This is a genomic window from Nocardia sp. NPDC058519, from assembly GCF_042719755.1.
GTDB lineage: Bacteria > Actinomycetota > Actinomycetes > Mycobacteriales > Mycobacteriaceae > Nocardia.
This window is the reverse complement of sequence record NZ_JBHXNK010000024.1, coordinates 34,541-128,292: the sequence shown is the minus strand read 5'-3', so window position 1 is coordinate 128,292 and position 93,752 is coordinate 34,541. Positions and strand designations below refer to the sequence as shown.

90 protein-coding genes and 2 tRNA genes are annotated in these 93,752 nt (G+C 67.3%); 45 read left to right on the top strand and 47 right to left on the bottom strand.

Annotation, left to right across the window (positions count from 1 at the left end; all coding sequences use genetic code 11):
- Positions 1–329: 329 nt before the first annotated feature.
- Together ACFWPK_RS24915 and pth are read left to right on the top strand one after the other, a co-directional pair.
- Entirely contained in the window at positions 330–950 is a 621-nt protein-coding gene (locus ACFWPK_RS24915) for a 50S ribosomal protein L25/general stress protein Ctc (protein ID WP_378919582.1), read from the top strand.
- Between the two features lie 23 nt (positions 951–973).
- Entirely contained in the window at positions 974–1,552 is a 579-nt protein-coding gene (pth, locus tag ACFWPK_RS24910; protein WP_378919580.1) for an aminoacyl-tRNA hydrolase, read from the top strand.
- Positions 1,553–1,818: 266 nt separating this feature from the next.
- Here the strand turns inward: pth and ACFWPK_RS24905 are convergent, their stop codons facing one another.
- Positions 1,819–3,462 (bottom strand): fatty acyl-AMP ligase, encoded by a 1,644-nt coding sequence (locus ACFWPK_RS24905; protein WP_378919578.1) that lies wholly within the window; start codon positions 3,460–3,462, stop codon positions 1,819–1,821.
- A gap of 13 nt (positions 3,463–3,475) precedes the next feature.
- Positions 3,476–4,240: a lysophospholipid acyltransferase family protein gene (locus ACFWPK_RS24900; RefSeq protein WP_378919576.1), complete on the bottom strand. Its 765-nt coding sequence runs from the start codon at positions 4,238–4,240 to the stop codon at positions 3,476–3,478.
- A gap of 98 nt (positions 4,241–4,338) precedes the next feature.
- Here ACFWPK_RS24900 and ACFWPK_RS24895 point away from each other — a divergent pair, with 98 nt between their 5' ends.
- On the top strand, positions 4,339–4,899 hold the full coding sequence (locus ACFWPK_RS24895) for a TetR/AcrR family transcriptional regulator (protein ID WP_378919574.1): 561 nt from the start codon (positions 4,339–4,341) through the stop codon (positions 4,897–4,899).
- On the opposite strand, the gene ACFWPK_RS24890 is transcribed toward ACFWPK_RS24895, so the two are convergent.
- The gene (locus ACFWPK_RS24890) at positions 4,889–6,067 is read right to left on the bottom strand and encodes an aminotransferase class V-fold PLP-dependent enzyme (RefSeq protein WP_378919572.1); all 1,179 of its coding nucleotides are present in this window, start codon (positions 6,065–6,067) and stop codon (positions 4,889–4,891) included. The two genes, ACFWPK_RS24895 and ACFWPK_RS24890, sit on opposite strands and share 11 nt — an antisense overlap.
- A 122-nt stretch (positions 6,068–6,189) precedes the next feature.
- Here ACFWPK_RS24890 and egtA point away from each other — a divergent pair, with 122 nt between their 5' ends.
- The 4 genes from egtA to egtD all read left to right on the top strand — a co-directional run bounded on the left by egtA (position 6,190) and on the right by egtD (position 10,760).
- Positions 6,190–7,473, top strand: a complete 1,284-nt coding sequence (egtA, locus tag ACFWPK_RS24885) for an ergothioneine biosynthesis glutamate--cysteine ligase EgtA (protein WP_378919570.1) — start codon at positions 6,190–6,192, stop codon at positions 7,471–7,473.
- Between the two features lie 82 nt (positions 7,474–7,555).
- Positions 7,556–8,890: an ergothioneine biosynthesis protein EgtB gene (egtB, locus tag ACFWPK_RS24880; protein WP_378919568.1), complete on the top strand. Its 1,335-nt coding sequence runs from the start codon at positions 7,556–7,558 to the stop codon at positions 8,888–8,890.
- Positions 8,890–9,792, top strand: coding sequence for a class II glutamine amidotransferase (locus ACFWPK_RS24875; protein ID WP_378919566.1), 903 nt, complete (start codon positions 8,890–8,892; stop codon positions 9,790–9,792). Before egtB ends, ACFWPK_RS24875 begins: the two co-directional genes overlap by 1 nt.
- A complete protein-coding gene (gene egtD / locus ACFWPK_RS24870) occupies positions 9,789–10,760 on the top strand; it encodes an L-histidine N(alpha)-methyltransferase (protein ID WP_378919564.1) in 972 nt (323 codons plus the stop codon). The genes ACFWPK_RS24875 and egtD overlap by 4 nt, the downstream gene beginning before the upstream one ends.
- Before the next feature lie 38 nt (positions 10,761–10,798).
- Here the strand turns inward: egtD and ACFWPK_RS24865 are convergent, their stop codons facing one another.
- The 6 genes from ACFWPK_RS24865 to ACFWPK_RS24840 all read right to left on the bottom strand — a co-directional run bounded on the left by ACFWPK_RS24865 (position 10,799) and on the right by ACFWPK_RS24840 (position 15,258).
- Positions 10,799–11,173 carry a hypothetical protein gene (locus ACFWPK_RS24865; RefSeq protein WP_378919562.1) on the bottom strand — a complete coding sequence of 125 codons (375 nt, stop codon included), beginning with the start codon at positions 11,171–11,173 and terminating at the stop codon, positions 10,799–10,801.
- A 65-nt stretch (positions 11,174–11,238) separates the two neighbouring features.
- Positions 11,239–11,904 carry a DUF2461 domain-containing protein gene (locus tag ACFWPK_RS24860; RefSeq protein ID WP_378919560.1) on the bottom strand — a complete coding sequence of 222 codons (666 nt, stop codon included), beginning with the start codon at positions 11,902–11,904 and terminating at the stop codon, positions 11,239–11,241.
- 65 nt (positions 11,905–11,969) lie between these two features.
- Positions 11,970–12,524 carry a hypothetical protein gene (locus ACFWPK_RS24855; protein ID WP_378919558.1) on the bottom strand — a complete coding sequence of 185 codons (555 nt, stop codon included), beginning with the start codon at positions 12,522–12,524 and terminating at the stop codon, positions 11,970–11,972.
- A 102-nt stretch (positions 12,525–12,626) separates the two neighbouring features.
- Positions 12,627–13,607, bottom strand: coding sequence for a ribose-phosphate diphosphokinase (locus ACFWPK_RS24850; protein WP_378919556.1), 981 nt, complete (start codon positions 13,605–13,607; stop codon positions 12,627–12,629).
- Entirely contained in the window at positions 13,604–15,094 is a 1,491-nt protein-coding gene (gene glmU, locus ACFWPK_RS24845; protein ID WP_378919554.1) for a bifunctional UDP-N-acetylglucosamine diphosphorylase/glucosamine-1-phosphate N-acetyltransferase GlmU, read from the bottom strand. Before glmU ends, ACFWPK_RS24850 begins: the two co-directional genes overlap by 4 nt.
- 93 nt (positions 15,095–15,187) lie before the next feature.
- Positions 15,188–15,258 (bottom strand) — tRNA-Gln (locus ACFWPK_RS24840).
- Positions 15,259–15,486: 228 nt separating this feature from the next.
- On the opposite strand from ACFWPK_RS24840, the gene ACFWPK_RS24835 reads away from it, so the two are divergent.
- Positions 15,487–16,125, top strand: coding sequence for a TetR/AcrR family transcriptional regulator (locus tag ACFWPK_RS24835; protein WP_378919552.1), 639 nt, complete (start codon positions 15,487–15,489; stop codon positions 16,123–16,125).
- Between the two features lie 160 nt (positions 16,126–16,285).
- Positions 16,286–16,933 carry a TetR family transcriptional regulator gene (locus ACFWPK_RS24830; RefSeq protein WP_378919550.1) on the top strand — a complete coding sequence of 216 codons (648 nt, stop codon included), beginning with the start codon at positions 16,286–16,288 and terminating at the stop codon, positions 16,931–16,933.
- Position 16,934: 1 nt separating this feature from the next.
- On the opposite strand, the gene ACFWPK_RS24825 is transcribed toward ACFWPK_RS24830, so the two are convergent.
- Positions 16,935–17,558, bottom strand: a complete 624-nt coding sequence (locus ACFWPK_RS24825; protein ID WP_378919548.1) for a TIGR03085 family metal-binding protein — start codon at positions 17,556–17,558, stop codon at positions 16,935–16,937.
- A gap of 117 nt (positions 17,559–17,675) precedes the next feature.
- On the opposite strand from ACFWPK_RS24825, the gene mfd reads away from it, so the two are divergent.
- The 4 genes from mfd (at position 17,676) to ACFWPK_RS24805 (ending at position 23,317) form a co-directional block, all read left to right on the top strand.
- Positions 17,676–21,290, top strand: coding sequence for a transcription-repair coupling factor (gene mfd / locus ACFWPK_RS24820; protein WP_378919546.1), 3,615 nt, complete (start codon positions 17,676–17,678; stop codon positions 21,288–21,290).
- Positions 21,287–21,994, top strand: coding sequence for a MazG family protein (locus ACFWPK_RS24815; protein ID WP_378919544.1), 708 nt, complete (start codon positions 21,287–21,289; stop codon positions 21,992–21,994). Before mfd ends, ACFWPK_RS24815 begins: the two co-directional genes overlap by 4 nt.
- Before the next feature lie 223 nt (positions 21,995–22,217).
- The gene (locus ACFWPK_RS24810) at positions 22,218–22,703 is read left to right on the top strand and encodes a hypothetical protein (RefSeq protein WP_378919542.1); all 486 of its coding nucleotides are present in this window, start codon (positions 22,218–22,220) and stop codon (positions 22,701–22,703) included.
- Positions 22,704–22,741: 38 nt separating this feature from the next.
- The gene (locus tag ACFWPK_RS24805; protein WP_378919540.1) at positions 22,742–23,317 is read left to right on the top strand and encodes a TerD family protein; all 576 of its coding nucleotides are present in this window, start codon (positions 22,742–22,744) and stop codon (positions 23,315–23,317) included.
- A 57-nt stretch (positions 23,318–23,374) separates the two neighbouring features.
- On the opposite strand, the gene ACFWPK_RS24800 is transcribed toward ACFWPK_RS24805, so the two are convergent.
- Genes ACFWPK_RS24800 through ACFWPK_RS24780 form a run of 5 tightly spaced genes read right to left on the bottom strand, consistent with a single transcriptional unit; the run spans position 23,375 to position 29,394 of the window.
- Positions 23,375–24,766: an MATE family efflux transporter gene (locus ACFWPK_RS24800; RefSeq protein WP_378919538.1), complete on the bottom strand. Its 1,392-nt coding sequence runs from the start codon at positions 24,764–24,766 to the stop codon at positions 23,375–23,377.
- A gap of 41 nt (positions 24,767–24,807) precedes the next feature.
- The gene (locus ACFWPK_RS24795; RefSeq protein ID WP_378919536.1) at positions 24,808–25,839 is read right to left on the bottom strand and encodes a PLP-dependent cysteine synthase family protein; all 1,032 of its coding nucleotides are present in this window, start codon (positions 25,837–25,839) and stop codon (positions 24,808–24,810) included.
- A gap of 36 nt (positions 25,840–25,875) precedes the next feature.
- The gene (locus ACFWPK_RS24790) at positions 25,876–27,321 is read right to left on the bottom strand and encodes a Y4yA family PLP-dependent enzyme (protein ID WP_378919534.1); all 1,446 of its coding nucleotides are present in this window, start codon (positions 27,319–27,321) and stop codon (positions 25,876–25,878) included.
- A complete protein-coding gene (locus ACFWPK_RS24785; RefSeq protein WP_378919532.1) occupies positions 27,312–28,322 on the bottom strand; it encodes an ornithine cyclodeaminase family protein in 1,011 nt (336 codons plus the stop codon). The genes ACFWPK_RS24790 and ACFWPK_RS24785 overlap by 10 nt, the downstream gene beginning before the upstream one ends.
- The gene (locus ACFWPK_RS24780) at positions 28,294–29,394 is read right to left on the bottom strand and encodes a TauD/TfdA family dioxygenase (protein WP_378919530.1); all 1,101 of its coding nucleotides are present in this window, start codon (positions 29,392–29,394) and stop codon (positions 28,294–28,296) included. Before ACFWPK_RS24780 ends, ACFWPK_RS24785 begins: the two co-directional genes overlap by 29 nt.
- Before the next feature lie 303 nt (positions 29,395–29,697).
- Here ACFWPK_RS24780 and ACFWPK_RS24775 point away from each other — a divergent pair, with 303 nt between their 5' ends.
- The 9 genes from ACFWPK_RS24775 (at position 29,698) to ACFWPK_RS24735 (ending at position 40,233) form a co-directional block, all read left to right on the top strand.
- Positions 29,698–31,203: an ABC transporter substrate-binding protein gene (locus tag ACFWPK_RS24775; protein WP_378919528.1), complete on the top strand. Its 1,506-nt coding sequence runs from the start codon at positions 29,698–29,700 to the stop codon at positions 31,201–31,203.
- Positions 31,200–32,153 carry an ABC transporter permease gene (locus ACFWPK_RS24770; RefSeq protein ID WP_378919526.1) on the top strand — a complete coding sequence of 318 codons (954 nt, stop codon included), beginning with the start codon at positions 31,200–31,202 and terminating at the stop codon, positions 32,151–32,153. Before ACFWPK_RS24775 ends, ACFWPK_RS24770 begins: the two co-directional genes overlap by 4 nt.
- A gap of 29 nt (positions 32,154–32,182) precedes the next feature.
- Positions 32,183–34,708, top strand: a complete 2,526-nt coding sequence (locus tag ACFWPK_RS24765) for an ATP-binding cassette domain-containing protein (protein ID WP_378919524.1) — start codon at positions 32,183–32,185, stop codon at positions 34,706–34,708.
- Positions 34,709–34,834: 126 nt separating this feature from the next.
- Positions 34,835–35,947, top strand: a complete 1,113-nt coding sequence (locus tag ACFWPK_RS24760) for a hypothetical protein (protein ID WP_378919522.1) — start codon at positions 34,835–34,837, stop codon at positions 35,945–35,947.
- 52 nt (positions 35,948–35,999) lie between these two features.
- Positions 36,000–36,716, top strand: coding sequence for a lytic transglycosylase domain-containing protein (locus ACFWPK_RS24755; protein WP_378919520.1), 717 nt, complete (start codon positions 36,000–36,002; stop codon positions 36,714–36,716).
- Positions 36,717–36,830: 114 nt separating this feature from the next.
- Positions 36,831–38,117 (top strand): phosphopyruvate hydratase, encoded by a 1,287-nt coding sequence (gene eno / locus ACFWPK_RS24750; RefSeq protein ID WP_056813794.1) that lies wholly within the window; start codon positions 36,831–36,833, stop codon positions 38,115–38,117.
- A 23-nt stretch (positions 38,118–38,140) separates the two neighbouring features.
- Positions 38,141–38,716 (top strand): septum formation initiator family protein, encoded by a 576-nt coding sequence (locus tag ACFWPK_RS24745; RefSeq protein ID WP_378919518.1) that lies wholly within the window; start codon positions 38,141–38,143, stop codon positions 38,714–38,716.
- Positions 38,713–39,228, top strand: a complete 516-nt coding sequence (locus ACFWPK_RS24740) for a DUF501 domain-containing protein (RefSeq protein WP_378919516.1) — start codon at positions 38,713–38,715, stop codon at positions 39,226–39,228. Before ACFWPK_RS24745 ends, ACFWPK_RS24740 begins: the two co-directional genes overlap by 4 nt.
- A gap of 45 nt (positions 39,229–39,273) precedes the next feature.
- Positions 39,274–40,233, top strand: a complete 960-nt coding sequence (locus tag ACFWPK_RS24735; protein ID WP_378919514.1) for an exopolyphosphatase — start codon at positions 39,274–39,276, stop codon at positions 40,231–40,233.
- Between the two features lie 51 nt (positions 40,234–40,284).
- Here the strand turns inward: ACFWPK_RS24735 and ACFWPK_RS24730 are convergent, their stop codons facing one another.
- The 4 genes from ACFWPK_RS24730 to ACFWPK_RS24715 form a co-directional block, all read right to left on the bottom strand.
- Positions 40,285–41,232 (bottom strand): TfoX/Sxy family DNA transformation protein, encoded by a 948-nt coding sequence (locus ACFWPK_RS24730; RefSeq protein ID WP_378919512.1) that lies wholly within the window; start codon positions 41,230–41,232, stop codon positions 40,285–40,287.
- Between the two features lie 244 nt (positions 41,233–41,476).
- Positions 41,477–41,743, bottom strand: a complete 267-nt coding sequence (locus tag ACFWPK_RS24725) for a YdeI/OmpD-associated family protein (RefSeq protein ID WP_378919510.1) — start codon at positions 41,741–41,743, stop codon at positions 41,477–41,479.
- The gene (locus ACFWPK_RS24720; protein WP_378919508.1) at positions 41,740–42,279 is read right to left on the bottom strand and encodes a carboxymuconolactone decarboxylase family protein; all 540 of its coding nucleotides are present in this window, start codon (positions 42,277–42,279) and stop codon (positions 41,740–41,742) included. The genes ACFWPK_RS24725 and ACFWPK_RS24720 overlap by 4 nt, the downstream gene beginning before the upstream one ends.
- A 100-nt stretch (positions 42,280–42,379) precedes the next feature.
- Positions 42,380–43,768, bottom strand: a complete 1,389-nt coding sequence (locus ACFWPK_RS24715; protein WP_378919506.1) for an O-antigen ligase family protein — start codon at positions 43,766–43,768, stop codon at positions 42,380–42,382.
- 179 nt (positions 43,769–43,947) lie between these two features.
- On the opposite strand from ACFWPK_RS24715, the gene ACFWPK_RS24710 reads away from it, so the two are divergent.
- The 4 genes from ACFWPK_RS24710 to ACFWPK_RS24695 all read left to right on the top strand — a co-directional run bounded on the left by ACFWPK_RS24710 (position 43,948) and on the right by ACFWPK_RS24695 (position 48,449).
- Positions 43,948–45,189 carry a cytochrome P450 gene (locus tag ACFWPK_RS24710; RefSeq protein WP_378919504.1) on the top strand — a complete coding sequence of 414 codons (1,242 nt, stop codon included), beginning with the start codon at positions 43,948–43,950 and terminating at the stop codon, positions 45,187–45,189.
- Positions 45,186–45,755, top strand: coding sequence for a TetR/AcrR family transcriptional regulator (locus ACFWPK_RS24705; RefSeq protein ID WP_378919502.1), 570 nt, complete (start codon positions 45,186–45,188; stop codon positions 45,753–45,755). Before ACFWPK_RS24710 ends, ACFWPK_RS24705 begins: the two co-directional genes overlap by 4 nt.
- 115 nt (positions 45,756–45,870) lie before the next feature.
- A complete protein-coding gene (locus ACFWPK_RS24700) occupies positions 45,871–47,169 on the top strand; it encodes an amidohydrolase family protein (protein WP_378919500.1) in 1,299 nt (432 codons plus the stop codon).
- 53 nt (positions 47,170–47,222) lie between these two features.
- A complete protein-coding gene (locus tag ACFWPK_RS24695) occupies positions 47,223–48,449 on the top strand; it encodes an acyl-CoA dehydrogenase family protein (protein WP_378919498.1) in 1,227 nt (408 codons plus the stop codon).
- Positions 48,450–48,578: 129 nt separating this feature from the next.
- Here ACFWPK_RS24695 and ACFWPK_RS24690 read toward each other — a convergent pair whose 3' ends face one another.
- Entirely contained in the window at positions 48,579–48,803 is a 225-nt protein-coding gene (locus tag ACFWPK_RS24690; RefSeq protein WP_378919496.1) for a hypothetical protein, read from the bottom strand.
- Positions 48,804–49,005: 202 nt separating this feature from the next.
- Here ACFWPK_RS24690 and ACFWPK_RS24685 point away from each other — a divergent pair, with 202 nt between their 5' ends.
- Positions 49,006–49,491, top strand: a complete 486-nt coding sequence (locus ACFWPK_RS24685) for a hypothetical protein (RefSeq protein ID WP_378919494.1) — start codon at positions 49,006–49,008, stop codon at positions 49,489–49,491.
- Positions 49,492–49,497: 6 nt separating this feature from the next.
- Here the strand turns inward: ACFWPK_RS24685 and ACFWPK_RS24680 are convergent, their stop codons facing one another.
- From ACFWPK_RS24680 to ACFWPK_RS24665, 4 genes are all read right to left on the bottom strand, one after another.
- Entirely contained in the window at positions 49,498–50,694 is a 1,197-nt protein-coding gene (locus ACFWPK_RS24680; protein WP_378919590.1) for a hypothetical protein, read from the bottom strand.
- Positions 50,695–51,024: 330 nt separating this feature from the next.
- Entirely contained in the window at positions 51,025–51,378 is a 354-nt protein-coding gene (locus ACFWPK_RS24675) for an STAS domain-containing protein (RefSeq protein ID WP_378919492.1), read from the bottom strand.
- Between the two features lie 149 nt (positions 51,379–51,527).
- The gene (locus tag ACFWPK_RS24670; protein ID WP_378919490.1) at positions 51,528–52,334 is read right to left on the bottom strand and encodes an RNA polymerase sigma factor SigF; all 807 of its coding nucleotides are present in this window, start codon (positions 52,332–52,334) and stop codon (positions 51,528–51,530) included.
- A complete protein-coding gene (locus tag ACFWPK_RS24665) occupies positions 52,321–52,779 on the bottom strand; it encodes an anti-sigma factor (protein WP_378919488.1) in 459 nt (152 codons plus the stop codon). The genes ACFWPK_RS24670 and ACFWPK_RS24665 overlap by 14 nt, the downstream gene beginning before the upstream one ends.
- 175 nt (positions 52,780–52,954) lie before the next feature.
- Between ACFWPK_RS24665 and ACFWPK_RS24660 the strand changes: the two genes are divergently transcribed.
- The 4 genes from ACFWPK_RS24660 to ACFWPK_RS24645 all read left to right on the top strand — a co-directional run bounded on the left by ACFWPK_RS24660 (position 52,955) and on the right by ACFWPK_RS24645 (position 56,845).
- Positions 52,955–54,184: a PP2C family protein-serine/threonine phosphatase gene (locus ACFWPK_RS24660; protein ID WP_378919486.1), complete on the top strand. Its 1,230-nt coding sequence runs from the start codon at positions 52,955–52,957 to the stop codon at positions 54,182–54,184.
- Positions 54,185–54,187: 3 nt separating this feature from the next.
- A complete protein-coding gene (locus ACFWPK_RS24655; protein ID WP_378919484.1) occupies positions 54,188–55,819 on the top strand; it encodes a CHASE3 domain-containing protein in 1,632 nt (543 codons plus the stop codon).
- Positions 55,816–56,256 (top strand): response regulator, encoded by a 441-nt coding sequence (locus ACFWPK_RS24650; RefSeq protein ID WP_378919482.1) that lies wholly within the window; start codon positions 55,816–55,818, stop codon positions 56,254–56,256. The genes ACFWPK_RS24655 and ACFWPK_RS24650 overlap by 4 nt, the downstream gene beginning before the upstream one ends.
- A 142-nt stretch (positions 56,257–56,398) precedes the next feature.
- Positions 56,399–56,845 carry an ATP-binding protein gene (locus ACFWPK_RS24645; RefSeq protein WP_378919481.1) on the top strand — a complete coding sequence of 149 codons (447 nt, stop codon included), beginning with the start codon at positions 56,399–56,401 and terminating at the stop codon, positions 56,843–56,845.
- 135 nt (positions 56,846–56,980) lie between these two features.
- On the opposite strand, the gene ACFWPK_RS24640 is transcribed toward ACFWPK_RS24645, so the two are convergent.
- The gene (locus ACFWPK_RS24640; RefSeq protein WP_378919480.1) at positions 56,981–57,616 is read right to left on the bottom strand and encodes a TetR/AcrR family transcriptional regulator; all 636 of its coding nucleotides are present in this window, start codon (positions 57,614–57,616) and stop codon (positions 56,981–56,983) included.
- A gap of 190 nt (positions 57,617–57,806) precedes the next feature.
- Between ACFWPK_RS24640 and ACFWPK_RS24635 the strand changes: the two genes are divergently transcribed.
- A complete protein-coding gene (locus ACFWPK_RS24635) occupies positions 57,807–58,682 on the top strand; it encodes an alpha/beta fold hydrolase (protein ID WP_378919479.1) in 876 nt (291 codons plus the stop codon).
- Between the two features lie 4 nt (positions 58,683–58,686).
- Positions 58,687–59,178, top strand: coding sequence for a hypothetical protein (locus ACFWPK_RS24630; RefSeq protein WP_378919478.1), 492 nt, complete (start codon positions 58,687–58,689; stop codon positions 59,176–59,178).
- 46 nt (positions 59,179–59,224) lie between these two features.
- Here ACFWPK_RS24630 and ACFWPK_RS24625 read toward each other — a convergent pair whose 3' ends face one another.
- The 3 genes from ACFWPK_RS24625 to ACFWPK_RS24615 all read right to left on the bottom strand — a co-directional run bounded on the left by ACFWPK_RS24625 (position 59,225) and on the right by ACFWPK_RS24615 (position 65,335).
- Positions 59,225–62,830 (bottom strand): hypothetical protein, encoded by a 3,606-nt coding sequence (locus ACFWPK_RS24625; protein WP_378919477.1) that lies wholly within the window; start codon positions 62,828–62,830, stop codon positions 59,225–59,227.
- Positions 62,827–64,197, bottom strand: a complete 1,371-nt coding sequence (locus ACFWPK_RS24620; RefSeq protein ID WP_378919475.1) for a toll/interleukin-1 receptor domain-containing protein — start codon at positions 64,195–64,197, stop codon at positions 62,827–62,829. The genes ACFWPK_RS24625 and ACFWPK_RS24620 overlap by 4 nt, the downstream gene beginning before the upstream one ends.
- Positions 64,198–64,357: 160 nt before the next feature.
- The gene (locus ACFWPK_RS24615) at positions 64,358–65,335 is read right to left on the bottom strand and encodes a sterol desaturase family protein (RefSeq protein ID WP_378919473.1); all 978 of its coding nucleotides are present in this window, start codon (positions 65,333–65,335) and stop codon (positions 64,358–64,360) included.
- A gap of 318 nt (positions 65,336–65,653) precedes the next feature.
- On the opposite strand from ACFWPK_RS24615, the gene ACFWPK_RS24610 reads away from it, so the two are divergent.
- Positions 65,654–66,034, top strand: coding sequence for a hypothetical protein (locus tag ACFWPK_RS24610; RefSeq protein ID WP_378919471.1), 381 nt, complete (start codon positions 65,654–65,656; stop codon positions 66,032–66,034).
- On the opposite strand, the gene ACFWPK_RS24605 is transcribed toward ACFWPK_RS24610, so the two are convergent.
- Entirely contained in the window at positions 65,973–67,007 is a 1,035-nt protein-coding gene (locus ACFWPK_RS24605) for a helix-turn-helix domain-containing protein (protein ID WP_378919470.1), read from the bottom strand. The two genes, ACFWPK_RS24610 and ACFWPK_RS24605, sit on opposite strands and share 62 nt — an antisense overlap.
- A 176-nt stretch (positions 67,008–67,183) precedes the next feature.
- Between ACFWPK_RS24605 and ACFWPK_RS24600 the strand changes: the two genes are divergently transcribed.
- On the top strand, positions 67,184–67,414 hold the full coding sequence (locus tag ACFWPK_RS24600; protein ID WP_378919469.1) for a hypothetical protein: 231 nt from the start codon (positions 67,184–67,186) through the stop codon (positions 67,412–67,414).
- 228 nt (positions 67,415–67,642) lie between these two features.
- Here ACFWPK_RS24600 and ACFWPK_RS24595 read toward each other — a convergent pair.
- The 3 genes from ACFWPK_RS24595 to ACFWPK_RS24585 form a co-directional block, all read right to left on the bottom strand.
- Positions 67,643–67,716, bottom strand: a tRNA-Leu gene (locus ACFWPK_RS24595).
- Positions 67,717–67,832: 116 nt separating this feature from the next.
- Entirely contained in the window at positions 67,833–69,344 is a 1,512-nt protein-coding gene (locus ACFWPK_RS24590; RefSeq protein WP_378919468.1) for an APC family permease, read from the bottom strand.
- A 53-nt stretch (positions 69,345–69,397) separates the two neighbouring features.
- A complete protein-coding gene (locus tag ACFWPK_RS24585; RefSeq protein WP_378919467.1) occupies positions 69,398–70,885 on the bottom strand; it encodes a peptide MFS transporter in 1,488 nt (495 codons plus the stop codon).
- Positions 70,886–71,048: 163 nt separating this feature from the next.
- On the opposite strand from ACFWPK_RS24585, the gene ACFWPK_RS24580 reads away from it, so the two are divergent.
- Positions 71,049–71,495 carry an SRPBCC family protein gene (locus ACFWPK_RS24580; RefSeq protein WP_378919466.1) on the top strand — a complete coding sequence of 149 codons (447 nt, stop codon included), beginning with the start codon at positions 71,049–71,051 and terminating at the stop codon, positions 71,493–71,495.
- A gap of 147 nt (positions 71,496–71,642) precedes the next feature.
- Positions 71,643–72,473, top strand: a complete 831-nt coding sequence (locus ACFWPK_RS24575; protein WP_378919465.1) for an MHYT domain-containing protein — start codon at positions 71,643–71,645, stop codon at positions 72,471–72,473.
- Between the two features lie 36 nt (positions 72,474–72,509).
- Here ACFWPK_RS24575 and ACFWPK_RS24570 read toward each other — a convergent pair whose 3' ends face one another.
- The 9 genes from ACFWPK_RS24570 to ACFWPK_RS24530 form a co-directional block, all read right to left on the bottom strand.
- Positions 72,510–72,722 (bottom strand): hypothetical protein, encoded by a 213-nt coding sequence (locus ACFWPK_RS24570; RefSeq protein WP_378919464.1) that lies wholly within the window; start codon positions 72,720–72,722, stop codon positions 72,510–72,512.
- 35 nt (positions 72,723–72,757) lie between these two features.
- Positions 72,758–72,913, bottom strand: a complete 156-nt coding sequence (locus tag ACFWPK_RS24565; protein WP_378919463.1) for a DUF6131 family protein — start codon at positions 72,911–72,913, stop codon at positions 72,758–72,760.
- A gap of 160 nt (positions 72,914–73,073) precedes the next feature.
- Positions 73,074–73,349 (bottom strand): hypothetical protein, encoded by a 276-nt coding sequence (locus tag ACFWPK_RS24560; protein ID WP_378919461.1) that lies wholly within the window; start codon positions 73,347–73,349, stop codon positions 73,074–73,076.
- A gap of 86 nt (positions 73,350–73,435) precedes the next feature.
- On the bottom strand, positions 73,436–74,167 hold the full coding sequence (locus tag ACFWPK_RS24555; protein WP_378919460.1) for a GntR family transcriptional regulator: 732 nt from the start codon (positions 74,165–74,167) through the stop codon (positions 73,436–73,438).
- A gap of 108 nt (positions 74,168–74,275) precedes the next feature.
- A complete protein-coding gene (locus ACFWPK_RS24550) occupies positions 74,276–75,574 on the bottom strand; it encodes a serine hydrolase domain-containing protein (RefSeq protein WP_378919458.1) in 1,299 nt (432 codons plus the stop codon).
- 96 nt (positions 75,575–75,670) lie between these two features.
- On the bottom strand, positions 75,671–76,210 hold the full coding sequence (locus tag ACFWPK_RS24545) for a hypothetical protein (protein ID WP_378919457.1): 540 nt from the start codon (positions 76,208–76,210) through the stop codon (positions 75,671–75,673).
- A 157-nt stretch (positions 76,211–76,367) separates the two neighbouring features.
- Positions 76,368–76,976, bottom strand: coding sequence for a DUF305 domain-containing protein (locus tag ACFWPK_RS24540; protein WP_378919455.1), 609 nt, complete (start codon positions 76,974–76,976; stop codon positions 76,368–76,370).
- A 65-nt stretch (positions 76,977–77,041) separates the two neighbouring features.
- On the bottom strand, positions 77,042–77,491 hold the full coding sequence (locus ACFWPK_RS24535; RefSeq protein ID WP_378919588.1) for a DUF6153 family protein: 450 nt from the start codon (positions 77,489–77,491) through the stop codon (positions 77,042–77,044).
- Between the two features lie 51 nt (positions 77,492–77,542).
- Complete coding sequence (locus tag ACFWPK_RS24530) at positions 77,543–78,124, bottom strand: hypothetical protein (protein ID WP_378919453.1); 582 nt, start codon at positions 78,122–78,124, stop codon at positions 77,543–77,545.
- A 403-nt stretch (positions 78,125–78,527) separates the two neighbouring features.
- Between ACFWPK_RS24530 and ACFWPK_RS24525 the strand changes: the two genes are divergently transcribed.
- Together ACFWPK_RS24525 and ACFWPK_RS24520 are read left to right on the top strand one after the other, a co-directional pair.
- The gene (locus tag ACFWPK_RS24525) at positions 78,528–79,676 is read left to right on the top strand and encodes a class I SAM-dependent methyltransferase (RefSeq protein ID WP_378919451.1); all 1,149 of its coding nucleotides are present in this window, start codon (positions 78,528–78,530) and stop codon (positions 79,674–79,676) included.
- Positions 79,677–79,841: 165 nt separating this feature from the next.
- A complete protein-coding gene (locus ACFWPK_RS24520; RefSeq protein WP_378919449.1) occupies positions 79,842–80,699 on the top strand; it encodes a Bax inhibitor-1/YccA family protein in 858 nt (285 codons plus the stop codon).
- A gap of 59 nt (positions 80,700–80,758) precedes the next feature.
- On the opposite strand, the gene ACFWPK_RS24515 is transcribed toward ACFWPK_RS24520, so the two are convergent.
- A complete protein-coding gene (locus ACFWPK_RS24515; protein ID WP_378919448.1) occupies positions 80,759–81,979 on the bottom strand; it encodes an acetyl-CoA C-acetyltransferase in 1,221 nt (406 codons plus the stop codon).
- 62 nt (positions 81,980–82,041) lie between these two features.
- Complete coding sequence (locus ACFWPK_RS24510) at positions 82,042–82,911, bottom strand: SGNH/GDSL hydrolase family protein (RefSeq protein WP_378919447.1); 870 nt, start codon at positions 82,909–82,911, stop codon at positions 82,042–82,044.
- Between the two features lie 113 nt (positions 82,912–83,024).
- Between ACFWPK_RS24510 and ACFWPK_RS24505 the strand changes: the two genes are divergently transcribed.
- Positions 83,025–84,407: a cystathionine beta-synthase gene (locus tag ACFWPK_RS24505; protein ID WP_378919445.1), complete on the top strand. Its 1,383-nt coding sequence runs from the start codon at positions 83,025–83,027 to the stop codon at positions 84,405–84,407.
- Here ACFWPK_RS24505 and ACFWPK_RS24500 read toward each other — a convergent pair.
- Positions 84,375–85,346, bottom strand: coding sequence for a LysR substrate-binding domain-containing protein (locus ACFWPK_RS24500; protein WP_378919443.1), 972 nt, complete (start codon positions 85,344–85,346; stop codon positions 84,375–84,377). The two genes, ACFWPK_RS24505 and ACFWPK_RS24500, sit on opposite strands and share 33 nt — an antisense overlap.
- A gap of 150 nt (positions 85,347–85,496) precedes the next feature.
- On the opposite strand from ACFWPK_RS24500, the gene ACFWPK_RS24495 reads away from it, so the two are divergent.
- A complete protein-coding gene (locus ACFWPK_RS24495; protein WP_378919441.1) occupies positions 85,497–86,747 on the top strand; it encodes a Glu/Leu/Phe/Val dehydrogenase dimerization domain-containing protein in 1,251 nt (416 codons plus the stop codon).
- Positions 86,748–86,783: 36 nt separating this feature from the next.
- Here the strand turns inward: ACFWPK_RS24495 and erm are convergent, their stop codons facing one another.
- Positions 86,784–87,608: an ErmE/ErmH/ErmO/ErmR family 23S rRNA (adenine(2058)-N(6))-methyltransferase gene (erm, locus tag ACFWPK_RS24490; protein WP_378919440.1), complete on the bottom strand. Its 825-nt coding sequence runs from the start codon at positions 87,606–87,608 to the stop codon at positions 86,784–86,786.
- A gap of 440 nt (positions 87,609–88,048) precedes the next feature.
- Between erm and ACFWPK_RS24485 the strand changes: the two genes are divergently transcribed.
- Positions 88,049–88,888 carry a hypothetical protein gene (locus ACFWPK_RS24485; protein ID WP_378919438.1) on the top strand — a complete coding sequence of 280 codons (840 nt, stop codon included), beginning with the start codon at positions 88,049–88,051 and terminating at the stop codon, positions 88,886–88,888.
- A 58-nt stretch (positions 88,889–88,946) separates the two neighbouring features.
- Here ACFWPK_RS24485 and ACFWPK_RS24480 read toward each other — a convergent pair whose 3' ends face one another.
- The gene (locus ACFWPK_RS24480) at positions 88,947–89,291 is read right to left on the bottom strand and encodes a DUF6401 family natural product biosynthesis protein (protein WP_378919436.1); all 345 of its coding nucleotides are present in this window, start codon (positions 89,289–89,291) and stop codon (positions 88,947–88,949) included.
- 157 nt (positions 89,292–89,448) lie between these two features.
- On the opposite strand from ACFWPK_RS24480, the gene ACFWPK_RS24475 reads away from it, so the two are divergent.
- Positions 89,449–90,750, top strand: a complete 1,302-nt coding sequence (locus ACFWPK_RS24475; protein WP_378919434.1) for an NtaA/DmoA family FMN-dependent monooxygenase — start codon at positions 89,449–89,451, stop codon at positions 90,748–90,750.
- A 121-nt stretch (positions 90,751–90,871) separates the two neighbouring features.
- On the top strand, positions 90,872–91,189 hold the full coding sequence (locus tag ACFWPK_RS24470; protein WP_378919432.1) for a hypothetical protein: 318 nt from the start codon (positions 90,872–90,874) through the stop codon (positions 91,187–91,189).
- Between the two features lies 1 nt (position 91,190).
- Here the strand turns inward: ACFWPK_RS24470 and ACFWPK_RS24465 are convergent, their stop codons facing one another.
- A complete protein-coding gene (locus ACFWPK_RS24465) occupies positions 91,191–92,372 on the bottom strand; it encodes an acyl-CoA dehydrogenase family protein (protein WP_378919430.1) in 1,182 nt (393 codons plus the stop codon).
- Between the two features lie 99 nt (positions 92,373–92,471).
- Here ACFWPK_RS24465 and ACFWPK_RS24460 point away from each other — a divergent pair, with 99 nt between their 5' ends.
- Positions 92,472–93,614 carry a cystathionine gamma-synthase gene (locus tag ACFWPK_RS24460; protein WP_378919428.1) on the top strand — a complete coding sequence of 381 codons (1,143 nt, stop codon included), beginning with the start codon at positions 92,472–92,474 and terminating at the stop codon, positions 93,612–93,614.
- The last annotated feature ends 138 nt before the right edge of the window (positions 93,615–93,752 follow it).

The following is a 93,752-nucleotide window of genomic DNA, read 5'->3' as shown; positions in this document are numbered from 1 at the left end:
CGTTAGCCACCGGGGCTTGCTCCTTCGTCGCGTACGCCCCGGCGGCTAACCGGCGACCCGGCCGCGACCGGCCACTTTGTGGCCGCTGCTCCCTAGGGGTCGCAGGTGGGGGTTCGGAGTGCGGTCATGGCGGTTTCAGATCGCGGATTGCTATGCGGTATGGTTGGCGGGTTGTCTCGGCGAGGGTGAGTGCCCGTTTGGTGCGCACACCGTGATCGACGCGGCTCGGCTGAGTTGTTTGGGCCGTCCTCGTTCGTTCTTTCGTCCGACGAGTAGACCTTGACCCCGGAGTTGGGTCACCCATGACCAGCCGTAGGAGCGCATTCAGTATGTCCGACGCCAATCTGATCGAAGCCGCCGTCCGCACCGAATTCGGTAAGGGTGCCGCTCGCCGTACCCGTCGCGACGGCAACGTGCCCGCCGTGCTGTACGGCCACCACGCCGAGCCGCAGCACCTGTCGCTGAACGCCAAGGCGTTCGCCGCGATCCTGCGTCTGCACGGCACCAACGCCATCCTGAACCTGCAGATCGATGGCCAGCCGCAGCTGGCGATGACCAAGTCGGTCGTCGTCCACCCGATCCGTCGCTACATCGAGCACGCCGACCTGCTGATCGTCAAGCGTGGCGAGCGCGTCACCACCGACGTCAACGTCGTCGTCACCGGCGATGCCGTCTCCGGCGCCCTGATCACCCAGGAACTCAACAGCCTGTCGATCGAGGCCGACGCGATGAACCTGCCCGAGTCCATCGAGGTCTCGGTCGACGGCGTCGCGACCGGCACCCAGATCCTGGCCGGCGGCATCACGCTGCCCAAGGGCGTCACCCTGGCCGGTGACCCGGAAGCGCTGATCGTCAACGTGATCGAAGCGCCGTCCGCCTCGCAGATGGACGAAGAGGGCGAAGCCGCCGCCGAAGCCGCGACCGCGGAGGCCGCTCCCGAGTCCGAGTAAGACCGCGCACTACGATTCGGGCAATGACCGAATCTTCCGGGCCCGCGCTCGTAGTCGGACTGGGTAACCCCGGCCCCGAATACGAGCGCACCCGCCACAATGTGGGCTTCCTGGTCGCCGATGTGCTCGCCGAGCGCGTCGGCGGCCGTTTTTCCGTGCACAAGAAGTCCGGTGCCGACCTGCTCCAGGCGCGCCTGGACGGCCGTCAGATCCTCATCGCGAAGCCGCGCACCTACATGAACCTGTCCGGGCGGCCGGTCGCCGCGCTGGCGAAGTTCTTCTCGGTGCCGGTGGATCAGGTGATCGTGGTCCACGACGAGCTGGATCTGCCGTTCGGCACGCTCAAGCTCAAGCAGGGCGGCGGCGAAGGTGGACACAACGGATTGCGGTCGATCTCGCAGGCGCTGACCACCAAGGAGTACCTGCGGACCAGGATCGGGATCGGGCGTCCCCCCGGTCGGCAGGATCCGGCCGATTACGTGCTCAAGCCCTTCTCCGCGCCCGAGCGCAAAGAGGTCCCGGTGATCGTGGAGCAGGCCGCCGACGCGGTGGAGCTGCTGTTGAAGGTCGGGCTGGAAGCAGCCCAGAACAACCTGCATTAGATGTGTGGTAGTCCCAGACAGGTTTGACGCTGTGTTTATCGGCGCGCTGGGTTTATCGGCGCGCTGGCGCGCGCGTGTCCGCGGCCCCAAGGGGCCGCCGGTTAGCGCTCGAGACTCGCGCCTGCGGCGCATGCGCTTCGAGCGCTAACCGGCGACCCGGCCGCGGACCGGCCACTTCGTGGCCGTCCCTCCCTAGGGGTCGGGAGTGCGGTGGTTGGGTTGGGCGGGTTGTGGATGACGGGGACAGTCTGGGTGAACGGGGTGGGTTACCGCAGGTGCACCGCGGTGGCGGCGCGGCGGAGTTTGCCCGAGGAGGTCTTCGGGAGGGCTCCCGGTCCGAGGACGGCCACTGTGCGGGGGCGGGCGCCTACTTCGGTGAACACCTCGTGGACGATCTCCCGCTCGATGCGCTTCACCTCGTCGGAGTCCTGGTAGTCGTTGGATTCGACGACCACCGCGAAGCTCTCGCGTTTCTCGCCCGAGTCGAGGCGCACCGCCACCGCGTTGCCGGGGCGGACTCCCGGTACGCGCAGCGCGGCTCGTTCGATGTCGGTGGGGTAGATGTTGCGGCCGCCCATGATGATGACGTCCTTCATGCGCCCACAGACCACCATCAGGCCCGCTTCGGTGAAGTAGCCGATGTCACCGGTGTCGAGCCAGCCCTCGGCATCCTGGGCAGGGCGGAAACCGTCGACGGTGACATAGCCCGACGTGACCGCGGGACCACGCAATTCGATGACTCCGACGGACCGAACCGGCAGCGGCTGACGTTCGGCGTCGACGACGCGGCCTTCCAGGTCGTCGACGAGGTGCCCCAGCGTCGGCAGCCTGCGTGGGGTGCCGTGGTGGCCGTCCTCGGCGATCGGCACCGCCTTGCCGACGACCTCGAGCAGATCGGCGTCGATCACGTCGAGCACCTGCCCGTGGCCGGCGTCGGGGATCGACACGGCCAGGGTTGTCTCGGCCATGCCGTAGACCGGTGTGAGCGCCATCGGGTTGAGTCCGAACTGTTTTCCCGCCGCCGCGAGGGCGATCATGGTGTCGGGGTCGACCGGTTCGGCGCCGTTCCACATGTAGCGCACGCTCGACAGATCCATGGTGCCCGGCTCGGCCTGGCGCAGCCGCCGGGCCAGCAGGGAGTACGCGAAATTGGGTGCGGCGGTGACCGTTCCGCGGTACTTGTCGATCAGCTCGGCCCACAGCAGTGGGCGTGCCAGGAAGTCCAGCGGCGTTACGCACACCACCTCGGCGCCGAATTGCATAGGTACGCTAAGGAATCCGACCATGCCCATGTCGTGGAACAGCGGCAGCCAGCTGATCATCACGTCGTCGTCGAGCTGGAATTTGACGCGATTGAACATCGCGTACGCGTTGACGTAGAAGTTACCGTGGGTTATCCGCACCGCCTTGGGTGATCCGGTCGACCCAGAGGTCAACTGCTGCAACGCGATATCGTCCTCTGTGGTCGGCACCGGATCGGTATCGGTGCCGCTGTGCAGGTCCTCGATCCGCACCACAGTGATCCCGCGTTCCCGTAGCACCGGTTCGGCGGGCGCGAACGGCGCGCCGAGGACGACGGCTTTCGCGTCGATCATGCGCAGCACCGTTTCGGTGTCGCGCACCCAGACCTCGAGGTCGGTCCGCGGCGTCGGCTGATGCAACATCGTGATCGAAGCGCCACGCATCCAGATGCCCTGGCAGGCGGGCGCGATATCGACGGGCAGACCCGCCAGTACGCCGACAGCGTCTCCGTGCCCGATTCCGGCGGCCGCGAGAGCCCCCGCCATCCGCCTCGCCTGAGTGTGAATCTCCCCCCAGGTCTGCCGCAGCGGTGCCTCCGGCTCTCCGGTGACCAGCCCCTTCGAGCTGGTCAACGCTGTGCCAAACATTTCGTCGGTGAACCTGCTCAACGTCGGTCTCCCTTTACGCCAACGATCGGTTACGGCCGTGCTCTGCACTCCCAACAAAGAAATCCCGCCCCGCCCCGCGCGTGTTAACCCGGGCTGACACCAGCACCCCTGCTGTTGCGCCCTGGACAGCGAAGGTGGCTGCGTAGCGGTCTACGTATGGTCTACCCGATAGCAGGGCAATTTCCCGCATCAGCAGGTCCGTTGCCGCTCTGACCTGGGCGTGATGAACAGCGGTGGGATAGTGCCTAGCCGGGTGGACGGTGACGCGTACCTTGGTGAAACGCAACAGTTTCCGACCGCGAGGATTCATGCGATCGGTACCGTCCAGGACCACGGGCACCACCGGTGCCCCGGTGGCCATGGCAACGCGCAGCGCCCCGGTGCGACCACGATAGACCCTGCCATCCCGTGACCGTGTGCCCTCCGGGTGAATTGCCCAGGCGCCGCCGCCGTCGAGGATTCCGGTGGCCGCCGCGAGCGCGTCTGCTGCCGCGTCGCCACCGGTGCGGTCCACCGGCACCTGGCCCGCGGCGGTGAAGAACCAGCGCTTGCATCGCCCGCGGATTCCCGTCCCCGTGAAGTACTCCTGTTTCGCCAGGAAGGTGAGTGGCCGTGGGATCACCAGGGCCAGGTAGAGCGAGTCGATGAAGGCCAGGTGATTGGCCGCGATGATCACCGGGCCGGTGCGTGGAATGTGCTCCAGCCCCTCGACGTGCGGGCGCCCGAGCAGGCGAAGCGCCGGGCCGATGAGGACGTATTTGCACAACAGGTACCACATGGGCGGCCCTTCCGTAGACAGTGTCTACAGCACCCTAGTAGACACTGTCTACGCAGGCGACGGCGAATGCCGCCGACCCGGTGTGCAGAATTGCCGGTATGCCTGAGTCGTTGCGCGAGCGCCTGATCGACGCCGGTGTCGATCTGCTCGAAACCGAGGGCTTGGGCGCACTCGGGCTGCGTGCGATCGCACGGGCCGCCGGTGTCTCACACGGAGCGCCGCGGCGATGGTTTCCCACGCACGCGGCGCTGCTCGCGGCGATCGCGGCGCGCGGATTCGGGGAGCTGATCGCGCGGTTCGCCGACCTCGCCACGATCGAGGACCCGCGCGAACGGTTGCGCCGGATGGCGGTCGACTATGTGGATTTCGCGGTGTCGCGGCCCGAGATGTTCACGCTGATGTTTCGCCACGATCTGCTGGCCGGTTCCGGCGAGAACCTGCGGGCCACCACGCGGCCGCTGTACGGCCAGGTGGTCGAGCTGGTCGCGGCGGTGGTGCCCGAGTCGGCGCCGCAGCGCGCGCTGGCCCTGTGGACCAATGTGCACGGTCTGGCGACGATCGCCGTCAACCGGACGCTGGAAATCGTTGCCCCCGATCAGGACCCGCGAGTGCTCGCGGACCGGATCGTCGGTGAGCACCTCGCGGGGCTCAGCGGCTGAGCTCGGCCAGCGTCGTGACGAAGCGGTCGAGATCGTCCTGGCTGACGAAGTAGTGCGGGGACGCCCGCAGGACGGCGGGCAGGGTGCGTTCGGACATGTCGAGCAGGGTGGAGCCCGCGCGGCTGACGGTGACGGTGATCGCGTGCTCGGCGAGCCGGTCGCGCAACTGTTCGGGGTCGTGGCCGTCGACGGTGAACGAGACGATGCCGCTGTGCTCGGTGCCAAGGTCGCGCACGGTCACGCCGGGCAGTTCCGGCAGCGTCTTGCGCAGGTACCCGGCGCGGGTGGCGACGGCGGCGTACACCTCGTCGGTGCCCTGTTCGAGCAGGTAGTCGACGGCGGCGCCGAGGCCGAGGCGGGCGGCGACACCGCACTCCCAGAACTCGAAACGGGACGCGTCGTCGGCGAGGCGGTATTCGCCGGGGCTCACCCACGCGGCACTGTGCAGGTCGAGGCGGGCCGGCTCCATCGTCTGCGCCAATTCGGCACGGACGTAGAGGAATCCGGTGCCTCTGGGTCCGCGCAACCATTTGCGGCCGGTGGTCGACATGGCGTCGACCCCGAGTTCGGTGACGTTGATGGGCAGCTGCCCGGTCGACTGGCAGGCGTCGAGCAGCACCAGCGCACCGGCTTCGTGGGCGATCCTGGTGGCCTCGCCGACCGGGTTCACGAGGCCGCCGTTGGTCGGTGCGTGCTGCAGCGATACCAGTCGAACGCGCTCGTCGAGCATGTCGGCGAGCGCGTCGGTGTCGAGGCGTCCGGTGTCGTCGCTGGGAATGCGCTCGACCACGGCTCCGGTGTGCTTTGCGCGCTGTAGCGCGGCGATCGCGTTGCTGGCGTAGTCGGCGCCGGAGATCAGGATCCGGTCGCCGGGATTCAGCGGCACCGAGTAGGCGAAATCAGCCCATGACCGGGACGCACTGTCGCTGAGCGCGATGGTGTCGGCAGTGGCGCCGATGAGGGTGGCGATCGAGGTCTTCACCTGGGCGAGGTCGGCGAGGCGTTCGTTAGCCGCACGGTAGCCACCGATCTCGGCTTCGCGGTGTAAGTGGGCGATCGTCGTGTCGACGACGACCTTCGGCGGCAGTGACGATCCGGCGCTGTCGAGGAAGACCTGACCGTTGGCAAGTCCTGAGGTGGCGGCTCTGATCGCGGCGAGGTCAAGCATGGTGACGACGATAGCGCCCCGAGCCGTTCCCCTTTTCGTCACTTTTTCTGTCGGTGGTCCTCGCTACTCTGGAATGAGCGAAACGCAGGTTCCCCGGCAGCACGCAGCACGTGGAGGTTGGTATGGCGGTCACCCTGGAACGTTCGTCGTGGCCCGATTATGCCCCCGACCAGGGCGAACTGTCGTCCAGGGCGGCCGCGGAGGCCTATGTCGGCGGCGTCTGTTTCAAGCTCGGTCCACCTGCGCTGATCGGCGCCGAACTGGAGTGGCTCACCGCCGGACCCACCGGTTCGCGCCCCTCGCTCGACCAGCTGGCCGCGGCCCTCGGGCCGCACGCACCGACCTCCATCGCTCCCGCTTCGGCCGCGGTTCCCCTGCCCGGCGGGAGCCTGGTCACCGTCGAACCCGGTGGTCAGATAGAACTTTCCAGCGCACCGTTCGCCGATCCGGCCGCGCTGACGCAGCATCTGCGCGCTGATGCGGCCCGTTTGCGGGACCTGCTCGCCGCCCGGGAGATCAGCATTTTCGCCGCCGCCGCCGATGCGGGCCGTCCCGCCGAGCGACTGCTCCGGCTGCCGCGCTATACGGCGATGGAACGCCGTTTCGACAGCGTCGGCCCCTTCGGCACCCTGATGATGTGCAATACCGCCGCCACGCAGGTCAGCGTGGACGCCGGCGCCGATCCCGCCGAGATACGGGCGCGCTGGACCGCCCTCTACGCTCTCGGCCCCACCCTGATCGCGGCCTTCGCCTGCTCACCGCGCCTGCACGGCGTGCCACCCGGCGACTGGGCGTCTCAGCGCATGCGCACCTGGTTGCGCCTGGACCCCTCCCGCGCCAGACCCCCGGTGGCCGACTGGGCCGACCCGATCACCTCCTACGCGCACTGGGCGCTGGACGTGCCCCTGCTGTGCGTGCGCTGCACCGACGCGGACCCCGACTGGTCCCCACCCCCCGGCGCCACCTTCGCCGACTGGCTGTCCGGCGCCCTCGACGACGAAGTCGGCCGCCGCCCCACCCGTGCCGACCTGGACTACCACCTGACCACGCTGTTCCCCCCGGTCCGTCCGTCCGGTCACCTCGAGGTCCGCTACCTCGACACCCAGCCCGGCCAATCGTGGACCACCCCGATCCACCTGTTCGACGCCCTGCTGTCGACCCCGGCGGTAGTCGCCGAGGCAACCGCCATCGCCGCGCCCACCGCGGGGGAGTGGTTGACGTCCGCCCGTTGCGGATTACTCGACCCGCAATTGCGCCGCGCGGCCGTGGATGTGCTCGACCTGGCCACCGACCGTGCGCGAACACCCGCTGCGGCTGCGGAATTGGCCGCCGCGGCCCGCCGATGTAGGTCTGGTCGCAGCCCACTCGCCGAGGTCGACTCCGCACGCAGCGGCTCGTCGCGATGATCACGCCGTCGACCGTCCATCGCCGGCAAGCCAACACCTGTCGGTCCGAAGTCATTGTCGACCAGTCTGTTTCGGAGCTCTCGTGACCCTTTCCGCCCCCGCCGACCACAGCGACCGCGACCGGACACGCGCCCGGATCGCCGAGGTTCTCGCGCGTGCCCGCCGCCGCACCGCATTGCTCACCGACAGCGTGGACGAGGCCGATCTCGTCGCGCAGCATTCGCCGCTGATGTCGCCGCTGGTCTGGGATCTGGCGCATATCGGCAACCAGGAAGAGCTGTGGCTGGTGCGCGATGTCGGTGGCCGTGATGCGGTGCGTGCCGATATCGACGAGCTCTACGACGCGTTCAAGCACGCCAGGTCGAACCGGCCCGCGCTGCCGCTGCTCGATCCCGGGCAGGCGCGCGGCTACCTCGGTTCGGTGCGCGAAAAGGTCCTCGACGTCCTCGATTCCAGTGATCTGGCCGGTACTCCGCTGGTGGACAACGGGTTTGCCTTCGGCATGATCGCCCAGCACGAACAGCAGCACGACGAGACCATGCTGGCCACCCATCAATTGCGGATCGGCGCGCCGGTGCTCTCGGCCCCGCCCGCCCCTGTCGCGCAGGTGCCGGTCGGCGGCGAAATCGTCCTTCCCGCAGGCGAGTTCCTGATGGGTACCTCGGCCGATCCGTGGGCGCTGGACAACGAACGCCCCGCCCATCCGGTGCACGTCGACGGTTTCGCGATCGATGTCGCGCCGGTGACCAACGGGCAGTTCCTGGCCTTTCTCGACGACGGCGGCTACGACCGGCCCGAGCTGTGGTCGGAGCGCGGCTGGGCGCACCGCCAGGAGGCGGGTTTGGTCGCGCCGCAGTTCTGGCAGCGCGACGCTGACGGGTGGACGCGCACGGCATTCGGCGTCCGCACCCCGCTGCGGCTCGATCAGCCGGTCGTGCACGTGTGCTGGTTCGAGGCCGAGGCCTTCGCGCGCTGGGCAGGAAAGCGATTGCCGACCGAGGCCGAATGGGAGAAGGCGGCCCGCTTCGACCCGAGAACCGGTGCGTCGCGGCGCTATCCGTGGGGCGAGGACCAACCGGACGCGCACCTGGCCAACCTCGGCCAGCAGCACCTGGAGCCCGCCGAGGTCGGCGCCTACCCGGCAGGCGCGTCGGCCTCCGGCGTGCACCAGCTCATCGGCGACGTCTGGGAATGGTGCTCTTCGGGTTTCGAGGCATACCCGGGCTTCCGCGCGTTCCCCTACCGCGAGTACTCGGAGGTCTTCTTCGGCGGCGACTACCGCATCCTGCGCGGTGGCTCCTTCGGCACCGACGAGGTCGCCTGCCGCGCCACCTTCCGCAACTGGGACCACCCGATCCGCAGGCAGATCTTCGCCGGCTTCCGCCTCGCCAGGGACCTGCGCGAGGACGAACGCTGATGTGCAGACACCTCGGGTACGTCGGCCCACCGGTAGGGGTCGGCGAGCTGGTGATGCGCGGCCCGCACTCGCTCTACGCCCAGTCCTGGGCGCCTGCCGACATGCGCGCGGGCGGCACGATCAACGCCGACGGCTTCGGCGTCGCCTGGTGGCGGCGAGCCGATATCGGCGTCGACGCTCCCCGCGACACGGTCACCCGCTACCGCAACCAGGCCCCGATCTGGACCGACCCCGCTGTCGCCGAAGTCCTCGGTCAGCTCGAATCCCGCTCGGTGATCGCCGCCGTCCGCTCGGCCACTGTCGGCATGCCGTTGGAGCGGTCCGCCTGCGCCCCCTTCACCGACGAACACTGGGCCTTCAGCCACAACGGCGTCATCCCGAACTGGCGGACGACCCTCGTTTCCGTGCTCGCCGACCTGAACGAAATATTCGCCGCCGCACCGCAGGACGTGGATCCGGCCGCAGTCGCGGCATCGGCGGCGGAATACTCTTCACCCGCATCACTGTTCAGCTCGCCCGCAGTGCTGTTGCAGGCTGAGGCACTCACCGACTCCGCCGCATTGTGGGTGTTGCTGCGAGGCCTACTCCGGGCGATCACTCCCACGGGCCCGATCACGTCTCCGGCTGAGGCCGTCCAACTGCTGGTCGCGCTCGTCCTGCGCCATCAGCCGAACGCCCGGCTGAACCTGTTGCTCGGCAACGGAGTTCAGCTGTGGGCCACCACCTGCTGGCACGCGCTGTCGGTGCTCGTGGCGGACGACTACACAGTGCTGTCCTCCGAACCCTACGACGCCGACCCACGCTGGCAACCCATCGCCGACCGCCAGGTGGTCGCCGCTACGCCCGGCCACTGCACCATCACCGATCTCGAACTCCCCGCCACCGAAAGGGTCCGTTCATGACCGCGCCGCTGCTGGACATCCACCTCACCGACGACGATCTCACCGCGGCCTTGCGCACCGACGCCCGCACCGGTCTTACCGCCGATCCGAAGTCCTTGCCGCCCAAGTGGTTCTACGACGCGCGCGGCAGCGAGCTCTTCGAGCAGATCACCGAACTCCCCGAGTACTACCCGACCCGCACCGAGCGAGCCCTGCTCGAGCGGGTCGTCGGCGAGATCGCCGCGGCGGCCCACGCCGAGGTGCTGGTGGAGCTCGGCTCGGGCTCGGCCGCGAAGACCCGGCTCCTGCTGGACGCCCTCACCGCCGAAGGCTCGCTGAAAACCTATGTTCCGCAGGATGTCTCGGCATCGGCACTGCGCGGTGCGGCCGACGAGATCGCGGCCGAGTACCCGAACCTGTCCGTGCACGGAGTGGTCAGCGACTTCACCGACACCCTGCACAACCTGCCCCGCGGCGGCCGGCGCATGATCGCCTTCCTCGGCGGCACCATCGGCAACCTGGTTCCCGCCGAGCGCGCCGAATTCCTGGCAGGGATCAACGAGGTCCTCGAACCCGGCGAACTGCTCCTGCTCGGCGCGGGCCTGGTGATCGACCCCGCGATCCTGGTCCCCGCCTACGACGACGCCGCGGGCGTCACCGCGGAATTCAACCGCAACGTCCTGCACGTCCTCAACAACCGGCTCGACGCCGATTTCGCCCCCGAGAAATTCGAACACGTCGCCATCTGGGACGCCGACAACGAATGGATCGAAATGCGCCTGCGCGCCACGGAGGCGATGACGGCCACCGTCGCCGGGCTGGACCTGACCGTCGACTTCGCGGCGGGCGAGGAAATGCGCACCGAGATCTCCGCCAAATTCCGCCCCGAATCCCTCGCCGCCGAACTCGACGCAGCGGGCTTCACCCCCGCCCACACCTGGACCGACCCCGACAACCGCTTCATCCTGGCCCTGGCCGAACGCCGCTGATCAGGTGATTCGCCGGCGACGGCGTTGCGCGGCGGGGGCTAGAGGTCGAGTTCGTCGGCGAGGTATTCGCCGCTGGTGAGGTTCTCGTCGCCCTCGAGGTCCTTTTCGAGGCCCTCTTCGCCGTTGACGGCGTCGTCGTCGAAGAGGGCGCCGTCGATATCGTCCTCGCCGCGTACTCGCACCGCGGCCTCCTCGGCGGGGCGTTCGTCTTCTTCGGCCGCCTCGCGGCGGGCGCCGCCCTCGGTATTTTCCTCGGAGACTTCCTCTGTGATGCCGAGGAAGCCGTCGGCGTCGGCCTCGTGGTTGCGGATCACGTAGTCCGCGGGTGGGTCCTCCACATAGCGCTCGTATTCGACGATGTCGTCGGCTTGATCGTCGTCGCCCATGTCCATGTCCAACGGTTCACGGCTCATGGTTTCCAGTATCGGCCTCCGAGGGCCGTGACGTCACGAGCCACGCGCGGGCCGTCGGTTACCGCTTACGGGCGCCTGCCGCTCGTATCTTCCGGGACGCCCTCGAGGACGGCGGCAAACCATTCGACGAGCGGCCGCAGGTCGTTCCAGGCGCGGCGGATCTCGGTGGCCGCGGCCGGGGTGGTGAGCCAGTCCGGGGCGCCGAACTCGCGGTGCACGGTCAGCGACTTGTGGCGCAGCAGGTCGATGCGTGGATGGTCGGCGGCATAGCCTCGCGGCTTGGTTTTGAGCTTGTCGCCGCCGAGGGTGAAACCGGCCGCCGTCGTCGCGGCCAGGATCTTCTCGAGTTCCGCGCCGCGCACCTCGTCGTCGATCGTGGCCCGCAGGACGGCCAAGGCCGTGGGCGAGGGCCGGAAGCAGCCACCCGCGATGAACAACCCCGCCGCCCCGATCTGCACATACCAGCCGACGCCGGGCGACACCCCCGCCACCGCACCCTGGTGCGTCTTGTAGGGCAGCTTGTCGGCCGAGAATCGGACGTCACGGTAGGGCCGAAAGATCTTGGCCTGTCCGAATTCCGCCGCTAGTTCGCCGGCGAGCGCGGTCATCGGAGCCCGCACGGCTTCGTCGTAGATGTGTTTGTGCGCGTTCCAGAAGGCCTTCGAGTTGTCGGCCTCCAGATCTTCGTAGAAGTCGAGGCCGGTGAGCGGGAATCCGGTGAAAGCATCCATCGGTGCTGCGCTTCTCCGTTCTGTTCGGCGGTCGGGCTACCGCTACCAGTATCGCGCGTCGCGGCTCAGAGGCCGCCGAGCAGCGCCACGAACACGATGACCAGCAGCGCGGCCAGCGCCGCTATCGCACCGTTGACGATCGCCGCCCACTTGCCCATTTCCTCGCCCTTGGCATGCCCGACCAGCCCGAGCACGATCCCCGTCGGCGCGGTGATCAGCACCGGCAGCCCACACAGCGCCAACCCGCCGAACACCGAAGCGGCGGCACAGCAGAAACTGAAGATCGACCACAGCGGCGTGTTGTCCTGGTACCCATAACCCGGCTGGGGCGGAAACGGCTGATACGGCGCAGCGCCGTACGGTGCCCGGACCGGCGCGGGATAGCCCGGCACCGGATTGCCGGAAACGGGATATCCAGCGGCGGGATAACCAGGAGCGGGATAACCCGGCGCAGGCGGCGGTGGTGGTGGATACGGCGGCATCTCGACAGCCGGACCCGGATTCGCGATCCCACCCCATGGCTCCCCACCCGACGGATCAGACACCTCCGGCGCGTCCTGCACCCGCGGCACAACCTGATCCTTACCGAGTTCGACCCGTCGCTCCGGCCCAGTCCCCATACCGCCCCCTCACATCGATCTGCCCCATGCCTACCACGCAATTCCCCCACGCACCACAAACGGCCCCCGGCGAATGCCAGAGGGCCGTAGGTGAACTCGAAACTACGCGTTGCCGTTGAACAGGCCGGTTACCGAGCCGTTTTCGAAGACCTCGCGAATGGTGCGGGCCAGCAGCGGGGCGATCGACAGCACGGTCAGCGTCGGGAACTTCTTCTCCTCGCTGATCGGCAGGGTGTTGGTGATGACGACTTCCCTGGCACCACAGCTGGCGAGGCGCTCGGCGGCCGGATCGCTGAGCACACCGTGGGTGGCCGCGATGATGACGTCGCCCGCGCCCGCTTCCTTGAGCACCTTCACCGCACCGGCGATGGTGCCACCGGTGTCGATCATGTCGTCGATCAGCACGCAGGTGCGGCCTTCGACGTCACCGACGACGCGGTTGGACTTCACCTGGTTGGGCACCAGCGGGTCGCGGGTCTTGTGGATGAACGCCAGCGGCGTGCCACCGAGCGCGTCGGCCCACTTCTCGGCGACCTTCACGCGGCCCGCGTCGGGGGAGACGACCGCGAGGTTGTCCGACGGGTAGTTGGTGCGGATGTAGTCCGATAGCTGCACCAGCGCGTGCATGTGATCGACGGGGCCGTCGAAGAAGCCCTGGATCTGGTCGGTGTGTAGGTCGACGCTGATGATGCGGTCGGCGCCCGCGGTCTTGAGCAGGTCGGCGACCAGACGGGCCGAGATCGGCTCGCGGCCGCGGTGCTTCTTGTCCTGGCGCGCGTACGGGTAGAACGGCAGTACCGCGGTGATCCGCTTGGCCGAACCGCGCTTGAGCGCGTCGATCATGATGAGCTGTTCCATCAGCCACTGGTTCAGCGGGGCGGGGAAGCTCTGCAGCACGAAGGCGTCGGAACCGCGGACCGACTCCTCGAAGCGGACGAAGATCTCACCGTTGGCGAAGTCGCGCGCGGTCTGCGGGGTGATGTCGACGTCGAGTTCCTTGGCGACCTGCTCGGCCAGCTCAGGATGTGACCGGCCGGCGAAGAGCATCAAGTTCTTCTGGTTGTCGATCGAGAACGCGGTCACTGCTGGTTGCCATCCTTTTGCTCGATTGTCTTCGAAGACGTCTCGTCTGCCGCGATGGCTTCCGCCGCCGCGCGCGCCGCAGCGGTTCCTGGACGGTAGCGCTGCACCCAGTTTTCAATAGTGCGCTGTGGCCCACCCGACACAGCAAGTGCACCCGGTGGAACGCTTCTGCGCAGTACAGTACCCGCACCCGTATAGGCCCCGTCACCCACCGTTACCGGTGCGATAAACATGGTGTCGCTCCCTGTTCGCACATGGGAACCAACCACGGTGTGGTGCTTGTTCACTCCGTCATAGTTCACAAAAACACTGGAAGCGCCGATGTTGCTGTACTCGCCGATCGTCGCGTCGCCGACGTAGGTCAGGTGCGGCACCTTCGAGTGCGCGCCGATCGAGGCGTTCTTGGTCTCGACGAACGCGCCGAGCTTGCCTTCCTCGCCGACGACCGTGCCCGGCCGCAGATAACTGAACGGCCCGATGGACGCGCCGTCGCCGATCTGGGCGTGTGTCCCGTGCGTTCGGACCACACTCGCGCCGACCCCGACGAGCACGTCGGTGAGCGTGGTGTCGGGTCCGATCTCGGCGTCCTCGCCGATGTCAGTGCTGCCGAAGAGCTGGGTGCCCGGCCGCAGCACGGCGTCGCGGCCGATGCGCACGCTCGCGTCGATCCAGGTCGTCGCGGGGTCGATGATGGTGACGCCCGCGCGCATGTGGCGCTCGAGAATGTAGCGATTGAGGGTGGCGCCCGCCTGGGACAGCTGCACCCGGTCGTTCACGCCGGTGACCTTGTTCGAGTCGATCAGCCGCGCGCCGTGCACGGGATGACCGGCCTCGCGGGCCAGCCGCAGCACATCGGTGAGGTAGAGCTCGTGCTGGGCGTTGGCGGTGGACAGCCGCCCGATCATGGTGCGCAGCACCGACGCGTCGAACGCGTAGACGCCGGAGTTGACCTCTTTGATCTTGGCCTGCGTCGGCGTGGCGTCGGCGTGCTCCACGATCTCGGCGACCTGACCGTCGTCGTCGCGCACGATCCGGCCGTAGCCGTTGGCGTCGTCGGGCACGAAGGTAAGGACCGTCACGGCGGGCCGCTCGGCGTAGCTGCGGTGCTCGTCGAGCAGCGCGGAGAGAGTGTGCCCGTCGAGCAGCGGCACATCGGCCGAAGTGACGAGAAGGTCGCCGTCGAAGTCCGCCGGGATCGAACCCAGTGCGCACTGCACCGCGTGACCGGTTCCGAGCTGCTGCTCCTGCACGGCGCACACGATCTCGCGGCCGAGTTCCTTACCCACGTCCGCGACGGCGGCTCCGACCTTCTCGCGGTCGTGTCCGACAACGGTGATCAGGTGGGTCGGATCGATCTCGACGGCGGCGTGCAGCGCGTGCGAGAGCATCGATCGGCCCGCCAACGGGTGCAGCACTTTCGGAGTCTTCGACCGCATTCGCGTCCCAGCACCTGCTGCGAGAACGACGACGGCGGTCTGCGGTGGCATGGATCTCCCTCGGCTGCCTGTCAGCGAGTGTGCTGTGGCGGGTTCGGTCGGTAGATGGTGCGGGCCGACGATACGTCACTGTGTGTCCGTGTGCTCCGCCGCCAGGACTCGAACCTGAACTATCTGAACCAAAATCAGAGGTGCTGCCATTACACTACGGCGGATCGCCACACCAGTGGGCCGTGCGGGCCCACCACTGTGCTACGGCACGGCATGATCCTCGCACACGATCCCGTCCTCGAGCGAATCTTGTCCACGCCTGTCGTGCCCGAGGTCGGATGGCGTTGTTAGCCTTCTGGAACGCACGTACTGATTTCTCGTGAGTCGAAAAACGCGGAGAGGCGGGGGCACGCATGTCTTCCAGTGAGCCGGGTCGCACTACCAGGCCCAGGATGACCGGTACGCAGCGCAGGCAGCAGTTGATCGAGATCGGTCGCGCGTTGTTCGCGGAGCGGGGGTACGACGCGACATCGATCGAGGAGATCGCGCAGCGCGCGCAGGTGTCCAAGCCGGTCGTCTACGAGCACTTCGGCGGCAAGGAAGGCCTCTACGCGGTGGTCGTCGATCGCGAGATGTCGATGCTGCTGGAGATGGTCACCTCCTCGCTCACCCGCAATCGCTCGCGGGTGCGATTAGAGCAGGTCGCGCTGGCCTTGCTCACCTACATCGAGGAACGGACCGACGGATTCCGGATCCTGGTCCGCGACCAGCCGGCGGCCAGCTCCGACGGTCGCTACTCGAGTCTGCTCAACGAGGCCGTCAACCAGGTCGCGCATCTGCTCGCCGGTGATTTCGGCCGTCGTGATCTCGATACCAGCCTCGCCCCGCTCTACGCCCAAGCCCTGGTCGGCATGGTGTCGACCACCGCCACCTGGTGGCTCGACGAGCGCACTCCGCCCAAAGAGGTGGTGGCCGCGCACCTGGTCAACCTGTGCTGGAACGGTTTGAGTCATTTGGAAGCCGAACCGGGGCTCAGCTCCGAATGGAATACGGGGACTACGCCGACAATCGGCGGGGTAACCGGACGTTAGCGCACGCAGGGTGGACCGAATCCATGATTCGGCTGCCACTTTGCCGCCTGGTGGTACGGTTCACCCATCCTTTTGGGTGCTGCCGGGCGGTATGTCGATCAAATTTCGGGATGTCGGTCTACTTCAGGATGGCTGGATTATTGGATGACAGGCGGATCTGATGGCTAGGCAAGCACGCGCGGAGATCACCCGCGACTCCGTCCTTGCTGGCGCTGCCGATGTCTTTCTCCGTTTGGGCTACGCCAACGCGAGCCTCAGCGAAATCATCGCGCAGTCCAATGTGACCAAGGGCGCCTTGTACTTTCACTTCGGCTCCAAGGAGGAGCTGGCCAGGGCGGTGGTCGATCAGGGCAACGAGCGACTGATCGGATCCTGCCAGGGCTTCTTCGATTCCCGGGTGCCCGCATTGGAAGCCGGCATCGGGATCACCTACGTGGTGGCCGATCTATCGATGAACGATCCGATGGTGGGGGCGATGCTCAAGCTCACCCATCAGATCGGTGACTATCGCGGCGCGCAGGGTGACAACATCGCCAAGACCTGGGGTGAGACCTACCGGCTGCTGTCGGAGCGGGCCATCGCCCAGGGCGATCTGATCGCTGATCTCGATCCCGATGTGGTCGGCGTGCTGCTGCAGGAACTGACCGCGGGCGTGCACATCGTCGCGGTCGGCACCGAGTCGATGGATCAGATGGCGGCGCGGATGGAGCGGGCCTGGTACTTCCTGCTGCCCTCGCTGGTGCCGCCGGAGAAGCTCTCGTACTTCCGGGAGTTCGCCGCGCGCAGGCTGCGTCGCTACGTCGTCTAGTTCACACGCTGCGGTCGGTGGCGAGCACCGCCCGCACATCGGCGTCGGCCCCGGTCGGCGTGATCCGGACTTCGTCGCGGCCGAACGCGTGCAGTAGCAGCTCCGACGGCGTGCCGGTGAGTACCACCTCGACGCCTTCGCCACGACGCGCCGTGATCGTGGCCCCCTGTGGCGTCGCGAGGACGACCGGGACCGGCGACTTGCGGTAGGCCGCACGGGCGACGGTGCGCAGGGTGGACCACAGCCGGTCTTCGTCGCGCGCCGCCAATTGCCTTGGCTCCCAGCCCGGTTCGGACCTGCGGACGTCTTCGTGGTGGACGAACATCTCGCTGAGATTGGCCACCGCGTCGACCGGGCGCAGCGGCGACCACCACGGCGGGCCGGTGCGGACCAGCTCGAGCAGCTCGGCGAACGGCCGCTGCGCGATCTGCGCCTGCTTCGCGTCGAGGTATCCGGCCATCGGACGGAAGACGATGCCGATCGACGCGTCGGGCCTGCGTTCCCGGACCACCAGGTGGGCCGCGAGGTCGTGCACCGTCCAGGTGCCGCACAGGGTAGGCGCGGCAGGGCCCGCCTCGGTCATCGTTTCCACGAGGGCGTGGCGTTCACGTCGAGCCAGACTCACGCCTCGACCCTACGCGGGTCCGGACGTCAACCGGGCTGCACGGGGCCTGTCGGACCCGATGACTAGACTTCGAGACGGCCACCTCGCCCATCCGAACTGCGCAATCAGGAGCGAACAATGTCCTCCCTTCGTCCTCCGCTCGCCGGTCTGGCCGAGGCGGTCGCGGGTGACGCCGCGCTGCGAACGGTCACCGACCTGGTCGGCAAATCCGGGGTGGAATTGGTCGCACCATCGGCCGTACGGCCGTTCGTCGCCGCGACGATCGCCGACCAGCGCCCCCTGGTGGTGGTGACCGCGACCGGTCGGGAAGCCGACGATCTGACCGTGGAACTCACCGAGATGCTCGGCCCCTCGGTAGCCATGTTCCCGTCCTGGGAGACCCTGCCGCACGAACGTCTCTCGCCCGGCCCCGACACCGTGGGCCGCAGGCTCGAGGTGCTGCGCAGGCTGGCCCACCCCGAAGACCCGGTGTACCCCGATCCGCTCCGGGTCGTGGTCACCACGGTGCGATCGCTGATGCAGCCGATGACCGCGGGCCTCGGCGATATCGAGCCGGTGGTGCTGCGCGTCGGCAGCGAGTTCGATTTCGACGAATTGCTCGCTCGCCTGGTCGAATTCGCGTACACCCGCGTCGATATGGTCGGCAAGCGCGGCGAGTTCGCGGTGCGCGGCGGCATCCTCGATCTGTTCGCGCCGACCGCGGATCATCCGGTGCGCGTGGAGTTCTGGGGCGACGAGGTCACCGAGATCCGGCCGTTCTCGGTCGCCGATCAGCGCTCGATCGGCGAGAGCACCGTCGAGCTGGCGGTCGCGCCGCCGTGCCGTGAGCTGCTGCTCACCACGCCGGTGCGCGAACGCGCCGCCGCGGTCGCCGCCGACAACGAGGCCGACGCCTCCCTGGTCGAGATGCTGGACAAGATCGCCGAGGGCATCCCCGTCGACGGCATGGAGGCCCTGCTGCCGGTCCTCGCGCCGGGCAAGCTCAGCCTGCTCACCGAGGCACTGCCCGCGGGCACCCAACTGCTGCTGTGCGACCCGGAGAAGATCCGCACCCGGGCGGCCGATCTCGTGCGCACCGGCGAGGAATTCCTCGAAGCGTCATGGACCGCTGCCTCTTTCGGTAGCGACGCACCGCTGGGCGCCAACGGCCTCGACCTGGCCGCCTCCGGTTACCGCGGCCTGCCCGAATTGCACACCAGCGCAGATGAACTCGGCCTGCCGTGGTGGACGCTGAGCCCGCTCAGCTCCGGCGACCCGATCGAGGTGAACCTGCCGGTGGCCGCCGGGCCCACCGCCCGCGGGTCCGAGGAACTGGTCGCCACCATCTTCGCGTCGCTGCGCGCGCACGTCGCCACCGGCGGCCGCGCGGTGGTCGTGGTCACCGGCCACGGCACCGCGCAACGAGTGCTGGAACGGCTCGGTGAGGCAGACGTGCCCGCCGCGCTGCTGCCCGCCGGTGCGGTACCGGAGCCGGGTGTGGTCGGTGTGCTGTGTGGTTCGCTGCACGACGGCCTGATCTTCGACGACGCCGGTCTGGTGGTCGTCGCCGAATCCGACCTCACCGGCAACCGGGTCACCGCGCCCACGGAGGGCAAGCGGCTGCCCGCCAAGCGCCGCAACCAGGTCGACCCGCTCGCCCTCACCTCGGGCGACATGGTGGTGCACGACCAGCACGGCATCGGCCGGTTCGTCGAGATGATCGAGCGCACCATCGGCGGCGCGCGGCGCGAGTACCTGGTCATCGAGTACGCGCCGAGCAAGCGCGGCCAGCCCGGCGACCGGCTGTTCGTGCCCATGGAATCCCTCGACCAGCTCTCCCGCTACGTCGGTGGCGAACTGCCGAGCCTGTCCAAGCTCGGCGGCTCCGACTGGGCCAACACGAAACGTAAGGCGCGCAAGGCCGTTCGCGAGATCGCGGGCGAGCTGGTGCAGCTCTACGCCGCGCGTCAGGCCGCGCCAGGCCACGCCTTCGCCCCGGATACGCCATGGCAGCAGGAGATGGAGGACGCGTTCGCGTTCACCGAGACCGTCGACCAGATGACCGCCATCACCGACGTGAAGTCGGACATGGAGAAGGCGGTGCCGATGGACCGCGTGGTCTGCGGCGATGTGGGCTACGGCAAGACCGAGATCGCCGTGCGCGCCGCGTTCAAGGCGGTGCAGGACGGCAAGCAGGTCGCCGTGCTCGTGCCGACCACGCTGCTCGCCCAGCAGCATCTGCAGACCTTCACCGAACGCGTCGCGGGTTTCCCGGTGACGGTGAAGGGCCTGTCCCGGTTCACCGATGCCTCCGATTCCAAGGAGATCATGGCCGGGCTGGCCGACGGCTCGGTCGACATCGTGGTGGGCACCCACCGGCTGCTGCAGACCGGCGTGCGCTGGAAGGACCTCGGCCTGGTGGTGGTCGACGAGGAGCAGCGTTTCGGCGTGGAGCACAAGGAACACATCAAGGCGCTGCGCACCCACGTCGACGTGCTCACCATGTCGGCCACCCCGATCCCGCGCACCCTGGAGATGAGCCTGGCGGGCATTCGCGAGATGTCGACCATTCTCACCCCGCCCGAGGAGCGGCACCCGGTGCTCACCTATGTGGGCGCCTACAACGACAAACAGGTCACCGCCGCCATCCGCCGCGAGCTGATGCGCGACGGGCAGGTCTTCTACGTGCACAACCGGGTGTCCTCGATCGACAAGGCCGCCAAGAAGATCCGTGATCTGGTGCCCGAGGCGCGGGTGGTGGTGGCGCACGGTCAGATGAACGAGGATCAGCTCGAGAAGACCGTGCAGGGATTCTGGGAGCGCGAATACGACGTGCTCGTCTGCACCACGATCATCGAGACCGGTCTCGACATCTCCAACGCGAACACGTTGCTAGTGGAACGTGCCGACTCGCTCGGCCTTTCGCAGCTGCACCAGTTGCGTGGGCGCGTCGGTCGTTCCCGTGAGCGCGGCTACGCGTACTTCCTGTATCCGCCGGAGAAGCCGCTCACCGAGACCGCCTACGACCGCCTGGCCACCATCGCGCAGAACTCCGATCTCGGTGCGGGTATGGCCGTGGCGATGAAGGACCTCGAGATCCGTGGCGCGGGCAATGTGCTCGGCGCCGAGCAGTCCGGTCACGTCGCCGGCGTCGGCTTCGATCTGTATGTGCGGCTGGTCGGCGAGGCGGTGGAGGCCTACCGGGCGGCGGCCGACGGCAAGCCGATCGTCACCGAGGAGAACAAGGAGGTGCGCATCGACCTGCCCGTCGACGCGCACATCCCGCCCGACTACATCGCCAGCGACCGCCTGCGGCTCGAGGCGTACCGCAAACTCGCCTCCGCCCAGGACGATACGGCCCTGGTGGCGGTCATCGAAGAGCTCGTCGACCGCTACGGCCCGCTGCCGGTGGAGGTCGGGCGACTGGTGGCGGTGGCCAAGCTGCGCCTACTCGCGCGCGAGTACGACGTGTCCGAGATCGTGGTCACCGGTGCTTCGCTCAAGATCGCCCCGCTGAATCTTCCCGACTCCAAACAACTTCGGCTCAAGCGGATCTACCCGTCGGCCAACTATCGCCCGGCGAGTGGTCTGATCACCCTGCCGCTGCCGCGGATCACCGACAGCGTCGGCGCCGACCGGGTGCGTGACGTGGCAGTGCTGCAGTTCGTCGCCGATCTGCTGCTGGTGCTCGACGGCAAACCCCAGGGAATGGTGGATCTTTCGGTGCCGACGGAAGCCGCGGCGTCCCGATGAGCCAGGAGACCTCACAGGAGCAAGCTGACACCGCGGTCGTGGCCGCGGGACTGTCCGACGCCGTCGACGTGATGGACCGCCTCTGGCATTTCGGCGGCTGGGAACGCACCCAGACCCACGACTCGCTGCGCCCCTACCTGCTCGAGGAGACCTACGAACTCCTCGACGCCATCCAGGCAGGCGATGCCGAAACCATCAAGGAAGAACTCGGCGACCTCCTGCTGCAAGTCCTCTTCCACTCCCGAATCGCCGAGCACGCGGGCGAATTCACCGTCGAAGACGTCGCGGCGACGCTGGTCGACAAGCTTGTCCACCGCAGCCCCTACCTCACCGACGCCGACTTCTCGTCGGGGACCTCGGTAGCCGACAAGATCGCGGCGCAGGAAAAGGCTTGGGAGGAGCGCAAATCCGCGGAGAAGTCCCGTCGCTCCTGCCTGGACGGCATTGCGATGGCCCAACCCGCCCTCGCCCTCGCCGAGAAGATCCGCACCCGCAGCGCCACCGCGGGCCTGCCCGCCGACCTCGTGCCGGACACCCTGCGCGTGGTCGAGCTCGGCGGCCCCGACTCGGCCGAGGAACGCCTCCGCAAGGCTTCCGTCGACTTCGCCACCGCGATCCGGGCCGCCGAGGACGCCGCCGAGGCCGAACGAGGCACCCGGTCGCCGCTCACCGCGCACGACTGGCGCACCTTCTGGCAGCGCTGAGCATCACCTGCCGATGCGTGGTCACCCGCGGTCCAAGCCGTCAGTTACCGTTGAGCTAACGGCGTTTCGTGGGTCCGGTGCACGGCGCCGGCATCTGAGACGTTGCTGAGATCTTGTGGACAATCATGCGCGCGCCAGCGAGCAAGGGCCACACCGCTTTAGAATCGAAGCAGCTCGTCGTTCGCGGCGGGGCAGGAGACCGGCGATCGTCGAGGTGAGGTTGATGGGTACAGAGGTAGATCCGGCAAGTCAGGACGTGATGAACGACCACCCTGAGCTGGACGTGTTGCCGGTATGGCCGCAGGAGACCATCGCGGTGCTCGTGACCACCGATCCGTCGCCGCACGCGATCCCCGTCTCCTGGCCGGTGCGGGCGGGTGACCGGCGGATTCTCATCAGTTTGAAGTCCGATCGTGGGTCGCTGGCGCGGTTGCGGGAGCAGCCGGAGGTGGCGTTGCTGATTCTGGGCGGCGGCAATGTGGCGTTGTGTGCGCGAGGACGGGCGAAGGTCATCGCCGAGCAGATGCCGTCGGCGCAGGACTACACCGCGGTGCAGCTGGACGTGGACGTGATCGACGACCACCGGCAGTCCGCGTTCGCCGTCGACCGTGGCATCCAGCGCACCGTGCTCGACGCCACCGAATTGCGGGCCCTCGAGGGTCGGGTCGAGACCCTGCGAACCTGGGCCGACGCCGGGTCCGCGACGTAAGTTCTTCTACGGCACACCATCTGGACAGAAGGGTTTTCATGAGCGTCACACTCGCCAAGGGCGGCAATGTCTCGCTGTCGAAGCAGACCGACAACCTCACCAAGGTGGCGGTCGGTCTCGGCTGGGACGTGCGCACCACCACCGGTGCCGACCACGACCTGGACGCCAGCGCGCTGGCCACCGGTACGAACTTGAAGGTGCTCTCGGACCAGCACTTCATCTTCTACAACAACCTGCGCTCGCCGGAAGGCACCATCGAGCACACCGGTGACAACCTGACCGGCGAGGGCGACGGCGACGACGAGGTCATCAATGTCGACCTGGCCGCCACGCCGCCGACGATCACCAACATCTTCTTCCCGGTCTCGATCCACGACGCCCAGGCCCGCGGCCAGTCGTTCGGCCAGATCCGCAACGCCTACATCCGCGTCACCGACGCGAACACCGGCGTGGAGCTGGCCCGCTACGACCTGTCCGAGGACGCGTCCACCGAGACCGCGATGGTGTTCGGCGAGCTCTACCGCCACAACAACGAGTGGAAGTTCCGCGCTGTCGGCCAGGGTTACGCCTCCGGCCTGGCGGGCATCGCTCGCGACTACGGCGTGAATCTCTGACGAACCACGACATGAAGGCGGGCGACTATGTGTCGCCCGCCTTTGTTGTGCTCGCTGTCATCGTGATTGGGTGACCGGCACCCGTCGTGGCGGGACCACGCTGGCCTGATCGAGCAGCGCGAAGTACTTGCGCAGCATCAGTACGGCGGTGGTGGCCAGGCCGGCCGTCAAGCCCCACCAGACCCCCGCCGCGCCGAGGTGCAGCGGGAAGGCGAGCAGGAGCGCTGAGGGCAGCCCCACGCCCCAGTAGCCGACCAGCGACAGCCGGAAGCCCGCGGAGGTCTCCTTCAGGCCGCGCAGCAGCCCGGTGCCGATGTTCTGGGCGGCGTCGAAGAACTGCAGCACGATGCCGATGAGCAGCAGGGTGTGTGCGATGGCGACCGTGTCGGTGTCGGTGGCATCGAGGAACGGCGCCAGCACGATGTCCGGGGCGAGCACGTAGACGACCCCGGTGACGATCGCGATCACCGCGGCCATCCGCAACGCCAACCAGGCCAGCGCTCGCGCGTGGCCGAACTCCTCGCGCGCGACATCATGGCTGACCAGGATCGACGCACCGTGGGACAGCCCGATCGCCGTCTGGAACACGATGTAGATGATCTGGTAGACGACACTGTGCGCGGCCAGCGCGGCGGGCCCGAAACTGCCCATCACCAGCGCGAGCACCGAGAACATGCCCGCTTCCGAACCGTAGGTGAGCGCGATCGGCGTGCCGAGGCGCAGTTCCTCGCGCACGGTCGCCCAGCGCACCGGCCACGGTGTCGACGGCAGCGTGCGACCGAGTTGTTCGTCGTGGCGCACCATCGCCCAGAACACCCCGAAGGTGATCAGGAAGACCAGCGAGGTCGCGATGCCGACCCCCGTCAGACCCATGGCCGGCATGCCTGCCCAGCCGTGGATGAAGGCCAGCGCGAGCACCAGGTTCAAGGCCACCGAACCGAGCGTGACGAGCAGCAACGCCTGTGGACGCTGCATGCCCACGGTGTACTGCCGCAGCACCTGGAACCACAGGCACGGCAGCAAACCGGGCGCGAGCGCGATCATCATCGGCCTGGCCAGCTCGAGCACCGCCGCGTCCTGACCCAGCCACGGCAACACCCAGCCGAGCCCGATCAGCAGCGCCCCACCGAGTAGTCCGGCGAGAGTCGCGATGACGAACGCGGCCCGCACCACCGCACGTACTTCGCCGTCGGCCGAATCGCCTCGCTTACCGGCCGCGCCGAGCGCACCGGCGATCTGATTCCCGGTGCCGGTGATCAGCCCGACGCACATGGTGCGGATCTGGTTGAACAGCACCAGTGCCAGCCCGCCCGCGGCGACCTCGCGCACGCCGAGCGTGCCCATCAGCGCGAGATTGGTCGTCGAGACCGCGATCTGCGCGAGCTGGGTGAGCGCGATCGGCGTCGCCAGCCTGGCCAGCGCGCTGCTATCGGTCGCCGTGCCGTTCACCCACCCGCTCCGGGTTTCGTCTCGCGCGCGATCGCGCTCACCTAGACCTCCATCAATTCGTCCTGGTGCCGCAGCGGTGAATAGCGGCGCAGCAGCGTGGTCACTTCCGCTTCGGCGGCGGGATCGAGCAGCTCTCGGGCGCTCATCCAGTCGTCGTCGAACACGGTATCGAGATATTTCTCGCCACCGTCACACACGATCGTTACCACGGTGGACCCGGCCGGAAACTCCTCCAGCCGTGCCAAGGCATTGTGCACCGAGCCGCCCGCCGAGCCGCCGATCAACAGCCCGTGTGTCCTGGCGACGGCACGAGTGGTGGCGAAGGCATCGACATCGCTCACCTTCACGCCCTCGTCGAGCAGTGCGTAGTCGACGGCGGTGCCGATGGTCGCGCCGGGCGGGGTGCCGGTGCCCGACTGCCAATACGGTCCGCCCTCGCCGCCGAAGGCGATGGATCCGACCGGCTCGATCCCGATCACCCGGGCGGGCAGACCGAGGTCGCGCAGGCGGGTGGCGGTGCCGAACAGTGAGCCGCCGGTGCCGACCGCCGAGATCAGGATGTCGACCCGCTCGACGTCGGCCAGCAATTCCTCGGCGACGGCGTAGTAGCCGACGGCGTTGGCGTCGTTGTTGTGCTGCTCGGTGAAGTACGCGTCGTCGCGGGCGGCCGCCATCGCCTCGGCGAGGTCTTCGCGGGCCGAGGTGGCCAGCTCGTCGTCACCGTCGTCGGCGACGAACACCAGGTCGGTGCCCATGGCTCGCATCGCGCGCAATTTGTCCTTACAGGCGTGGTTGTCGACCACGGCGGTGAATCGATAGCCACGTTCGGCCGCGACCACCGCCAAGCCGAGTCCGGTGTTACCTGACGTCGACTCGATGATATGCCCGCCATCGCGCAGCAAACCCCGCTGCTCCGCGTCGAGCACCATCGAACGGGCCATTCTGATCTTGGCGGCGCCGGTCGGATTGAACTGTTCGAGCTTGAGCAGCAGCCGGGTGCCGGTGTCGGTGACGGCGAGTTCGAACAGGGGGGTGCGGCCGATCAGGTCCGTCACGCGCGTGACGAGAGCCATGGGGTGTTCCTCCATCGGATCGATATCTCGGGTGGATCAGCGGGCTGTGCTGTCCAGACTCCAGCGCGGTCGGTCGGCGCCTGCGCGCAGCACCACCTTGGGCGGGAGGGGGAGTTCGTGGAAGGGGGATTCGTTGGAATCCATCTGATACCCGGCGGTGTTCGGGTAGACGAGCAGGTCGCCGGTTCGTGCGCGGCGGGGGAGCGGGATGCGCCGTCTGCTCAGCAGGTCGGACTCCAGACAGGTGGTGGCGCCGACGCAGGTGGGGGTGAGATGGCCGGGGCGTTGCGGCCACAGCACGGGATCGGGGAGATATTCGCTGTCGAACCACTGTTCGGACAGGCTGAGGCTGGTGCCGTCGACGGTGAGGATGTCATACGGGTTGCCCTGTGCGGTGCGGGTTTTCACTCCTTGAACTCGAAACACGGAGCTGCCCGCGCGGTCGAGTAGCGCCCGTCCCGGCTCGACAGCGAGCCGTATTCCGTTGTCGCGCAGCAGTCCGGCGAGATCGTTGTGGGCGAGAATGGCCACGAGCATCGCCGCGCCGGGAACCGGGAAGTGGTACGGGTAGTAGTCGCCGGGTGGACGCGAGTGGAACCAGTTGTCGCTGAGGGTGTTCCGGAACTCGGCCCACGCCGCCGCATCGAGATAGTCGACGCCGAAGCCGCCGCCGATCGAGATCGTGTCCGCGAGATGACCGTTCGCCCTGGCGCGCCTGCAGTGCCCGACCAGCGCGGACGATTGCTCGGCACGGGCGACGGCGTCATAGCCGGACAGGTGGAAACTGAAGCCCGACAGCGTGATCGGGGCGCCGATGGCTTGGATCGCCTGCTCGAGTTCCATGCGATCGAGCCCGAACCGGCTGGTCGAACCTTCTGGCAGCACCCGGAGCAGCACCCGCACCGGCGTATCCAGCGCGGCGAGCCGGTCGAGTTCATCGAGGGCATCGATGGCGATGAGCGCTCGATGCCGAGCGGCCAGCCACAGCAACTCATCGGACTTCGCGGGCCCGGTGACCATCAGATCCTCGCCCCGCACCCCTTGCCCCAGTGCCGCGATCAGCTCGCCGGTGCTGGCGACATCGATCCCCGCGTCGTTGTCCGCGCAGGCCCGAGCCACACACGCCGCCTTGTTCGCCTTCTTCCCGAAGTAGACGAACCCGTCGACACCCGCCTCGGCGAAAGCCGATTGAAAAGCCTTGATATTCACCGAAACCCGCTCGGGGAACAGCACGTGAAACGGTCCACCGACCGCATCGGCGATATCCCCGAGCAGGACGGGATCGGCGAGTAACCGCTGTTCTGCCGCATCGGTGTAGGCGGGCATCGGCGGTGCGCAGTGACCAGGTCCAGCGGCGGTTGATGAACCGGATTCACGGTCGACGCAGTCCGCGATGTGCGGCGGGCCCGGCGGTAGCCGCTCGTCCGGCCGCCGCGCGGGCACTGGGGTGCTGACCCCGGACTGCTCGCCCGTCAGTCCCACAACGGCACCTCCGTGCCGCGCCCTTCGGCGATCGCCCTGGCGGCCAGCGCGTGCGCGACCGCGATATCGGTGAGCACCAGTCCGCTGTTGTAGACGAAGATCTTCTCGTCCTCATTGCGGCGGGCCACGGCGCTGCGGGTGAGTACCTGCGGCAGCTCGGCGTCTACCGAACGCAGCGTCCCGTCCGGTCCGACCATGTCGGTGCCCGTGAGCGCCATCTGCGCCGCGCTGGTGGCGACCACCCGATCGGCGTCGACCAGCGTCGACGGCGCCAGCCCGTAGCCGACCAGGACCACCACCGAACCCGGTGCCAGATGCGAGGATTCGAGTGCCACCTCGGTGCCGGGTCCGGCCGTGGCCAGCACCACATCGGCGGACGCCGCTGCCGCGTGCGGGTCGTCGACCACGTCGAGCAGCGCGTGGGGCGCCGCGTCGGCCAGGTGCGAATGCACGGCGGCCAGCCCCTCGGGATGCGTGCCGTACACCATCAGCTTGCGCAGCTGTGGATTCGCGGCGAGCAAGTGCGGCAACGCATTACGTCCCTGCGTGCCGGTGCCGATGAGCAGCACACTCTCCGCCCCGCGCCGCGCCGTCTCGCGCACCAGCAGTGCCGACACGGCCGGCGTGCGTAACGCGCCGACCCGCGCGCAGTCCATCATCGCGATGGGGGCGCCGGTGGTGTCGTCGTAGAGGGTGATGGTCGTGTAGTACCGCTTGGTGCTGCGATCGTGACCTGGATCGAATTTGTAGGAGGTCTTCATGGCCACCACGCGCCGCCGCCCGTCGCGGCCGAGCATGGCGTAGGACACCGAGGAGCCGCCGGGGTCGGCGACGCTCAGTTTGCGCGGATTGTCGGATTCGCCCGCCGCGAAGGCGAGGTAGGCCTCCTCGACGGCACGCACCACTTCGGCGGGGCTGATCGGCACGTCGGCCAGGTCGCTGCGGGAAAGTACCCGCAGCCCGATGCCACGGTCACGGTTGTTCAACGGATCCTCGTTCATCTGCAATGCCCCGCTCTGCTGTCCGATCAGCGGCCGCCCGGAACGGCGCGACCACTTGCTGGCCATACCCATTCTCGGACGACTCCTGCGCGCGCCGAGCGCGTTCGGGCAGCCGGATGTTGATGCGCTTGAGCCAGCGGTCGGTGCCGTCGTAGCGCGCGCGGAACGGAACGCGCCCGTGCACGGCGACATCGTTGTCCACCAGCAGGATCTCGCCGGGGGCCAGCGCGGGGGCGTGACTGACCCTGGCGAGTTCGGCGGTGAGCCTGGCGTAGGCGGCGCGGAAGACCGCGTCCGCATCATCGATCGGGGTGTAAGCGGGATCGTAACGTGCAGTGACAGAGCCGGTTTCGTCGAGCCACAGCGTCGGCAACGGTGCGAGCTGATCGAAACCGGTGCCGTAGGAGACGTCGGGCAGGATCGGCAGCGTCGGGGTGGTGAGCGTGCGCAGATCGTCGTCGGACAGGTGTACTTCGCGCACCGAGGAGACCGTGGTGGCGACCCGGTCGGGGTTGCGCAGGCAGGTCAGCATGAGCAGGTTCGCGCGCTGAGCATGGAAGGCGTCCTCGGTATGCGGGCTGAGCAGGGTGGAACTGCTCGCGCCCGACTGTTCGTCCTCGTGGCCCGCAGCGGGCACGATGTTGTTGACCAGTCTGCCGTTCTGCTGCCCCTGCCAGCCGAAAGGCTCGCCGACGCAACGCCCGAGCAGCAACATCGTGATATCCAGTTCGAGTGAACCGCCGTCCGCGTGCTCGGCCGCGGCCTGCCAATGCGCAGGCGTCGGACCGAAATCGGCGTCGTCGACGGGCAGCCCGCGCACCACGGTCGCACCGGCCGCGGTAGCGGGCGGTCGAACAGCGTGGCGCACGCTGTCGGGCAGTTCGCCGGCGCGCTCGGTGATCTGGGCGATCAGCGCGGGGTCGTGGAGGGTAGCGGTGTGTGATGCGTCACCTAATCGGTGGCGGATCTCGGCCGCGAGCGATCGCAGCGCCGTCGCGGCGCCGGGATCGAGCTCGCGATATTCGATGTCGTGCTGGTGAATCGTCAGACGTTCGGGGAGAACGCTTTTCACCGGTTTCCCTTCTTCGCATCGGTCGAAAGCGGGTGATCTTCGGGCACGATGTGCGAAGGTAGTGCCTACTATCTGATTAGGCAAGACTTACCTAACGTATCGGCGAGGGAAATAGCCGATCCATATAACGTAGCTTTCTACCCGAGTTGCCGAAGTGAGCGCTGACCGGGGTGTCGCGGGTCGCTGCGGTTCGGTGACGGTGGATGTGAAGCTCCCCACGTCGGGCAGCTTTTAGGCTAGCCTCGCCTAGTTTGCGGTGTCGGAAAAGGGGTTTCGGCGCACGCGGTTCGAGGAGGCAACACGATGAGTTTCACTCGCAGGCAGCTCTTCCAGTCCGGCATCGGCGTCACCGCACTACTACTGGCGGCAGCGTGCACCAGCGATGATCGGTCCGCCACCGCGCAACGCGGCGGCACCCTGCGGGTCGGGGCGCTCGGCACCCCCGCCCGCAGCGAACGCGATCCGCACGCCAACCTCAGCAATGACAGCGACTTCCTCATCGCCTCGCTCGTCTACGACGCGCTCACCGTTCCCGGCGCGGACCCGACCGTCGCCCCGCGCCTGGCCTCGCGCTGGGAGCCCAGCGACGACAACCGCCGCTGGACGTTCACCATCGCCGACGGCGCGACCTTCCATAATGGTGCACCGGTGACCGCCGACGACGTGGTGTGGTCGATGCGGCGCCTGCGCTCGGTCGGTGGTGCCTCGAAGATGCCGGTGGCCGAGAACGACATCGTCGCCGACGGACCGAACCGTGTCGTGTTCACGGTGCCCGCACCCAATACCCAACTGCCACTGCTGCTTCGGCTGATGACATTCACTGTGCCGAAGGACACAGCCGACTTCACCGCCGCGATCGGCACCGGCCCGTTCCGGCTCGAGTCCTATCAGGGCGGCAACGCCAGGCTGGTGCGCAACGAGCGCTGGCACGGCACCCCGCCGCTGCTCGACGCCATCGAGGTGACGATGTTCGACAGCGTCACCGCGCTGGGTAACGCGGCGCTGGGTGGGCAGATCGACCTCGCCTCCAACGTGGGCGCGATCGCCGGGCGCACCGCCGCGGGGCGTGGTGATCTGCAGGTCATCCGGCGTGCCAACGACACCATGCTCGGTGTGGCCATGCGGGCCGCCGATGGCCCGTTCGCCGATGCCAGGGTGCGCGCGGCGCTGCGTCTCGGCATCGACCGGACCGCACTGGTCAACCAGGTGCACTCCGGCTACGGCACCGTCGCCGCCGACGTTCTCGGCACCGCCGACCCGCTCTACGACACCGCGCTGCGCCGTGACCGCGATGTCGAGCGTGCGAAAACCCTCCTGCGCGAAGCCGGTTTCGACACCGGTCGCAGCTACCCGTTCGTGACCAAGGCCGAAGTACCCGGCGAGGTCGAATCGGCGAAGGTGATCGCCTCCCAGCTCGCCGAGATCGGCGTCCGGCTCGACGTGCAGGTGGCGGAATCGGCCGCGTTCTACGACCGGACCTGGCTCAACGCACCGCTGTACACGGTGTCGTGGGGGACCAACGACTCGGTGGTGTTCCTGGCCGACAAGCTGATGACCTCCGGCTCCAACCGCAACGAAACCGCGTTCCGCGACCCGGAATTCGACGCCGCCGATGCCAAGGCGCTGGCCGCGTCCGGCGACGAGTACACGCGTGCCGTGCGTGAACTACAGCGCATCGAGTTCGAGCGCGGCGGCTATCTGGTGTGGGGCATGGCCGATGGTGTCGACATCGCCGCTGCGACGGTGCGTGACCTGCCGACGCTCGGTGGGTTCGCGCGCGTGCAGCTGGAACGCGCCTGGTTGGCGTGAACGCACTGAAGGCCGGTGCCGTGAAAACCTTTGCCCTGCCGATGTTGCGGCGGATCGCGCTCCTGATGACATTGCTGGCGGTCGTGTTCGTCGCGGTGGATCTGCTGCCGGGGAACGCGGCACGTTCGGCGCTCGGCAGGGAGGCGGACCCGGCCGAGCTCGCGGCGAAAGAGCACGAACTCGGTCTGGATCGCGCGCTGCCGGTGCAGTTCCTGGACTGGATCTCCGGGGTGCTCACCGGGGATTTCGGGCAGACCGCGCGGGGGAACTCGATCGGCGCGCTGCTGGCCGATAAGTTCCCGCAGACCCTGTTGCTCGGTGGGATCGCCTTGCTGCTGACCATCGCGTTGTCTCTCGGGCTCGGCTGCTGGTGGGCGATGCGTCCGACCGCGCTCGGATCGCGAATTCTGCAGCCCGTCAGCACCGTTGCGGTGGCGGTACCCGAATTCGTCGGCGGCACCTTGCTGATCCTGGTGTTCTCCCTGGCCACCGGGTGGCTCCCGGCGGTGACCATCACCGGCCGTTCCGGGTTTCCCCTCGGTCCCGAGATGCTGGTGCTGCCGGTGTTGGCGTTGGCGATTCCGCAGATCGGCTGGAACGCCCGCGTCGTGCGCTCGGCCCTGCTCGATGTGGCTGCTGCGCCACACGTGGAAAGTGCTGTGCTGGAAGGGCTTCCGACCCGCACGATTCTGCTCCGCCACATGTTGCCGTTCGCCGCGCCGACCATTGTTGCCGGGTACGCGACCTCGGTCGGCATGCTCTTCGGCGGCGCGCTGGTGGTCGAGACGCTCTTCAACTACCCCGGTGTCGGTGCTGTTCTCGCCGGGTCCGTCGCCGACCGGGACGCCACCATGGTCGCCGCGGTGGTCGCCCTGACGGCGATCGTCATCATGGTCCTGCTCGCCGTCGCCGACGTCGTCCGGGCATGGGCGTCGCGGAGTGCGCGATGAATATGTCGGGAGGTCGAGGAGTGCCGCGGATGTCCGGCCGGTGCGCGGCGTGGTGGCGGTACTCGGTGGCGGCCGGTGTGGGGCTCGTTGTGCTGCTCGCGGTGGCGGGTCCGCTCTTCGCGCCCTATCCGGGCGAGAAGGCGGTGGGGATGCCGTTCGCGCAGCCGGGTGGGGGAGCGCTGCTCGGGACCGATCGGCTGGGCCGGGATGTGCTCAGCCATCTGCTCACCGGCGGCACCCACCTGCTGGCGGTTTCCGCGGTGATCGCGGTGGCGGTGACAGTGCTGTCGGCCGTCCTAGGCGCTGTCGCCGCCGTGCGCCCGCGGGCGGGCAAGGTCATCGAACTCTGCGGCGATCTGGTCATCCTGCTCCCCGCGGTCCTCGGCATCCTGCTCGTGCTCACCGCGTGGCCCCAGGGTGGGGTCACCGCGCTGATCGCGGTATCGCTGCTCTTCGGAGTTCCCTACTGCGCCAGGATCTTCGCCGCCTCCGCCGCGACCATCGCTGCCTCCGGCTACGTCGAAGCCGCCGTCGCGAGCGGAGAATCCCTGTCCCATCTCGTCTTCTGTGAGATCCTCCCCAACCTCCGCGCCGTCTTCACCACCCAGCTCGGCCTGCGCTTCGTCGTCGCCATCTACCTCGTCAGCACCATCGCCTTCCTCGGCGTCTCGGCGCTGGGCCCCGACAATTGGGCGATCATGGTCCGCGACAACGCGTCCGGGCTTCTGCTGAACCCCTGGGCTGTCCTGGCGCCGAGTGCTGCTATCGCCATCGTGGCGGTCGGTGTGAACCTGGTGGTGACCAGTGGTCCCAGGAATCGCCGAACCCCGAAAACCGCATCGGACGCTGTCCGCGCGGTCGGGGTCGCGGAGGCCGTAGCCGAGATGGGCTCGGGGAGCGCACTCGACGCCGGGAGCGTGGCAGGTTCCGGGCGGTCGGGGGGATGTGGGATTTCGGTGGTGGATTCCGGGGACGCGGCGGTAATCGCCGGGTTGAGCGTTGTCGCCGACAGTGGGGCGGTGTTGTTGGCGCCGTTGTCGTTCCGGCTGGCAGCGGGCACGGTCACCGCGTTCACAGGTGCGTCGGGCGCGGGTAAGTCGACGGCGATGCGTGCGCTGCTCGGGCATCTACCTCCCGGCGCACGCGGGCAGGGCGCGGTGCATGTCGGGGGACATGACGTGTTCGCGCTCGACGCCGCCGGACTGCGCAGATTTCGCCGCGAGCACATCGCCTATGTCGGCCAGGATCCCGGCTCGGAACTCAACCCACTACTGCGCGTCCGAGCGGTCCTGGCCGACGCGGCCCCCGGCAGCTCCGACGCCGATCGCCTGGCCGTCCTCGAACGAGTGGGCCTCGACCCCACCCACCTCCGCCGCCGCTGCGCCCGCCTCTCCGGCGGCCAGCAACGCCGGGTAGCCCTGGCACGAGCCATCCTCCGCCGCCCTCGAATCCTCGTCCTCGACGAACCCCTCGCGGGCCTGCACGGCACCCTCCGCACCGAAATTGCCCAGCTGATATCCGCCCTCGCCACCGAGAACTCCACTACCGTCCTGCTCTCAGGCCACGACACCGAGGCGATCAACGCCATCGCCGACACCGTGATCGAACTCCGCCCACCGGGTGCGGGGCCGGTAGATATCACCGCCGTAGAGGCCGATTCAGCGGGAGAAGTACAGCTGCCCAAGGGGCGCTCGGGGCGGACCGGCCGCCAACAGGTCGATCCGTCGGGCGAGGGTCCGGCAGGTCGCAATGGGCGTCGGGTGCTGAATCCTGACCCCGCCGGGACCGCAGCTCCGGCAGATCTGTCGGGTAACGGCGAGATAATCGCCGTGCGCGCCGAGGGAATCAACGCGGTCGCGGGCGGCCACACGGTGCTCGAGAACATCGGTTTCAGCGTGTCCGAAGGTGCTGCCCTCGCTGTCGTGGGGCCTTCCGGAGCTGGGAAGACCACGCTCGCGCGGGTGATCGCGGGTTTGCACGCCGATGCCGTCGGATCGCTGGATGTCGGTGGTGTGCGGGTTCCGGTGGGGAGCAGGCGGCGAATCAAGGTCGGTGCCAACGGTATTCAGCTCGTCACCCAGAACCCTCGCGCGGCGTTGAACCCACGACGCACCGTCGAGCAGACCCTGACACGCCCTTTGCGCCGCATCGCGCGAGTCCCCAGACCCGAACTACGCCCCCGCGTCACCGCCCTACTCGCCGCCGTCGACCTCCCCGCCGACCTCGCCGCCCGCCGCCCCCATCAACTCTCCGGCGGCCAACGTCAACGAGTTGCCCTGGCCCGCGCCCTCGCCGCCGACCCAGCGGTCCTGATCTGCGACGAGATCACCACCGCCCTCGACGCCGACACCGCCGCCGCCATCATGTCCCTGCTCGACCGCCTCCGCACCGACCACGGCACCGCGGTCATCCTGATCAGCCACGACATGACCCTGGTCCGCGGCCACTGCACCGACCTCCTCGTCCTCGATCACGGCCGCATAGTCGAATCAGGAACCCCGGCAACCGTTCTCGCCGCACCAGCCCACCAGGCGACCGCCGACCTTCTCGGCTGATGCCCTGCGCAGCGCAGGCGGCGCCGACCTATTCGGCGCCACAGCTCGACCCGGCCTGTAACGGCCGCAACTCCGTCTCCGAATAAATCGGGTTGTCCTCCAAGCGATTTCAGGAGACGTACCCCGATGATGTACCCCGCGCCGCCTCAGCCCGGTGAGCCGATCCAGGCGCCCGCCGAGCCGCCGTTCGCGCACACCCCGCCGGTCGATTCCCCGCGCAGGCGGTGGGTGCTGTGGCTCGTGCTCGCCGTCGTTGTCGTCGTGGGAACCATGGCCGGGGTCGCCGGGTACGTGCTCACCCGCACCGAACCGCTGGCAATGGCGCTGGGGGACTGCGTGTCCGGTGCTGAGATACCGGTGGAGTACGGCTGTGACGACGAGCGCGCGACCTACCGGATCGTCGCGAGGGAGTCGGCGCAGTGGCCGTTCGGGATCATCTGTATGAAGTACGCCGATGCCACCCGTGCGGTCCTCGACCCGAAGCCGCACGAGTCGAATCCCGCTGCCGCCCTGTGCTTGTCGCCCACCCGCGCCAACACCACCGATCCGGGCGCGTTGCTCGCCGGGGATTGCATCGACGCGAAGAAGGGCGGCGAGACGATCGTGCGGATGACCTGCGGCACGCCTGCCACCACCCTCGACGTGGTCGGCATCGAAATCCACGCGAGAATTCCGGTCACCGATCAGGCCTGCAAATCCCACGCCGCGACCCGTACCGCCGTTGCCCAGGTTTCGCTCGGCGGCCGCGTGATCGTGGTGTGCGCACGGCCCATCGCGTCCTCGACCTCGATGAGCGGCAGCGAAGTCGGTGACTGCGCCGCCGAAACGACGATGACGGTGGCCCCGTGCGACCAACCGGGCGTGCGCCACCGGATCCTGTCGGTGCGAACCCAGCACGTCGAGCCGGTATCGCCGGAGTGCCCCGATGACGGCAATGTCAACGCGGTGTTCGTCGACACCGGCGCGACGACCGATCTGCGCGTGGTGGTCTGCATGGGCCCGGCGAACACCGATCACCTGGGATACGGGCAACCCGGTGATTGCCTGATCGGGTTCGGCGCCGCGGGCAGTGCGCCGCCCGCGCTCGTCGACTGCGCCGATCCGGCCGCCAACGCGACGGTGACCGAAGTCCATCGGGGTCCGGGCGCGGAATGTCCACGGCCGGTGGGCGCCTCGGGATCCTTCACCATGAAGCCGGGCGCCACCACAGGTTTGGCGGTCTGCTACGTCCCACTCTGAGAAGTGGCTGTGAGACGTGCATAAGTCTCGCTGGATCTGGATGATTGAACAGATGTCAGTGCAGAAGGTCGGCGTGGCCGCCGCAGTCGCGTTCAGTGCCCTTTTAGCGGGGTGTAGTTCGCTCGCGTCGATCCCCGATGACATGCCGCCGGGGCCGGGAGTCGCGCTGCCCGTGATCGATGTCGACGCACCGGGCCGCGCATCCGAGCAGCTGCGCGCCTGGGCCGACGAGCAGTCCGGCGCGATCGGCATCGAACCGGTCGCGCTCGAGGCCTACGGGTACGCCGCCGCCGTGCTGGCGAAGTCGCGGCCCGAATGCGGGATCGCCTGGACCACTATCGCCGGCATCGCCAGCGTGGAGAGCGGGCACGGCACCCACCGCGGTGCGGGCGTCGACGCCGACGGGACGGTGCGCCCGTCGATCATCGGCGTCGCCCTCGACGGCACCAAGGGCAATGCCGACATCCGCGACACCGACGGCGGCAGTCTCGACGGCGACACCACCTACGACCGGGCCGTCGGCCCACTGCAGTTCATCCCAGAGACCTGGAAGCGCTGGGGCGTCGACGCAAACGGTGACGGCGTGGTCGACCCGCAGAACATCGATGACGCCGCGCTCACCGCCGCCCGCTACCTCTGCACCCGCGGCGGGGATCTGACCTCGGCCGACGGCTGGCAGCGCGCCCTGTTCGCCTACAACCAGTCGAACAAATACATGCATGTGGTGCGCGATCGCGCCGCGATATACAGCATCGGCCGCCGCGTGTAGTTAGCCACGGCCCGGAGTGCCGGTTACTCCACACTCCGCCGAGACGATAGGCTCGGCACCGCACGGCCCTTCCCGTGATACCTACCGTGCCTTCCGTCGTAAGGAGCAGTTTTCGTGGCCATTATCGAACAGGTCGGAGCTCGCGAGATTCTGGATTCGCGCGGCAATCCCACCGTCGAGGTCGAGATCGCCCTCGACGACGGCACCCTGACCAGGGCAGACGTACCTTCGGGTGCGTCCACCGGCGAGCACGAGGCCGTCGAGCTGCGTGACGGCGGCGACCGCTACGGCGGCAAGGGTGTGACCAAGGCTGTCGAGGGCGTCCTCGACGAGATCGCGCCCGCCATCATCGGCCTCGACGCCGTGGAGCAGCGCACCGTCGACCAGGTCCTGCTCGACCTGGACGGCACCCCCGACAAGTCCCGCCTCGGCGCGAACGCCCTGCTGGGTGTGTCGCTGGCCGTGGCCCGCGGTGCCGCCGAGTCCTCGGGTCTCGAGCTGTTCCGCTACCTCGGCGGCCCGAACGCCCACGTGCTGCCGGTGCCCATGATGAACATCCTCAACGGTGGCGCGCACGCCGACACCGGCGTGGACGTGCAGGAATTCATGGTGGCCCCGATCGGCGCCCCCACCTTCCGCGAGGCACTGCGCTGGGGCACCGAGGTGTACCACTCGCTCAAGGCCGTGCTGAAGGAGAAGGGCCTGTCCACCGGTCTCGGTGACGAGGGTGGCTTCGCCCCCGACGTCGCGGGCACCGTGGAAGCGCTCGACCTGATCAGCGTCGCCATCGAGCGCGCGGGCTACAAGCTCGGCACCGATGTGGCGCTGGCGCTCGACGTGGCCGCCACCGAGTTCTACACCGAGGGCGAGGGCTACAAGTTCGAGGGCAAGGTCCGCACCGCCGCCGAGATGGGCGAGTTCTACGCGGACCTGCTCACCCGGTACCCGCTGGTCTCCATCGAGGACCCGCTGTCGGAAGACGACTGGGACGGCTGGGTCGCGCTGACCGACGCCATCGGCGACAAGGTGCAGCTGGTCGGCGACGACCTGTTCGTCACCAACCCCGAGCGCCTCGAAGAGGGCATCGCCAAGGGCGCGGCCAACGCGCTGCTGGTGAAGGTCAACCAGATCGGCACGCTGACCGAGACCCTCGACGCTGTCGAGCTGGCGCACCGCAACGGCTACAAGACCATGATGTCGCACCGTTCGGGCGAGACCGAGGACACCACCATCGCCGACCTCGCGGTCGCCGTCGGCTCGGGCCAGATCAAGACCGGCGCTCCCGCGCGTTCCGAGCGGGTCGCCAAGTACAACCAGCTGCTGCGCATCGAGGACGCCCTCGGTGATTCGGCACGCTACGCGGGTGACGTGGCCTTCCCGCGTTTCACCGGCGAATTCTGAAAGCAGTACAGGGGCGGTAGCGAATGACCGAGCGACGTGCGCGTGGAACCAGTCCTGGTGGACGCGGTGACAAGCGCACGTCGCGGGCCACGCGCTCCCGCCCCCGTCTCGATACGCCGAGCCGCCCCACCACGGCCAAACGCCCCACGCGGCGGCACCCGGAGTCGGCAGGCTCGCGCAAGCCGAGCGGCAAGCTCGAGCGCGGCGAACACACCATCCTCGGTCTCTCGACCGGTAAAGCGGTGATTCTGGCGGCGGTGCTGTGTGGCCTCGCGCTCACGTTGGCCGTGCCGACGCGCACCTACTTCAGTCAGCGCGCCGAGGCCGTTGCCCTGGCCAAGCAGCGGGTGGAACTCGAAGCCGATCTGGCAGGGCTGCGCGATCGTCGTGCGCAACAACAGGATCCGGCCTACATCCGTTCCGAAGCGCGCGACCGCCTCCGCCTGGTGATGCCCGGCGAAACCCCCTACATCGTGCAGATTCCCGGCATCGAAGCACCAGCGCCGCCGCCGATGAGCACCCGAACAGCGGCGCCCGACCCCTGGTACACCGACCTGTGGCGCAGCATCTCCGAACCACCCCCGGAAGGACCACGGTGACGACACCGAACGAGCGCGACCTCGAGATCATCGCGAAGCAGTTGGGCCGCGAGCCTCGCGGTGTGCTCGCCGTCGCCTACCGCACCCCCGACGGCCTGCCCGCCGTGGTGAAGACCGCGCCGCGCCTGCCCGACGGCACCCCGTTCCCCACGCTGTACTACCTGACCGACCCGCGGCTCACCGCCGAGGCGAGCAGGCAGGAATCGGCCGGGGTGATGCGCGAGATGACCGAACGCCTCGCCACCGACCCCGAACTGGCCGCCGCCTACCGTCGCGCGCACGAGAGCTACCTGGCCGAACGCAACGAAATCGAGTCTCTCGGAACCGATTTCACCGGTGGTGGGATGCCCGACCGGGTGAAGTGCCTGCACGTGCTCATCGCGCACTCGCTCGCCAAGGGGCCCGGTGTGAACCCCTTCGGCGACGAGGCCGTCGCGCTGGCCGCCGCTGCCGGATTTCGTGGGACCGCGATCCCTGCCGACTGGCCCGCCGCACCTGACGAACAGGCATAATCGCGGGCAGTGCCCGTGCGCGGGTCGAGACCTCTGGAGGACACCATGAGTGAGCGCATCGCCGCAGTCGACTGCGGCACCAACTCGATCCGCCTGCTGATCGCCGAGGTGGGGGCCGACGGCGGGCTCACCGACGTGCACCGGGAGATGCGCATCGTTCGCCTCGGTCAGGGTGTGGACGCCACCGGCCGCCTCGCCCCCGAAGCCATCGAACGCACGCGCCTGGCGCTGGCCGACTATGTCGATGTGATGGTGGCACAGGGTGTTTCACGTGTCCGCATGGTCGCCACCTCCGCCACCCGTGATGCCGCCAACCGCGACGACTTCTTCTCGATGACCCGCACCGAACTCGGCCGAGCGGTGCCGGGCGCGGTCGCCGAGGTGATCACCGGTGATGAGGAGGCCCGCCTCTCCTTCGCCGGTGCCGTCGGCGAATTGTCCGCCGACGCAGGACCTTTCGTCGTGGTCGATCTCGGCGGTGGTTCCACCGAGCTGGTGGTAGGCGACGAGAACGGCGTCCAGGCAGCCTATTCCGCCGACATCGGCTGCGTCCGCATCACCGAGCGCTGCCTCGCGGGCAACCCGCCGACCGCCGACCAGGTCGCTGCCGCAAGAGAATTCGCCCAGGAGAAGCTCGACGAAGCCTTCGTCAAGGTCCCCGTCGACAAGGTGCACACCTGGGTCGGCGTGGCAGGCACGATGACCACGATCACCGCCGTCGCCCTCGACCTCCCCGAATACGACTCCGCGCGAGTACATCTCACCCGCCTGAGCCTGGCCGAGGTGCACGAGGTCTGCGACCGCCTCATCGGCATGAACCACGACGAACGCGCCGCCCTCGGCCCGATGCACCCCGGCCGCGTCGACGTGATCGGCGGCGGCGCCGTGATCACCGAAGTACTGGCCGACGAATTGGCCGGTCGCGCGGGAGTTTCCGAACTCATCGTCAGCGAACACGACATCCTCGACGGCATCGCCATGTCGATCGTTGACGCTGCGGCCTGAGCCCGCCTGGCAGGCTTGCGGGAACGTGGTGTGATCAACCTGTCGGCCGGATCAGTGCCTTGTGTTGACCGTGACGGCGTGGGATGACCGGACCGGCGCGCGGTAACGCCGACGGCGCCGCACCGGTACGGCGGCGGGTGCGGGGCCGAGTTCGGCGATCAGCTCACGACGGCGCTCGGCGCTGATCCAGCGGCGATCACGGTAGGTGAGCGCGCCTTCCAGCGCCCACAGCATCTCCAGGTTCAAGCCGTCCACTGCGGCCTCCCGCAGCCTCCGGTAGGTCTCGACGGCGCCGACTTCGGCGAGATCATCGAGGGAATGCACGTCGGCACGGGCGAGCATCTCGGCGGCGGCGGCACCGAGGGCAGGAACGTTTCCGGACCAGCCACGAATGCGCAGATGCGCGTCACCCCGCACGCTTTCCGCCTCGTCCCACACCGCGGCCCGCAACGAGCTCGGTGTCGAAGGTGCGTCATCGCGCGAGAGAACTTGTGCCCGAGCCTGTTCGGCGACGCTGACCATCGGCCGAAACCGCCGGAAGATCTGGATCTCCCCGTCGTGCCCCTGATCCCACGCGTCGAGATAGACGTGATCGGTGCCGTATCGCGCCGAATCGAGACGGGCGGCGTCGAGCGCCCACTGACGGCAGTCGTCCGGCGTCCGCGCTGTGAGCACGAGCAACCCGCGCCGCCGCGAGATATGGCCCGCGCCGCTGCGATGCCGACGTCCCTCGCACCACTGGTCATATGCCCGCGGCTCGAGCGTTCGCTCCAGTCCGAACGTCTGCCACCGCACCGTGCCCATCGAATTCCGCAGCGGCAACTGCGCTTTCAATTGAGCCGCGCCACGCTCGTCGAGCCGAGTGCACCACTCCGGCACCAGCACGATGGGATCGGCCGGATCCGCGTCGAACGGCGTCGGCATCAGGAACTCCCGGTCGATCACCAGCACAGTTCCCGGCCGGGCCTGATACGACAGTCCCCACAGCAGCCGACTCAACAACCGAGCCCCGTGATCATCACTCAACACATGCCAGGTCTCATGAAACCGATTGGTACTGAACCGGGCATGTGTCCCCGGCCGCAGCGCGATCACCGTCCGCACACCAGCAACCGACCGCACCGCATGCCGGTGCAGCTTCAAACCATCATCTACGGATCGGGCGTTGCCCGGGCGCTGTCTCTTCATCCCCGTAAGCAGGCCACACCCCATCGAACCCAGGCAACAGATTTATGCCGTGACCTCAGCTGCCGGTGCGCTCACGGTGCTTGCATCCCGGCCAGCAGCAGGGTCGCCGCTGACCCTCTTCGAGCTCCTCTTGGGTGCGCCGAATCCGCCGTGCACGGGTCGTGTCCTGCTTGGCGTCCTCGACCCAGCAGATGAACTCGTTGCGGGCCAGTGGCGTGATGTCGCGCCAGGCCGCGAGTGCCACGGAATTGGCGAGCAGTGCCTCATGCAGGTCATCGGGCATCGCGTGCACCACTCCACCTGGCACTTGTCGGCTACTCATGAGCGTTCCGGCATCGCGCACGCCATCCCATCGGCCATCCCGGTCGGCTGTACCCCCAGGCCCTGGTTGAGGCGGGCGCGCTGGTTCTCCCACGCGATACTCGCGGCCAGCTCGGTCAGCTGTGCCTTCGAGAGGTGGGTGAGCAGGGTTTCGCGTAGCTCGTCGATGTCGACCGCCGGGGTGACCGTCATCGCCTCGGCGAACGCGATCACCAGCTTCTCCAGCTCGGTATAGGCGTCGCTGGTCCGGTACCGGGGCAGATCGGTGAGCTGCTGCTCGGTCAGCCCGGCGGTGTGCGCCAGCGCCGACCCGATATCGAGACAGAACTGACAAGCCACCAACCCTGCCGTCTTGAGCTCGGCCAGCTCTTTGAGCCGAGGATCGAGCTTGTTGCTGAACAACAACGCCGTCTCATAGGTCACGGTCGCCGCCGCGATCTGCGGCCGTCGCCCGAGCCATCCCACCAGATCCCCACGATTACGCCGGGCCTGCCCGATCACCTGGGCGTATCCCCTGATTCGCTTGACCACCCGCATCGATAACACCCCTTCGTGCCGACGATTCGTCCACCCACGAACCTACGCCGGGAGCCCATCGAACCCCAGGGTGATCTGCCTCCCTTTCGTGCCTCGGCCGCTAGGCCCGCGGCCAGGTGGGCGGCGTGTCGCGCATCGGCCGATCCGGGTTTCGGCGCGGGACGTTCGCGCGTTGACCCGGCTGCGGCGATATCAGGTGCGGGGGCATCGTCGCCAGGATGTTGCGGGGGAGCGGCATTGTCTCGTCGAAGAGGGAGACCGCGCGGAAGGGTTGGGCGTCGATGACGACCTGGTCGGGTTCGCGGCGGGATTGGTCGACGATCAGGATCGCCAGCATCGCCATCGCCGCGAAGGCGATGCGCTGGTGGTTGGCGGGGTGGTCGGCGAGGCTGATGGCGAGGAAACCGCTCATCCCCGCGGCTGCGGCGGGAGCGGTGAGAGAGCCTGCGGCACTCGCGGTTACCGCGATCCAGATGCCGATGACGGTGAGCGCGACGACCGCGAGCAGACCACCGGCACCGGATTCGACGGCGTAGTTCAACCACATGTTGTGGGTGTGATGGAACTCCTCCGGGCTGTCGATCACCTCGTTGAGCCAGGGTCCGGCACGGCCGGGCCCGACACCGAGGGGATTGCTCGCGGCTATCTCGACCGCCGCCGTCCATACGTCGGCTCGAACCCCGACCTTGCCGCGGATGATGACCACGACGAACGCGACGGCGGCCGCGATCGTCGCCCCGATCGGCAGGAGCCAGGGCACCCATCGCTCGGCCGTCGCGTGCTTACCCGGCCGCAATCGTCGCAGGAACGCGAAAACCACCAATCCGGCCAGCGCGGCGACCACACCGCCGCGCGACCCGGTGAGCACGACGGCCAGATATCCGAGCACTACCAATCCGCCACTCACCAACTGTGCGCGCATATTGGCGAGCGACGCCGACGCGGCCGCCGCGACCGGCAACAACAGCACCAGATACGCCGCGAGCAGGTTGGGATTGGAGAAGGTGCCGACGGCGCGAATCATGGTGTCGGCACCGCAGACATCGTGGGAGCCGTCGAGCGAACCCCGGCAGAACCCTGTCGGGGTTTCCTGCACGACCTGCTGCAACGCGACGATGCTCGCGATCGTGGTGCAGGCCAGCGCGAGCAACGCGATCGCGGGCCATGAGTCGGGCACCACCCGGCGGACCCCGACCGCGAGATAGTAGACAGCGACAATCGTGAGCAGGCCACGCCACGTCGACCATGGTTGTCCCGCGAGATAGTTGGCCACCGCCGACGAGAACAGCAGCAGTGCGAGCGGGATATCGGCGGGAGTGCGCCACCGCGATTCGCCGGTGCACAGCACAGCGAGCAGCCCGATAACGATGATCGTGCGGGTCGGTGTCACGATCCAGATCGACTCGTCGGGCACGATGTCGGCGACGCATTCCAGCGCGATCGCGCCGAGGCACAGCAGGGCGGTCGCGCGCGCGAAAACGACCCTCACCGGTGCACGCGGTGGTGTCTGCGATGCCGGGCCGGGATAACTCATCCGCAATATGTCCCGCATGAGGATTTCCGGATCGCCACCAGCAGGCGATCTTCTGATGACAAGTCGGAGTGCTTCGCACCGGCAAGCACCTGCATTCGTTAGACAGTTGGGCACTTTTGTCTTATCTTGGAGGCATGAGTTCAACGACGTCTCATGCGGTCGGCTTCGAGCTTCGCTCCGGAGAAACCTGGCGTGACCCCTGGTCCATGTATTCCGCCCTGCGCGAGCACGACCCTGTGCACCGGGTGATCCCCGCCGAACAGACGGACAACGACTTCTACGTGCTGTCACGGCACGCGGATGTGTGGACGGCGGCACGCGACCCCGCGACCTTCTCCTCCGCGTCGGGGCTGACCGTGGACTACGTCGATCTGGTGGCCGCCGGGTTCGGCGCCGTCAAGCCGTTCGTCTTCATGGACCCGCCCGAGCACACCGATTTCCGGCGCAGGGTGTCACCGGGATTCACACCGCGCCAGGTGAATTCGGTCGAGCCCGCGGTGCGCAGGTTCGTCGTCGAACGCATCGAGCGGCTGCGCGCCGCGGGCGGGGGCGACATCGTCAAGGAGCTGTTCAAGCCGCTGCCCACCATGGTGGTCGCCCATTATCTCGGTGTGCCGGAGCAAGATCACGGCAAGTTCGACGAGTGGACCGAGAACATCGTCGGTGGCGCGGTCGCGGGGGCCGGGCTGGCCGCCGGTGACCAGCACGCCTTCACCGCGGTCGGCGAACTGGTCGGCTACTTCAGCGAACTGATCGCCCGCCGCCGCGTCGAACCGGGCGACGACACCATCTCGCACCTGCTGGCCTCCGGCCTCGGCGCCGACGGCGACAACGAGGGCCTGGTCGCGATTCTCGGCTTCGCGTTCACCATGATCACCGGCGGCAACGACACCACCACCGGCAACCTCGGCGGCGCGGTCCAGCTCCTCACCGCAAACCCGGACCAGCGGCGGCTGCTCATCGACGACCCCACGCTCATCCCGGACGCTATCGAGGAATTCCTCCGGATGACTTCGCCGGTGCAGGGCCTGGCCCGCACCACCACCCGTGACGTCGAACTGCACGACACCACCATCCCCGAGGGCCGCCGCGTCCTGCTGCTCTACGGATCGGCCAACCGCGACGAACGCGAATTCGGCCCCACCGCGGCCGAACTCGACATCCGCCGCAACCCCAAGCGCATCCTCACCTTCAGCCACGGGCACCACCACTGCCTCGGCGCGGCCGCCGCCCGCATGCAGGCGCGGGTCGCGCTCGAGGAACTCCTCACCCGCTGTCCCGACTTCACCGTCGACCTCGATGCGGTGCAGTGGGCGCACGGCAACTATGTGCGCTGGCCCATCTCGGTACCGTTCCGCGCGGCGAGCTCGGCATGAGCGGTGACTGGCTGGCCACCGATCGGGCGGATCTGGCGGCCGAACGCATCCTCGACGCGGCCGCCGAACTGTTCGCCGAACACGGGGTCGCCGCGGTCGGCATGGGCGACATCGCCAAGGCGGCCGGATGTTCCAGGGCCACGCTGTATCGCTACTTCGACAATCGCCAGTCGGTGCGAATCGCGTTCGTACACCGCGAAACTCGTCGCATCGTGGCGAACCTCGACGAGCAGGTCCGCCACCTCGCCGACCCCGGCGAGCGTGTCATCGCCGCGATGCTCGGCGCGGTCGAGGCGGTCCGCGCCGACCCCCTGCTCATCGCCTGGTTCCGGCCGGGCGATTCCGGCGCGGCGGGCCGAATCAGCCAGGACTCCGATGTCATCGAGTCCCTCGCGGCGGCCATGTTCACCGACACCGACCTGAGCGACCCCGAACGCAGCCGTCTCGCCCGCTGGCTCACCCGCGTCATCGTCTCGTTCCTGGCCACCCCCGGTCGAGACGAAGCCGACGAGCGCGCCATGCTCCAGGATTTCGTCGCACCGATCATCACCCGCACCTTCGCCTGACCGGCTGATCCAGCGGTGACGTCGAAGCGTCATGGCATGGATCACACCCGCGCGATGTCACGCCGCGCGGTCCACGCACCTCTTTGCTGGTGACCATCGTGGACAGGAGACAGTGATGACATCCCCGACATCGAACCAGCCGAACAGTGGGCGCGACCGGCGCTGGTTTCTCGCGGCGACCGCAGCGGCGGGAGCCGGCGTCGCGGGCATCGCGGCAGGCGCGCGATTTCTCGACGCGAGCGTGGGTGACGCCGCGGCGAACAACGGCCCGCGGACCCGGATTCGCGACGTCCGGGTTTTCGACGGAAGCGACGTTCGCGAGCGCGCCGATGTCGTCATCCAGGGCGGGGTGATCGTCGGGTCCGCAGGCCCGATCGACCTCGACATCGACGGATCGGGCAAGACGCTGCTGCCCGGTCTGATCGACGCTCACACCCACGTCTTCGACGGCAGTCTCGCCGAGGCGCTGCGTTACGGCGTCACCACCGAGCTCGACATGTTCTGCCCGCCGCAGGTGCTGGCCGCGCAACGCCGACTCGCCGCCGAGCGTGACGACGTCGCCGACCTGCGCAGTCCCGGCACCCTCGCGACGGCGCCCGGTGGTCACCCGAACCAACTGCTCGCCGTACTGGCGGGCACCGGCCGCCCCGACCTGGTGGCGGCCGCTGAACCGTTCGACACGGTCATGGGTCCGGCCGCCGCGGCGGCCTTCGTCGAGGCACGGGTGGCCGAGGGCGCCGACTACTTCAAGATCGTCATCGACGACGGCGCCATGCACGGCACGACGCTGCCCGCGCTGACCCCGGAAACGGTCACCGCGCTGACCGACGCCGCGCACGCGGCGGGCCTGCGGGTCATCGCGCACGCCATCACGGCACGCGAGGTGGCCATCGCCCTGGACGCGGGCGTCGACGGATTCGGGCACGTCTGGGCCGATATCGACGACGACGCGACGATGCGTCGCCTGGCGGACCGCGTTCGCGCCGACGGCTCCTTCGTCATCAGCACGCTCGCCTATTTCGAAGCGACCGAACAGCAAGCGGGCTCGGCCGACCACACCGGGCACGGCACCTTCGGCAACGCGATGCGCGCGGCGCGAGCCCTGCACGAGGCAGGCGTGCCGCTGCTCGCGGGCACCGACGCCACCCCGTTCGTCCCCGCCCACGGCGTGGGACTACACCACGAGCTCGCCCTGCTCACCCAGGTCGGCCTGACGCCGAGGCAAGCGCTGGCCGCGGCAACCAGCCTGCCCGCCGAGTACTTCGACCTCGCCGACCGCGGCCGGATCGCGGAAGGCCTGCGTGCCGACCTGGTGCTGGTGGCGGGCGACCCGACCCGTGACATCACCGCCACGACCTCGGTGGTCGACGTCTGGCGGCGCGGCGTCCGGGCCACGCCCCGCCCATCGAATTAGAACGTGTTCTATATTCGAGGGAAAGTTCCGGCGACCCCTCGGGAGTTCACGACATGTATCAGTGGTCCGATGAAGACCTGATGTTTCGCGACGCGGTGCGTGGCTTCATCGCCAAGGAGGTCACCCCGCACATCGAGCAGCTGGAAAGCGGCACGCTGCCGCCGTTCGACATCATCCGCAAGTTGTACGCGGCGTTCGGTCTCGACGAGATGGCGCGGGAAGGGCTCGAAAAGGCCCTCGCCCGTGAAGAAGCCGGCACCGTCGGCTCGGGCAAGTCGAGCGGCGGCTTCAGCGGCGCGGGCAGCATGGGCGTGGTCCTCAACAGTGAACTCGCCGGTGTCAGCCTCGGCCTGGTGGCGTCGATGGGGGTGAGCCTCGGTCTCACCGCGGGCACCATCCGCAGCCGCGGCACGCTCGCCCAGAAGAAGCGCTGGCTGCCGGAGCTGGTCACGATGGCCAAGGTCGGGGCCTGGGCGATCACCGAGCCCGACTCGGGTTCGGACGCGTTCGGCGGCATGAAGTCCTACGTCCGCCGTGATGGCGAGGACTACATCCTCAACGGCCGCAAGACCTTCATCACCAACGGCCCGCACGCCGACGTCACCATCGTCTACGCCAAGCTGGACGAGGAGGACGGCGTCGACCGGCGCGATCGCAAGGTGCTGGCGTTCGTGCTCGACAAGGGCATGCCCGGTTTCACGCAGAGCCCCGCGTTCAAGAAGATGGGGATGAACTCCTCGCCCACCGGTGAACTGTTCTTCGAGAACGTCCGCATCACCCCGGACCGCCTGCTCGGCGAAACCGAGACCCCGGCGAAGGGCGACGGAAAGGCCAGCGCCAAGGAGTCTTTCGCGGCCGAACGCATCGGCATCGCCTCGTTGGCGCTCGGCATCATCAACGAATGCCATCGCCTGTGCATCGACTACGCCAAGTCCCGCAAGCTGTGGGGCAAGGAGATCGCGCAGTTCCAGCTCATCCAGCTCAAGCTGGCCGAGATGGAGATCGCCCGAATCAACGTGCAGAACATGGTGTTCAACGCCATCGAGCGCACCGCCGCGGGCGACCAGGTGACCCTCGCCGAGGCATCGGCGATGAAGCTCTACTCCTCGCGCGCCGCCACCGAGGTCGCGATGGAAGCCGTGCAGCTGTTCGGCGGCAACGGGTACATGGCCGAGTACAAGGTCGAGCAACTGGCCCGCGACGCCAAGTCGCTGATGATCTACGCGGGCAGCAACGAAGTCCAGGTCACCCACATCGCCAAGGGCCTGACCGCCGGGTAGCACATCGGTTCGCGCAGGCAGTCCGCTCGTACCAGTTGAGCCGGTATCCGCGACTGAGGCTGGTTCCAGCCGCCGGGAGAGACCCGGCGGCTGGAACACGGCGCGAGCGCCAGGGCGACGGCCCCGCGTTCACACCCAGCAGATGAAGGCGGCAAGTGGACCGACCAACGGCACCCAGCCGACCGCTCCGTTACAGAACCCCCATGCGCCCGGAGTGCCGCCGAGGGCGACCTCCTGAATGGGCACCGGCACGGGCGCCGACGCGGGCTCCGCGCCCGCCGAGCTCCCGACGAGGACGAGCGCCGGGGCCATGGCCATGGTGGCAATCGCCGTCCGGAATGCGATCCTGTTCATGGTGTTCCTCCTTGATTCGGCGACGTGAGAGCCGTCGCGTCGGTGAGATGACACGCGGTCGGCGTAGCCTCCGGGTGGAGCAGCCGGTGTTGTGCGGTCACCAAGAATCATGGCGAAATCCCTGGTCGGAAGGCATCCGTGGAACCACTCACGTGACTACGTGCCAGCACGGAACATGACCTTCGAGCGAAGGAGACACAGCATGGAATTCCTGCCCTGGCGCGGAGCTGAGCGCGCCAACTGGACTGCCGGGCATGTCCTGGTCAGCGCCGTCCTGGCCGTCGCTGCGAGCGTCGCCCTTGCGCCATCGACGTCGGCCACCCAGCCCTCGGGCGTGACTGTCGAACCGCTGGCACAGGTCGATGTGAGCGAATTCAGCCCCTTCGCCTCGCTGCCGAGCACGTTCACCTTCCGGCGCATCACCATCGCGTCGGGGGGAACGCTCGGGTGGCACTATCACGACGGCAATGTTCTGGCTGTCGTGACCGCGGGCGCGGTGACGCGATACGAGGCGGACTGCGTGCCGATCACGTACTCGGCAGGCTCGGGTCTATCCGAGACTGTCGGCCCCGACCACGTGCATGTCGGCCGCAATCTCGGCACCGGGCCTGCCGAGCTGTATGTCGCCTACCTCAATCGCGCGGGTGAACCACTCTTCGTCGACGCGCCCGCTCCGGACTGCCCGTAGCCGTTCTCAGGCGCCCAGGCATGCTCCGGCGCCGCCCGCGGCGAACGTTTCGGCGTTGCAATAGGCAGTCCTCGGGTAGTACGGGCCCATCGTGGTGGCCGGGTCGTCGCCGGAGTCCTGGGACGCCTGGATCGAGGACGGATAGAACGCCGTGCTCGGGGTCATGTTCCGCAGGAACAGCACCTTGTCCACGTCGGTGCTGCCCCAGGGAATCACCGTCACGCTCGGATCGAGGTTCGCAGGCAGGTCCGCGGGCGCGGCGACCACATAGGTGTAGTAGCCGGACTCGTCGATCGCGGTTTGGAAGTCAGCCGCGCAGGCGACAACGGGGTAGGGCGAGCGCAGGTCGTTCTGGCACATCGACCAATACCGCACCTGCTGGCTCGGATCGGTCGGCGATTGCCCCGCCCTGGTATCCGGGAAGGTCGGGGCCTTGCCGCGCACCACCAGCAGGCGCCCCGGCTGATAGCTGATGCGCGTCCCGATGTATTTGTTGTCGCCGTTCGGGAAGAGCCCGGAGGTGCTCGCCGGGTTTCCGAACGTCGCCTCCGGTGCGGTGCCGGGGAACGCACCCGAGGCCGCCGCCGCGATCGCCCGATCGAAGGCGTCCTTGGCGACGTCGGCGACCGGGCCGGTGTAGGTGGACGGGTCGAATGGCTGCGCGCACGGCTGGCTCGGCACGTCGGCGCCCGCGATCGAGAGCTTCACCTCCGGCAGCGGCACACCGCCGGTGAGCGAGGCCGGGTCGGTCGGAACATAGACACGGACGATGATGAACCCGATCGGGGTGCTCTGCCCACTCGCGACAGCCCGCAGCTCGTTGCTGCTGTGGTCGGCCGGGCCGTTGACCAGCTTGGCGTGCCAACGCTGTTGCGACGCGGACAGTGCTGCGGCGCCCGCGTCGACGTACGGGTTGGCACTGCCCGGGTCGGCGACGATCTGGTTGTCGCGCAACGTGTCCACCGTGTCGAGGTCGGTCCCGTAGGTGTTCAGCGAGAAATACCGGGCCGCCGGATAGCTACCGGACAGCTCGATCGAGTCACCCGGCCCCAGCGCGTAGGGCATCATCCAATACGTCGAGTTCGCGTCGGGGAAAGCCACATTCAGCACGGTGCTGTTGGACATGAACCGCCACGCGCACAGCGCCGAATCCGGCGGGTCCGCGGAGGCCGGTGCGGCAAACCCCACCGCCGCCGAAATCATGGCCAGCACACAACCCATCCGGACGATCAAGGCCACAACCGAATGCATGACGATCCCTTCGCTGCGTTAGAGCTGTCGAAGAATCCGTGCGCCCACGTCATCGCGGCCGCGTCCCGCAGCAACATAGTGCCACTACAGAGAATCGAACCCCGACTCGACGTGGGGCCGTGCCGTGCGAGCTGAGCTACCGCCGGGGGTGTCAAGGCCACCAAGGGCGAATTCATCCAGACCAGGGGAGATCTGAGTTGAAGAAGATGGTTACAGGACTGCCGATGGGTGACCGGGTCAGGCCGACGGCCTGACCCCTCCCGGCCGGTTGCGAGCGTCGGTTCAGACGCTCGAATCCATTGCCTGCTCTACGGTGTCGAAGATGGTCAGCAGCTTGTCCAGTCCGGTGATCTCGATCGGGCGGCGAACCGCGGCGGACGCCACCACCCGCAGACCGCTCTCGGGCAGTTTCTCCGCTGCGGTGAGCAACACGCTCAAGCCCGCGGAGCCGAAGAACTTGACCTGAGAGAGGTCAACGATCAGAACCCGCGCTCCGGTGTCGAGCGCCTCGTCGACCCCCGACTGGACCAACGGTGCCGTGGCCATATCGACTTCGCCTTCGACGGTCACGACCGACGCTGCCGGTAGGGTCTCTACTCGTACCTGCGCTGTGGTGGAAATACCTTCAGCCGTCATTTACGTCTACTTCCGCTTCGTGGACAGGCAGGCGGGCTCCACCTGCCCGATATGGACATCCGCCCGGGTAGGCGAAATGACCGTTCTGCCGGGTCAATTTAGCGCACTCGTTCGGACCACGAGGCCGGCCGCTGCTCCATGGCCGACGGTCAGTCGAGTGAAGCCCTTTGCCGCAGGGTTTTCAACGTTTTCGTCAACAGGCGTGAGACCTGCATCTGCGAGCAGCCGAGCTGCTCGCCGATCTCCGCCTGGGTCATCGAGTGGACGAACCGCATCACCAGCACACGCCGCTCGCGTTCCGGCAGCGACGCGATCAGCGGTGCGACCGTGAGATAGTCCTCGACGTGGCCGAAATCCGGATCATCGGTGCCAAGGGTCTCGGCTATCGGCGGTGTCCCGCCTTCGCTGGTTTCGACGCCGGCATCGATGGACGATGTCTGGTAGGCGTTACGAGCGACCATCGCCTGCGTCACCTCGGCGATATCGACATCGAGATGGGCAGCGATCTCGCTGGGGCGGGGTACCCGTCCCAGTTCGTGCGTCAGCCGCTCCACTGCTGGGCCCAGTGACGACTGGATCTCCTTGAGCCGACGTGGAACTCGCACCGCCCAGGTGTAGTCACGGAAATGCCTGCGCACCTCGCCCATGATCGTCGGCACCGCGAACGGCACGAACGGGGTGCCGTGTCCTGGGTCGAACCGGTCCACGGCCGCCACCATCCCGACGCGAGCGATCTGCAGCAGGTCGTCGAAATTCTCGCCACGACCGCTGAACTTGCGCGCGATGTGTTCGGCGAGCGGGAGACAGCGGCCGATCAGATCCTCTCTGAGCCGGTCCCGGGCCGGATCGCCCTCGGCCAGCGCGGCCAGCTCCGCGAACAGCGGCTCGATATCGTCGTAGCTGTTGCGGGAGCGCTGTTTCCAGTCGCGCGTCGGCCTGGAATTACTGCTCGTCACGCGGGCGTTCCCAGCTGAAATCGATGACGGTGGGGTAACCCTCGACAGTGGCGTCGAACGGTTCCTGGTTCACCGCCACCGACGCGGTGAGTGTCGCGACGATGTGCCACCCGAAACTGCCGTCTTCGGGCACAGTGTCGGTGGTGACGTTCGCGCCCACCCGCACATTCATCACGCCGTCGCTGTAGACGAACGCGCAGTCGAGGTCCGAATCAGGTACTGCCGCCGCGATCAGCACGCTGGCGACTTCGTCGAGCGCCAGGCGGATATCGGTGACTTCGTCCAGCCCGAAATCGGCCATCATGGCGATGGTTTCGGTGATGGCCCGCAGCATGGCGAGTTGTTCGAACTCGGCGTGCACCCGCACGCAGGTGGTCGTCGACTTCGTCGAGGACGGTGACTGTCGTGCGTCGTTGCCCATACACATCTCTTCCGCTGTAACCACCTGATCACGCTCACGGTAGCGTGCGCTGGATACATTCGTGACCAGTCCGCAGCCCTTCCGATGGTCGGATACGATCCTCGTGCTCCGGCACTGTCAACGATCGTGGCGTCAGCCGGTTCGGCTGATGACCGGAGACCGGTGCCGAAGCAGTGCGGATGAGAAGGGCGCCGGAATCTTGGATGGACTGCGTGAGCTGACCGACGGTCACCTGGATGCCGCTGCCGACAGCGCCGATCGACGTCCACTGTCGGTATTGCTGGTCGAAGACGATGCCGGTGACGCACTGCTGGTGGAGGAGCTGGTCGCCGACGGTCCACTCGGTGTGAACCTGCACTGGGTTCGATCACTGGCGGAGGCCGGTCATCACCTGGCCGCCGGCTTGCCCGACTGCGTGCTGCTGGACCTGCATCTGCCCGACGCGCAAGGCCTCGAGGCGCTCGCGCGAATCCGTGACTACGCGGATCAGGTCGCCGTCGTGGTGATGACCGGCTTGGATGAGGAACACACCGGCCTGGTCGCGGTCGCGGCAGGCGCTCAGGACTACCTCGTCAAAGGGCGCGTCGGTCCGGAATTGTTCGGTCGTGCGGTCCGATACGCGGTGCATCGCAAGCAAGCAGAGCGCACCGCCGCCGCGCTGCGGGCCAGCGATATGCGCGCCCAGGAGAATGCTCGTCTCGAGCGCGGACTGCTGCCGACACCGCTGATGCGTGGATCGAATCCGGTCGACGTGGTCACCCGCTATCGGCCGGGCCGCGCCCATTCGTTGCTCGGTGGCGATTTCTACGACGTCGTCCAAGACGCAGACGGCATGGTGCACACCCTGATCGGTGATGTCGCCGGGCACGGGCCGGACGAGGCGGCGATCGGTGTGGCGCTGCGGTTGGCCTGGCGCACCCTGGTTCTGAGCGGTATCACCGGCGCCCGGCAGTTGCAGCTGCTCGAACAAATGCTGCTGGCCGAGCGGATCGGCAAGCAGACGTTCGCGACGGTGACCGTCCTGGAATTGGAACCCGCGCAGCAGCGGGTGCGGGTGACGCGTGCGGGTCATCCGGGGATGTTGATCCGATCGACGGCCGGTGTGGATTGGGTGGAGGTGCCCGGTGGTCCCGCACTCGGATTTCTGCCGGGACGGGCCGAGTGGCCGGTGCACGAGATGAGCCTGCCCGCCGACGTGGGCATCGTGCTGTTCACGGATGGTCTGTTCGAAGGGTTCAGCGGGGCGTCCCGCGAGCGTTTGGGCGAGGACGGCTTGCTGGCAACTGCCAGAAGTGTGCGCGCGCAGCGGCCCGCCGAGTTCGTCGACGCGCTGATCGGCAGGGTGGAGGCCGAGGCGGAAGCCGCCGGTGGCCTGGACGACGACATCGCGGTCGTGTATTTGCAGTGGAGTCGAGAGGGAGCGCAGTAGCCGATGCGAACAATGACGCGTACGGGCGGATTCATCGGCCGCCTCACCGTGCAGGCGTGGTTTCGGCTGGTGCTTTCGCTGATGATTCTGGTGGTGCTGGTCGGCGCGGTCACCGGGGCACGGGTGATCACCCGGACGATCGATGCCACCGACCGCTTGCTGGACAGTACTGAACCCGCGGCGGCCCAGGTATACCGATTGCAGGGCACGCTGATCAATCAGGAAACCGGTCTGCGCGGGTACGCGATGACCGCCGACCCGCAGTTCCTCGAACCCTACGGTCAGGGCAAGGATGAGGAAGCGCAAGTTATCGCGCACCTGCGAGAGCTTCTCTCCGACCGTGAGCCGCTGCTCGCCGATCTGACGAAGATTCAGCAGATCGCCCAGCAGTGGCGCGCCGAGCACGCTGAGCCACTGATCGCCACCTTGCCGCCGAACTCCATGGGCGCGCTGGTCACCGACGAGGTCAGCAACCAGGGCAAGGTCATCTTCGACGATCTGCGGGCCCGCTTCGATGTCCTCGACGCCGGCCTCGCCGACGCGATCGAAGCGGATCGGGCCGAGCTGGCGCATACGCGCGTCGTGCGCAACGGCGTGCTCTCCGGCATGGTGCTGGCCTTCTTACTGACGGCGCTGGTTTTGGCGGTGCTGGTTCATCGGCTGGTCGCGCGACCGCTCAACGTCTTGCATCAAGCCTCCTACCGGGTCGCGGCCGGCGAGTTCGGGCATCACATCGATGTCAACGGCCCCGCCGACATAGCGGCCGTCGCCGAGGCGGTCGACGATATGCGCCGCCGGATCGTGACCGAGCTGGACGCCGCGAGAGCGCAGGAAACGTTGCTGGCACAGCAGGCGGCGGAGCTCGCCGCACAGACCGACGAATTGCGTCGATCCAACGCCGAGCTGGAGCAGTTCGCCTATGTGGCGTCGCATGACCTGCAGGAACCGCTGCGCAAGGTTGCCTCGTTCTGTCAGTTGCTGGAGAAGCGCTACGGCGACAAGCTCGACGATCGTGGAAAGCAATACATCGATTTCGCTGTCGACGGTGCCAAACGGATGCAGGTGCTGATCAACGACCTCCTCACGTTCTCCCGCGTCGGCCGCGACAGTGGCACCGCGGGTATCACCAGCGTGGACAAGAGCCTGGACCTGGCGTTGGCCAATCTCGCGGAATCGCTCGGGGAAAGCGACGCCCGCATCGAACGTCGCCAGCCGTTGCCCGAGCTCGTCGGTGATCCCACATTGCTGACCATGCTGTGGCAGAACTTGATCGCCAATGCCGTCAAATTTCACAAGTCCGGAACCGCGCCGCAGGTGACGATCGATTGTGAACCGGCAGAAGCCGAAGGCGGTTGGATCTTTTCGGTTGCCGACAACGGTATCGGTATCGCGCCGGAATTCGCCGAGAAAGTCTTTGTGATATTCCAGCGCCTGCACAATCGAGAGGAATACGGCGGAACCGGCATCGGATTGGCGATCAGCAAAAAGATCGTCGAACATCACGGCGGCCGAATCTGGATAGATCCGTCCTATGTCGACGGCACTCGATTCTGCTTCACCCTGACCGCACCCGATCCCGTCCACATCGTCGAAACCATCCCCGTCGGCAACGAATACCAAGGAGTCCCGTCGTGACCGTTCCCGGAAAGCCCATAGACATCCTTCTCGTCGAGGACGATCCCGGAGACGAGCTCATGACGCGAGAAGCGTTCGAGGACAACAAGATAGGAAATACGCTTCATGTCGCCCGCGATGGTCAGGAAGCGCTCGATTTCCTGTACCGCGTGGATGGATACGCCGACGCGCCGCGACCGGACCTGATCCTGCTCGACCTCAATCTTCCCCGGTACGACGGTCGCCAGGTGCTGGCAAAAATCAAAGCCGATCCGGAGCTCGCCCTTATTCCGGTGGTCGTCCTGACCACGTCGGCGGCAGAGGAAGACATCTTGCGCAGCTACAAACTGCACGCGAACGCGTATGTGACGAAGCCGGTGGATCTCGAGCAATTCGTCTCCGCCATCAAACAGATCGACGACTTCTTCGTACAGGTCGTGCGACTGCCTCGCCAGTAGGGGCGCCGGGGCTCGGTAATGTGGGATCCCCGGTCGGTACATAGTGCGGCGGATAGCGGGTATGACCGCAGTGAACTGAACGAGCAGGCAACACTGTCCGCCGGAATAACGGGGTGGGCCGAACACAACCGGCGGAGATGACATGATCCCAGAGGACGACGGCAACGGCCGAGCACGTGTACAGACGGATCATCCGCAGCCTCCGCTCGAGTTGACCTTTCCCGCGGAGGCCGCCGGGCTCGCACCCGCACGGCACGCCATGCAGGCGTGGCTGGACCGATGCGCGGTCGACGCGGAGCACGCAGGCGATGTATTGCTCGCGGTAGGGGAAGCGTGCGCCAACGCCGTCGAGCACAGCCACCGGGACGGCAGCGCGGGCGTTGTCCGAGTAGTCGCGAGCGTGACCGGCGACGATCTGTTGATCACCGTGTCCGACGACGGCAGCTGGAAGCACTCGCCATCCGCGCCCGCGGCTCACCGCGGTCGCGGGCTCGAGCTCATGCGCGCATTGATGACCGAGGTACAGGTCCATTCCGGCCTGTCCGGCACCGTTGTCGATCTGCGCACGGTGATTCGGCCGAGTCGCTAGTCGCACCGGACCGTAGAAGGCTTGTCGCCGCGCCGGCCACCGAACTGGTCGTCGGCGGCCTCGACCACGCTTGTTCGAGGACCGCTGCCCCGAGCAAAGCTCGGGGCGTCTGAGGATCGGCCGGCGGTGTAGTGGTCAGCCGGCGGTGTTCAGTACGGTGCCGACAGCTTCGACCATCAGATCGGTGGTGCGCTGGAGAACATCGGCCAGGGGTTCGGTGAATTCGGTTGCGGCCCAGTGGTCGACGGCGGCGAGGTACCCCCAGGCGGCCTGGGCGGCGGCGTAGCGGATGGTCAGGTCGATTTCGTCGCGCCCGAGCCGCTGGGTCAGCAGGTGCTGGATCTGGTGTTCCAGGCTGTGGATCTGTTGCAGCTCACCGGTGCGGACTTCGGGTTCAGACGTCATCAGCCGGACTCGGCGCCGGATACGTGGCTCTTCACCCGAATCCGCAAGGGCCGCAATGACCATCGGCGCGACGGCGGCTACCGCGGCCAGTAACTCGGCCGGCGTGACGACACCGGTGCCTGCGGTCAGCAGGGTAAGGGCTTGGGTGTCGACGTGGTCCCAGACAACCAGTTGTTCCTTGGTGCCGAAGTATCGGTAGATCGTGCTCGCCGAGACCCCGGCCGCGGCGGCGACCTGCTCGACCGACACCTTGCGGTAGCCGTCGGACTCGAACAATCCCAAGGCGACGTCCTGGATTTCCAGCATTGCCTGAATCTTGCGGCGCTCGAGCAGGGGCGCTGGTGGTCGACGGATGGGATCGGGCACCCCGAAACGATACGCGAGCCCATTGCCGACGACTGACAGTGACTTGCAGAACCTCCCCAAGCGGCGCTACTCTCTGAAAGTCACTTTCAGTCAGAAAGTGACATTCAGGTCGATGGGGCGAACTCCGAACCACCGACAGCGCGAGGCGGGAGCCAGGGTGGGCGGAAACTCCACAGTCAGCGTCGGATCCGTGAGCCGACCGAAGCCGCAGCGGCACGACCTCGTCGTGGGCGGGCGCCGAGTCGCTTACGTGCAAGCTGGTGCCGGCGAACGCGTGTGCGTCCTCGTCCATGGACTGGGCGGGTGCTGGCGGCACTGGGCCGCAACAATCCCGGCGCTGGCACGCACGCACCGGGTCCTCGCGATCGACCTGCCAGGATTCGGCGATTCCGAGAAACCGCAGGTATCGACCATCGGCAACGCCGTGGCGGTGATCGACGCACTACGGCAACGGTGCGAGGTCGAGCGGATCGATGTGGTCGGGCATTCGATGGGCACTTTGGTGGCGTGCGAGGTCGCGGCCGGACTTCCCCACACGGTGGACCGAATCGTTTTGGCCGGTGGCCCGATCACCTCGGTGCTGGCACTGTTCGACGCGCCGATCACCACACTGCGCCGCGACCCCGGGCTGGTGAGTTTCCTGATCGAAGCGGCGACTGCGGGGCTGCCGCTGCCGTCCTCGATCCAGGCACTGATCGTTCGAATCCCCTGGGCGCGAAAACTGGCGCTGGCACCGTATGTTCCACGGCCGGAAGACATCTCCGAGGAGATGTTCGGCCACTTCCTCGCCGGTGTGGGCGGTCCTGGCACCCTGTCGACGTTGCGACAGGGCTTCGGTTACGACTTCACCGCCGCGTTGAGGCTCACCCGTCCGACACTGCTGATCGGCGGCGAGCTCGACCGGATCGCCCCCGCTGCCGACCTGCGAGGCTTCGCCGCCGACAACCCGGCGGTACAGCAGGTGGAAATCCTTCCCGGTGCCGGGCACCTGCCGATGCTCGAACAGCCCAACGAATTCAATCGGCTCGTCGCCGAATTCCTCTCCGCCGAAACAGAAGCCAGGTGAACTCATGACCACGATCCCCGCAGGCATCGCCGCCGATCTACACCGTCTCGTCGAATCGGAAGATCTCGGCTCGTCCTTCTTCGCCGCCGCTGCCGACCACGCCTCGTCCTCCCGCCGCCGCGCCGCCTGGCAAGCCTTGCACGAGTTGGAGATTCGAACCCAGGCGGGCGTCAGCGCCTTCCTCGAACGCGCCCAGCCGGCTATTCCATCGACCAATGCCATGGCCGGCACCGTCGGCCGCATCGGTGGCAGCGGATTGCACCTGTTGCCCTACGGGCTGCAACTACGCGCGGTCCGCGAAACAACCACCCGTTACCTCCCCGCCTTTCATCGCCTTGCCCGCCACTACGAAAACTCCCCCGAGGCACAGTTTTTCGACTACGTCGTCCGTCACGAACTGGCCATCATCGAATTCACCAGCCACGCCCTCGCCGACGCTCCCGCCTGCATCGACCCCGTACTACGCCTGCTCGACCACTCCGTCCCTCGCATCTGAACCAGCAGTCTCGGTGTGACACAACGGATCATGGCTGGGGTTTGCCCTAGCACAGTTCGGAGTTCGGAATGTCGTTCGAAACCCAGTTCTTCCATTGCTCGTCGCTTGGATTCGAGGTGAGTTTGTCGCAGAGCTCGTCCCTCCACGCGGCGGGCGCCGGAAGCTGCCAGATCCCGCCGCCCACAAACGGAGGCTTGCCGTCCAAGGAGAGCCCCGTGGCAACAATGAAAACGCGACGTCCGTCCTTGCTGAATTCAATAATTGGGGTCAAGCCGACCGGGGCGGTGTCGATCGGTTGGCCGATCTGAAGTCCGGTGTGGGCGTCCCAGAAACGCAGCGTGTGGTCTGTCGAGGCGGAGACGAGGTACCTGCCGTCGGGGCTGTAGCCGGCGGAATCGACGGACTTGTCGTGACCTTCGAAAGGCTCTCCGACGGCGTCGCCGCTTTCGGCGTCCCATTGGCGGATCGCCTCGTCGTCTGCGACCGCGATGCGCCGGCCGTCATGACTGAGTGTCATGGTCGTGAAGGAGCCCTCGATTGTCTTGCCGACCGGTTGCCTCGTTGAGGTATCCCAGATCCGGACGGAATCGCTGCTGAGGGAATACAGACGACGGCCGTCCTCGCTGAACGCAATTTCCTTCACGCCATATTTGTGACCTGTCAACGGTTCGCCGACCTTCCGCCCCTCTGTCCAGTCCCAGAGCCGGATCGTGTTGTCACTGCTTCCAGTTGCGAGTGTCTTCCCATCCGGACTGAACTTCACCGCATTCAATGTGTCGTTGTGCCCTTTGATCGGCGCGCCGCGCTGCCGCCCATTTGCTGCATCCAGGACACGGATATCGTTGTCTCGGCCCACAACCGCGAGCCAGCGTTCATCCGGGCTGAAAGAGATCTGCATGCCTCCTCGGAGTGCCTCGGAAACGATCACGGCCCCAACCTGTTCACCGGTGTCGGCGTCCAACCGTCGCAGCGCACCGTCACGAAGGACCACGATTCGCGGGCGATCCGTTCGGTTGTCCACCCCGTGCCTGGTTTCCACCGTCGTCAGCTCAACCGCTTTGCTGCCGCCTACCTCGGTGGTCAACGCGGCATCGGGATCGGCGTGGAATACCTGGGCGGTGTCTTCGGCTACCGCAACGATTCGATTGCCGTCAGGAGTGAAGGCGACGGACTGGACGACTGCATTGAGACCGAGCGGATTGCCGACCGGCTGACCGGTGTTCGGGTCCCACAGTCGTACGGTTTTGTCGCTGCCACCTGTGACGATCCGGCCCCCGTCCGGGCTGAATGCCACCGATACGATGTCGCCGAAATTGCCGGTTACCGGGTTTTCGACTTTGGCGCCGGTATCGGCGTTCCAGATCCGCAACGGTGTGCCTTCGCTCAACAATGTACCGAGGCCGAAGGTGTTGCCGCCGGCGGCGATGAAGTGTCCGTCGGGACTGAAGCTCAGACTCGATATCGCTTCGCTGCCGGCGAGGCGCGGGCCGTCGGTAGGTGCTGTTTCGCCGAGTGTCGCGCCGCTTTGGGCATCCCAGAGCTTTACAGACCCCTTGAAACCTGCGGAAGCCAGGCGGTTCCCATCCGGGCTGAACGCCAGAGCCCGCACCTGTGTGTCGGGCCCACCCAGCGAGGGCGCTATCTGCTGCCCGGTCCGGGCGTCCCACAAACTTGCGTGATCCGCGTAGCTTGCGGCGACCCGGTTACCATCCGGGCTGATGACAGCGGCTTGCAGCCGGCCTTTGCCGCCCGTCACAGGCGGCCCGATCGGCTTACCCGTGGCCGAGTCCCAGACCCGAATGACGGCGTCCCGGTCACTCAATGCGAGATACCGCCCGTCCGGGCTTACGGCCTCGAGTGTGCCGTCGGCAACGAACGGCTCTCCGAGCGGCTTCCCCGTATCCGTGTCGACCAGCTTGATTCCGGACGGTGCGCGCGCGACGATCCGCCGACCGTCGGCACTGAGCACACCGCCCTGCGTAGCCAGGTCGATGATCTTGTGCAAACGCGCCTCGTTCCGCAACGTTGCTACCAATGCGCCGAGGTCAGGATTCGTCGAGATTTGCTGTGCTGCAAGCAGTTTGTCGAGTGCCTCCAACTCGCTGCCGGGCTGGCCGCCGGACAGAATCGCCTGCGCCTGCGAGGTCAGGCGCCCGGCGAGCGCCTCTTTGTTGCGGGCAGCGGCATCGTTGCGGGCGTCGGCGGCAGACCGCCAATTGATCGCGGCCACGACAGCCAGCACGACCGATACGACGCACACCAGTGCCAGGACAGCTGATAACCGCCTGAGCCGCCGTCCCGCCCGCCGCTCACCGTCGAGTTCGGCCTCACGCTGGGTGGCAGCGTCCAACAGGGCTTGCTTCTCCCGTTCGGCATCGGCCGCCTGCGCCGCGCGCTTCTCTTCTGAGCGTCGCCGGTCGCGGTGTTCGCGCACGACGCCCGTGAGCACATCATGTGTCAGTTCGATCCGTTGCGCGCCGTGGTATTCCTCGAGCCGCACCAGGCGCGAGCCGATCAGCCGAGCGAGTTCGTCGTCGGTCAGCCGTGATGGCACCGCGTCCTCACGGGCGAAGCTGTCGCGAAACCCCTTCTCGGTGATCAGTTCGGACTCGATGAACTCCGCGACTCGCGGCGACAGATCACGCACGCACGACACGTAGTAGTTCGACAGAATGTCGCGCTTGGCGTCCTCGACCAGCTGCTCGTCGAAGTGCGCCTGACCGCGTCGCTTCCGCTCTTGGTTGAGCTCACGGCAGAACAGGCTCAGCAGCGCAGGCTCCACCTCCGATGCCGCGAGGTCGTCATCGACGTCGACCCACGAGGCAGCTCGGCCGAGGTGGAGGTCCTCGCCGGCGATGATGCTCACCACCCGGCGCGCGAGAGCATCGGTGATCATGTGCTCGGCCGGCTTGTGGACCGCATCGAACGCCGCGTCGGCTCTGAAGGGAAGCAGCCGCATCCGCGAACGTCCCAGCGCGGGAATGAGCGGGCACCATTCCTCGAGGTTGGGAAGAAAGTCCTCCCGCAACGTGATCAGCAGCTTGAAATTCTGCGACCGCAGCTGGAACCGACCGGCCTCGGCCTCATCGTTGTCGATCCGTGCCGCCACATCGTCGGAAATCCGGTTCTCGGCAAGGTCGCCGAGGTCATGCATGAATTCCCGGACGAGATCTGGAACGCGCTCACCGAGGGTGAAGAGCTCCTCGAACTGGTCGAGAACGATCACCGGCGTGAGCGGGTAGTTCTGCGCACTCCAGAGTTCGAAGTCCTTGCGATGCAGGTACTCCCAGAGCGATTCGTCGTCGGCGGGCAATATCGCATCGGGTGCGGCAGCCCGGATCGAGTGGTGCACCGAACGGTGTAGCTGGCGAGACAGCGCCGTCGCATCCAGTGCGAGATCCAAGCGTATGTAGATCGGCAGGAAGTTCTCGTCGCGAAGTGCGGGAAAAAGGCCGGCCCGCAGCAGCGACGTCTTCCCGAGGCCGGACCGCCCGTACAAGATCGTGACCGGAGCATCGCGCACGTGGTTCAGCAACGACTCTGCTTCACGGTCGCGCCCGAAGAAGAACGCCTGCCCGTTTTCGTCGAACGACTCCAGCCCCGGCCACGGATTCTCGCTGTCGAGTTGCCTGGCTTTCGTTACGAGAGTCATGCCGCTGCCCGCCGCATCGCACGGATTTCATCCTGCAGCATGGCGATGAGCCCCGCGTCCGGCTCGCCTCCGGGTGCTCTACCGAAGTGCAAGCGCCCGAAGCAATCTGGCATCTGCCGGTATCGGCTCGGGTTCTGATCGTAGTTGTCGTCGATAACCACGGGCACGATGAAGCGGCGGCTCGGGATTGAGCGTGCACGATCTGCCGCCTCGTACCATTCTTTGAAAACGTAGCCTTCTTCCGCATGCTCGGTGTTCGCGGAGATGATCGGGACGAACAGACGGACAGTTCGGCGGATACTGCTCAGGATCTCGTGTTCCCAGGCATCTCCTGGGCTGAGTCGCCGCTCGTCGAGCCACACGTCCCCGCCCAGATTCGAGATGGCATCGCACACCCGTCGGGCCGCGTCCGCGTCCTCCCGCATGTAGCTGATGAAGATCGTCGGTGCGTCCGGACGCGATAGATCGGCGGCGCCAACCACATCGTGCCGCCTCGGAGCAGTCTGCTGCTGCCGGCGCGCTCGCAATTCCGCGACAAACGCCGCTGGTTCGATGTCCAGTTGCTGGACCAGCGTCTTCCGGCAGTACGTTGCGAAAAAACTCGAAAGGGAAGGTTCTCGTGACGTCGAGCAGCCGGCCAGGAAGAACGGAATACGTTCCAGCGACAACCGAGTACTGCTGGACATCCGCAAGAGGAACCGTCCGAGCCAGTCGGGGATCTCGCAGCCGATGAAGAGTAGCGGATGCTCCTTCAGCTGATAACTGACCCAGTCGGGAAGGCTGGCCTTTTCGCTGAGTAATGCGTGCAGCCACTCCAGCCGGTCCTCCTCATGGATCGCATACTGAGGCGTGGAGGCGGCTTGACCGTACAAATTCAGCACGACGGTATCGGCGGCCGTGGCCGGTTGGGCATTTCGCGACTGTTCGCTGGTGGATTGATTGGGCGAGAACGAGATCTCTCTTGCGCCCGGCCTTCCCTGGAAGCGGACCGTGTTCACTGCCTTCGCAAGCACCCGGTCGGGCGTCGTGCTAACGAACAAGCGCAGGTCATCGATCGCGGCGAGGTTGCGAAGCGCATCACCGGGCTCTGGATCGACCTCCACGATGATGTCGTTGATGACGCGATACAACCGCTCTATCTCGTCTTGACCGCGCTCGCGCACAAACGCCGCCACCGCTTCGTCCATGGTGGTCATGCCGGGCGGCACGGAGAGGTTCCAGCGTTCAGCAAGGCGTTGACCGATGAGCGTGGTGAACGTCTGATCGGCATTCCCGATATCGACCCTGGTCACGCCGGGTCCCACAACCGGCACCAGAACCCGCTGCCGGATATGCGCGAGAAGATCGTCCCAGAAATCGTCGTTCATGCCCAACACTCGATCCGGATTGCGCCACAAAACACCCGGTCACGCTGGGGTAGCGCAGCACCAGCGTGAATCGCCTGCGAATGCGTCTAGAACCGAGTTCAGAATAGAATCCGACGTAGCCGCGCCGTAGAGTAGTCGACTACTCGAACTTCGCCGGGCATCAGTTCGGCTGTGGCTGCCAACCTGGACCTCGGAATAGGAAGCCGAGCTTGTGCGAGAATTTCGCAGCGTTCTTGACGTCCTGCCAGATCGCGACTATCTCGCGGGCGTTGATCTTTGCGATGTTGTAGGTGTCGACGTTCTTGGTGAGGCCGTAGATCGCCCGCTCGCCCTCCCGCTCGAAGGAGCCGAAGATGCGGTCCCAGATGATGAGCACACCACCGTAGTTGCGGTCGAGGTATTCAGTGTTGGAGCCGTGGTGCACGCGGTGGTGGCTCGGCGTGTTGAACACGAATTCGATAGGCGCCCAGAGTTTGTCGATGGCCTCGGTGTGGATGCCGAACTGGTACAGCAGGTTGATCGCGTAGGCGGCGGCGATGATCTTGCCATCGATTCCCGACAGTGCCAGTGGTGCGAGGAACGGCAGGGACGTGACAACCAGCCAAGGCGTACGTAGTGCCGTGGTGAGGTTGAAGCTCTCGCTCGAGTGGTGCACGACGTGGACCGACCAGAACACCCGGATTTCGTGGTGCGCGCGGTGAAACCAGTAGTAGGCAAAGTCGACCCCGATAAGTGCGACGGCCCACGCAACCCAACCCTCGAGGTGCCACGGCACGAGCGAAGAAACAGACGCGAAGATCGCGAGTTCCGCCAGCGCCCATGGAATGTTGAGGAGCTGGTACCCCAGACCGGCGGCGATGGAGGTAGCTGAGTCACGGTAGTCGTACGGTTTGCCGTGACGCTCGAGATACATGAACTCCGCCGCAACGGCGACGATGAAGACCGGAATTGCCAGCCAGATCAGCACGGTCGAGACATCCATGCCGGACATCGCCGACGCGAGTCGGGGAATGACGATGACTACGGCAGCCGTGCTCAGTCCCGCGAGGAGCACTCCGCAAGCCAAGATGACTCTGGTCCGGCTGCGGGCCCGGAACTTCTCCCGCCACGCCTCGGCGATCGATTTCATGCCACTCATAGGTAAACCATCGTCCGGAGCGGCGCTCCACACCAGAAACCCAAGGTGTGGCTGATCGCCACCTTGTCGCCGGCCGGACCGAATCAGCGGGGTCAGGTCACGCCGTCGCCTGCCCGAGGCCCATCAAGCCATGATTTCGAGTGCAGCAAGTGTCCTGTGGCGCTCCCGCCCTGGCTGGCTGCACGGATGCACGCCTATCTGTTCGGCGACGATGCAGACCGCGCCGTATGGCACCCGCGCTCCGCGGAGCCCACTGCACCACTGTGGCCCAGCCGCCAGAACTGCGGAAGGTTGCGCCTATCAGGCCAGCGTGTCGCGGTGCCGTTCGACTGGTCGCAGCCGATGGCGATGGGCACCTTCTACGACACGATCTTCAAGCCCGCGCTACTCGCCGTAGGGCTGCCCGCCAGTGCGCCCGCTACCGAAACCACCGCTCCCACACGCGGCGTACGCCTGCACGACCTGCGGCATACCTTCGCGGTGATGCAGCTGATGGCCGGTACGCACTTTATGCAGGTGTCCAAGTGGCTGGGGCACAGCACGTTCACTCTCACCCTGAACACCTACGGCGACTGGATTCCCGAAGAGGACGGTGGCGCGGCCAATCTACTGCCCGAACCACCCGCCCCAGCTGTGGTTACGCCTGCTCTGGAGGTTCCGTCGAATGTGGTGCAGCTGTTTGGCCGTCGGTCGGGGTAGCTGGGTTCGCACCCGTGTTCATCTCCGGGTCGATCTGCACCAGCATTGACGCCAGCCATCCGGCGGACTGGTGCGCGGCGGGCATCGCGGCAACGCCCTGGGTGGCCTCGGTAATGGCATCGGCCTTGCGCCCGAGCAGCGCCAGCACGATGCCGCGCTGAACGCCCCAGAACCCGGCGGTGTACCAGTAGCCGAAACTCGGCAGCTCAATGCCATCGGCGGCCTCGGCAGCTTTGTCGGCCGCCGCGAGCGCCTTACCGGCTTGGCGTGATTCCTTGCGCACGGCGAGGAGTTCCGCGCGCTGGTACCGGTCGTACACGCCGAGAATCGGATGGGCACCGTCCACGCCAATAGCGGCGTCGGTGAGTGCGATCGCCCGCGCGGTGTCGCCCTGGTGGCGCGCGGTGTACGCGCGGAAGCTGTAGGAATGCGCAAGCTGGGAACGGTCCCCGGCCACCTCCGCCAACTTGGCCGCATCCTCCAGGGCGCGGTTGGACACGTGCGGGCTACCGATAGCGTGCTCCAGCCACCCCCGATACCGCGCTACCTCCGATGCCATGCACGCCGCCGCGCTGCCACCTACGCGCTCGGCGGCCAGTGCCCGCGCTATCCCGTCCATCCCCCGGATCACCGGCGCAACCAACTCGGCACCCGCCACATCCTCCAAATGTCTTGTGCGCTCAAGGATTACAGCCACGTCCTCCAGGCTGGAACTGCCAGCGGTGGACGGATCGGTGACGGTGGCCTGTAGTCGCCCAGGGTCCACGTTCGCCAGCCCCAACGTCGGATCGCCCAGTACGGCGCGGTACCCGGCCAGGACAGCCGGGGTTACCGGCTTGCGCCCAGTCTCGACCAACGACAAGTAACCGGTGGTGAAGCACGTTCGCGCGGCCATCGTCCGCAGGCCGATTCCGGCTATTGTGCGCAGCTCGCGCAACAGGCTTCCGGTCACCGCCCCGCCATCGGTAAACATAGGTAAACCGTATGGGGCGGGTGAATTTCTCGGTAGTCCCCGAGAGTAGTTCTCAGCCCCACCGCCGGGCCGATGCCGTGGAATGTCGCGGCGCATCGGGCGCAGTGAGCTGCGCGGACGATGGCGAAAGCTCTCCGGCGGTGGGCGCATTCACCCGATGACCCACAGGGGGACTGATGAGCGACGCGATCAAACCTCAGCTTGACGCGCTGACCGAGCGAGCCGCCCTGCGGTCTATGGCAATCCGGCGTGCACTAGAACCGCCGTACGGCTGGGAGTTGTACAGCCCGTTCCGGGTGGTGTGCCACGGGTCGCTCGACAACGTAGCCGCATGGCTCACCGCAGCCGAACAGCGCGACGGACAGCCTCCGGTGACCGGGCTCGCGGGCACGATGGCCGACGGATGACGACGCTGGGGTTCGCCGTAGCGATCGGCCTGCCGTTGGCCGTGATCGTCGGGGTCGTGCTGTGGCCCGAGCGCCTCCCACTAGACCGCACCGTCTCAGGTATCCAATATCGCCTTGCACGGGAACGTCACGCAGCCAAACCGCCCGTGCGCCGGGGTGGCGCCGGGGTGGCGACGGCCGATTTGCGCCGTGACCTGCGGCGCAACGCGCCTACCTGCGGTGAAAGAGTGCCCCCACAGGGACTCGAACCCTGACTGTGCGGATTTTAAGTCCGCTGCCTCTGCCAATTGGGCTATAGGGGCGTCCCGGATAGCGTAGCGAATCGTACGGGTGTACCGGAATCCTGTTGGTCGACAAGGTCGGCCCGGCGTGTCGGAACGGACCACGCCGGGACCGATCATGTCATCGAAGGTGCTGGTCAGTCTGCACTCGCGGCCTTTTTGCCGAGGACAGAGTGGCGGCGGCCATAGGCGAAGTAGACGGCGAAGCCGATGGCCATCCAGATCACGAAGCGCAGCCAGGTTTCCACCGAGAGGTTCACCATCAGCCACAGGCAGGCCGCGACGGCCAGGATGGGGACGAGGGGGACCAGGGGGACGCGGAAGCCGCGGGGCAGGTCGGGGCGGGTGCGGCGTAAGACGATGACGCCGACCGAGACCAGGACGAAGGCGAACAGCGTGCCGATGTTCACCATCTCCTCCAGCGTGCCGAAGTCGACGAAACCGGCGAGCACGCAGCAGATCACGCCGACGATGACGGTCAGCCGCACCGGCGTGCCGCGCTTGCCGGTGTGGGCGAGCCCACGGGGCAGCAGCCCGTCGCGCGACATCGCGAACAGCACGCGGGTCTGCCCGAGGAACAGCACCATCACCACGGTGGTGAGGCCGGCCAGCGCACCGATGGAGATGACGTTCTTGGCCCAGTCCACGCCGTGGATCTGGAATGCCGTTGCCAGCGTGGCATTCTCGCCGGCCAGTTCGGTGTAGGGCACCATGCCGGTGAGCACCAGCGTCACCGCCACGTAGAGCACGGTGACGATCAGCAGCGAACCGAGGATGCCGCGCGGCACCGCCTTCTGCGGGTTCTTGGTCTCCTCGGCGGCGGTTGCCACGACGTCGAAACCGATGAACGCGAAGAACACGATGCTGGCCGCGGCGAGCAGGCCGTACCAGCCGAAGTTGGTGTCACCAGCGCCGGTGATGAATTGGAACAGCGTCTGGTGCAGTCCGCTGGCGCTTTCCTCGGCAGGTTGCGACGGTGGGATGTACGGACTCAGGTTGGACGCCTTGAAGTAGGTGATGCCGAGGACGAGCACCAGCGCGATGACGGCGAGCTTGATCGCCACCGCGACCGCCGACACCCGCGAGGACACCTTGGTGCCGACGGCGAGCAGCACACCGAGCACGGCGAGCAGTGACACCGCGCCCCAGTCGAAGGTGACCGATCCTAATTGCACAGTGGCGGAATCGAATCCGAATACCGTGCCGAGATATTGCGACCAGCCTTTCGCGACCACCGACGCGGCGAGCGCGAATTCCAGGATCAGGTCCCAGCCGATGATCCACGCCACCAATTCACCGAAGGTGGCATAGGAATAGGTATAGGCGCTACCGGCAACGGGCACGGTCGAAGCGAATTCCGCATAACAGACCGCGGTGAGACCACAGGCGATCGCCGCGAAAACGAATGCCAGCGAGACCGAGGGACCGGCCACATTGCCCGCGGTGCGCGCGGTGAGGGTGAAGATGCCCGCGCCGACGACAACGGCGACGCCGAAGATCGTGAGATCCCAGGCGGTCAGGTCCTTGCGGAGCTTGGAATCGGGATCATCGGTATCGAGAATCGACTGCTCGACGGATTTGGTGCGGAACAACCCGCTCCAGCGGCCGGGCGATCGGTCCACGCCTGGAGCGTCCTGCGGTGTCGGCAAGGTATTTCTCCTTCTGCTACGAAAACGTAATCGGGGATTACCCGGAAATCAGGTCAGTGCACGCCTTGCATGCGGCGCTTGATCCAGGGCGCACACCCGACGACGACGAGACCGGCCACGATGGCCGCGGCACCGCTGAACCCGAAGTAGGCGGTCTCGCTCTCGGGGCTGTAGAAGCGGGCGAGCGTGCCCGCCATCGACGTGCCGATACCGACGGAGAAGAAATACAGCGCCATCATCTGCGAGCGGAACGCGGCGGGCGCGAGATGGGTGGTCACCGCCAGACCGATCGGCGAGAGCAGCAGTTCCGAGATCGCGAAGCCGCCCAGGATCGCGAATACCGCGAGCACCGGCACGGTCTTGCCGTCGAAACCGCTGAGCAGCGCGAACAACCAGAACGCGATGCCCATGCCGATGACGCCGAGCGCGAACTTGATCGGCGTGCTCGGCGCGCGATTGCCGAGCTTGGTCCACATCAGCGCGAACAGCGGCGAGAGCGCGATGATCCACACCGGCTCGACCGAACCGATCCAGCTCGCCGGCGCCTCCCAGCCGAAGATCCGCCAGTCGACGCGCTCGTCGGAATACACCGCGAGCATGGTGAACATCTGCTGGAACAGCGACCAGAACACCGCGTTGGCGATGAACAGCGGGATGAACGCGACCACCCTCGTCCGCTCGACCTGCGTCACCTTGGCGCTGCGCAGCATCACCGCGAAGTACACGACCGAGGCGACCACGATGACGCCGGTGGTGACGTCGGAGAGATTCTCGAGGGTGATCAGCTTCGCCAGCACGGCCACCAGCACCACGACCGCCGCGACGGCGACCCCGATCAGCACCGGGGCCAGCTCGCGCCGGGTGATGGGATTGGGCACCTCGCGCCCGTGGGTGCCGAGATTGCGCCGGAAGATCACATACTGGGCCAGGCCGAGCGCCATGCCGATCGCCGCGGCACCGAAGGCAACGTGGAATCCCCACTCGCGCTGCAACAGGCCGGTCAGCAGCGGGCCGCAGAACGCGCCGATATTGATGCCGAGATAGAACAGCGTGAACCCGCCGTCGACGCGCGCGTCGGTGGGCGCGTAGAGGGTGCCGAGCAATGACGACGCGTTCGCCTTCAAGCCGCCGCTGCCGAGCGCGACGAGCACCAGACCGACCCCGACGCCGGTCAGCCCTGGCAGCACCGCCAGCGCGAGATGCCCGGCCACGACCACGACACCGCCGTAGAAGACCGTCCGCTCCATCCCCAGCACCCGGTCGGCAATCCAGCCGCCGAGCACGGTGGACAGGTACACCAGGCCGCCGTACGCGCCGACGATGCCGAGCGCGGTGCTCTGCGCGATACCGAGGCCGCCCTCGGTGGTGGAGTAGTAGAGGTAGTAGCCCAGGATGGTGAGCATGCCGTAGAAGGAGAAACGCTCCCACAGCTCGACGCCGAACAGATTGGTCAATCCGATGGGGTGACCGAACAGGGTGCGTTCGGCCGCCTTGTCGGCGGGACTCGGCGGGTCGCCGAGCCGTGTTTCTTCCGTGGACATAGGGGAACGATCCCACGCCGAAACGGCGGACAGCAATTTTCCCGCATCGTCGCGGGTTCGGCGTGCCGCGCCCGCCGGGCCGTCGCGAACACGTCCGGCGGCAGGCGCCGACACGAATTAAGCTGTGGTGACCGGACTCCCGCGACGGACGAGGAAATCAGACGTGCTCACAGCCCAGGTGACCGTGCCGGTGCGGCCGGAAAGGGCGTTCGCGACCCTGGCCGACGGCTGGCTCTACGCGAGCTGGGTGGTCGGTGCCTCCCACATCGGCAAGGTCGACCCCGACTGGCCCGCGGTCGGCAGCCGCATCCACTACCGATTCGGGCTGTGGCCGGTGCTGATCAGCGATACGACCGAGGTGCGTGCGTTCGACCCGCCGCACCGGCTCGAGCTGGAGGCACGGCTGTGGTCGGTCGGGTCGGCGTGGATCACCCTCACGCTCGTCGAGGAAGAGCCGGGGCACACCACGATCCGGATGATCGAACGCGCTGTCCGCGGACCCGCACAGCTCATCCCCGGGGTGGCCCAGGACCTGCTCTTCGCGGCCCGCAATCAGGAATCCCTGGATCGGCTGGCCCATTTGATCCGTGCGCGTTCGCAGAATGAATGACTCGCCACGAATTCCGACCGGTCCGTATTTCTCCATTGTGAGGATTTCGCACCGACATAGTTCTGTCGAATTCACCGACGCGATGTTCTGTCTGCGCATCTGGTTTAGTCTCTAGCCAATATAAAGGCGTAGATCAGGGGAACGCGCGTGCTTCATATCGAGCACTTCAACAATGGCTGGACGAATCCGGTGCTGGCCTTCGGCTTGTCGTTCATCGGTTCGATATTGGGGCTACGGTGCGCGGTGCACGCCAAAGCGTCGCCCGCGCCACTCGGCTGGCTCATCGCCGCGGCCGTCGCGCTGGGCGGAGCGGCGATCTGGGTCATGCACTTCACGGCGATGCTCGGGTTCAGTATCGACGGGGTGCCCATCCGCTACGACGTGCCGTTGACGCTGCTCAGCGCGGTTATCGCGATCGTGGTGGTGCTGATCGGGCTCACCATCGTCACCGGAGGCGGCAACGAGTGGGTGACACTGCCGATGGGCGGCGCGATCACCGGGCTGGGGGTGGCCGCCATGCACTACCTGGGGATGTGGGCGATGCGAACCACGGCGGTGATCGAATACCAGCCGGCGCTGATGGCGTTGTCGCTGGTGGTGGCGGTGGTCGCGGCCACGGCGGCACTGTGGTTCATGCTGCACGTGCGCGGCCTGCTGAAGACGACGGGCGCCGCGCTGGTGATGGGTGTCGCGGTCTGCGGCATGCATTACACGGCGATGGCGGCCATGCGCGTGCACCATGGTGAATCGATGACCGTGGTGGACGGTGTCACGCCGGTGCAATTGCTGCTGCCGTTGATCGCGACGGTGTCCTTGGTGGTCACCGGACTGGTGATCGTGGTGGGGTTGGCCGAAGTGGAAGTCGGCGAGAACCGAGCGGAATCCGCGCCGGTGCGAACGAGTGCGGGCGGGATGCACAGCACCGATCCGGCCACGCTGTCCGACAGCGGAAAGCACTGGCCGCGGCAGCCGGGTTAACCGCCGTGGCCGAATATTCGGCCACGGCGGTATCGGTCAGCTCGGCTGAGGTAGTGCGCAGTCATCGACCTTCGGATTGGCGCCCACGTAGTTCAGCGGGCCCGCGATCATCGTCACCGCGATGGTGCCGAGAGTCGCGCAGTTCTGGTCGCGTTCGGTGTAATAGCCGCGTTGACCGGCGGCCACGATGCCGATCAGCAACCACACCAGAACCACGATCGAAAGGATGCGAGATCTACTGCCTGCCATGACTGGTCCTCTATTTCGGCGGAGTCTCCGCATGGTCAGTAGTAGTGCCGTCGGCCACCGATAGCACGCCCTGTGCTCCCGACCAATAGCAGCGCGACTCCGACCACTAGGACGATGACTCCCACCGTGGTGAGGAGGGGGATGCCGAAAACGAGTCCGGCTATGAGAAGAACTGCGCCGAGAATAATCATCAGAAATCACCTTGTTCGGTGTCGGGACTGTGGAATACCGGTAGGCACCCACACACTCCGCATGCCCGGTTTTCCCGATTCGAAACAGGCTGTGCCGCAAGAGGCGGGCCGCCGGGGCCTGCCGTGGCCGAACCTGTCGGCCACGGCGGCTCCGGGGTGATCAGCGGGCGAAGATCGGCAGCGCGGCCGAGCCCGTCGACGGCGGGCGCGGGGCGCTGGAGCCGAGGTCGGCATCGAACGAGCCGGTGCCGCTGCCGACGTCGACCGAGCCCATCGAACTACCGGTGGGCGGGCCGAGCTCGACGGAACCGGAGGGGAACAGGTCCCAATCGGCGCCGCCGACCGCGTTGGCGGTGCCGCCGGCACCGAGCAGGGTTCCCGCGGCGAGCACGGCCAGCAGGCCCGCCCTGGTGGCGGTGGATTGACGGATGGACATGGGTGTTACCTCCGAGCGCTTCGCTGTGATAGCACTCAGACGGTAACTGAAATACGTTGATTTCACACCGGATCGGTGTGGTCCGGCTAGGACTGCGGCCGCTGGCCCACTTCCATCTGCACGCGATAGCGGTCGGCGCGGTACCAGCTCTGGGTGTGCTCGATCGGCACCTCCGCGCTGAACGACACCCGGTCGAAATGCAGGACGGGAGCGCCCTTCCTGACGCCGAGCAGGGCCGCGACACCGGCCTCGGCCGCCTGCGCGTCGACGGTCTGCACGGCCCGTTCGATCGGCCTGCCGTAGCGATCGGCCGTGGTCCGGTAGATCGAACCGGTGAGGTCGTGCGAGATCAGGCCGGGGACCAGTTCGGGGTTGAACCAGGCGTCGTCGACGCTGACCGGATCCTCGTCGGCCAGCCGCAATCGGCGCACATGGTAGGCCTGCGCGCCCTGGGGCAGGCGCAGTGCGCGGGCGGTGGCCTCGGGCGCGATCGCTTCCTCGGCGACGAGCACCAGGGTGGTCGGGTGGTGGCCGAGCGCGCGCATCTCCTCGGTGAACGAGGCAAGGTGCAGCCGCGATTGCACGGGCCGGTGGGCGACGAAGGTGCCCTTGCCGCGAACCCGGACCAGATACCCTTCGTTGACCAGCTGACCGACTGCCTCGCGCACGGTGATCCGGCTGACGCCGTAATCCTGCATCAGATTGCGCTCGCTGGTCAGCAGATCGCCCGGCTGTAGCTCACGCGTGCACTTCTGCAGCAGAATCGCGCGTAGCTGTTCGTGTTTGGGCACTGCGCTGTCGCGCAGCGGTGCGGGCATCGCCAGTGGCTCCTTTTTCCTGGTAGGCCGACCGGTCCCTACTGGTCCTATCCGGTTGATTCGAGAATACGCGACCGGCGCGCTGGAGCCCAGAGATCTGTGCCCGGCTCAGCGGATGCCCGGCGTGCGTGGGTCGGTGCCGATGCATCCCAGGATGACGCAGCCCGGTGGCGAATCCGCGAACGGGGCCTTCGGAGTCTCGCCGAGGCAGTCGAGGAAGTTGCAGCCGGGGTAGGCGTACGGGCCGACGCCGAGGGTGCCGAAGAAAGCGTCGGGCCGGGCGATCATCGGGTCGGTGACGCTCACATCGGGACGCTCCCGATACGGACCCGGGTCAGGGATCTGCTGGTCGCGGAACGCGGAGACGAGTGTGCGCATCACGTCGTGGGTGTAGGTGGTCGAACTGCCCACCGTGGCCACGCCGGTCCAGTTCAGCACCATGCCGAGGCTGGGCACGATGAAACTGTCGTTGCGCAGCATGCCCGACATCTTCACCGCGTCGTCGGGCAGTCCGGGGAACTCGAGGCGGCACGGTGCGCCGTTGATCACGAACAGGAAGCCGTAGCAGGGCATGCTCGGCGACGGTGATACCGCCGCGCGCATGTAGTCCTCGGAGATCACCTGCTGGGAGTTCCAGCGGCCCCGATTACCCACGAGCAGACCGAGTTTCGCGAAGTCGTCCGGCGGCAGGATCAAATGCGCGTGGCCGTAGGTGTTTCCGGCGCGGTCGCGGGCCCAGTAGTAGTCACTGCGGGCAATGCCCAACGGGTCGAACAACTTTCGCTGGGCGAAGGCCTGGAAATCCTCGCCGACCGCCTGCTGGACCACATAGACCAGCAGGTCGACCGCGCGCTGGCTGTAGCGGAACATCGTGCCCTGCGGGCGTTCGATCGGCATCGCGAGTGCTTGGGCGACGACATTGGGATCGAGTTGCGCCAGCCCCGTCGCGCCCTCGGCGGCGACGGCGACCTCCATGCCGGAGGACTCGTTGAGCAGATTGCGTACGGTGATCCCCCGGTGCGCGGCGTCGCCGAGACCAGGCGGCAGATAGCGGCCGATCGGCTCGTCGATCCGCAGCAGCCCCTCGTCGACGGCCGCCCCGGCGACGAGCGCGACGACGCTCTTGGTCCCGCTCCACAGATTCCACGCCACCCCGCCGGATTCGGCGTTGCGCGGGCCGGTCGCGATCAGGCAGTTGTTGCGATACAGCTGGATGTTGAACCGGGTGACATCGGTGGCCCGCGCCATCGCGGTGGCCAGCACGCCGGGGTCGAGCGCGGCTTCGGCCGGTGTCGCGGACTGCGGTGTGCGGCCGGTGGTGACCTCACACTGCTTCGCGGTGACCGGGTCGGCCTTCGCCGGGCTCGGGAGCCCTGCCCCCGAAATCAGGGTCACTGCGGTAATCATCGCTGCTACAATGTATTTCAGATAGCCCTGCACGAAACCCTCCAGGTGGTATGTCCGGAGGGGAATCGTGAACGAGCACGTTCTTGTTACGCGGAATCAGCTGCCGTAGGGCGTGCACACCCCGATCGCGATGTCTTTGGACGTGTTGAAAATGTCGATCACACCGTTGAGTTCGTCGGTGGGCGCCCTGCGTTCGAGGGTGTCGGCGAGGGTGTTGGTCTTCTCGATGTAGTCACGCAGCGGCACCGACAGATCGGGGATCACATCGGCGGTGATCCTGCGGTCGAGATCCTTGGCGCTGTTGCGCAGGGTGGTGACCGCGTCCGTGGCCTTGGCATCGGCGTCGGGCGCCTGATCGTTGGAGGCCGCGATGTAGGCGTTGAACGAGGTGACCGAGGTCTTGTTGGCCGACCGCAGGCCGTCGCACGCCGTGTCGTTGGCCGCCTCGATCTTCGCCGCCCGCGACGACGATGCCGCCGCCGACGACGCCGCCACCTCGGAGGTATACGAGGCTAGCTCGCCCTGATTGACCTCGGCGGTACCCGGTACCTGCTTGGAGCAGGCGCCGATGAAGATCACTCCGGTCGCGGTGGCCGCGAGCGCGGTCCCGAGTCCCAGCCGTTCCAGTACTCGCATTTCTCTCTCCTGCCTCGAGATCGCAGGCACCGGTTGGGCCGGAGCCGAACATATCGACCGTACTGGCTACTTCCGGGTGACGTCAGGTCGCGGGGGCGATTTCGCTGACGAACTTCAGACGCGGCGCCGGGCGTGTCGTGCCCGGCGCCGCACCCGATCAGTTCTGTCCGAGCATGCCGCGCATGGTGGCGATCTCAGCCTCTTGGTCGGCCATGATCTTCGTCGCGAGCTGCCGCGATTGCGGATTCACGCCGCCGCTCAGCTCGGTCTCGGCCATCGCGACGGCGCCCTCGTGGTGGGCGATCATCATCTCCAGCCACTGCCGGTCGAAATCGGCGCCGTTCGCGGCTTGCAGACTGCTCATCTGCGCGTCGGTCATCATGCCGGGCATATCGTGCCCGCCGTGTCCTTCGGTCGCGCTCGGCGCGGGTTCGCCGAAACCGGCGAGCAGGTCGGTGATCTGCTGCATCTCCGGCGCCTGCGCCTTCTCCACCTGGGCGGCCAGCGCGATGAGCTGCTGGTTCTGGGTGTGGCTCGGCACCATCTTCGCCATCTCGACGGCCTGCGCGTGGTGTGGGTACATCATCTGCAGGAAGCTGACGTCGGCATCGTTGAATTCGGTGCCGGCGGCAGCGCTGGTCGTCGTGGTGGTGGTGGTGGAGTGCTCGGCGGTGTGGGTGGCGGTGGTGCTGTCGTCGCTGCAACCGGCCGCGAGCAAGACGGTGGCGGCCGCGGCGACGAGGACGTGGGTACGGCTGATGGACATGGTGATCCTCCTGGGGATTCGGGTGAGGTGTCGAAACTGGCGAGGCACGAGAAGTGCCGCGCCTGTCAGATCCGCAGAATCGCCAGTTGGGAAAGGGTGAGGACGGTCCAAGGTGGTGGGCGCCTCCGCCTGCCGCGCCAGATTCGAGGGGTGCGCCGGGCGGCCTCGGCGGTGTCACCGAGGCGGTAGAGCAGGACCAGGGTCAGTGCGATGGCGAGTGCGGCAAGGACGAAAACGCAGGCGTGGACGGCGGCGTGCTCATCGCAGCCTGCCGCGCCGCACCCCGCATGTGGGTCGGACGGAGCTGCGATGGGGTGTGTCGAGTCGGTCGGCGCGGGTAGCTGTGGGTGGTCCGGCGGTGCCACCGATACTTCCGGAGCAGAGCTGTGGGCACTGTCGGACGCGTGGGCGGTGCCGAATACCGCGGAGTGCATGGCCACGATTCCGACCAGCAGCATCAGCACGGCGAGCGCCCTGGCAATGCCGGGTGCTCGCGCGGGCGGATGCTGGTCCATCACGGCGGCCAGTCTAGCGATCGCTATCGCGATACCGGGTAGGGGTAGGGGTTACGGGGTGGCGATGTCGACGACCAGGCGTGGGGGATCGGCCATGGTGGTGACAGCGAAGGGCGGCTGATCGGCGTCGATGCCGATGAACGACTGGGTGACGCCCTCGTAGACCAGCTTCTTGTAGACCCCGGTGATGGTCGGTGTGCCCGGGTCGGTCACCGGATCGGGCCCGGCGAACGGGGCGACGGTCGAGTCGAACGGATACGCGGAGCCGAGAATGCGCACCTCGAGAATCGCGCGGCCCGCCACGTCGACGGTCTTGCCGCTGCCGTCCTGCACCGCGCGGTCGGTGTAGGCCACCTGCCAGCCGGGAGCCCCGGTGCCACCGAGAGCGAAGACCACGCGGTCGAAGCCGGGCTGTCGGCCGATCCGGATATCGCTGACGGTGAGCGCCGCACCCGCGGAGGCCGCACCGGACTTGGGGCCCGCATCGGTGGGCACCTCGCCGGTGGCGTCGGCGAAGGTGCTGGTGGTGCTCGTTGTCGTCGTCGTTGTCGCGGCCGGTGCGTCGTCGGAGCCGCAGCCGGACACCGAAACCGCGGCCGCGGCGATCAGCACGAACACGAGAGCGTTGCGCATGGGGCCGATGGTACGCAGGGACGGCGGCGTGGTGGGCGAAGGAGCGCGGGGTGTGTTCGGGCTACGGAAAGTTTGCTGATGACTTCCAAATGGGAGCGGTTCCGGTCGATGCGCGCAGGTCGGGGCCACGATTTTCGGTGAACGCGTACCAGTTCGGTAGTTAGCGCCACCTGCGGTGATCGGCTGCGGTGCGGGTGGGCCGGTGATCGTGGCCGACGCATTGGGGAGCAATGGAATTCGTGCGATCGGCGAATTCGCCGACGATCTGCAAGGGCATCGCAAATCGATGGAACCCGTTATCGCTCAGGGAAATACATCCCACGACGCCCCGTTGCGAGTCACCCCGACGGCCGTTACCGGGCCCGGATGTGACGGTGGGGCAACGATCTAGCACACTTGCCGGGTGGACAGTGTTGAGGACGTATTCGATCGACTACGCCGGTATCCGGATGTGGAGGCGCCGAACCTCTATGCCGTCGACGCCGCCGACCGACTGATCCTCGACACGGCCGCGGACGTCCTCGCGGCCGCTGGTAGCGGTGAGGTTGCGGTGATCGGCGACGCGTACGGCGCGCTCACCCTCGGGATTGCCGCGCAGCACGGACTCGGCGGCATTCGCGTGCACCAGGACCTGATCACCGGTGAATCGGCGCTGGCAGCCAATGCCAAGACCCTCGGGCTCACCGACCGCTATACCGCCCACGCCCTCGACGCCGACCTGCTCACCGGCGCGCGCGTGGTCCTGATGCGGTTGCCGCGGATGCTGTCGGGTGTCGCCGAGATCGCCGAGGCCATCGCCCGCTACGCCGCCCCCGATGTGGTGGTGTTCGCGGGCGGCCGCGACAAGTACCTCACCCCGGCCATGAACGAAGTGCTCGCCGAATCTTTCGCGCAGGTCAGGGCGGGCCGGGGCCGGCAGAAGTCGCGCGTGCTGATGGTCGGCGAGCCGCTGCCGGTGGGCGAATCCCGGTTCCCCGTGCGCGAGCACGTCATCGAGATCGACGGTGATGTCGTCGCGTTCGGCGCCGCGTTCTCGGGATCGCGCCTCGACATCGGCACCCGGTTCCTGCTCGAGCACATGGACCGGATGAAGCCCGACGCGCGCGATGCCGTCGATCTCGGTTGTGGCACCGGCATTCTCGCGGTCGCGCTGGCGAAATCACGTCCACACATCCGGGTGGTCGGCACCGACCAGTCGGCCGCCGCCGTCGCCTCGGCCAGGGCAACCGCCGAGGCCAACGGTGTCGCCGACCGGGTCACGGTGGTGCGCGACGACGCCATGTCCTCGGCCGCCGACAACAGCGCCGACCTGGTGCTGTGCAATCCGCCGTTCCATGTCGGCGCGGCCGTGCACACCGGTTCGGCGATCAAGATGTTCGTCGAGACCGGGCGGGTGCTGCGGCCCGGCGGCGAGTTGTGGACGGTGTACAACTCGCACTTGAACTATCGCGGCGTGGTGGAGCGGATGGTCGGCCGCACCGATGTGATCGGCCGGAACCAGAAGTTCACGGTCACGCGGTCCGTTCGTGGTCTGCGCGACGTACAACGATAGGGCGACCCGAAAGCGGTAGAGTCCGATTTGTCCGAACGGGCGGGCGGTGTGGTCATGGACCGGATCGCTGGGAACTTTGTCCGATCGTGGCGCGTTGAACAGGGCAGTTGGAGCTGTGCCGCGCCGCAGGCGTACAGCGACTCGTATCTCCAAGAAAGGCGCACGGTGCGTACCTCATCGAATCCGGTGTTCAAGAACCTTCCCCGCCAGGAGGGTGTCGGCGGTTACGCGAACTTCGGTTCGGGCGTAGCCGGCGCGGGCCAGGTCGGCAACCAGCAGTACGGCGAATACGGCCAGCAGTACGGCCAGCAATTCCAGCAGGCCCCCGCCACTCGCGCGATGACCATCGACGACGTGGTCACCAAGACCGGCATCACCCTCGCGGTGCTCACGGTCTCGGCGATCGTCTCCTTCGCGCTGTCGAGTGCCAACCCTTCGCTGGCGCCGCTGTTCGTCATCGGCGGCGGCATCATCGGCCTGGTGCTGGTCCTGATCGCGACCTTCGGTCGCAAGATGGACAACCCGGCCATCGTCCTGGCCTACGCGGCCTTCGAAGGCCTGTTCCTCGGCGCGCTGTCGCTGATGTTCACCGACGTCACCTTCGGCGGCGTGGGTGGTAGCGCCCTGATCGGCCAGGCGGTGCTCGGCACGTTCGGCGTGTTCTTCGGCATGCTGGTCGTCTACAAAACCGGCGCCATCCGCGTGACCCCGCGCTTCACCCGCATGCTGATCGGTGCGATGGTCGGCGTGCTGGTGCTGATGGTCGGCAACCTGATCGCGAGCTTCTTCACCGACGGCGGCTTCGGCCTGCGCGACGGCGGCCCGCTGGCGATCGTGTTCAGCCTGGTCTGCATCGCCATCGCCGCGTTCAGCTTCCTGCTGGACTTCGACGCCGCCGACCAGCTGATCCGCGCCCAGGCCCCCGAAAAGGCCGCCTGGGGCGTCGCCCTCGGCCTCACCATCACCCTGGTCTGGCTCTACATCGAGATCCTCCGCCTGCTGAGCTACTTCCAGCGCGACTGATAGAAGACACAAAAGCGGCCCACCTCATCGAGGTGGGCCGCTTTTTTGGTCTACCTATCTCAGCTCAGACGCTCGATGACGAGCGCCATGCCCTGGCCGCCGCCGACGCACATGGTCTCCACGCCGAACTGCTTGTCGTAGGTCTGCAGGTTGTTCAGCAGGGTGGTGGTGATGCGGGCACCGGTCATGCCGAACGGGTGGCCCAGCGCGATCGCGCCGCCGGAGACGTTGAGCTTGTCCTCGTCGATCTTCAGCTCACGCGCCGAGCCGAGCACCTGCACGGCGAAGGCCTCGTTGATCTCGAACAGGTCGATGTCGGAGACCGACTTGCCCGCGATCGCCAGCGCGCGCTTGACGGCCTCGACCGGGCCGAGGCCCATGATCTCGGGCGACAGGCCGGACACACCGGTGGAGACGATGCGGGCCAGCGGGGTCAGGCCCAGCTCCTTGGCCTTGGTGTCGCTCATGATGACCAGCGCCGCGGCGCCGTCGTTGAGCGCGCAGCAGTTACCGGCGGTGATGGTGCCGTCGGGACGGAACACCGGCTTGAGCTGGCTGACCGCCTCGTAGGTGACGCCGGCGCGCGGGCCGTCGTCCTTGCTCACGATCGTGCCGTCGGGCAGGGTCACCGGGGTGATCTCCCGCTCGAAGAACCCCGACTTGATGGCCTCTTCGGCACGGTTCTGCGAGCGCACGCCCCAGCGGTCCTGGTCCTCGCGCGAGATGCCGGTCAGCGACGCGACGTTCTCGGCGGTCTGGCCCATCGCGATGTAGGCGTCGGGGAGCAGGCCGTCCTGGCGCGGGTCGTGCCACACACCGGCGCCACCTTCGGCGGCCTTGGCGGTACGGGCGACGGCCTCGTCGAAAATGGTGTTCCTGGTATCGGGTGAGCTGTCGGCCGAGCCACGGGCGTAGCGCGAGACGGTCTCCACGCCTGCGGAGATGAATACGTCACCCTCGCCTGCCTTGATCGCGTGGAAGGCCATCCGGGTGGTCTGTACCGACGACGCACAATAGCGCTGCACGGTGGTGCCGGGGACGACATCGAGGCCGAGCTCGATGGCGATCATGCGGCCCATACCGAAGCCACCCTCGCCGGCGGGGGAGCCGGTGCCAAGGATGATGTCGTCGATCTGCGTCGGATCCAGCGAAGGCACCTTGGCCAGCGCGGCACGAACCATCTGCGTGGTCAGGTCGTCCGGGCGCATTCCCGCCAATGACCCCTTGACGGCACGGCCGATCGGGGAACGGGCGGTGCTGACGATAACGGCCTCGGGCATGAGGACTCCTTTTCGCGTTGTTCGACGTGAACGGCTGTTTACATGCCGGTCAATTCTCGAATCTACGTCTCCAGCTGCGCGACGGGAAGGGCAGGGCGGTCGCGCACCTGCGCGATCAGCACGGGAAGCAGCTGCGCGGCGGCCAATTCGTAGCCTGCCGCGGAAGGGTGGAATCCGTCGGTGGCGAACAGGATTTCGGGTGCGGCCCGGAACTCGGAGGCGACCAGCGGCGAACCCATCGGCACAGCGATGCCGCCCGCGATCGTGGTGGCGACCGTCTGCGCCTTGGCCAGCCGCACGCTCCAGTTCGCGACGATCGTACGCAGCGGTTGCTGGATAGCGGTGACGGTACCCAGGTTGGGGCAGGTGCCGACCACCACCAGCGCGTCGGCCTCGCGCAGCCGCGACACCGCAGCCGCGAGCCTGCGTGCCGAGGCCCGGATGGAGTGCTTCTTGGTGATGTCGTTGGCGCCGACCAGGATCACTGCCGCGTCCGGCGGCGGGCCCGCGACGAACATCGCGTCGACCTGTCCGGCCAGGCCCTTCGATGTAGCGCCGGAGATGGCCTTGGTACTCAACCGGATCCGCATGCCGGTGGCCTCGGCCAACCCGCGAGCCAACCGCACGCCCGGCACATCGGCGGCACCGAGGCAGCCGAGCCCGGCAGCGGTGGAGTCGCCGAAGATCATCAGGTGCAGGTCGACCGGTGTCGTCTTGCGCCACGGCTCGGGAATGATGGCGCCCGGCGCGTACACGCCGTCGGCCTCGGGCGGCTTGGAGGTGTCGCGGCCGATCACCGCGCGCGCCGCACCCGCCTGTGTCATCAGCAATCGATACGTCGCCCAGGAGACGGTCCCGGCGCTCGATCCGGCGAGCACCGTCGTCGCTCCGGTAACGACCGCGGTCCGCCAGCTGATTCGAGGTGCGCTCACATTCGAAAATTCTACGACGCCGAGTCCTGCGTACGGAGATGTCGACCACTTGCGGCCTGGTGGGCGCCCCTCCGCCGGGCATCGAGCGCAAGTGCTCGGCTACCCTCGGCACCATGCGCATCGCGGATCATGTCGTCGATCTCATCGGCAACACCCCCCTTGTTCGGCTGAACTCGGTGGTCGGCTCCAACGCGGGCCTGGTGGCCGCGAAGGTCGAATACCTGAACCCGGGCGGCAGCTCCAAGGACCGGATCGCGGTCAAGATGATCGACGCCGCCGAGCAGGACGGACTGCTGAAGCCGGGCGGCACGATCGTCGAGCCGACCTCGGGTAATACCGGTGTCGGCCTGGCGCTGGTCGCCCAGCAGCGCGGGTACAAGTGCGTGTTCGTGTGCCCGGACAAGGTCAGCGAGGACAAGCGCAACGTGTTGCGTGCCTACGGCGCCGAGGTCGTGGTCTGCCCGACCGCCGTGCCGCCGGAGCACCCCGACAGCTACTACAACGTCTCCGATCGCCTGGTCCGCGAGATCGAAGGGGCCTGGAAGCCCAACCAGTACTCCAACCCGGGCGGACCCGACAGCCACTACGAGACCACCGGTCCCGAGATCTGGGCCGACACCGAGGGCAAGATCACCCACTTCGTCGCGGGCGTCGGCACCGGCGGCACCATCTCCGGCACCGGCCGCTACCTCAAGGAAGTCTCCGGCGGCACGGTCAAGATCATCGGCGCCGACCCGGAGGGTTCGGTGTACTCCGGCGGCACCGGTCGCCCGTACTTGGTCGAGGGCGTCGGCGAGGACTTCTGGCCCACCGCCTACGACGCGTCGATCCCCGACGAGATCATCGCGGTCTCCGACGCGGATTCCTTCGAGATGACCCGGCGCCTCGCTCGCGAGGAGGGCCTGCTGGTCGGCGGTTCCTGCGGCATGGCCGTGGTCGCCGCGATCGAGGTCGCACGCCGCGATCCCGACGCCGTGGTGGTCGTGCTGCTGCCAGACGGTGGCCGCGGCTACCTGTCGAAGATCTTCAACGACAAGTGGATGAGCTCCTACGGCTTCCTCCGGACTCCTCTGGAGGCCGGCCCCGAACCGCTGGTCGGCGACGTGCTGCGCGGCAAGTCCGGCGGCCTGCCCGACCTGGTGCACACCCACCCGTCGGAAACCCTGCGCGACGCCATCGAGATCCTGCGCGAGTACGGCGTCTCCCAGATGCCCGTCGTCGGCGCCGAGCCCCCGGTCATGGCCGGTGAGGTAGCGGGCAGCGTCACCGAGCGCGACCTGCTCTCGGCCGTCTTCGAGGGCCGCGCCAACCTCACCGACTCCGTCGCCCAGCACATGAGCCCGTCCTTCCCGCTGATCGGTTCCGGCGAACCCATCTCCACCGCCACCAAGGCCCTGTCGGATTCCGACGCCCTGATGGTCGTCGAAGACGGCAAGCCCGTCGGCGTCATCACCCGCCACGACCTACTCGGTTTCCTGAGCACCGGCAGGATCTGAGGCTCGATGCGCTGCGGGCGCGGTGCGGATGTCGGCGCCGAGTCCCTTGTTCGCCGCGGCGGTCCGGATCGCGTCCACCACCAGGAGCAGCGCGGCTCGGCCCGCCGAGTTGGTGCGGTAGGCCAGTGACACGGTCCGGGTGAGGGCGTCGCCGAGCGCGACGATATCCACCCCGGGTGGGCGCAACGCCAAGCCCAGATCCGAGACCAGCGTGACGCCGAGTCCGGCCGCGACCATCGACATCGCGGTCGCCTGCTCCTCCAGCTCGTGGTCGATGCGCGGCCGGAGTCCGGCGGACTGGAACGCCAGCCGCGCCGCGTGCCCGAAGTGCGACCGGGCGGGCGCGATGATCCACGGATGCTCGGACAACTCGGCGAGGGTCACGCTGGCCGCGGGCACCGCGCCGGCGGGGACGGCGGCGTGGATCCGTTCGACCCCGATGACTGCCCGCTCCAGGCCACGGTCCCAGGTCATCGGATAGTTCGAGTAGTCGAGAACGAACGACAGGTCGAGCGTGCCGTCACGGACGGCGGCGGCCGTCGACTCCGGCGCGAGTTCGGTGGTGCGCACCAAGATGCCAGGATGCGAGGCGGCGAGGGTGGTGAGCGCGTCGGGGAGCAGGCCGGAGGCCACCGACGCCCACACCCCGGCGGTGATCTTCGCGGTCACCGAACCGCCCGCTTCCTCCAGCGCCTGGGTCGCGCGCTCGACCGAGGCCAGGATCTCTTCGGCGTGCTCGGCGAGCACGATCCCGAGATCGGTGAGCTGCACTCGGCGCCCGCGTCGTTCGAACAGCCGGGTGCCCGCGTCGCGTTCGAGCTGGGCGAGCTGTTGGGAAACCGCCGACGCGGTGTAGTGCAGGGCGGCCGCGGCGGCCGTGATGGTGCCGCGTCGGTGTAGTTCGCGCAGCATTCGCAGGCGGGCCAGAGACAGCTCCATAGCTCCGAGCGTATGCACTGTGCAGGAACCGTGAAGGGTGCGGTGAACGAACCGTAAATAGACGCGCGGCCATGGCGGCCCGCACGCTTGGTGCTACCGGGACGACGAGGTCCGCCACGGGCGATCACGACGAACGAGGAGGTGGGCACCATGACGATGCTGAACCCGAGCGGAGGGACGCCGCAGGTGACATCGCATACCGTCGCCGCACCCACGGACCCGGCCGTCACTCCCGCGATCCGTCGCGGCGAGCCGTATATGCGTCTGCACTGGACGGATTCGCTCACCGACGCGGTCGGCTACCTCGTCGTCCACACCCTGCGCGGCGGCCTGGCCACCGGCGGCACCCGGATGCGGGCCGGTTGCACCCTGGGCGAGGTCGAGGATCTGGCGCGCGGCATGGCCAACAAGACCGCCACGTTCGACCTGCCGATCGGCGGCGCCAAGGGCGGGATCGACTTCGATCCCAAGGACCCGCGCGCCGTCGAAGTACTGCGGCGATTCTGCGAGGCGATGCGCCCGTGGCTCGACGCGCATTGGGTGACCGCCGAAGACCTGGGGGTTCCGCAGCACCTGATCGACGAGGTCTTCGAACAACTCGACCTCGACCAGAGCTATCACGCCGCGATCCGGCGCTCCGCCGACCCGGCCGCGACGCTGGAGCGGGTCCGCAACGGACTCAACGCCGCGGTCGACGGCGGCTTCCTGCTCGGTGACGTCATCGGCGGGTACGGCGTCGCACACGCCTGCCTCGCCACGGCGGTGCAGTGGGGGCAGGCACCTGCCCAGACGACGGCCGCGATCCAGGGCGTCGGCACGATGGGCGGGGCGGCGGCCTACTACCTGTACGAGGCCGGGATGAAGATCACCGCGGTAGCCGATGCCGCGGGCACGCTGTCCTGCGCCGATGGGCTCGACATCCCGGCGCTGCTGGATCTGCGCGACGGCTACGGCGAGATCGACCGGTCCCGCCTGCCCGCGGGCATCGAGCAGCTGCCGCGCAACGCCGTTATCGCCGCCGACGTCGATATCCTTGTGCCAGCGGCGATCTCGTATACGATCACGCCCGACAACTCGTACGACATCCGGGCGCACGTCATCGTCGAAGCCGCGAACGCCGCCACCACACCGGAAGCCGAAGCCATGCTCGCCGCCCGCGGCATCCCGGTCCTGCCAGACTTCGTCGCCAACGCGGGCGCGGTGGCGTGGGCGTGGTGGTTGCTGCTCGGCGAAGTGGACGACACCCCGGACACGTCGTTCGACCGGCTCCGCGTCACCATGCACGACAAGGTCGCACAGCTGCTCACCGCCTGGGCCGACGAAGGGGTCACTCCGCGCGAGGTCGGCCACCGCTGGGCAGCCGACCCCGCACCGCTCACCGGGCCGGTCGTCATTCCCTGAGATCCTGCTGCCTTTCGCAAACAGCAGGCAGCTCGTTCAGGGGGTGAGCATCGAGTGCAACTCCACCCACTGATTCGGGTGGACATAGGCCACCACAGTGTCGTGGGCGATGCCGGCGGTGGCCAGTGCTTCGTCCACGCCGTGGTAGCGGGTGTGCAGGGAAGCGCGGACTGTGCCGCCTATTCCCGAGAAGGCGGTTCGGACCAGCTCCGTGTAGGAATTGCGTTGGGAGACAAGGGGTGCTGTTCGCCGGGCGATCCGCAGGATCGCGGAGTCGACCGATGGGATCGGGCGGAAGCTGCCGCGGGGTACCTGCCCGCGCAGTTCCCAGCTGAACCACGGCCAGGTTGTCGCGGTCAGCAGGCTCCAGCGGCCGTAGTCGCCGGTGCGTTTGCGGGCGTATTCGCGTTGGGTGAGCAGCGTTGCCGAGGTCAGGGCCGGTGCGGTCAGGCACCAGTCGACGATGTCGGCGGTCACCGAGAACGGGATGTTCCCCACCACGGCGAATGGCTCGCGGGGAGCCTTGGCCTTGGTGAAATCGCCGCGTACGACGCGGATTCCGTTCTCGGAACGCGTTTGCGCCGAGAGCTTGGCCGCGAGCAGCGGATCGATCTCGTACGCGGTGACCTGTGCGCCCCGGCGAGCCAGGGCATGCGTGAGAATCCCTTCGCCCGCACCGGGTTCGAGAACCGTGCCCGCCGGATCGGCCACCGCCACGATCGAGTCGACGGCGGCACGGTCCACCAGAAAGTTCTGGGACAGTGTCCTTCTCGCGTGGTCACGGGCGGTCCGACCGCCACTCTTACCGGTGACCTTGCGCTGAGTGTGTGAGTAGTTTCGGTGTGCAAAATCCTGCGCCACGGCAGTGTGCCCCTTCGGGTCTTCGAGTCGAATGCAATCTCGAAGGGCCCTTGGCGCGCCGGTGGACGCCGATGAAGTTATCCGCGTCCGCTAGCGGGCCAGAGCCCGGCTGTAGCGGAGACGAATGAAGTAGTGGCACGACATGCGACCAACTCTAGGAAGCGGTCGAACGGCGGGCAACCGAATTTCGGTACGACGGGTGTGGCCCCGATCGGTACCGCGCCGGACCGGCGCCGATCGGATCGCCGATCGGCCCAGCGCGCCTCGATCACGCGTGGCGAGAGCGGGACCTCCCCTGTGATCGGGGGATATTGTGCCGCTGACCGGCCGTGAGCAAATTTATCGCTACTTCACCGATTCGATGAGAATTACCTGGGTAAACACCACGAACAGGTGCATCGGCAATCAGCCGCACTGATCGGAAAGCGAAAGGACAGGCCGTGGATACCTCCGTCATTGCGATAGATTTCCAGCAGGGCTTGACCGATGCGTGGAGTTCGGTCGCGCAGTTCGTCCCCAAAGCGGTGGCATTCATCGCCATTCTTCTGGTTGGCTGGATCATCGCGAAGGTGGTCGCCAAGATCGTGAACGCAGTGCTGGAGCGCGTCGGATTCGACCGGCTGGTCGAACGCGGCGATCTGCGGAAAATGCTGTCCCGCAGTAAATATGACGCCTCCGACATTATCGCCAAGATCGCCTATTACGCGATTTTGCTGATCGCGCTGCAGATCGGTTTCGCGGTGTTCGGGCCGAACCCGGTCAGCGCGCTGCTCACCAGCATCGTGGCTTGGTTGCCGAGGGCGGCGATCGCGATCGTGATCGTGGTGATCGCGGCGGCCATCGCCCACGCGGTGAGCGACCTGATCTCCAATGTGCTCGGCGGGCTGTCCTACGGGAAGATGCTCGGCCGGATCGCGGCGGTGTTCATCTGGGGTATCGGCATCATCGCCGCGCTGAACCAGATCGGCGTCGCGACCTCGGTGACCACCCCGATCCTGATCGCCGTGCTCGCCACCATCGGCGGCATCATGGTGGTCGGCATCGGTGGCGGCCTGGTCAGGCCCATGGAGCAGCGCTGGAACAACTGGCTCGGCAATCTGGAATCGGAGATGCCCGCGATGAAGGGGCATGCTCAGGCATACCAGCGTGGACGCGAGGATGCCATGCGTCAGGGCGAGCAGGTGTCGCCGACCGTGGAGCAGGGTCGGCAGGCGTGGGTGACGCCGGGAGCGAGCTACCCGGAAGGCCAGCCGGGCTGGGGTGGCGAAACAGCCAGGTAACCGACGGAGACCGGCGCACCGTCACCTTCGGGTGGCGGTGCGCCGGTGTCGTGCGGTGTCAGTCGGCGGCGTACGCGCACACCGCGGCAAGGCGTAACTGCAGCCAGTCGGCCTCGTGCCAGTTGCCCGGCGCGCCCGCGAAGAATCCGTCGGCCCGCTCGGCGAAATGGTCGAGGAGCCCCTGGACATAGCCTGCGAGCAGAATGGTGAGGGGCACTTTGGCCGAATCGTCGACGCCGAGGGTGAGAATGTCACGCACCGCGGCAGCGTGCTGGTCCAGCTGGGCCGACAGCGCGGGCACCGCTGCGGCGACGGCGGCCGCTGGCGCTCCGAACTCGGTGTTCAGCTGATGCAATTGTCGTTGCGCCGAAAGTTCGAGCAACGCGGGAGCTGGCGCAAACATTGCAATATGGTACCAATCTGTTCATCGTTGATGAAATTGGATTGTTTCAAGATCAATGGCGTAACCGGGCGAATCCGGCGCAATATCAGCGCGCTCGATCGAATTCCGTTGAGCGCAACCATGGTCGCGGTCCGGGTGTCCTGCTGGACTGTCGAACATGGGCAGCGAACGTCGGAAATTGAAGACCGTCACCGGGGTCAGCGGGTCACGTGGTGTGTACGCCGCGGCACTAGATCCGACCCGCTCCACGCTCGATGAGGCGGTGCGGATCGCGCGGATCGCCCAGGACAACAAGATCGGCGCGATCTTCGCGGCCGACCTGCTCAGCTTCGGCGCCCAGGGGGCGATCGGCGCACAGGAACCACTGATCCAGCTCGCCGCCCTCGGCGCGGTGACCACCGATGCCGGCCTGATCGCGACCGTCTCGACGACGTTCCATCACCCCTATAACCTGGCCAGGCTCTTCGGCACGCTCGACCACATCAGCAACGGCCGCGCGGCCTGGAACGTGGTGACCTCCTCGCTGGGCGAGGAGAACTACGGTGACCGTGATCTGCCGAGCCCGGAGGAGCGCTACGCGCGCGCCACCGAATCCATCGAAGTGGTCAACGCGCTGTTCGACAGCTGGCAGCCGGGTGCGCTGCGGCCCGACGGTGCGGGGGGTGCGGTACTGGACGAATCGCTCGTGCGGCCGATCGACCACGCCGGACGGTATTTCTCGGTGCGCGGGCCGCTGAACATCCCGCCGTTGCCGCAGGGCAGGCCGGTGCAGTTCCAGGCCGGTCAGTCCGCGGGTGGCGTCGAGCTCGGCGCGCGATTCGCGGAGGTGGTGTTCACCTCGCTGCCCACGCTCGAGGACGCGATCATCTACACGAAGAAGATCCGCACCCGAGCCGCCGCCTTGGGCAGGCCGGACGGGCTTCCGCTCATCTTCAGTTCTTTCCACGCCACCTACGGCGCGACGGAGGAGGAAGCCCACAGGTTGGTTCGCGAGGCCGCCGAAGCCACCGATTTCGAGGCAGGGCGCCGTCAGCTGGCCGACATGCTTGGTGGCGCCATCGACCTGTCCGACCTGCCCCTGGACAAGCCCATCCCGGAAACCCTGCTACCGCAATTGGATTCGGTACACCGGCGCCGCGGTCGGGTCGAGATCTTCGGCAAGCTCGCCGCCTCCGGCGCGACCCTGCGCGAGCTCGTCATCGCCGCCAAGGACACCGGACACTGGGCCGTCGCGGGCACACCCGAACAGTTGGCCGACGCGATCGAGCAGCGCTATCGGGCGAATGTGCTCGACGTGATCTCCCTCGGCGGTCTCACCGACGAGCGCACCCACGATTTCGTGGTCAATGGTCTGCTGCCAGAGCTGCGTCGCAGGAATCTGCTCGATACCGACTATCTGGGCCGGACCTACCGGGAGAACCTGGAACTGCCCGCGCCGACCGGTTCGACGAGGGCGTAGCCGACGAGATGTGATCGATACCGCGGAGTTGCGTGAACCGGGCGCCCGATGGACTCTGAATGGGTATAACCGTTCCGAGACAACTTTCGGCAAACCCGCTCGGCGAGCGAGAGGATCCGCAGTGCAGGTTACCGACCCGGCCGTTCAGCTGTTCGGCATGAGCGCGGTAATCGCCACCAGCGCAGGGTATTCGGCTCAGACGAGGATCGCCGGTGCCTGGCGCCGGTCGCCCTACGCGCCGTTGCTCGGTCGACTCGCCGCCGCGATCTTCTGGGGTTGCGGCAGTGTGGCTGGTCTGACCGTGCTCGGCATCCCCACAGCGATCACCGTGCCCATCGCGCTGACTGTGTTCACGGTAGTGATCGTGATGCTCGCCGCGGCCTTCGCCGGCGGCATGATCAGGCCCGCGCCGAGGCCGGGCCTGTCGGCCGGTACCTGACCTACCGGAACGCGTTGGCGTCGGTGAGCGCCTTGCCGATCACCAGCTGGTGCACCTCGGCGGTGCCCTCGTAGGTCAGCACCGACTCCAGGTTGTTCGCGTGCCGCAGGACCGGGTAGTCGAGGGTGATTCCGTTGGCGCCCATGATGGTTCGGCATTCGCGAGCGATCTTGATGGCCTCACGGGTGCTGTTCAGCTTGCCCACGCTGATCTGCTCGCCGGTGATCTCGTGACGATCCTTCAGCCGGCCCAGGTGCAGCGCGAGCAACTGTCCCTTGCCGAGTTCGAGCGCCATATCGGCCAGTTTGGCCTGGGTGAGCTGGTAGCCCGCCAGCGGCTTGTCGAACACCGCACGGGTGCGGGCGTAGTCGATCGCCGCGCTCAGGCAGTCGCGCGCGGCGCCGAGCGCACCGAAGATGATGCCGAACCGCGCTTCGCTCAAACAGGCCAGCGGCGAACTGAGCCCGTGTGATTCGGGCAGCACCGCATCGGCGGGCAAGCGCACGTCGTCGAAATCCAGTGCGGCGGTGATCGATGCGCGCAGCGACAGCTTGCGGTGGATCTCGCGAGTGGTGAAACCCGGTGTGCCAGAGGGCACCAGGAAGCCACGCACCCGCGGCTTGTCCGCGCCGGGCTCCTCCGCCTTGGCCCAGACCACGGCGATATCGGCCACCGACCCGTTGGTGATCCACATCTTGGACCCGTTCAGAATCCAGTCGTCACCGTCGCGGCGCGCCCGCGTGCGCATCCCGCCGGGATTGGATCCGAAGTCGGGTTCGGTGAGCCCGAAGCACCCGATCACCTCACCGGCCGCCATCGCGGGCAGGTACTGCTGCTTCTGCTCCTCGGATCCGAAGAAGTGAATGGCCGCCATCGCGAGGGAGCCCTGCACCGACACCATGCTGCGCACCCCGGAGTCGACGGCTTCGAGCTCCTGGCAGGCGAGCCCGTAGGCGGTGGCCGACGCGCCCGCGCAGCCGTAGCCGTCCAGGTGCATGCCGAGCAGCCCGAGCTTGCCCAGTTCCGGCGCGATCTCGCGGGCCGGGAACGTGCCTTCCTCGAACCAGTCGGCAAGGTGCGGCCGCAGCCTGCGTTCTCCGAATCGCGCCACCGTGTCGCGGATTTCGCGCTCCTCCTGCGACAGCAACGGATCGATGGCGAACAACTCTTCGACGGTGACCATGCCGTGAGCTTAACCGCAGTACCGAACCCGAATCCGACACTTCGACCATGTCGAGAACCCCTGCGAAAGCGACCCGAACCGGCCAACTAGTCTGAGGCCATGAGTGAGCTGGGATTCTCCACCAGAGCCGTGCACGCCGGATACGAACCCGATCCTCAGACCGGTGCGGTCAATGTGCCCATCTACGCGAGCTCGACCTTCGCCCAGGACGGCGTCGGCGGCATGCGCGGTGGCTACGAGTACGCGCGCACCGGCAACCCCACCCGCACGGCCTTGGAAGCCAACCTCGCCGCCCTCGAATCGGGCAGCTACGGGCGCGCGTTCGCCTCGGGTATGGCGGCCACCGACTGCGCGCTACGCGCCATGCTGCGCCCGGGTGACCACATCGTCATCCCCGACGACGCCTACGGCGGCACCTTCCGGCTCATCGACAAGGTCTTCAGCCAGTGGGGCATCGAGCACTCGCCCGCCCACATCGCCGACCTCGACGCCGTGCGCGCGGCCATCCGCCCCAACACCAAGCTGGTGTGGATCGAAACCCCGACCAACCCGCTGCTGAGCATCGGTGACATCCCCGCGCTGGCCGATATCGCCCACGAGGCCGACGCGAAGCTGGTCGTGGACAACACGTTCGCCACCCCGTACCTGCAGCAGCCGCTGCTGCTCGGCGCCGATGTGGTCCTGCACTCGACCACCAAGTACCTCGGCGGTCACTCCGATGTCGTCGGCGGCGCGCTGATCACCAACAGCGCCGAGCTCGACAAGGACTTCGCGTTCCTGCAGAACGGCGCGGGCGCGGTGCCCGGCCCGTTCGACGCCTTCCTCACGATGCGCGGCATCAAGACGCTGGCCGTGCGGATGGAAAAGCACTGCGACAACGCCGAGGTCATCGCGGAGTTCCTGACCAACCACCCGGCCATCTCACAGGTCATCTACCCCGGTCTGCCCACCCACCCCGGCTACGAGATCGCGCAGAAGCAGATGCGCCGCAGCGGCGGCATGATCTCGGTGCGCCTGACCGGTGGCCGGGAAGCGGCGCTGAAGTTCTGCTCGCGAACCCAGATCTTCACGCTGGCCGAATCGCTGGGCGGGGTCGAATCGCTCATCGAACACCCCGGTGCGATGACCCACGCGAGCACCGAGGGCTCGGCCCTGGAAGTCCCCGCCGATCTGGTCCGGCTCTCGGTCGGCATCGAAGACATCAGCGATCTCCTTGCTGACGTCGAGCAGGCTCTGAGCTGAGCAGAGGACCCCACACATGACGAAGCGGGCGCATCCCGAGTGCGGGTGGGGGCGCGGTGGGTTGGGGTGTTGGGCGAAGGGGTTAGCCGGGGACCCGGGGGGTAAGGGCCGCCCGGTACCAATAAAAAAAAAAAAAAA

Coding starts and splice junctions, on each gene's coding strand:
- ACFWPK_RS24535 (WP_378919588.1), bottom strand. CDS start 77,491: ATGGACCAGCATCCGCCCGCGCGAGCACCCGGCATTGCCAGGGCGCTC.
- ACFWPK_RS24830 (WP_378919550.1), top strand. CDS start 16,286: ATGGCTAGGCAAGCACGCGCGGAGATCACCCGCGACTCCGTCCTTGCT.
- ACFWPK_RS24570 (WP_378919464.1), bottom strand. CDS start 72,722: ATGGCAGGCAGTAGATCTCGCATCCTTTCGATCGTGGTTCTGGTGTGG.
- ACFWPK_RS24815 (WP_378919544.1), top strand. CDS start 21,287: ATGAGCCAGGAGACCTCACAGGAGCAAGCTGACACCGCGGTCGTGGCC.
- ACFWPK_RS24785 (WP_378919532.1), bottom strand. CDS start 28,322: ATGAACGAGGATCCGTTGAACAACCGTGACCGTGGCATCGGGCTGCGG.
- ACFWPK_RS24495 (WP_378919441.1), top strand. CDS start 85,497: ATGACGATGCTGAACCCGAGCGGAGGGACGCCGCAGGTGACATCGCAT.
- ACFWPK_RS24755 (WP_378919520.1), top strand. CDS start 36,000: ATGTCAGTGCAGAAGGTCGGCGTGGCCGCCGCAGTCGCGTTCAGTGCC.
- ACFWPK_RS24745 (WP_378919518.1), top strand. CDS start 38,141: ATGACCGAGCGACGTGCGCGTGGAACCAGTCCTGGTGGACGCGGTGAC.
- ACFWPK_RS24690 (WP_378919496.1), bottom strand. CDS start 48,803: ATGAACAGGATCGCATTCCGGACGGCGATTGCCACCATGGCCATGGCC.
- egtD (WP_378919564.1), top strand. CDS start 9,789: ATGACCGCGCCGCTGCTGGACATCCACCTCACCGACGACGATCTCACC.
- ACFWPK_RS24760 (WP_378919522.1), top strand. CDS start 34,835: ATGATGTACCCCGCGCCGCCTCAGCCCGGTGAGCCGATCCAGGCGCCC.
- ACFWPK_RS24500 (WP_378919443.1), bottom strand. CDS start 85,346: ATGGAGCTGTCTCTGGCCCGCCTGCGAATGCTGCGCGAACTACACCGA.
- ACFWPK_RS24890 (WP_378919572.1), bottom strand. CDS start 6,067: ATGCTTGACCTCGCCGCGATCAGAGCCGCCACCTCAGGACTTGCCAAC.
- ACFWPK_RS24515 (WP_378919448.1), bottom strand. CDS start 81,979: ATGCCCGAGGCCGTTATCGTCAGCACCGCCCGTTCCCCGATCGGCCGT.
- ACFWPK_RS24700 (WP_378919500.1), top strand. CDS start 45,871: ATGACATCCCCGACATCGAACCAGCCGAACAGTGGGCGCGACCGGCGC.
- ACFWPK_RS24835 (WP_378919552.1), top strand. CDS start 15,487: ATGACCGGTACGCAGCGCAGGCAGCAGTTGATCGAGATCGGTCGCGCG.
- ACFWPK_RS24620 (WP_378919475.1), bottom strand. CDS start 64,197: ATGAACGACGATTTCTGGGACGATCTTCTCGCGCATATCCGGCAGCGG.
- ACFWPK_RS24565 (WP_378919463.1), bottom strand. CDS start 72,913: ATGATTATTCTCGGCGCAGTTCTTCTCATAGCCGGACTCGTTTTCGGC.
- ACFWPK_RS24685 (WP_378919494.1), top strand. CDS start 49,006: ATGGAATTCCTGCCCTGGCGCGGAGCTGAGCGCGCCAACTGGACTGCC.
- ACFWPK_RS24675 (WP_378919492.1), bottom strand. CDS start 51,378: ATGACGGCTGAAGGTATTTCCACCACAGCGCAGGTACGAGTAGAGACC.
- ACFWPK_RS24505 (WP_378919445.1), top strand. CDS start 83,025: ATGCGCATCGCGGATCATGTCGTCGATCTCATCGGCAACACCCCCCTT.
- ACFWPK_RS24875 (WP_378919566.1), top strand. CDS start 8,890: ATGTGCAGACACCTCGGGTACGTCGGCCCACCGGTAGGGGTCGGCGAG.
- ACFWPK_RS24795 (WP_378919536.1), bottom strand. CDS start 25,839: ATGGCTCTCGTCACGCGCGTGACGGACCTGATCGGCCGCACCCCCCTG.
- ACFWPK_RS24900 (WP_378919576.1), bottom strand. CDS start 4,240: ATGTGGTACCTGTTGTGCAAATACGTCCTCATCGGCCCGGCGCTTCGC.
- ACFWPK_RS24855 (WP_378919558.1), bottom strand. CDS start 12,524: ATGGGGACTGGGCCGGAGCGACGGGTCGAACTCGGTAAGGATCAGGTT.
- ACFWPK_RS24465 (WP_378919430.1), bottom strand. CDS start 92,372: ATGGTCACCGTCGAAGAGTTGTTCGCCATCGATCCGTTGCTGTCGCAG.
- mfd (WP_378919546.1), top strand. CDS start 17,676: ATGTCCTCCCTTCGTCCTCCGCTCGCCGGTCTGGCCGAGGCGGTCGCG.
- ACFWPK_RS24645 (WP_378919481.1), top strand. CDS start 56,399: ATGATCCCAGAGGACGACGGCAACGGCCGAGCACGTGTACAGACGGAT.
- ACFWPK_RS24605 (WP_378919470.1), bottom strand. CDS start 67,007: ATGTTTACCGATGGCGGGGCGGTGACCGGAAGCCTGTTGCGCGAGCTG.
- ACFWPK_RS24460 (WP_378919428.1), top strand. CDS start 92,472: ATGAGTGAGCTGGGATTCTCCACCAGAGCCGTGCACGCCGGATACGAA.
- ACFWPK_RS24475 (WP_378919434.1), top strand. CDS start 89,449: ATGGGCAGCGAACGTCGGAAATTGAAGACCGTCACCGGGGTCAGCGGG.
- pth (WP_378919580.1), top strand. CDS start 974: ATGACCGAATCTTCCGGGCCCGCGCTCGTAGTCGGACTGGGTAACCCC.
- ACFWPK_RS24530 (WP_378919453.1), bottom strand. CDS start 78,124: ATGCGCAACGCTCTCGTGTTCGTGCTGATCGCCGCGGCCGCGGTTTCG.
- ACFWPK_RS24480 (WP_378919436.1), bottom strand. CDS start 89,291: ATGTTTGCGCCAGCTCCCGCGTTGCTCGAACTTTCGGCGCAACGACAA.
- ACFWPK_RS24545 (WP_378919457.1), bottom strand. CDS start 76,210: ATGCGAGTACTGGAACGGCTGGGACTCGGGACCGCGCTCGCGGCCACC.
- ACFWPK_RS24725 (WP_378919510.1), bottom strand. CDS start 41,743: ATGAGTAGCCGACAAGTGCCAGGTGGAGTGGTGCACGCGATGCCCGAT.
- ACFWPK_RS24585 (WP_378919467.1), bottom strand. CDS start 70,885: ATGTCCACGGAAGAAACACGGCTCGGCGACCCGCCGAGTCCCGCCGAC.
- ACFWPK_RS24705 (WP_378919502.1), top strand. CDS start 45,186: ATGAGCGGTGACTGGCTGGCCACCGATCGGGCGGATCTGGCGGCCGAA.
- ACFWPK_RS24915 (WP_378919582.1), top strand. CDS start 330: ATGTCCGACGCCAATCTGATCGAAGCCGCCGTCCGCACCGAATTCGGT.
- ACFWPK_RS24860 (WP_378919560.1), bottom strand. CDS start 11,904: ATGGATGCTTTCACCGGATTCCCGCTCACCGGCCTCGACTTCTACGAA.
- ACFWPK_RS24615 (WP_378919473.1), bottom strand. CDS start 65,335: ATGAGTGGCATGAAATCGATCGCCGAGGCGTGGCGGGAGAAGTTCCGG.
- egtA (WP_378919570.1), top strand. CDS start 6,190: ATGGCGGTCACCCTGGAACGTTCGTCGTGGCCCGATTATGCCCCCGAC.
- ACFWPK_RS24560 (WP_378919461.1), bottom strand. CDS start 73,349: ATGTCCATCCGTCAATCCACCGCCACCAGGGCGGGCCTGCTGGCCGTG.
- ACFWPK_RS24600 (WP_378919469.1), top strand. CDS start 67,184: ATGAGCGACGCGATCAAACCTCAGCTTGACGCGCTGACCGAGCGAGCC.
- glmU (WP_378919554.1), bottom strand. CDS start 15,094: ATGCCACCGCAGACCGCCGTCGTCGTTCTCGCAGCAGGTGCTGGGACG.
- ACFWPK_RS24895 (WP_378919574.1), top strand. CDS start 4,339: ATGCCTGAGTCGTTGCGCGAGCGCCTGATCGACGCCGGTGTCGATCTG.
- ACFWPK_RS24720 (WP_378919508.1), bottom strand. CDS start 42,279: ATGCGGGTGGTCAAGCGAATCAGGGGATACGCCCAGGTGATCGGGCAG.
- ACFWPK_RS24735 (WP_378919514.1), top strand. CDS start 39,274: ATGAGTGAGCGCATCGCCGCAGTCGACTGCGGCACCAACTCGATCCGC.
- ACFWPK_RS24540 (WP_378919455.1), bottom strand. CDS start 76,976: ATGTCCATCAGCCGTACCCACGTCCTCGTCGCCGCGGCCGCCACCGTC.
- ACFWPK_RS24710 (WP_378919504.1), top strand. CDS start 43,948: ATGAGTTCAACGACGTCTCATGCGGTCGGCTTCGAGCTTCGCTCCGGA.
- ACFWPK_RS24550 (WP_378919458.1), bottom strand. CDS start 75,574: ATGATTACCGCAGTGACCCTGATTTCGGGGGCAGGGCTCCCGAGCCCG.
- ACFWPK_RS24655 (WP_378919484.1), top strand. CDS start 54,188: ATGCGAACAATGACGCGTACGGGCGGATTCATCGGCCGCCTCACCGTG.
- ACFWPK_RS24680 (WP_378919590.1), bottom strand. CDS start 50,694: ATGATTTCGGCGGCGGTGGGGTTTGCCGCACCGGCCTCCGCGGACCCG.
- ACFWPK_RS24810 (WP_378919542.1), top strand. CDS start 22,218: ATGGGTACAGAGGTAGATCCGGCAAGTCAGGACGTGATGAACGACCAC.
- ACFWPK_RS24775 (WP_378919528.1), top strand. CDS start 29,698: ATGAGTTTCACTCGCAGGCAGCTCTTCCAGTCCGGCATCGGCGTCACC.
- ACFWPK_RS24625 (WP_378919477.1), bottom strand. CDS start 62,830: ATGACTCTCGTAACGAAAGCCAGGCAACTCGACAGCGAGAATCCGTGG.
- ACFWPK_RS24630 (WP_378919478.1), top strand. CDS start 58,687: ATGACCACGATCCCCGCAGGCATCGCCGCCGATCTACACCGTCTCGTC.
- ACFWPK_RS24805 (WP_378919540.1), top strand. CDS start 22,742: ATGAGCGTCACACTCGCCAAGGGCGGCAATGTCTCGCTGTCGAAGCAG.
- ACFWPK_RS24695 (WP_378919498.1), top strand. CDS start 47,223: ATGTATCAGTGGTCCGATGAAGACCTGATGTTTCGCGACGCGGTGCGT.
- ACFWPK_RS24865 (WP_378919562.1), bottom strand. CDS start 11,173: ATGAGCCGTGAACCGTTGGACATGGACATGGGCGACGACGATCAAGCC.
- ACFWPK_RS24555 (WP_378919460.1), bottom strand. CDS start 74,167: ATGCCCGCACCGCTGCGCGACAGCGCAGTGCCCAAACACGAACAGCTA.
- ACFWPK_RS24765 (WP_378919524.1), top strand. CDS start 32,183: ATGTCCGGCCGGTGCGCGGCGTGGTGGCGGTACTCGGTGGCGGCCGGT.